Genomic DNA, 113,257 nt, shown 5'->3' on the forward strand with positions numbered 1-113,257 from the left:
CGCGCACGGTTTTTTGCGGCAGCGTGTAGCCGCCCATGGCGATCATCGACTCTATACGGTTGAGGCATTCGCGCGGGCTGTTCGAGTGGATCGTTCCCATCGAGCCGTCATGGCCGGTGTTCATCGCCTGCAGCAGGTCGAACACTTCGGGTCCGCGCACTTCGCCGACGATAATGCGTTCGGGGCGCATGCGCAGACAGTTCTTGACCAGGTCGCGCATGGTCACTTCGCCCTCGCCTTCGAGGTTGGGCGGACGGGTTTCGAGACGCACCACATGCGGCTGCTGCAATTGCAGCTCAGCCGAGTCCTCGCAGGTGATGACGCGTTCCTCGCGGTCGATATAGTTGGTCAGGCAATTGAGCAGCGTCGTCTTGCCCGAGCCGGTACCGCCCGAGATGACGATGTTGCAACGGACGCGGCCGATGATCTTGAGAATCTCGGCCCCTTGCGGTGAAATCGAGCCGAACTTGACCAGCTGGTCGAGCGTCAGCTTGTCCTTCTTGAACTTGCGGATGGTAAGTGCGGTGCCGTCGATAGCCAGGGGCGGTGCGATGACGTTGACACGGGAGCCATCAGGAAGACGCGCATCGCAGATCGGGCTTGATTCATCGACGCGGCGGCCAACCTGACTGACGATACGCTGGCAGATGTTGAGGAGCTGCTGGTTGTCGCGGAAACGGATGCCGGTCTGCTCGACCTTGCCGTTGACTTCGATGTAGACGTTCTTGGAGCCATTGACCATGATGTCGGCAATATCGTCGCGGGCAAGCAGTGGCTCCAGCGGCCCGTAGCCCAAAACGTCGTTGCAGATATCCTCGAGAAGCTCTTCCTGCTCGGCGATGGACATCGCGAAATTCTTGATCGCGATGATGTCGTTGACAATGTCGCGGATTTCCTCGCGCGCGCTTTCGGGATCGAGTTTGGCGAGCTGCGACAGATCTATCGTATCGATGAGTGCGGCGAAGACCTGGCTTTTGGTGTCGTAGTAGGTTTCGCTCTTTTGGCGCTGGATAGTTTTCGGCTCCGGGGCCAATGGCGGCGGCTCGACCGCACGGCGAACCGCCGGCGTGGCAGGCGCGCCGGATGGCGGCAGCGCCGCTGGCCTGGCAGCTATCGCAGCTTCCACAGGGTTCGCGGCCGCCGGCGCAGCAGGTGCTGGCTGACGGAATTCCGGAATGGTCCGGTTGCCGTCGTCGCTGCCTCTTTTACCAAACATGATCGCTTACCAATTCCACCGCTGAGGCATCACTTCTTGTTGCGCGAAAGCTTGCCGATCAGGTTGCCGAGGCCAGCCTTTTTCTTCACCTTGATTTCGCTGCGCCCTGTCAGCACATGGGCGATCTCGTTGATCGTGGCGACGACCGGACTCTTGGCATCCATTTCACCGAGCATACGTCCATTATTGGCAGCATTTCCGAACAAAAGCGGCTCGAACGGGATGACCGACATCGGCGAAAGGCCGAGTGATTCGGAGAAGTCGGACGGCGTAATCTCGGGACGTTTCGGCACGCCGGCCTGGTTGATTACAAGCTTTGGTGCAGGATCGTTCGGACGAAGCCGCTTCAGCATGTCGACCAGGTTCTTTGTGTTGCGCAGATTGGCCAGTTCGGGCGTTGCCGTGATGACGATCTCGTCGGCCTTGAGCAGCGTGTTCTTGGTCCAGCCGGCCCACACGTGGGGAACATCGAGCACGAGGAGCGGCGCGCTACGCTGGGCTATGTCGATAAGCTGGGTGAAGGCGTCGGGATCGAAATCGTAGACCCGTTCCAGGGTCGAAGGTGCCGCAAGCAGCGACAGGTGCTCGGCGCATTGGGCGAGCAGCCGGTCGAGATAGACCTCGTCGACGCGTTCCGGCGAGAAGACCGCCTCGGCAATGCCTTGTGCCGGGTCCTGGTCGAAATTGATATTGGCCGTTCCAAAGGCGAGGTCGAGATCGGCGACAACCACTTCGGATTTGAAAAGGGACGACATGGCCCAGGCCACATTATGGGCTATGGTCGAGGAGCCGACGCCGCCCTTGGCGCCGATGAAGGCAATCGAGCGGCCGATCGGCTCAGCTTCCGGATCAACGAAGATCGAAGACACCACGCTGACGATGTCGGCCATCGATACGGGCGCGATGACATATTCGGAAATGCCCGAACGGATGAGTTCGCGGTACAGGCCGACATCGTTGTAGTGGCCGACAACCACCACCTTGGAGGTCGGATCACAATGCTCGGAAAGCTGGGCGAGTTGTTCCAGCAACAGCTTCGGCTCGCTGCGCGATTCAAGCAGGATCAGGTTTGGTGTCGGCGCCGACTGATAGAATTCGATAGCGGTGGAGATGCCCCCCATATGCACCTTCAGATGGGCCTTGGCCATGCGGCGATCCTCGCCGGCGCGCTCGACCGGATTGGCTACGCCTTCGGTCTCGCAAAATGCCTGGATCGAAATGCGCGGGATCGGCCGCAACGCCTGCATCGCGGCAATATCCTGCTCCGAGATTTCGCCGCCCGGTACCTCTGTGTCATAGGCAAGATTGCTCATTGTCATCACTTTCCGTGACTTGCGCGGCCTAGGGTTTGTTGAGCCTCAACACTCGTTAATATTCGACTTCCGAATTGCCGAGGAATTCGTCCGAAATACCTCTGTCACGATAGACGTCGATCACCGCGCCGCGATTTTCCGCGTCGATCGGCGTCGGCTTGCGTGGCCCGATCAGATCGGACGGATTGGCCATCTGGGCAGCCAGGTTGTTCTGATACGAACAGCCGAAATCGGCATAGTGCTTGTTTTCCGAAGTCTCCAGCAGGTCTTCGGGCCAGCGCCCGCATTTATCCGTCTGAGCCTTCACCGAGACGTAAGCAACACGGACCGGTGCGGACGCTTCGGCCGAAACAGACTGATAGGACCGCATGGCGATCCGCTTCCGGCTGATGCCACTGGCTATGGCAAGCCTGGCGAAATCGCGGCCGGCCGCGGCCGCTGCGATTTCGTTGGCCGAGCCACTCGGAATCTCGATGGTCAGCACCGGAGCTGCGCTCCTATCGTATCCGTTGAGAAAGCCCAGGAGCGTGTCGCGCTGCGATCTGGTCATGCCGCGGTCGCCGGCGCCGACCGGAAGATCGATCTTCTGAACCTTCTCGGCGATGACGATCGGATGGGTGGTGCGATAATCGTCCGGTATGGCACCGACCGTGACGCTGTCGCGATTGGCGCAGCCGGCCAGTGATGCCGCCACCGCGATCGCCATGATGGGAACGGCCGGCCGCCAGATTCGCGAATGGACGGACTGTATCGCGGTGACCGCCCTTGCCTTCGATACTGACTGAGACATGTCCACTTCCCCGCTTACTTGTAGATGAAGCCGACAACGCCGTGATAGCGGCCGTTGGGCTTGTCGGTCTGCATGGTGCCGTAGACACGGTTGACGCGGCCAAGGAACATGCCGGCGCCATCGCTGGCTGCGTTGAAATTGTCATCCGGTTTGGCAAGATCGTTGCGCGCCACCGGCTTCACCAGATAGGGCGTGATGATGATGACGAGTTCGGTCTCGTTGCGGACGAAATCCCTACTGCGGAACAGCGTGCCTAGCACCGGTATTTTGGTCAGGCCGGGCAACCCGGCAACCGCCTGCCTGATGTCGTCGCGGACAAGGCCCGCGATCATCATGGAACCGCCGGAGGGCAATTCCACTGTGGTGTCGGCCAGGCGTTTGCGGATCGACAGAAAAGTGGTGCCGGGCAAGTCACCAAGCCCTTCGAGCGCTACCGCGCCTTCCGTCGTAGGTTCCGAAACCGACGTCCTCACTTTTAGGCTGATGCGGCCCGCCGAGAGCACGACCGGCTGGAATTCGAGCCCAATTCCATATTCAAGGCGTTCGTGTTCGTAGGTAATCTGGCCAGTTTGATTATCGTTTGAAACGTTGCTTGTTCGGCCGGTGATGATATTGAATTCGCCGCCGACCTTGAAGGTCGCCTTCTCGCCGGAGACGGCGGTGAGAGTCGGCTCGGCCAGCGTCTTCATGACACCGCTTTGCTCCATGGCGTTTATGTACGCTTGGAGCGTCGAGGTGCCGATCGAGGCCCCCGAAAATTGCGACAGTGGTTTTCCTAATCCATATGCGGGGGTGCTGAACGACTTCCAACTAATGCCGTTGCTGCTGCCGTTGCCGACCATGTTGACGCCGAGCTGCTTCATCACCGAGCGGCTGACTTCCGCGACCGTCACCTTCAGCGTCACCTGGTCGTCGCCGATAATCTGCAGCAGGTTGACGATCTTGCTGACGCGGCGCTCGGCATCCGGGTTGTCGATGGCGACGCCAGCTTCAGCCGAACCGCCGGCAGCGGTCTGCGAATATTGACCCGTGGTCGCCTCGCCGCCGGACACGAAGATGTTTGCCAGATCGGCCGCGCGCTTGGCGTCCAGAGGAGTGTCCACGGTTCCGGTCAGAACGACGTTGTCGTTCAGCAACTCGATCTTGACCTCCGACGACGGGATGAAGCGCTTGATATAATCCTCCAGCCCGGCAACATCGCGTTCGACCGCCAGATCGAGGCTGACGATCTGCTCGCCATTCGGTCCAAAGACGAAGATGTTGGTCTCGCCGACCGCCTTTCCGAACAGATAGATACGGCGGGCGGTACGGGTCACCGCGTCGGCTACCGCAGGGTTGGCGACGAGAATGTCGTAGGCATCACTCGGCAGGTCGATGACCACCGACTTGTTCAGTCCAAGCTTGACCCGCTGGGTGGCGGTCGAAGCCGTAACCCTGGCATTGCCCGCCGCACTGGCATCGAGAATGCCATATGCATTCGTTCCAAGGAGAAACAGGCCGATCGCCGCAGCCAGGATGAGCGGCAGTTTGGTTTTTAGCCTCATTTCCTTGCCCCCACTTCGGAAACTTCGCCCGACTTGATCAACCGCACGGTTCCGCGCCGGCCATTGCCGGAAACCAGGTAATCGGCCTCGCCCACATTCTTGTCCTGGCTGTCCTTGATCGAGCGCAGCGCCAGAGTCAGGCGATCCGCCATCTGCTGTGCGACGGTGATGATCTCGGACTGCTGCGGCGTCAGTTCCAGGGTGGCGGTCTGGCCAACCCTGGTCTTCTTGCCTTCCTCGTCCTCCTGAATGGTCTGGTCGATCGCCAGGACGCGAATGTTCTTGAGGATAGTTTCGGTCGTGAAGCCCGGACCACCGCCATTGGCGGGATCGGCTCTGCGGGTCATGATGACGTCGACGAAATCGTTGGGAAGAATAAAGCCGCCGGCCGAGGTGTCCGCCGAGATGCTTGTGGCGACAGCCCGCATGCCGGAGGGCAGGATCGACGACATGAAGCTTTGCCCTTCACCGATCAGCTTCGAGCGGCGCAGCGGTTCGCCGGCGTAGAGCGCCACGCGGGCGACGGCGCCCTTCAGCTTGTCCAGCGCTTCAGGCTCGGCGGCGCGGGTGATGAAATTTGCGTTGATGCCTGCGGACGGCCATGACTCCCAGGAAATGTTGTTTTCAAGCGGACTGCCCATCGGAACGTCGCCGGAAAGAACAAGCACATCCTGCAGCGCGATCGCCGGCGCCTGAGGACCGGAATCGACAACCGGAGGCGGCGGAGCCACGACCATGTTCTTCGCGACATAGCCTGCACCACCGGCCGCGGCTATCGCCACGCTCAGAATAATCAATCGGGATGCTGGCATCTGTCCGAACCTCGCCTTGGCAAACCACGTAGCCAAGCGGGACTTTGCAGCGGCAATCGTCAAAACAAGGTTAATGCTATACTTACGATCGTGATTAATTTAACCTTTACATAAATTAGACCGACAAGCCCGGCCCGAAGGAAAACGTGGCCAACTCGCCTGCTCGGCGCCAACGGCGTAAAGCGAAATTTAGCCCGCCAGCCTGGTAAGTGCCCAGGCCATCAATGGCGAGTCGGAATAGGTGAGCAGACCGCCAATGCCAAGCGCGATGCCGTACGGAACGCCGGTCGCCTCATCGGCGAAATGGCGCAGGAACGGATTGTGGCTTGTGACGGCGGCAAGCGGCGATTTCCGATAGGCGAGGATGGCAAGCGTCAGCAGACCGCCGATGAATGTCGAGGCGACGAGGTATTCGATGAGATGGATGTTCAGTCCCATCCACATCGCAGTGGCGGCCAGCAGCTTGGCGTCGCCGCCGCCCATACCGCCGAGCGCGAACAGGCCGAACGTCACCGCGAGCACCAGGCCGGCGGCGGCGAAATGCCAGCCATAGGTGGCCCAGTCCATGCCGGCCAAAGGCGCAACCAAGGCGAAGACAACCACAAGCAACACTGGCACGCGATTGGCGATAGTCATCGACAGCATGTCGGAGATTGCGGCAAACAGCATGCAGAACGGAAACACGACAAAGATCACGGCTTCAAGCATCGGCGCGCCTGTGGTCAAATTGCATCTGGCCCTCAGCCTAGTCACATTCGCTTAACGATTGATGAGGCCCGAATTTCAAATCGTGCTGGGGCTAAAGACTAAATAAGGGCCGCCAGTGCGGCGGCCCTTATTTGGAGAACAAGCGAACCTGTTACGATCAGCTACCGCTCACCTTAGTGGAGATGGTGGTGAACTTGGCGTTCAGCGCGTTGCCGAGCGAGCCGGCGCCGACCATGATGGCGAGCGCGATAAGGGCGGCGATCAGACCGTATTCGATAGCGGTCGCGCCGGATTCGTCCTTCACAAAACGTGCGATGAGGTTAGACATTCGAGCTCCTACTCCAATTGTTACAGCACTTCCGTCAACTTCTCTTGGTGGCTGATCGGATACTGCGAATCTAAGGAGAAGCTGTTTCAATCGGCTTAATAAACAGGCTTACCGATTCCTTTCCCGCTTCGACGACATTGCGTGGTTAACCCAGAACTAAAATACCCGCCGCTGGGCCTACGGGCTGACAAAAGGCGCAAAAGCCGCAATTCGGCAAGGACGTGCCAGCCGTGCCGGCTTGGCCCAATGCCGGTTCCGGCTTAATCCTGAACTCCAGCCGCTTAACGGTTGGTTCACCAATCTCGTTCATGTTCCGTTGAACAGTTTGCCAGGGGGCGCCTCGATGGCCGGGCCGAGATCATCATTTCCAGTTGCCGTGCTTTTTGCCGCAGCGGCTTTCGCCGTTCCAGCCAAGGCGGGGGCCGGCATCGAGGTGACGATGAACCAGGCAAAGATTATCAAATTGTCGCGCGCCGCCGATACAATTGTCGTCGGCAATCCGGCGATCGCCGACGCCTCCGTGCAGGACGCATCGACGATCGTACTGACCGGCAAGGGATTTGGCGTCACCAATCTCGTCGTCCTCGACCAGGAGGGTAACCCGATCGTCGATGAGCAAATAACCGTCGTGCGCCAGGCAGCATCGTCGGTGCGCATCTATCGGCGTTCCGAAGTACAGACCATGTCCTGCGCGCCGTATTGCGAAAGCTCGTATAAGAGCGATGCCGAGAAGGCCTCTGAAGCCGAGATGAGCGCCGGGCATTAGCTAGCCGACTTCTCCGCCTTTTGCGGGAACGTGCTTCGGTTATCGCCGGGTTAAGGCCTTTCCGCTGAATTTAACGGTCATTCCAACCGGACTTCAATCGGTTCCGACTAAGGGTGGATCCGATATAGAACCGGCATCGGCGTGTAGAGAACATGAGCAAGGCAGGACGAGCAGGTTTTCCCGGACGGTTTTTGGGCGACCGACGCGGAAGCACGGCGATCGAATTCGCCATGCTTGCAATTCCATTCGCGCTTCTGGTCTTCGCCATCCTGGAGAGCTGCATTTCATTTGCCGCACAAGAAGTGATGGCAAACGCCACAGACGACATCGCGCGCCAACTGCGTACCGGCCAGCTAAGACCGGCCGATGTGTCCGGGACCAAGCTGCGGGATATGATCTGCACCAAATTGGAGATCATGGTCGCCAGCACCTGTCCTGGATTGCTGGTGGATTTGCGCGAATATTCGACATTCGCCGATGCGGCGCTGTCCGGTTTCAAGATCCAGGATGGCGATGTCGTGCTGACCAAGGGCACGAGCACACAGACCTTCACCGTCGCACCTGGCCTGGCGGAGTCGAGAAACATGCTGCGGGTTTTTTACAAATGGCCGGTGATGACCGACTTCATGGCCAAATCGATGGCCAACCTGAAGGACGGCAAAACGCTGCATTTTGCTTCGATCACTTGGCAGAACGAGCCGTTCGACAACTGAACCACGTAGTCGCTTGAAAAGGGCAAAGCCATGATTCGTGCGGGGGCACAGCTGGGCATCGCAGGGATTTGTACAAGAGCAGTCCGGCTTTGCTCGGACCGCCGCGGTATTGCGGCTGTCGAGTTTGCCCTCATCGTGCCTGTCCTGTTGATCATGTACTTTATGACAATGGAGGCCTCGCAAGCCATCGAGACCAGCAAAAAGGTCAGCCGCATCGGCAGCATGGTAGCGGATCTCGTCACGCAGCAGCAGACCGTCAAGGCGGCCGATGTCGATGCCATCATGGCGATCGGCAGTTCCACGCTGCAGCCCTACAACCGGTCGAAACCGAAGATCATTATCACGGCGATACAGGTGACGAACGAGACGACGCCGAAAGTCCTGGTCGTGTGGTCGCGCAAACTGGTCGATGGCGTCTCTAGCGTCGACGCGGTCAAGGATTCCACCACAACGGTCCCGAGCGCGCTTAAAATCAAAGGCACTTTCCTCATTCGGGTCGAAAGCGATCTCGCCTACAAGCCAATCATCACCTGGTCGGCGGACGGCCAAAGCCGGTTCGGATTGAGCTCGGTCTTCAATTCGATATCGATGGCGGAAACTTATTATCTGCGGCCGCGCAGGAGCCCGACCATTCCGTGCAGCGATTGCTGACGCCTGAAGCCCACTAACCGGGCTCTCGCTATTGCTTGCGACCGCGGGCCGAGACAAGGCGTACGATGACCGCAGCCAGCACATAGTCCCTCTGACCAGCAACTGTTCGGCGACGATACCGATACGGAACGTTCCGATAACATCGCGCCAATCGGCGCGCGACAGGTTTGCGCAAGACGCATCCAGCAGCAAAGCCAGTACGGCGGCGAATGCGTTCGGGGCAGGCCTCATGCGAGCTCCACGCCGCGCATTTCCATCGGCAGATCGACCATGCCGCGATTCGTCTCTCCCGGACCAGCACGCCAAGCCGTGCTGTTTGGGTTTCCGAATTGCCAATGGTGGCGCGGAACCCTATGTCTGAGCCAACACACAGGCAATGATGAACCTTTCGATGGCACGCGCCTTCCTTTTTGTCCTTGACTCTTTCGGCATCGGCGGCGCGGCCGATGCCGAACGCTATGGCGACACCGGCTCCAACACGTTCGCACACATCGCGCGGGCCTGCGCGGAAGGCCGCGCCGATCGCGAAGGCTTGCGTGACGGACCCCTTCTCGTACCAAACATGCTCGCGCTCGGCCTCGGCCAGGCCGCGGCAACGGCGACGGATTTCAGGTTCGAGAATGGCGGCAGTGCCCCGCTTGCCGCCGCCTTTCACGGCGCGGCCCAAGAGGTTTCGAGCGGCAAGGACACGCCATCGGGGCATTGGGAAATAGCCGGCCTGCCGGTCCGTTTCGACTGGGGTTACTTCCCGGACACGATTCCCGCCTTTCCGGCCGAGTTGACCGAAGCAATGGTGCGTGAAGGGAAGGTGCCCGGCATTCTCGGCAATTGCCATGCTCCGGGCACCGAGATCATCGAACGGTTCGGTGAAGACCATATTCGCACCGGCAAACCGATCTGTTACACCTCGATCGACTCCGTCCTGCAGATCGCCGCGCATGAGGTCCATTTCGGCCTGGAACGGCTTTACGAGTTCTGCAAAGTGGTGCGCAGGCTCGTCGATCCGCTGAATATCGGACGCGTCATCGCACGGCCGTTTATCGGTGAAACCGCCGCCACGTTCGAGCGAACGCATAATCGTCGCGACTATGCCGTACCGCCGCCGGAACCGACGCTGCTCGACCGGCTGACGGCGCGCGGCAGCCGGGTAATCGCGGTCGGCAAGATCGGCGACATTTTCGCCCATCGGGGGATCTCGGAAGTCCGCAAGGCTGCCGGCAACATGGCGATGTTCGACAAAGCGCTTGGTGCCATGGAAGACGCCCGCGACGGCGACCTCGTCTTCGCGAACTTTGTCGACTTCGACACCGAGTTCGGGCATCGGCGCGACGTTGCGGGGTATGCCGCCGCACTCGAAGCTTTCGACCGGCGCCTGCCCGAGGCATTCGCACGGCTGAGGCCAGGCGATCTGCTCATTTTGACCGCCGATCACGGCAACGATCCGACGTGGCGCGGCACCGACCACACGCGCGAGCGTATTCCGGTTATCGGGACACGGCCAGGTTTCAAAGGCGCAGACATCGGACTGAGGACAACATTTGCCGACATCGGCGAAACCGTGGCCGAACATCTCGGGCTGGCGCGCGGCCGTCACGGCACCTCCTTCCATGCCACGATAGGTGGCCATGCCTGAGCTGCCGGAGGTCGAGACAGTCAGGCGCGGTCTGCAGCCGGCCCTTGAAGGTGCCCGTATTGTCGGTGTCGAGGCACGCCGGCCGGATTTGCGGTTTCCGTTCCCCGAGAGATTTTCGGAGCGGCTGACCGGCAAGACGATTGCGGCGCTCGGCCGCCGTGCCAAATATCTGACGATGCACGTGGACAACGGCCCGGTTCTGATCTGCCATCTCGGCATGTCGGGGTCGTTTCGCATCGAAACGGCCAACGAGAGCGCAACGCCCGGCGCGTTCCACTACGAACGTTCGAAAAACACCGCTCACGATCACGTCGTCTTCGATATCGTATCACCTGCCGGCGTCCGCTCTCGCGTGATCTTCAACGACCCGCGCCGCTTCGGGTTTATGCTGTTTTCGGAAGGGGAGCCCGACTTGCATCCGATGCTGGCGGGATTGGGCGTCGAGCCTACGGGCAATGCACTGGATGGCGCGCTGCTCGCTTCGTTGCTGAAAGGTCGCAAGTCACCGCTGAAAGCGGCACTTCTGGACCAACGGCTGATCGCCGGGCTAGGCAATATCTACGTCTCGGAAGCGCTTTGGCGGGCCGGCCTGTCGCCGCTGCGCGAAGCGGGCACCCTCGCGAGAGCCGGCAAGAAAGCCAAAGAGCAGAGCGAAAGCCTGGCCGAAGCAATCCGCTCGGTCGTCGCCGATGCGATCGCCGCCGGCGGCTCGTCGTTGCGCGATTATATGCAGACAGATGGATCCTTGGGCTACTTCCAGCATTCTTTCGCGGTGTACGACCGCGAGGGCGAAGCCTGTTCCAAGCCTGGTTGTCGCGGCCACATCGAGCGTATCGTGCAAAGCGGTCGCTCGACTTTCCACTGCCGGACCTGTCAGGCTTGAACCAGAAGCGAGGAGGAGGAGCAAAGCATGGGCTACGAAACCATCATCGTCGAAACCCGCGGCAAGGTCGGGCTGATTACGCTGAACCGGCCGCAGGCGCTCAATGCGCTGAATTCACAAGTGCTGGCGGAACTGGTCGCGTCGGTGAACAGCATGGGCGCAAATGCCGACATCGGCGCCATGGTCGTCACTGGTTCGGAAAAGGCTTTCGCGGCAGGTGCCGATATCAAGGAAATGCAGTCGATCTCCTATGTGGATGCCTATCTGCAGGATTTCTTCGTCGGCTGGGAAGAATTTACGCGGGCACGAAAGCCGATCATCGCGGCGGTGGCGGGCTATGCGCTGGGCGGCGGCTGCGAACTGGCGATGATGTGCGATTTCATCATCGCCGCCGACACCGCCAAGTTTGGCCAACCCGAGATTACGCTGGGCGTCATGCCTGGCATGGGCGGATCGCAGCGCCTGACCCGCTTCGTCGGCAAGTCGAAGGCGATGGATATGTGCCTGACGGGGCGAATGATGGACGCAGCCGAGGCCGAGCGTTCCGGCCTGGTCTCGCGCGTGGTGCCAGCCGGCGAGTTGATCGAGGAAGCGCTTAAGGCAGCGGCCAAGATCGCTAGTTTTTCCTTGCCGTCGGTGATGATGGCAAAGGAGGCCGTCAACCGCGCCTATGAGACGACGCTCACCGAGGGTCTGCGGTTCGAGCGCCGGCTGTTTCATTCGCTGTTTGCGCTGGATGACCAGAAGGAAGGCATGGCGGCCTTCACCGGCAAGCGGAAGCCGAATTTCACGAACCGATGAGATGACGAAGGCGTCGGTCAAAAAGAAAGCGCTGCAGCGTTGACGCGCCGGAAAAGCTGAACTATAAGCCGCACCAACCGAGGCGGCCCTGTGGCTGCCCGTTTGTTTTTTGCGCCCTGCGGTATCCCGCAAGCGCCCACCAGATCAGAAGAGAGGCACCATGGCCAATACCTCCTCGGCCAAAAAGGCAACGCGCAAGATCGCCCGTCGCGCAGCGATCAACAAGAACCGCCGCTCCCGCGTCCGGACCTACATCCGCCAGGTCGAAGAGGCGCTGGCGGCTGGCGACAAGGCGGCCGCACAGGCTGCCTTCAAGGTAGCCGAGCCGGAATTGATGCGCGCCGCGACCAAGGGCGTGGTGCACAAGAACACGGCATCGCGCAAGGTGTCGCGGCTGGCCCAACGGGTCAAGGTGCTGTCAGCCTAATATACCTTTTCGTGAACTGCGCTTGTTCAAACCCGGCCGATCGCGCCGGGTTTTTTCGTTTGCCGGCAAGTACTTAAAAGAAAGCCCGCAAAACGGCGTCCGCGAGCATTTCAAAGTTCGAAATGCTTTGCCGGCATATACATGCCCGCTCATATTCGGAGCCTCCGAAACCGCCAATACGAAAATTTCCGAGCGTCACAGATTACCGTTTCTTTTCAGAAGCTTACCGATGGTGATCCACAGCTTGTTCACATCAGCTGCGGCCGATAGGCGACAATTGGCTGTCAAGTGAATTATTTCAGAAAATTTCGCGTTGTGTGGCCTTTTTCATATTCGCCGGAAAAGGGTTTGAATCACAATGGCTTTGTCAAAATCAACTGTTGCAGCATGGCGTTCGAAACGTCCCTTGCTAGTCAGATTCCTTAAAAATCCGTTAGGGGTGGCCTTGCCCTATCCACAGCGATTTCGGTAATGTCTGTCCATCGAAGGGACGGGCCCTTGGCCCTTGACCAGCCTGAAACCGGCCAGCTCAAATTGGCAGAGTTTACAGCGCGGATTCAACTCCGCGGACGGGGTTGGTTTGTCTTTTCGATACGGTAGGGGACTGGCGTAATTGTACATGGCAGGTCGACGGTGCGCCGGCGGTTTTTCGCCGGACGGCATTTTGTTGCCCTGACATGACCAAAGCGGATCGGCTCTTCGGCGCCGGACCGACAACGAGGCGATTCATCAGCCGGCGGCGGCGATGGTGTCGCAGCGAAGACACGGTCGCCGGAAACATGGATGCAGGAGGCGCATCCCCGGCGGAAAACAGGTACAAGAGACAAGGAACTCGATCATGCAGAGCGGCGGCATCGAAAGGGAGCTTACAGGCGACCTCCCATTTCCTGGAACGTTAATCGGAAGGAACGACATGGCGGCTTCCAATGAAGCTGAACAGAAGTTCGATCGGGTCAAGGCCCAGCTGAAGGCGCGTCTGGGAACCGAGGTCTATTCGAGCTGGTTCGGGCGCATGAAGGTCGCTGAATCCTCCAAGGGCATTGTTCGCATCTCGGTGCCAACCGCATTCCTGCGTTCATGGATCAACGGCCACTATCTCGATCTCATCACCGAGTTGTGGAAGCACGAGGATCCGGAGATCCTCAAGATCGAGATCGTCGTTCGTACTGCCACACGCCAGGGCCGCAACAGCGTCGAGCCAGAAGTGGCCCCGGCGCGCAAGATGACCAGGCAGACGCAAACCGCGCTCTCCGCCGGCACGGCGAGCCCCAGCAGGGTCGAACGGGTCCCGGCACCCCGCCCGGGGATGCCGGCAGAAACCGAGTTCCGGCACAATGTTCTCGGTTCGCCACTCGATCCACGCTACACTTTCACCTCCTTCATCGAAGGACCATCGAACCGAGTGGCTTTTGCCGCCGCCAAGGCGGTCGCGGAATCGCAGTCGAGCGCGGTGCGTTTCAATCCGCTCTTTCTTCACGCGACGGTCGGGCTGGGCAAAACGCATCTGTTGCAGGCCATCGCCGCAGAATCGCTGAAGCAGAATCCGAAATCGCGGGTCGTCTATCTGACGGCTGAGTATTTCATGTGGCGGTTCGCCACCGCGATCCGCGACAACAACGCACTGACGCTGAAAGAACAGCTGCGCGACATCGACCTCCTCATCATCGACGACATGCAATTCCTGCAGGGCAAGTCGATCCAGCACGAATTCTGCCATTTGATCAACATGCTGCTCGACAGCGCCAAGCAAGTGGTGGTCGCTGCCGACCGGCCGCCGTCGGAATTGGAGTCGCTGGAGCCACGCGTCCGCTCGCGCCTCAATGGCGGCGTCGCGTTGGAAATGTCAGCCCCGGATTTCGCCATGCGCATCGGTATGCTCAAGCTCAGGCTGGCCACCGCCAAGCTCGACGATGCGTCGCTCGATATTTCCGAAGAGATCCTCAACCACGTCGCCCGCACGGTGACCGGCAGCGGGCGCGAGCTCGAAGGTGCCTTCAACCAGCTTTTGTTTCGCCAATCCTTCGAACCGCAGATCACCATCGACCGCATCGACGAGATCCTCGGCCACATCTATCGTTCGGGCGAACCCAAGCGGGTGCGTATCGAGGACATCCAGCGCATCGTCGCGCGCCACTACAACGTGTCGAAGACCGAACTTCTGTCTAACCGGCGCACACGCACCATTGTCAAGCCACGGCAAGTCGCCATGTATCTGTCGAAGGTGATGACGCCGCGCTCGCTGCCGGAGATCGGGCGGCGGTTCGGCGGTCGTGACCATACGACCGTGCTGCATGCGGTGCGCAAGATCGAGGATCTTTCCGGTGCCGACAACACACTGGCGCAGGAACTCGAATTGCTGAGAAGGCTGATCAACGACCAGGCCTGACGGCCCGAAAAACGTCGGCTCGCGGACTTCGGCCTTTTTATCCCCAGAAAGCCCGTGCAGCCGGTCCGAACCGGTGGCGCGGGCTTGCGTTTGCCGGGTTTTTCCTGTCAGTTTACGCAGATTCTGAGCCTGTTCAGACCTTTCGCGGGGCGCCGCTTGCCGGAGACCCGTTCATTCATTCAAGCGAGCCTGTTTCGTCATGCGTGTTATCCTGGAACGGTCAAATCTGCTGAAGTCGCTCAACCATGTTCACCGCGTGGTCGAGCGGCGCAATACCATTCCGATCCTGTCGAACGTGCTGCTCAGCGCTGAGGGGGCCAGCCTTGAAATGAAGGCGACCGACCTCGACCTGGAGGTGACCGAAGCAACGCCGGCAAAGGTCGAGCGTGGCGGGGCGACGACGGTCCCGGCGCATCTGCTCTACGACATCGTGCGCAAGCTTGCCGACGGCGCGGAGGTGGCGCTGAAGACCGACGAAGACGGCAACGCCATGACGGTGACGTCGGGGCGCTCGAGCTTCCGCCTGCAGTGCCTGCCGCAGTCCGACTTTCCCGAACTTTCAGCCGGGTCGTTCTCGCATATTTTCCGGCTCGATTCCGTCGGACTAAAGGGCCTCATCGAAAAGACCCAGTTCGCCATCTCGACCGAGGAGACGCGCTATTATCTGAACGGCATCTATCTGCACACGCACGAGGCCGGCGGCAAGCTGAAGCTGCGCTCGGTCGCGACCGACGGCCACCGGCTGGCGCGCGCCGAGATCGATGCGCCGGCAGGCTCTGAGGGCATGCCTGGCGTCATCATCCCGCGAAAGACGGTCAGCGAGCTGCAAAAGCTGGTCGACGATCCCGATGTTGCAGTGACCACCGAGCTGTCGGACACCAAGATCCGTTTCACCATCGGCAGCGTCATCTTGACCTCCAAGCTGATCGACGGCACTTTCCCGGACTACCAGCGCGTCATTCCAACCGGCAACGACAAGAAGCTGATTATCGATCGTCAGAGTTTCGCCGCTGCCGTCGATCGCGTTTCGACCATTTCGTCCGAACGCGGCCGGGCGGTGAAGCTTTCGATCGCCGAAGGGCAGGTCACGCTTGCGGTCAACAACCCGGATTCGGGCAGTGCCACCGAGGAACTGGCGGCCGACTATTCGTCTGATCCGATCGAGATCGGCTTCAACGCCAAATACCTGCTCGACGTTGCCGCGCAACTGACCGGCACGGAGGCGAAGTTCATGCTGGCGGATGCCGGTTCCCCGACGCTGATCCACGACATGGCCGACGAGACCGCGCTCTACGTGCTGATGCCGATGCGGGTGTAGGGCCCGAACGGGGCCATCTTGCTGTCGTGACCAGATCTGCAAAACCGCAGCAGACCTACATAAGTAAGCTCACACTTACGAATTTCCGCAACTATGCGGCGTTGGCAATCGACCTTGATCCCGGCGCTGTGGTTTTCTCCGGCGACAATGGCGCCGGCAAGACCAATCTGCTTGAAGCGATCTCGCTGCTCACGCCAGGCCGCGGCCTGCGCCGCGCACCCTATGCCGAGGTGGCGCGCGAAGGCGGCGACGGTGGCTTCGCGCTGCATGCTCGGCTTGACGGGCCGGAAGGCCAGGTCGAGATCGGTACCGGGATACCGGGCAGCGACGGCGAAGGCGGCAGGCGGGTGCGGATCAACGGCGCGGCGGCACGCTCAGCCGAAGACATGCTGGAATGGCTGCGCGTGGTCTGGCTGACACCGGCCATGGACGGCCTGTTCCCCGGGCCGGCGGCCGATCGTCGGCGCTTCCTCGACCGGCTGGTACTGGCGATCGATCCCAGCCACGGCCAGCGCGCGCTTGACTACGAAAAGGCAATGCGCGGCCGCAACAGACTGCTCGCCGACGGTTCGCGCGACGGTGCCTGGTTCGATGCGATCGAGATGCAAATGGCCGAGACCGGCGTGGCAATTGCCGCGGCGCGTGCCGAACTGGTGCGCCTGCTCGCCGCCATGATCGACCGGCTGCCCGGCGACGGACCGTTTCCGCAAGCCGACATCGGCATCTCGGGCGAACTGGAAGGCGAAATCGGTATTTTGCCGGCCGTCGACCTAGAGGAACGGTTCCGTCGCGCGCTTGCCCAGGGGCGCGACCGCGACCGCACCGCCGGACGCACGCTCGACGGCCCGCACCGTTCCGACCTCGTGGTGCGCCACCGGCCCAAGGCGATGCCGGCCGAGCTCTGTTCGACCGGCGAGCAGAAGGCGCTGCTGGTCGGCATTGTCTTGTCGCATACGCGGCTAACCGGCGAGATGTCGGGCATGACGCCGATCCTGCTGCTCGACGAGATTGCCGCCCATCTCGACGGCGGTCGACGGGCGGCCTTGTTCTCGATCCTGGAGGAACTGAACTGCCAGGCCTTCATGACCGGGACCGATGCCGCGTTGTTTGACAGCCTCAAGGGACGCGCGCAATTCCTGACCGTCGATCACGGTAAGGTCAGGCCGACCACTTGAACTTGGTTCATGCCGCACTTCTGCGCAGCATGCATTGATGCCTGACAAGCTTTCTCCTCCGCTATATGGTCCGGCGATGATCACAGCCGCCCTTACCGATGAAGAGCTCGAACGCTACGCCCGCCACATCGTGCTGCCCGAGATCGGCGGCGCCGGCCAGCAGCGGCTGAAGCGGGCACGGGTGCTGGTCATCGGCGCCGGCGGATTGGGAGCGCCGGTGCTCGAATATCTCGCCGCCGCAGGGATTGGCACCCTCGGTATCGTCGACGACGACATCGTTTCGCTTTCCAACCTGCAACGACAAGTGATCCACGCCACGGGCGATGTCGGCATGGCGAAAACCGACAGCGCCAGAGCGGCGATCATCCGCATCAATCCAAACGTCGTCGTGGAAGAGCACAATTTCAGGCTGACCGTGGACAACGCCCCTGCTCTCATCGCCCGTTATGACATCGTCGCTGACGGCTCCGACAATTTCGAGACGCGCTACGCGGTAGCCGACGCCTGCGCCGCCGAGAGCCGGCCGCTCGTGCATGCCGCCGTTGGCCGCTTCGACGGCTCGGTCACGGTGCTGAAGCCGTTCGAAAGCGGCCCGGACGGCACGTTGAACCCAAGCTACCGCGATCTCTTTCCCGAGGCGCCGCCGCCGGGACTGGTGCCGTCCTGCGCGGTGGCCGGCATTGTCGGCGCGCTGACCGGGGTCATTGGCACGCTGCAGGCAATGGAAGCGATCAAGCTGATCACCGGGATTGGCGAGCCGCTGGTCGGACGACTGCTGCTCTACGATGCGCTGGCGGCACGCTTCGACACGATCCGCTACAAGCGAACCAACCGGTGAGCCTGCCTGCCGACGTTTCCATCGTGCAGCTTGCGGCCGATTTCGACCGTTGGGACGAGGTCTTGGCACTTGTCCTGCGCGCCTTCGCCTTCATGGACGGGGTTATTGACCCGCCGTCCTCGGCGCATCGGCTCACCGTCGAAAATCTCAGGGCTAAAGCGATCGAGGAGACAGCATTCCTGGCGCTGAAGCAAAGCGAGATCGTCGGTTGCGTCTTCGTCCTGAAGCGCGCAGACGACCTCTATATTGGAAAGCTCGCGGTCGAGCCGGCTCTTCAGGGACAAGGCGTTGGAAAACGGCTGATGCAGGCCGTCGAAGATCTTGCCCGTAGCCACAACAGGACCGCCATCGAGCTCCAGACCCGGATCGAGCTGATCGGAAATCACGCAGCCTTTGCCCGCCTCGGTTTTCGTGAAACCGAACAGACAGCGCACAAGGGCTACGACCGGCCGACCTCAATCACCATGCGCAAGGTGCTTTCGTAAGCCAACATTATCCAAAAGACGAACGCGTGGTTGCCGCGGCAAGACCATGCCGGCATGATGGCAGGTCACGCCCGCAGCGGCAGCACGCGGTCGGGCGGGCGATGACCGTCGAAGAAGGCGCGGATGTTGATGATCACCTTCTCGCCCATGTCGATACGGCCTTCGAGCGTCGCCGAACCCATATGCGGCAACAGCACGACCTTGCCTTTGTGGGCGAGCTTCAGCAGCTTGCTGTTCAGCGCCGGCTCGTGCTCGTAGACGTCGAGGCCGGCGCCGGCGATCTTGCCGTCATGGATGAGCTTGACTAGCGATTCCTCATCGATGATATCACCGCGCGCGGTGTTGACTATGTAAGCTGACGGTTGCAGAAGCGCCAGCCGCCGTGCCGACAGCAGATGAAAAGTTGCCGGTGTCGATGGGCAATTGACCGAGATAATGTCCATGCGGGCGAGCATCTGGTCGAGGCTTTCCCAATACGTCGCTTCCAACTCGTCCTCGATTGCCGGCAGCACGCGATGGCGGTTGTGGTAGTGGATCGAGAGGCCAAAGGCCTTGGCGCGCCTGGCGACGGCGGTGCCGATGCGACCCATGCCGACAATGCCGAGCCGTTTGCCCCAGATACGCCGGCCGAGCATCCAGGTCGGCGACCAGCCCGCCCATTTCCTATCGCCGGTCAGCACGTTGGCGCCTTCGGCCAGCCGCCGCGGCACGGCCAGCATCAGTGCCATGGTCATGTCGGCCGTATCTTCGGTCAACACGTTCGGCGTGTTGGTGACGGTGATGCCTTTCTTGGCCGCTGCCGCAACGTCGATCTTGTCGACGCCATTGCCGAAATTGGCGATCAGCTTGAGGTTGTCGCCAGCCTGGGCAATCAGCGCCGCATCGACATTGTCGGTCACGGTCGGCACCAGCACGTCGGCCTCCTTGACCGCCGCCACTAATTCCGGCTGCGTCATCGGCCTGTCCTCGACATTCAAGCGGGCGTCGAACAACTCGCGCATGCGGGTCTCGACCGGGTCGGGCAACTTGCGCGTGATGACGACGAGGGGCTTCTTTTTGCCTGCCATTGTTTCCTCGAACCCGATCTCGTTGAGACCTCTTTAACCAAGAACGGCGAAACTGAGAGCCGATCGCGGTACCGGTCATCCATGTAACAAGAGGTTCCGCCGAAGACAAAGAAAAAGGGGCGCGAAGGCCGATGGGCCGGCGCCGAAAGGAACGAAAGTGTCTGGTTTCGCGTCGCTCCGCCTGACCCTCAGTGCAGCATTTCTCGGCGCTCTCATCCATAGCCCACTGGTGATGGCGCAAAGTGCGGCGGCACCCGCCCAGAGCGTCACGCTCGGACCAAGCGGCTTGCCGCTGCCGCGCTTTGTCAGCCTGAAATCCGGCCGCGTCAACTCGCGCGTCGGGCCGGGCGTCAACTATTCCGTCGACTGGATGTATATGAAGCCAGGCTTGCCGATGGAGATCATCCAGGAGTTCGATACGTGGCGCCGGGTGCGCGATGCCGACGGCTCGGAAGGCTGGATCAATCAGTCGCTGCTTTCGGGCCGCCGCACGGCGATCGTCGCCCCCTGGCAGCGCGGCAAGGACGCTCGCGTCAACCTCCTCGACGACCCGGCAAAAGATGCAGGCGTCATCGCGATCCTCGAACCGGGGGTGATGGGCACGATCAAGTCCTGCGATGGCCAGTGGTGCGAAATGACCTTCGACGGCCATACCGGCTGGCTCGCCCAGTCGCTCGTCTGGGGTGCCTATCCCGGCGAAAAGGTCAAGAACTGACCTTTCCGAACCGGAGGTTAGGCCAGCGCTGCAAGCACCGGATCCGGCATTTTGTTTCGCTGATCTTCGGTTCGGAGATGGTCTAGCGGCCGATGCGGCCGAGATGGGTATCCTGGAAACTGCTCGACAGCTTCAAGCCATAGCCCAGAGCGCGGTCGATGGCGATGTGGGCGATCCAGATCAGCGCAACAGCTATCGCCATTGCATTGTCAAAGACGCTGCCGACAAGCGCCAGCAGAACTGGCAAGATCAGTATGTGCAAGGCGTTGTAGGCGACGGCCCCGACGCGCGGCCCGGCCATGTAACCCAGCATCGACAGGTCGGGTGCCAGAATGAGCACTGCAAATAGCCACCAGGAAGCACCGGCGATTGCATAGAAGACAAGAGCCGCGCCCGCGACGGCGACCCATTCGAGCCGGAGCGTCAAATCCAGGAATTTCATAAGGCGCCGGTCAGTCGCAGCGTTTCGGACGCAGTCTCACCACGATATCGACATTGGCGATCTCCATGCCTTCCGGCGGTTCCGGCAGGTTGGAAACCGTCACCGGGCCGCTGTCGATATCGAAGATCCTGTTTTCGCCCTCGATATAGAAATGATGGTGATCGGAGGTGTTGGTGTCGAAATAGGTCTTCGATCCCTCGACGGCGAGGATGCGCAAAAGGCCAGCCTGGGTGAACTGGTGCAGAGCATTGTAGACGGTGGCCAGAGACACCGGCACGCCGGCGGCAAGCGCTTCCTCGTGCAACTCCTCGGCCGAAAGATGACGGTCGCCCTTGGCGAAAAGCAGATCGGCCAGCGCGATGCGCTGGCGTGTCGGCCTCAGACCGGCCTCGCGAACCCGCTTGTCCACAGCGACATTATCCTTCCGGCAACCCAGATCCATCTATCCGTCGCGCTCACAGTTCCGCCTCAGACACGTCCAAAATGGCAGAAATAGAGCATCTGCCGAAACTGAACGTGTCCTGACATATATTCTGTCGGCCGAATGCGATCAATAGCGCGCATTGACCCGGGCAGATGGGCAGGTTAAGCGCAAACGCCGGTTTCCGGCCTGAAACAGATTGTGTTAGGAAACCACCGACAAGGGCGCCTATCGCCCGGGACGATCACGGGGACGAGATTGATGGCGGGTTCGAAGTCCAGTTACGGTTACGAGGAATTGCTTGCCTGCGCCCGCGGCGAGCTGTTCGGACCGGGAAATGCGCAGCTGCCCTATCCGCCGATGCTGATGTTCGACCGCATCACCGAAATCAGCGAAACTGGCGGTGCGTTCGACAAGGGTTTCATCCGCGCGGAATTCGATATCAAGCCGGATTTGTGGTTCTTCGCCTGCCATTTTATCGGCAATCCGATCATGCCGGGATGCCTGGGCCTGGACGCCATGTGGCAGTTGACGGGGTTCTATCTTGGATGGCTCGGCGAACCCGGCAAGGGGATGGCGCTGTCGACCGGTGAGGTGAGATTCAAAGGGATGGTCACGCCTTCGGTCAAGAAGGTGGAGTACGGCGTCGACTTCAAGCGAGTGATGCGCGGTCGGCTTGTGCTTGGTATCGCCGATGGTTGGCTGAAGGCAGATGGCGAGCCCATATATGCGGCAACGGATCTGAAGGTCGGTCTGTCCAAGCAATCGGCCGCCGCCTGAACGAAGACCCTACAGTACGACGTCTTGGACGTCTGATGGACGCTGTAGCACTTTAATTTTGCGCATGGTTCCGTTCCGGAAATTGATTCAGGTTCGGGGTCCGCGCTGGAAGGAGTTGCGAATGAGACGGGTCGTAGTCACAGGTCTCGGAATCGTGTCGTCGATCGGTAACGATGCCAACGAGGTGCAGACCTCGCTGCACGATGCCAGATCCGGCATCAGTTTCTCCGACTCTTTCGCCGAGCATGGCTTCCGTTGCCGGGTGTGGGGCGCGCCGACGCTGGATCCATCGGGCATGATCGACCGTCGCGCCATGCGCTTCCTGTCGCAGGGTGCTGCCTGGAACCATGTCGCAATGGACCAGGCGATCGCAGACGCCGGCCTCGACGAGACCGACATCACCAACGAGCGCACCGGCATCGTGATGGGCTCCGGCGGACCGTCGACCCGTGCAATCGTCGAGGCGGCCGAGACCACGATCAAAAACGGCAGCCCCAAGCGGATCGGGCCATTCGCGGTGCCAAAAGCGATGTCGTCGACCGCTTCGGCGACGCTTGCCACCTGGTTCAAGATCCACGGCGTCAACTACTCCATCTCATCGGCCTGCTCGACGTCTGCGCATTGCATCGGCAATGGCTACGAGTTGATCCAGTGGGGCAAGCAGGACATCGTCTTCGCCGGCGGCCATGAGGACCTCGACTGGACGATGTCGGACCTGTTCGACGCCATGGGCGCCATGTCGTCCAAGTTCAATGACAGGGCATCGGTCGCCTCCCGCGCCTACGACGTCGATCGCGACGGTTTCGTCATTGCCGGCGGCGCCGGCGTGCTGATTCTTGAAGAACTCGAGCATGCCAAGGCACGCGGCGCCAAGATCTATGCTGAGATCGTCGGCTATGGCGCGACCTCGGACGGCTACGACATGGTGGCGCCGTCGGGCGAAGGCGCAGCGCGCTGCATGAAGCAGGCGCTCGCAACGGTGTCCTCGCCGGTCGACTACATCAATACGCACGGCACTTCGACGCCGGTCGGCGACTCCAAGGAAATGGGCGCCATCCGCGAGGTGTTCGGCGAGAAGATGCCTTTCATCACGTCGACCAAATCGCTGACCGGCCATTCGCTGGGTGCGGCCGGCGTGCAGGAATCGATCTACTCGATCCTGATGATGCAAGGCGGCTTCATCGGCGAGAGCGCCCACATTGACAACCTCGATCCGGAATTCGAAGGCATGCCGATCGTGCGCAAGCGCATCGACGAAGCCAGGATCGACACCGTTTTGTCCAATTCGTTCGGTTTCGGTGGCACCAACGCTACGCTGATTTTCCAGCGCTATTCCGCATAAGGATTTGCCGACCATGGACGGATTGATGAAGGACAAGCGCGGGCTTGTCATGGGTGTCGCCAACGATCATTCGATCGCCTGGGGTATCGCCCGCAAACTGTCCGAACATGGCGCGGAACTCGCCTTCACCTATCAGGGTGAGGCCTTCGGGCGCCGGGTCAGGCCTCTCGCCGAGAGACTGGGCGCATCGCTGGTCGTGCCTTGCGACGTAGAGGACAGCGCATCGGTCGCTGCCACCTTCGAGACCCTTGGCAAAGCGTGGGGCGGGCTGGACTTCGTCGTCCATGCCATCGGCTTTTCCGACAAGAACGAGCTGAAAGGCCTCTACGCCGACACCAGCCGCGACAACTTCATCCGCACCATGGTGATCTCCTGCTACTCCTTCACCGAGGTCGCCCGTCACGCCGCCACGTTGATGAAGGATAGCGGTTCGATGATCACGCTGACCTATGCCGGTTCGGTCCGCGTCATGCCGAATTACAACGTTATGGGCGTCGCCAAGGCCGGGCTGGAGGCCAGCGTCCGCTATCTAGCCAACGACTACGGCCCGCGCGGCATCAGGGTGAACGGCATATCGGCGGGACCGGTACGGACGCTTGCGGGCGCCGGGATTTCCGACGCACGCCACATGTTTTCCTATCAGCAGCGCAACTCGCCGCTGCGCCGCACGGTGACCATCGACGAAGTCGGCGGTTCCGCGCTCTATTTGCTGTCCGATCTGTCCTCCGGCGTCACCGGCGAAATCCACTATGTCGATTCCGGCTATCACATCGTGTCCATGCCGACGCTTGACGAGTTGAAGCAGACCGACGGCGGCCGGGAATAGCGCGAGCGACGTGTCGCCTGCTTGCCCCGCAGCGTTTCAGCGCCGCGCCGCGAAGACCTTGAACATGCCGTCGCGGGCGAGCTCCGCATGGCTGGAGAAGGCGGCCGCCAGCACCGCCTCGTAGGGAAGCTGACGGTTCGCCACCATGAACAGCCGGCCGCCCGGCTTCAGCGCCTTGCCTGCCGCGCGGATCATGCCGGCACCGATCTCCGGCTCAGTCGCCCGGCTGCGGTGAAAGGGCGGGTTCATGACGACCGCGTCATAGCGGCGCTCGACCGGTTCGCTCAAAAGATCTATCCAGAAGAAACGTGGCTCCACGCCGGTGTTGCCGACATTGGCCTTCGCCGCCTCCAGCGCCTCGAAATCCGCTTCGTAAAGGTCAAGCGCCGATATGCCGGGTGAGCGGGCGGCGACTTCGGCGGCGACATAGCCCCAACCGGCACAGAAATCCGCAACGCTGCCACGCAGATCGTTGGGCAGATTTTCGACCAGCAGCTTCGATCCCGCATCGATCTTGTCGAACGAAAACATGCCTGGGGCCGTGCGGAAGCGGTCCTCGACCACCAAGTCCGGATTGGCGGCGCGAAGCGTTGCCGCGGCAACGGTATCGGCCGGCCGGCGAAACCAGAAGGCAATGCCGTGATGCTTCGGCAGGTGGCCTTCGAGCGGCACAAGGGCGCCGACATGCTTGCGCAGGCTGGCGATACCATCGTCCTTGCCGCCGGCGACGACGATCAACCCGCCTGGTGCTGCGCGTTTGACCGCTTCGGCAACGCGCAACTCGTTTTGGCCGCGATGGCGGCCAGCGAGAACAAATGCCGCGTCGAAAGCGTCGCCTTCGACCTGCGGCGTGACCGCGAAGCCGGACGCCTGCAAGGCGCAAAAGTGCGGCCTGAAGCCTTGGACGAGATGAAGCTTGGCATCCAAGCCTTCGGGCAAGCGGAAGCCGGGCTCGGCACCGAGAAAGAGTATGCGTTCATCCTTTCGTGGCAGGGAAACAGCACCGGCCTCGAACGGATGGAAAAGCGTTTTCAGCGGCTCGGCGGACATTCACCACTCTTGAACTGCAAGGCTGTTGTTGAAACGCAAACGGGCGCGACCTTCCGGCGCGCCCGCTTCGATTGCTCTATGCGTTCGACGGAACGCAACCCCGCCTAGGCGGCGTTCTCTTCGCCTTCGCTCTTCTTGTCGCGGACGATTTCCTTGCCGGTGGCCTGGTCGACAACCTTCATCGACAGGCGGACCTTGCCGCGCTCGTCGAAGCCCATCAGCTTGACCCAGACCTTGTCGCCTTCCTTGACCACATCGGAAGTCTTGGCGACGCGGTCATTGGCGAGCTGCGAAATGTGGACGAGGCCGTCACGCGGGCCGAAGAAGTTGACGAAAGCGCCGAAGTCGGCGGTCTTGACGACCGTGCCTTCGTAGATTTCGCCGACTTCCGGCTCGGCGACGATGGTGTGTATCCACTTCTTCGCCGCCTCGATCTCCTTGGCATTGGCCGAAGCGATCTTGACCGTGCCGTCGTCCTCGATGTTGATCTTGGCGCCGGTCTTTTCGACGATCTCGCGGATGACCTTGCCGCCCGAGCCGATCACGTCGCGGATCTTGTCGGTCGGGATGTGCATGACCTCGATGCGCGGCGCGAACTCGCCGAGCTCGGCACGTGCGCCGGACAGCGCATGGGCCATTTCGCCGAGAATGTGCTGACGGCCATCCTTGGCCTGGTCGAGGGCGATCTTCATGATCTCCTCGGTGATGCCCTCGATCTTGATGTCCATCTGCAGCGAGGTGATGCCGTAGGCGGTGCCGGCAACCTTGAAGTCCATGTCACCGAGGTGGTCCTCGTCGCCGAGGATGTCGGAGAGCACGGCGAAGCGCTCGCCTTCCTTGATCAGGCCCATCGCAATGCCGGCGACCGGCTTGGCAAGCGGCACGCCCGCGTCCATCAGCGCCAGCGAGGTGCCGCAGACGGTAGCCATCGAGGACGAGCCGTTGGACTCGGTGATCTCCGAAACGACGCGCAACGTATAGGGGAACTGGTCGGCGGTCGGCAGCATTGGCCGGATGGCGCGCCAGGCGAGCTTGCCGTGGCCGATTTCGCGGCGGCCCGGCGAACCCATGCGGCCGGTTTCACCGACCGAATAGGGAGGGAAGTTGTAGTGCAGGAGGAACTTCTCCTTGTACATGCCGGTCAGCGAATCGACATACTGCTCGTCCTCGCCGGTGCCGAGCGTGGCGACGACCAGCGCCTGGGTCTCGCCACGGGTGAACAGCGCCGAGCCGTGCGTGCGTGGCAGGACGCCGACTTCCGAGACGATCTTGCGGACCGTCTTCAGGTCGCGGCCGTCGATGCGCGAGCCGGTGTCGAGGATGTTCCAGCGCACGACCTTGGCCTGGAGTTCCTTGAACACGGTGCCGATCTGTTCGGACGTGTATTTGGCCTCTTCGCCTTCTGCCGGCGCGAACGCGGCCTTGACCTTCGCCTTGACGGCGTCGACGGCGGCATAGCGCTTCTGCTTGTCGGTGATCTTGTAGGCGTCGCGAAGCTCGCCTTCGACGATCTTCAGCATCTCGGCTTCAAGTGCGGAATAGTCCGGCGCGGTGAAGTCGCGCGGGTCCTTGGCCGCGACTTCAGCCAGCTTGATGATCGCGTCGATCACCGGCTGGAAGCCCCTGTGGCCGAACATGACGGCGCCGAGCATCAGATCCTCGCCGAGTTCCTTGGCTTCGGACTCGACCATCAGCACGGCGTCTGCGGTGCCGGCGACGACCAGGTCGAGCTTCGATTCCTGCATCTCGTCGACATGCGGATTGAGCACGTATTCGCCGTTGATGTAGCCGACGCGGGCGCCGCCAACCGGGCCCATGAACGGCACGCCGGACAAGGTCAAGGCGGCGGAGGTGGCGACGATCGACAGGATGTCCGGGTCATTTTCGAGATCGTGCTGGACGACGGTGACGACGATCTGGGTGTCGTTCTTGTAGCCTTCGGCGAAGAGCGGGCGGATCGGGCGGTCGATCAGGCGGGAAACCAGCGTTTCCTTCTCGCTCGGACGGCCTTCACGCTTGAAATAGCCACCCGGGATCTTGCCGGCGGCGTAAGTCTTCTCCTGGTAGTTGACCGTCAGCGGGAAGAAATCGAGGCCGGGTTTCGGCTCTTTCATCGAGACGACGGTGGCGAGAACCTTGGTTTCGCCGTAGGTGGCCAGCACCGCGCCATCGGCCTGACGCGCGATCTTGCCGGTTTCGAGAATGAGCGGGCGGCCGCCCCATTCGATTTCCACTTTGTGGTAATTGAACATGTCTTGTCCTTCGTATGCGGAAAGGGCCGCGCCGTTCAGCGTGCGCGGATGCCCCTTTCCCTTGGCTTCCTTTCTCGGGCAGCCACGGGCAAGACAACGGGAGGCTCGGCTATTCGGCGCGGTGCCGCACGAGCGTCCTGCAATCCTGCCCCATGACCGTCCATGGGCGGTTTCGAGTGGCCCTCTGCTGTTTCGAAACCGGGTTGGCCAATCGATCCGACTGGCCTTGCGCGTGAACCCGAAAACCAGGTTTTCGGAAAGTACCCTGCGCAAATCTAAACTTCAGAGCGTCCTTTGCGCATCCAAACCGATGCGCGGCGCTCTACTTTCTTCATTGGAGCCTTGGATGACCCGATGCTCCAATGCGCGACCGGCGGGCTCTCGAAAGAACCCGCCGGTCAATTCGTCAACGGCGCAGACCGAGCTTCTCGATCAGCGTCTGATAACGCGCGTCGTCCTTGCGCTTGAGATAATCAAGCAGGCTGCGGCGCTGGGAAACGAGAGCGAGCAGACCACGGCGGGAATGGTTATCCTTCTTGTGGTCCTTGAAATGGTCGGTCAGGTTCTTGATGCGCTCCGAAAGGATAGCCACCTGGACTTCCGGAGACCCGGTATCGCCCTTGGCGGTTGCGAATTCGCCCATCAATTCCTTCTTGCGTTCGGCAGTAATCGACATCGTGTTTTTCCTTGTCTGTTTGAGGAAACGGGACGCCCACAGCCGGGATGTCGTCCAGCAGGGGCCGGTGCAAGCAACGCGTCAAAGCGCGAAGCTGCGGCGCATATAGTGCAATTCCGGCAAAAAGGCCAGCCCAATTCACAAGCCGGCTTTTTGCTGCATAAACGGGCACTTCCGCTCAGTCAGAGCCATTTCTTCCATTTGAAGTACGCGAAGAGCCCGACCGCAACAAGCGCCATGAAGGCGAGCGACAAAGGATAGCCGTAATAGGCTTTTAGCTCCGGCATGTTCCAGGGCGAGGTGTCGGGATCGAAATTCATGCCCCACACGCCGACAAGAAAGGTGAGCGGCATGAAAATCACCGAGACGATCGTCAGATAGCTGATGACGTCGTTGGTGCGCGCCTGACTGAGCGACAGGTGCATCTCGATCAGGCCGGTCAGCATGTCGCGCTGGGTTTCGACCAATTCGATCAATCGCAGCGAATGATCCAGCGTGTCATTGAGAAATAATTTGGTTTCGGCCTTCACATAAGAGACGTCGTTGCGGATCATGGTCGCCAGCGCGTCGCGCATCGGCCAAAGCACGCCCTTCAGCACATTGGCGTCGCGCCGCAATTCGTGAAGCTGCCGCATCTGGTGCTTGTGCGCCTGGTTCAGCATCTGGTCCTCGATGCTGTCGACCAATTCGCCGGCAGCCTCGATTGGCGGGAAATAGCTGTCGACGATGGCGTCGATCAAAGCATAGGCGAGATAGTCGGCGCCGCGCGAGCGCAAGCGGTTGGGCACCGAGCTTGCGATCCGCTTGCGCACGGGATCGAACGGGTCGCCTTCGCGCTCCTGGAAGGTGACGACGAAGTTCTTGCCGAAGAAGACGGCGATCTGTTCGTAACGGTGCGCGGTGATGTCGTCGATCATCCTGACGACGACAAAGGCGTGGTCCTCGAAGAAATCCACCTTGGGCCGCTGACCGGTGTTGACGACATCTTCCAGCGCCAGCGGATGCAGGTTGAATATCCGGCCGATCTCCTCGATCAGCTGGATGTTGGCTAGGCCTGTGCAGTCGAGCCAGATGATCGGCCAATTGTGGCAATGGGTGTTGACGTCGTCGATGCTGGCATTGTCGATCGTCTTGAACTTTTCAGGCGAGATCAATGTCAGCCTGAGCTCGGAGCGGCGTGCCGCCGGGTCGGCGATCAGTGTGCCGGGCGAAGCCCCGACCGGCGGCCGCCGTGTGTTAAGCACCGCCCGCTTCTTGCCCGTCTCAGCCTTTGCCATGTACCCCCTCGAGTGCAGCGTCGAACGGCACTACTGCGCAGCGCATCCCTTCGGACGGCAAACGACGCCGTAGCCCCGTTGATTTAGCGCATGATCCTTTCCCAAAATAGAATCCGGTTTGGAGATCATGTGCCGAGAGGCAGCTGTTACCCGATAAAGACCCGTTTTGGCTTGAACATGCCTTGCTCGATGGCGCCGATGGCGACCAGCTTGCCGCGCGCGGTGGCGCAGGCCTCCTCAGCTTCTACCGGCGCGTCACGGCCGCGAATGATGACCGGATTGCCGAGGCGGATTTTGGTTGCCGCATCATCGCTGATCGCAACCTGCGGCAAGCATTCAAGCGCAGCGGCGGTATCGACCAGAAGCGCATCGATGGCACCGAAGTCGATCGGCGCGTCCGCTGCGAGCGAACCTTCCTCGCTCTGTTCGCCGAAGCGGGCGGCTTCCAGCTCGGCTAAGGTGACGAAATCTTCCTGCGTGAACGGCTCGACCTCGACCCGCCGCAACTCGGCGATGTGGCCGAAGCAGCCGAGGTCGCGGCCCATGTCGCGCGCCAGCGACCGGACATAGGTGCCCTTGCCGCATTCGACCTCGAAGATGGTGCGATCGGCCATATGCTCGACCAGGTCGAGCCGGCCGATCTCGACCTCGCGTGCCGGAATGTCGATCGTCTCGCCATCGCGGGCAAGGTCGTAGGCGCGCTCGCCGGCGATCTTGATCGCCGAAAATTGCGGCGGCGTCTGCATGATGACGCCGGTATATTTCGAAAGCAGTGCCAGCACGTCGGCTTCCGCCGGACGGCGGTCTGAGCTTTTGGTCGCCGGGCCTTCGAGGTCGTCGGTCGAACGCTCCTCGCCCCAGGCGACGGTGAAGCGGTAGATCTTGGCGCCGTCCTGGACGTAAGGCACGGTCTTGGTCGCTTCGCCGAGCGCGATCGGCAGCATGCCCGACGCCAGCGGGTCGAGCGTGCCGGCATGGCCGGCCTTTTCCGCCTGGAACAGCCATTTGATCTTGGAGACGGCTTCGGTCGAGCCCATCCCGACCGGCTTGTCCAGTATTAACCAGCCCGAGATCGGCCGGCCTTTCTTCTTGCCGCGACGCGCCACTATTCGCTGTCCTTCCGGTCGTCTTTGTCTTTGTCGTCGGCACTGAGATCGCGTGCCACTTCGGGGGAATGCAGCAATTCGTTGATCTTCTGGAAATTGTCGTAGCTGGTGTCGAGCCGGAAGCGAAATTCCGGCATGTACTTCATCTGCCGCAGCGCGCCGGAAACGCGGCCGCGAACAAACTTCGCATGTTTGTTGAGCGCTTCGACCACCACACCGGCATCCTTGGCGCCAAGCGGCGAGACGAAGGCGGTGGCGATCTTCAAATCGGGCGACATGCGCACTTCCGAGACCGAAACCACAGTGTTCTCGATCAGCGGATCGAGGATCTCGCCGCGCTGCAAGGTCTGGGACAGCGCATGGCGCACCTGCTCGCCGACGCGCAGCATGCGCTGGGATGGGCCTTTGGTGGATGCTATCATTTTTTCTTTCCAGACTGTCGCGCCGAGATCGGGTTGATGCGCCGACTTATCAGGATACGAGAACGCGTACTGAGTTTTGCTTGAGTGAACGCTGCTTTGCGTCGTCGGAGAGACGTTGGAAAACATCTCTTACAAACGTTCGACTTTCGTCAGATGAGCCGAACGCGCGTTTGGGCACATAGTGTGCTGATCCAGCTGAAACAAACCCCACCAGTCTCTCCGTCTCGTATATCTGGTCGATGTCCGGAAAACCCAATTTCATAAGACTGTGGGCACCTTTCCACTGCAACCCGTCGGCTTCGATGGAAAAAACAACCGCTGTTTCAGTTCTTCGTTGTCTTATCCAGCGAATACCCAGACGCCGGGCAAGCCTCATTACGAGCTTGGCGCCTGCGAAATAGAGTAAAAATGCTATCGATGCGGAAGCCGCGAGTCCGCCCACCCTGCCCAGAGAACGGCCCCAATGGGCCCACGACCAGCCTAAGAACCAGCCAACGGCTAGACCCAGAAGCAGATAAACAGGCCAGCACCAGTATCTCTGCCAAAAGCTAAACGCATTGCGGGCCGCTGCGCGACCCGCAATGATCGAGTCCTCATAGTTCGGCGTGAAGCCAATCTCCATCGGCAAACCGAACCCTTTTATAGCGTCCTGGTCACCATCTCGACGCGGAAGCACTCGATGACGTCACCGACGCGCATGTCCTCGTAGTTCTGGAAGGCCATGCCGCATTCCTGGCCGCCCGGGACTTCCGAAACCTCGTCCTTGAAGCGCTTCAGGGTCTTCAGCGTGCCTTCGTGGATGACGACATTGTCGCGGATCAGGCGCACGCCCGCACCACGCTCGACCTTGCCTTCGGTGACACGGCAGCCGGCGATCTTGCCGACCTTGGTAATGTCGAAGATCTCGAGGATCTCGGCATTGCCAATGAAGGTCTCGCGACGCTCCGGGGAGAGCAGGCCGGAAAGAGCCGCTTTCACATCGTCGACCAGATTGTAGATGATCGAATAGTAGCGGATCTCGATGCCTGCCGCAGCCGCGGCCGCGCGGGCCTGCGCATTGGCGCGAACGTTGAAGCCGATGATCGCAGCCCCGGAGGTTTCCGCCAGCGACACGTCGCTTTCGGTAATACCGCCAGCCCCCGCATGGACGATCCGGGCGCGTACCTCGTCGGTGCCGAGATTGTCGAGCGCCGCGTTGATCGCCTCGATCGAGCCCTGCACGTCGCCCTTGATGACCAGCGGGAATTCCTTCAATCCGCTGGTCTGCAATTGCGACATCATCTGTTCAAGCGAGCCGCGCTGGCCGGCATGCCTAGCCACCGCCTTCTCGCGCGCCAGGCGCTGGCGATATTCAGTGATCTCGCGGGCGCGGGCCTCGTTGTTGACAACGGCGAAGCGGTCGCCGGCCAGCGGCGTACCTTGCAGACCGAGGACTTCCACCGGCATTGCCGGCGGCGCTTCCTTGACCTGCTCGCCGCGATCGTTGACCAGCGCGCGTACCCGGCCCCACTCGTTGCCGGCGACGAGAATGTCGCCCGGCATCAACGTGCCGGTCTGCACCAGCACGGTTGCGACTGGGCCGCGGCCCTTGTCGAGTTGGGCTTCGATGACAACGCCTTCGGCGGTGCGGTCCGGATTGGCCTTCAGGTCAAGGATTTCGGCCTGCAGCAGGATCGCTTCGAGCAACTTGTCGAGATTGATGCCCTTAGTCGCCGACACCTCGACATCCAGCACCTCGCCGCCCATGGATTCGACGAACACCTCATGGCGCAGCAGTTCCGAGCGCACCTTCTGCGGGTCGGCGTCGTGCTTATCGATCTTGTTGATCGCCACGATGATCGGAACGCCGGCCGCCTTGGCGTGATTGATCGATTCGATCGTCTGCGGCATCACGCTGTCGTCGGCCGCCACCACGAGAATGGCAATATCGGTCGCCTGGGCGCCGCGGGCACGCATCGCCGTGAAGGCGGCGTGGCCGGGCGTGTCGATGAAGGTAATTTTGTTGTCGTTCTTCTCGACCTGATAGGCGCCGATATGCTGGGTAATGCCACCGGCTTCGCCGGACACCACATTGGCATTTCGGATTGCATCGAGCAACGAGGTCTTGCCGTGATCGACATGGCCCATGATCGTTACCACCGGCGGACGCGGCTGCAGGTCCTCGGGACGATCGGCGATATTGAACAAGCCCTCTTCGATGTCGGACTCGGCGACGCGACGGACCGTGTGGCCAAATTCGGTCGCGACCAGTTCGGCCGTGTCGGCGTCGATGACGTCGCCAGGCTTCAGGATCTGGCCCTGCTTCATGAAGAACTTGACCACGTCGACAGCGCGCTCGGACATGCGCTGCGCCAGCTCCTGGATGGTGATGGTTTCGGGCAGGATCACTTCACGCATGACTTTCTCGCGTGGCTCGTTATGCAACGCGCGCTTGAATTTCTCCTGACGGCGGCGCATCGACGACAGCGAGCGGGCGCGCGCATCCTCGTCGGAGAGAGCCGAATTCAGCGTCAGCTTGCCGCGGCGGCGGTCTTCCTCGCCCTTGGTCGGCTTGGCTGGACGCGCCACTTCGGGCGTGACCAGACGGCGCACTGGTGCACCGGCACCCGTCCGCTTCGGCTTGACCTCTTCCTCGTCATCGACTGTCGCCAGTTCGGCGGCCAGGGGCGCACGGCGGCGTGCCTCTTCCTCGGCACGGCGGCGGGATTCGGCCTCGGCTTGCAGCCGCGCCTCTTCTTCGGCCTGACGGCGGGCCGATTCCTCGCGCTCGCGGCGGCGGCGCTCTTCGTCCTCGCTGCGGCGCTTGGCCTCCTCGATGGCGCGTTGGCGATCCTCGACGTCGCGCACCTTCGAGCCTTCGAGAGCCCGGCGGCGTGCTTCCATTTCCTGGCGCGATAATTCGTTCAGCACCATGCCGCTGCGTTCGACTGGCGGCGGAGGCGGCGCCGCCTTGGGAGATTCCTGCACGGCAGGCGCTGCCGCGACCGGCTTCGGCGTGAAGACGGACACAGGCGCTGCCGCCGGCTCCGGCTTGTCGCCGGGCAGCGAGAACTTGCGCTTCTTGGTCTCGACAACCACCGACTTGGTGCGGCCGTGCGAGAAGTTCTGGCGCACAGTGCCCTGTTCCATACCGGGGCGCTTCAGCGTCAAGGTCTTCTTCGGCGTAACACTCAGCGTCTTGTCGTCGCCCGATTTCGTATCGCTCATTCCATATCCTCTGCGGCATCATCTTCGTCAGCAACGGCCGCAAGCATTGCCAGATCGTCCGGGGAACCGCCCCGATATCGGTCGAGCGCAACCATACGCTTCTGGACCGCCCTGCCCGCGTCTCCCGCGAGAACGGCAGCATGTATCACATTTGTACCCCCCAATGCCAAGCTCAACTCGGCCTCGGAGAAAAGTTTGTAAGCGCGGATCGCAGGCCCGCCGAGGTGGACGGTTGCCCGTCGCGCCTGGCTTATCTTGCGGACGCCATCGTCGGAAGCCTCGGTCGCGTGGAGCACGAAAAGTGCAAGTCCGCCGCGCACGGCGCTCTCGACCTTGGTCGCTCCGAGCGCCATGGCGCCCGCCTTGCGGGCCAGGCCAAGCATGCCCAGAGCGGACCTGGAAAGCAGCGCGTCGACCATGCCGCCAAGATCGGCTGGCACGGTCACCTGCGCCTTAAAAGCACGGGCAAACAGGTTCTTCGCCGCTGCCTTGTCTATATGTAGGCGGTCGGCGGTCACCCAGCAACCGCGACCGGGCAGGTTTCTCTTGATGTCCGGAACGACGGCCGAATCCGGGCCGACGACGAAACGGATCAGCTCATCCGGTTCGGCTTGCCTGCGGGTGACGATGCAGGTGCGATCGTTCATCTCGTCCAAGGGCGGGTTCGGTGCGATGCGGTTTCACCTCACGCACCGACGGTTTCGTCAGCCGGCACGCCCTCGGCGGCAAGCTCATCTTCGGTGATCCAGCCAGCCTTCAGGCGAGCGGCCAAGACCATTTGCTCGGCATCGGCGCGCGACACGCCGTGGTTGGCGAGCACACCCGGGAATACCTTCGTCTCGCCGTCCTTGCGTTCCTTCCAACCGGTCAGGTCGTCGGCGGCGTAGCCGGCGAAATCCTCGATCGTCTTCACGCCGTCCTCGCCGAGCGTCACCATCATGGCGGTGGTGATGCCGGGAATCTCGCGCAGCTCGTCCTTGACGCCGAGCGCCTTGCGCTTCTCGTCATGCTCGGCTTCGATCTTCTCCAGATATTCGCGGGCGCGGGTCTGGATTTCCGAAGCCGTGTCCTCGTCGAAGCCGTCGATCGACGCGATTTCGCCGGAATCGACATACGCGACTTCCTCGACGCTGGTGAAGCCTTCGGAAGCGAGCACCTGGCCGACCATCTCGTCGACGTCGAGGGCTTCCATGAACAGCGACGACCGTTCGACGAATTCCTTCTGGCGCCGTTCGCTCTCTTCCTGCTCGGTCAGGATGTCGATGTCCCAGCCGGTGAGCTGCGAGGCAAGACGGACGTTCTGGCCGCGGCGGCCGATGGCCAGCGACAGCTGATCGTCGGGGACGACGACCTCGATGCGCTCGGCATCCTCATCGAGCACGACCTTGGCGACTTCCGCCGGCTGCAATGCATTGACGATGAAGGACGCGGCCGAAGGCGACCACGGAATGATGTCGATCTTCTCGCCCTGCAATTCGCCGACGACCGCCTGGACGCGGCTGCCGCGCATGCCGACGCAGGCGCCGACCGGATCGATGGAGCTGTCGCGCGAGATGACAGCGATCTTGGCGCGCGAACCCGGATCGCGGGCGACCGACTTGATCTCGATGATGCCGTCGTAGATTTCCGGCACTTCCATGGTGAACAGCTTCGCCATGAACTGCGGATGGGTGCGCGACAGGAAGATCTGCGGGCCGCGCTGTTCGCGGCGCACGTCATAGACATAGGCGCGGACGCGATCGCCATACTTGTAGTTTTCGCGCGGGATCAGCTCGTCGCGGCGGATGATCGCCTCGCCGCGGCCGAGATCGACGATGACGTTGCCGTATTCGACGCGCTTGACGGTGCCGTTGACGATCTCGCCGATTCGGTCCTTGTATTCGTCATATTGCCGGTCGCGCTCGGCCTCGCGCACCTTCTGCACGATAACCTGCTTGGCCGACTGGGCGGCGATGCGACCGAAATCCATCGGCGGCAGCTGTTCGGCGATGAAATCGCCGAGCTGGGCGTCCGGATTGCGCTCGCGCGCCGAGGAAATGGCAATCTGCGTCGCGTAGTCATCGACCTTCTCGACCACTTCCATCAGCCGCTGCAGCTTCATCTCGCCGGTGTTGGCGTTGATGTCGGCGCGGATATTGGTTTCCTGGCCGTAGCGCGAGCGCGCGGCCTTCTGGATCGCGTCAGCCATGGCGGCGATGACGATCGACTTGTCGATCGACTTTTCACGCGCGACCGCATCGGCGATCTGCAGCAGTTCAAGCCTGTTGGCGCTTACAACCATCTTCTTTCTCCCGAGCTTGTTGCCGACCTTTACGGCCGGCAGCCCAATCACATTTCCTGTTCGGTTTCGTCTTCCGCACCCTCTGGTGCATCTTCGGGTTCGCCGCGGCGTTTCCTGGCTTCCTTGCGCGCCCGATTGTCCTTCGACAGGGCATCGCGGATAAGGTCGTCGGTCAGAATCAGCCGCGCTTCGGCAATCGCATCGTAGGGGACACGCACCGTAGGCTCCTCGCCGTAAGCGGCCTTGTCGCGCTCGATCAGCACACCGTCCGCGTCGCTTTCGGCGATCTTGCCCTTGAAGCGCTTGCGGTCGGCGACGAGAACCGACGTTTCCATCTTCACCAGATGGCCGGTCCAGGCTGCAAAGTCCGATTTGCGGACCAGCGGCCGGTCGATGCCCGGCGACGACACTTCGAGATGATAAGCCTTCTCGATCGGATCATCGACATCGAGCGCCGGCGACACCGCCCGGCTGACCTCTTCACAATCCTCGACCGTCATGGTGCCGTCCTCGCGCTCGGCCATGATCTGCAGCGTCAGCCCGTTCTGGCCCGACAGGTGCACACGCACCAAGCGGAAGCCGATGGCGCGCAGTACCGGCTGAACGATCAGCGCGATGCGCGCATCGATGCCGCTTTCGCGGATGATGCGGTCGTCGCCTTCGCTTGACGTCATTGTCATTCGGTCTCTGTCACTCGATTCCTGTTTGGTCGGCAGGTAATAAAAAAGAGCGGGACCGGGTGGACCCACTCTTCGTCATACCGACCAAGAATTTGAAACTGATATAGACGATCATGGTCCTCGTTTCAAGCCCGTCCTGCATGACGGCAGGGCTCCGAGTCCGCAGCGCTGCGCCAAATGCATGGCGCCCATGCAGTGATCCCCCTTTGAGCACCGGCGGCGCACGACTATCTATGTTGCATTGCACAATCGGAGCGCTCACTGCGCTCGAAAGGATTCGATCATGAACAACCGTGGATTTTTTTCAGCCATAGGCGATGTCTTTAGCGTGTTCGGCAGCGCCGTAGCAGCGTCGCGGGCTGTGGAAAACGGTCGCAAGCCGCATGCGCATGATTTGCGCAATCTCGGCATGGAGCCGGCCGCCTTCGACAAGATCCGTCGCTTCTGAGCCAAGTGAGCGACGAGAGCCTTCGGCCCGCTCGCCTTTTGCTCAGCTCGGATTTCCTGCTTATTTCCGCACGAAGGTGAGATAGGCGGGCCGTCGGCCTTCACGAATGGCCTTGGCCTCATAGCGCGTCCCCGGCCACCCATCATAGGGCCCGTGCCAGTCGGCTGCTTCGCTTGCGTGCCATGTGAAGGCGCCGTGCGCCCGGCAATGCAGGAGCGTCCAGTTCACATAGCTGTCGATGTCGGACGCAAAGTGGAACTTTCCGCCGTGCTTCAGGACGCGCGCGAAGCGGTCGAGATTGACCGGGCTGACGAAGCGCCGCTTCCAGTGCTTCTTCTTCGGCCACGGATCCGGGTAGAGAAGATCGATGCCGTCAAGCGAAGCCTGCGGCAGCCAGTCCAGCAGGCGTGTGGCGTCGTCGTCATAGACGCGCAGATTGGCAAGCGGCCGCTCCCGGACCGCCATCATCATCTTGGCCATGCCGTTGACGAAGGGCTCGACGCCGATAAAGCCGGTCGCCTGGCTGGCCGTGGCACGGTGCAGAAGATGTTCGCCGCCGCCAAAACCGATTTCGAGCTGGACAGCCGAAACTTCGGCTTCGAAAAGGCTGCGCAGATCGGCCGGCGGTTCGACCGTCAGATCGAGCCTGTAGACGGCGAAGCCGCTCTCCAGCGCCGCCGCCTGCTGCGGTCGGATGGTCTTGCCGCGCCGGCGACCGAAAAATGCCTCGGTCGCACGGCTAGGCCGGTCCTTCGGGTCCATAGGCGCCGCGGTTAGGCGGCGACCGCTTCGGCGACTGGTTCGGCGAGAGCGTCCTTGAGCGCCTTGGCGAGATCGGTCTTCTCCCAGGAGAAGGATCCGTCGCGGCCGGCCTTGCGGCCAAAATGGCCATAGGACGACGTCTTGGCATAGATCGGCTTGTTGAGATCGAGGTGGCGGCGGATACCGGACGGCGACAGGTCCATCACGGTGCGCAGTGCACGCTCGAGCTTTGCCTCGTCGACCTTGCCGGTGCCGTGCAGGTCGACGTAGATCGACAGCGGCTGGGCGACACCGATCGCATAGGAAAGCTGGATAGTGCAACGATCGGCAAGCTTCGCGGCAACCACGTTCTTGGCGAGATAGCGCGCCGCATAGGCCGCCGAGCGGTCGACCTTGGTGGTGTCCTTGCCGGAAAAAGCGCCGCCGCCATGAGGCGCAGCCCCACCATAAGTGTCGACGATGATCTTGCGGCCGGTCAGGCCGGCGTCGCCATCGGGCCCGCCGATGACGAACTTGCCGGTTGGGTTGATGTACCAGTTGCAATTGTCGGCGATCTTCAGGTCGCCCAGTGCTTCGCGAATATAGGGTTCGACGACGTTGCGCACCTTCTTCGAATCCCACGTCTCATCGAGATGCTGGGTCGACAGCACGATCTGCGTCACTTCCGCCGCTTTGCCGTCGACATAGCGGACTGTAACCTGGCTCTTGGCATCCGGCCCGAGCCTGCCTGCATCACCGCTGCCTTCATGGCGCGCAGCGGCCAGCAGTTCGAGGATCTTATGGCTATAGTAGATCGGCGCCGGCATCAGGTCCGGTGTCTCGCGGCAGGCATAGCCGAACATAATGCCCTGGTCGCCGGCTCCTTCCTCGCCTTGCCGGTCGGAGGCGTTGTCGACGCCTTGGCCGATATCCGGCGACTGGCCGTGCAGCAGAACCTCGATCTTGGCCGTCTTCCAGTGGAAGCCGGCCTGCTCGTAGCCGATTTCGCGGATTGCCTTGCGGGCGACCGACTTGAACTTGGCCGGGTTGACAATCGGATGGCCGGCCGCGTCCTTCAGGACGTTGCCCTCCTTGTCCTTCTTGAGCAGCGTCTCGGGGACGCGCACCTCGCCGGCGATGACAACGCGATTGGTCGTCGCAAGCGTCTCGCAGGCAACGCGGACCTTCCACGGGTCCATGCCGGTCTTTCTGGCTTCGCGATAGACGAGATCGACAATCTCGTCGGAGATACGGTCGCAGACCTTGTCGGGATGGCCCTCGGCAACGGATTCCGAGGTGAAGAAGTAATTGTGCCGCGTCACGGGTGTCCCCTCTTGAAAAAATATCGGCAGGCCGCCGATTTTGGCGCGCCAGTTGTTAACGGTGCCGGGCGCCGCTCGTCAAGCCGTGCAGCCGTTCTGGCATGAATTTTGACGTCATTATCTTTGCATCCCGAGACGGCGGCAGGGCGCACTGCCATCAGCCCTTGCACCAACAGACTGAGGAAAACGGCTTCGAGGAAGCGTGTCGAGCAAAATCGATCCGCGCTTTAGCGCATCTGCGGAATGCACATCCCTCGATGCGCACAGCCGCGAGAAATTACATCCCAGCTACGACGACCTCTTCCTCTTTGAACTCTTCACGGGCCAGTCAATCGACCTCGTCGGCGGAGAGCGACTTCACTAGCTCAATGATCTTGCGGCGCACTTTCACGTCGGCGATCTTGACGAAGGCGCGGTTCAGCTGGAGGCCTTCCGGGCTGCCGCAGAATTCGACGGCGGAGGTCATCGACGCATCCTCGGCAAATCCGCGGGTGCCCACGGGCTCCTGACCGGGCGCATCCTCGAAGAAGAAGGCGACGGGGACGCCGAGTATGGAGGCGATTGCCTGCAGACGGCTGGCGCCGACGCGATTGGTGCCCTTTTCGTACTTTTGGATCTGCTGGAACGTTATGCCGAGGTTTTCGCCCAGTTTTTCCTGGCTCATTCCCAGCATATTGCGGCGAAGCCGAATGCGGCTTCCGACGTGGATGTCGATCGGATTCGGCTTTTTCTTGTTTTCTTCTGTCATTTTTTCCTCGCCGAATTTTTCCGGCTTTTTCTATTTTGCTGCCCAAACGAAGACGGCGGCCCGTGCCCCAACAAAACGACCTATCGACTTCGATAATTTTTCAGGCGCTTACAGTATGAGTTTCTAATGTGTCGGCTGTCAATTCGCCCGTAGCCTTTGCCTTACGTTCAAAATGCATGCCGCAACGGCAAGCAAAAACATGATCAGCATTCCATTAATGCGTCGTTGGCCGGAGGAAACGATGGCTTGGTTGGAGATCGGCACACGCACATCGATGGCACCGCGTGCATCGATTGCCAGCGCGTCGACGATGCGACCGCGCGGGTCGACAACGGCCGAAATGCCGTTATTAGCCGCGCGCAACAGGGGCACCCCATTCTCCACCGCCCGGATCTGCGCCTGCCTGAAGTGCTGGTACGGCCCCGGCGTGTCGCCGAACCAGGCGTCATTGGTGACGTTCACAATAAGCTCGGCTGACGTTGCGTCAACTGCGACCAGATCAGGAAAGATGACCTCATAGCAAATAAACGGCAGCGCCCCGATGCCGCCGGGCAGCGCGATCGGGTGCCGCTCATTGCCGGCCGCGAAGGTCATCGGGCCGGCAACAAGCTGCTCAAGCCCGAAGCGGCCGAGCAGATCGGCGAAAGGTAGATATTCGCCAAAGGGTACCAGATGGACCTTGTCCACGGCATCGACGATTTCGCCCCTTTCGTCGATCGCCACTACCGAGTTGTAGTAACGGCTCCCGGTCGCCGAGCCGCCTTCCTCGCGAACGACGCCGGCAACCAGCATCTGGCCATCGCCAAGCATCTCTCCGATGGCAGGCAGGGCATCCGGACGATCGGTGAACAGAAACGGCACGGAGGTCTCCGGCCACAGGATCAATTGCGGCCTGTCATGGCCGGGTTCCGGCGCCTTGGCCGAAAGGCCCATCATGGTGGCGAAGATGCGGTCACGCACCGAGGCATCCCATTTTTCCGTGAGGTCGACGGCAGGCTGCACGATACGGACGTCGAGGCTGCGGGCCGCCGGCTTTTCGGGGGCGGCGAGCCTGATATAACCGAAGCCGGCATCGGCGGCGACGAGAACGACAAGCAATGCCGCGCCGAGGCGAAGATGCTGGCGCGCCGCAAGCAGGGCCGGCAGCGCGAAGACGAAGACCGCAAGGGCGTTCATGCCGACCATGCCGGTCACCGATACGCTCTGCATCAGCAAAGGCACCGGCATCGCCGCATAGCCGACGGCATTCCACGGAAAGCCGGTGAACAGGAAGCCGCGCAGCCATTCCGCCAGCGCAAAACCGAAGGCGAGCGCGGCGATGCGGCCAATGTCGTTGCTCCACAACAGCCGGGCAACCACGGCAGCGAAACCGTAAAAGAAGGCCAGCGCGAGGGGGATGCCGACCACCGCGAACGGCAAGGCCCAGGCAAAGCTGTCGGCCTCGACCAGCAGCGCCGAGCCGACCCACCAGAGACCGGCAAGAAAGTAACCGAAACCGAACCACCAGCCGGTGGCGAAAGCCGGCCGCAAGCGCCGCAGAAAACCGTCCGAGGCTTCGCCGGTCGCGCCGTCGAGGAGCCACACCAGCAGCGGGAACGAAACGAAACAGACGGCGAAGAAATCGTAAGGCGCCTGGGCGAGAACCGCCAGCGCCCCGGCAAGAAACGCCACGAGCGCGCGCCGCCAGCCCCAAAGCAGAATTATCCGGCCGGCCTGGCGCTCCATCTATGCTTCCGAGTCGTGCGAATCAGGAAGCAAGATTTATCAGGCCGGAGCCCCGGTTCCAAATGAACCCTAAGCCTGCTCGGTGCGGACGGCGCGGCGCCGCCGCTCGCCCTTCAAGGTCTCGACGATGCGCACGCGCTTGACGCGGCGCGGATCGGCGTCGAGCACATGGAACTCGAAGCCGGGTATGGCCTGCACCACTTCGCCGCGCGCCGGCACCCGACCAAGCGTGTTGAAGATCATGCCGCCGATCGTGTCGACATATTCGCCGTGCTCGCCGGCGGCGAAATCCTCGCCGATCATCTTGGCGACGTCATCGATCTCGGCCTTGCCGTCGACGATGAAGACGCCTTCGCCGGCCTGGGTAATCATCGGCTCGTCCTCGTCGTGCTCGTCCTCGATGTCGCCGACCACCATCTCGACGATATCCTCGAGCGAGACGAGACCGTCGGTGCCGCCATATTCGTCGATGACCAGCGCCATCTGAGTGCGCGTCGTCTGCATTCGCCCCATCAGGTCGGAGGCGAGCATCGACGGCGGCACGAACAGCACCGGTCGGATCAGGTTGAGATCGCCGATGGTGCGCGCCAGATCGACCTGGGCGAGATCGAGAACCGTCGCGACCGGGGTTTTCCTGGTCGTCCTGCCCTTTCTGACGCGGGCGACCTTGGTGATGTGCGCCAGCACGTCGCGGATATGAACCATGCCGCGCGGGTCGTCGAGCGTCTCCGAATAGACCGGCATGCGGGAGTGGCCAGACTGTTCGAACAGCCCCAGAAGATCGCCGAGCTTCGTCGTGATCTCGACCGCCTCGATGTCGGCGCGCGGCACCATGACGTCCTCGACCCGCACTTCCCGCAGGCGCAGGATGTTGTTGAGCATGGCGCGTTCGCCGGGCGAGAAGGATTCTGCATCGCTCGCCGTTTCGGCGAGCGCACCGGCAATCTCCTCGCGCAGGCTGGTGCCGTTGCGGTGCCTGAAAAGCCCGAGCACGCGATCGAACAGGGAAGGACCGGCAGGCGATGCCTCGCTGGCGAAGCTGCCGGTCGTGGTACTCGGACTCGAGCCCTCTTCCGTCGTTTCGGAAGGCTTGATCGCACTGCCGGCGTCGGAGCGGGCGGCAGTCTCTGGTTTGTCGTTCATCATCGTCCGGTCAATTGGTCTTTTGTAATTACGTGTAGGGATCGGGAATGGCAAGCCTCGCAAGTGCTGCGCGCTCTGTCGCTTCCATCAGTTCCGCTTCGGCATCGGTTTCGTGATCATAGCCGAGCAAATGCAGCAGGCCATGGATGACGAGATGGGAGATATGGTCCTCGACGGGCTTGTCTTCCAGTGCCGCCTCGCGCACGACAGTCTCGGCGGCCAGCACGATGTCGCCGAGCATCGGCGGCAGAGGCCCGCCCCTGGCAAACGGAAAAGCCGGGAAAGACAGGACGTTGGTCGGCTTGTCCTTGCCGCGCCAGCCGGCATTGAGCGTACGGATATGGGCATCGTCGGAAAAGACGATGCTGAGCTCGGAACGGCCGTCTGCACCGGTTTCGGCAAAGGCGGCCGAGACGGCGCGGTCGACAAGCCGCATCAGCACCGCCTCGTCGGGCCAGTCGCCCGCCTCGATCGCCACATCGATTTCGACGGGAAGCGGCCCCCCCGCCTTTTGCTCCTCAGCCATGCGGCCGCATAATCATATCAGCTTTCGACACCCAAGCCCCTGGCCAGCTTGCCGTCACGGTCGTAGGCCTTGACGATCTCGGCGACCAGCGGATGCCTGACGACGTCGCCTTCATTGAAGCGTACGGTCACCATGCCGGTGACGCCGTCGAGGATTCTCAGCGCCTCGACCAGGCCGGACTTGGTGTTTGGCGGCAGATCGATCTGGGTCGGATCGCCGGTGACGATCATGCGCGAGTTCTCGCCGAGCCGGGTCAGGAACATCTTCATCTGCATCGGCGTGGTGTTCTGCGCCTCGTCGAGGATGACGGCAGCGTGCGCCAGCGTACGGCCGCGCATGAATGCCAGCGGCGCAATCTCGATGACCTCGGCGGCAATCGCCCGCTCGACCTTGTCGGCCGGCATCATGTCGTAGAGCGCATCATAGAGCGGCCGCAGATAGGGATCGACCTTCTCCTTCATGTCACCCGGCAGAAAGCCAAGCCGTTCACCGGCCTCGACCGCGGGGCGCGACAGCACGATGCGTTCGACCATGCCGCGTTCGAGCAGCATTGCCGCATGCGCCACCGCCAGATAGGTCTTTCCGGTGCCGGCCGGGCCGATGCCGAAGACGAGTTCCGACCGCTCCAGCGCGCGCATGTAGGCGTCCTGGTTGAGCGAGCGGGCATAGATGGTCTTCTTGCGCGTCGATATCTGGGCGGCGGACACCTTGCCCTTGCGCTCCAGCGTCGGCAGCGTCAGCTGGTCGTCGGTGGCGATCGCCATGCGCACGGCGCCGTCGACATCGGACTGGCCGATATCGGTGCCTTTCTGCAGAATGCCGTAAAGATTGTCCAAGGCGCGGCGTGCCTGCTCGGCGGCCGAGGAAGAGCCCTTGATGGTCAATTGATTGCCGCGCGAGCGGATGTCGACGCCGAGCTTCTGCTCGAGCCTGGCCAGATTCTCGTCGAACTGGCCGTAAAGGGCGCTGGCAAGCTTGTTATTGTCGAAAGTCAGTACGATGTGCGCCATATCCGAGGCCCCGGAGGGTAGATTCTGGGGCAGATTCTTGACTTCAGCAGCGCTCAACCGTCTCTCCTCATCTGCCGAGGCCTTCAGGCCAATTCGGCGAACAGGCTGTTGTAGCCCGTCTTCGTGATTCGCACCTGGATAATGTCACCGATTTCGCCGGCCTTTTCATCAACAATAACCGGCTGCAGCCAGGGCGAGCGGCCAACCTTCTGGCCGGCCTGGCGGCCCGGCTTTTCGATCAGCGTGTCGATAGTCCTGCCGACCAGGCTTGCGCCGAAATCCTGCTGCTGTTTCAGAAGCAGCGCCTGCAGCCGCTGCAGGCGCTCGTCCTTGACGGCCTCCGGCACGTGATCGCTCATCTCCGCGCCCGGCGTGCCGGGGCGCGGAGAATATTTGAACGAGAAGGCCGAGGCATAGTTGACGTCTTCCACCAACTGCATGGTCGCCTCGAAATCCGCTTCCGTCTCACCGGGAAAGCCGACGATAAAATCGCCGGACAGTGCGATGTCGTTCCGTGCGGCACGGATGCGGTCGATCAACCTCAGATAGTCCTTGGCCATATGCCTGCGGTTCATCGCCTTGAGTATGCGGTCGGAGCCGGATTGCACCGGTAAATGTAGATAGGGCATCAGCGCAGGCAAATCACGATGGGCGGCGATCAATTCATCGTCCATGTCGCGCGGATGGCTGGTCGTGTAGCGCAGCCGCGCCAGACCTGGAATCTCTGCCAGCCTGAACAGCAGCCGGCCAAGGCCCCATTCCTCGCCGTTTTCGCCTCTTCCGTGCCAGGCATTGACGTTCTGGCCGAGCAGCGTCACCTCGCGCACGCCGGCATCCGCCAGGCGCTCGGCCTCGGCGACGATCTGTGCCACCGGCCGCGAGACTTCCGAGCCGCGCGTATAGGGCACGACACAGAAGGTGCAGAACTTGTCGCAGCCTTCCTGAACGGTCAAGAACGCCGTCACGCCGCGCCTGATCAGTTCGGCGCGCTTTGGCTGCGGCAGATGCTCGAACTTGTCCTCGATGGCATAGTCGGTTTCGACGATCTTTTCGCCGCCACGCGCCCTCGCCAGCACACCGGGCAGCCGGTGGTAGGTCTGCGGACCGATGACCAGATCGACGGCCGGCGAGCGGCGGATGATCTCGGCGCCCTCGGCCTGCGCCACGCAGCCGGCGACGCCGACCAGCATTTCGCGCCCGGCCTTGGCACGTTCCGCCTTCAACTCACGGATGCGCCCAAGTTCGGAATAGACCTTTTCCGCCGCTTTCTCGCGGATGTGGCAGGTGTTGAGCAGCACCAGATCGGCCTCGCCAATGGCATCGGTCGCGGCATAGCCGTCGGCCGCCAGAGCATCGGTCATGCGCTGCGAATCGTAGACGTTCATCTGGCAGCCATAGGTCTTGACGAAGACCTTCCTGGTCGCGGCAGGCGGAACGACCAGGCCTTCGGCGGCAGCGCCGGTGTCGTCGCGTTCTATCGTGTTCAATTCCATTTCGCGGCTTCTAGCGCCTTTCCCTGACAAAAAACAGACGAATCTGCCCGAAACCCGCGCAGCCTACCGGCTTGGGCGCGGTTCGGCGAGCGCCGCCTGCACCATCTCGCGCACCTGGCGTTCCATCTGCTTTGCCGTCTCCTTGCGGCTGGAGCCCTTGGAGAAAGCGATCGCCTCGCCAAAATGCACCTCGACGTCGAGGGCGCCCTCGGCCATCAGCACCTTGAGGTGCGGCATCAGCTCCTCATCGCCGATCCAGGCGGCTACCGGCCGATGCCGGCGGCCGAGCGGCACACCATGCAGGCGCGTATAGACGATGGCCACCGGCTGGATGAAGACCTGTTCGGCCGCCCCTTCCGCAATCGCCATTGTAGCGGCGCCGAACAGCGTGCTCTTGAACGGCAGGATCATGTTGCCGTCGCCGGTCGAGCCTTCGGCGAACAGCACCATGGCGTCGCCCTTGGCCATGCGGCCGGCGATCTCGCTCGCCTGGTCGCCCGACGAACGTTTGCGCTCACGTTCGATGAAGACGGTGCGCTGCAGCTTGGACAGCATGCCGATCAGCGGCCAGCCGGCCATGTCGGCCCTGGCGATGAACGTCACGTCGACCATCGACCCCAGCACCATGATGTCGGTCCAGGAGATGTGGTTGGCAGCAATCAGCAATGGGCGCTGGCCGGACAGCGCTCCCTTGACATGGATGCGCAGCCCCAGCGCCCTGATGATCATCCTGTGCCAGATCTTCAGGATGAAGGTCTCGCGCCAGAGTCCGGTCTTCATCGACAGGATCTGCAGCGGCACAAGCACCAATGAGCCGACAACAACCAGCCCCAGCGCCAGGAAAATCCTGATTTTTCCGATCATTCGCACCACCCCGGCGTTTGGCTAGCGAAGATCGCGGCGCATGACAAGCGCGCCGGTCGGGCCGTGCTCCGGCGACTTGTAATAGTTGGCGCGCTTGCCGACCTCGCGGAAGCCGAGCCGCCGATAGAGCGCGATCGCGGCGACATTGGTCTCGTCGACCTCGAGGAAAAGTGCCTCGGCGCGCTGTGCGTGCAGTTCACGCAGCACCGCATCCATCAATTGCCAGCCGAGCCCCCGCCGCCGATGCGAGCGTGCCACCGCGACCGTCAGGACCTCCCCCTCGCCGGCCGCCAGCCGCGCCAGCACGAAGCCGACCGGCGGCTTGGCGCCCTGTCCGGTCTCGCGCGCGGCATAGCCGAACACGGTGTCCTGCTCCAGCAGCGCGGCGAATTCGTCGTCGGTCCACGGCCGCGCGAAATCCTCGCGATGCAGCACCGACATGGCCGCGCTGTCGGCAATCGTCAGCGGCTCGAGCGCATAGTCCCTGCGACGCGGCTGGAGGAAGGGAATGCGCATCAGTTTTTTTGCCTTGATAGAATAAAGCCGGCCTGCGGCTTGGCGTCCGCGCCGCGCAAATACAACGGCTTCGGCTTTTCACCATCGTCTTTAGCAGTCGCCAGCCGGGCATAGACGGCGATGTCGGCGGTGGCCCCGATCGGGCCGGTGTCAAAAGCGCGCCCGACCGAGGCGGCAATTTGCGACGTCGCGGTGCCGGCAAGAACCGCGGAGCAGTCAACCGCGATGGCGGCGGCTTGCGAAAGCGTGGTCACCGAGGGACCGTAAATCAAAACGGATGCTTCATCGTAAAGTGCCGCATGGATTTCCTCGCGCCCTGCATCGAGCGCGGCGAGAACGGCGCGGCCGGGAAACGTTACTCTCGCTTGCGCCGCCAGTGCTTCCAGAGTCGTCACGCCGATCGCCGGGACTTTCAGCGCCAGTGCAAGGCCGCGCGCCGCCGAGACGCCGACGCGCAGACCGGTGAAGGAGCCCGGACCGGTGGAAACGGCAATGGCGCCGAGGCCGGAATAGTCGGTTCTGCTGGTCCCCAACGCCTCTTCGATGACACCCATCAGATGCTCGGCATGACCCTTGCCGAGATCGAGCACCGAACGGCCGAGTTCTTTCCCGGCCGCCGCATCGTAGACGCAGGCGGCGCAGAGATTGGCGGCACAGTCGATGGCAAGCAATTTCATGAAGCGGCCGGTTGAGACAGTTTCGAAAACAGCTTCCCTCTGCCCGCCAGGGCTGATCCCCGCAAGGGAATAATGGATAAATCGTCAGGCGACTTGGCTTCGGCGCGGGTCCAAGAACGTAAGTTTCGACGCACACAATCGCCACAATAGGTATCGGGACTAGCCGACCTGCTCGATACGCAGCACGTGATTGTCCCAGACATAGTCCGGCTCGGAACGGATCGAGCCACCGGCCTCGACGATTTCGCCGGCGCCGGTCGTCGCCATGAAGCTCTCCCCATCGGGCGCCACGCCACAGACCTCGACCAGCGCCTTGGTGTCGACGATGCGGCCGCTGGCCGCGTCGATCACGGCAAGCGAATTGCCCTCAGGCGAAGACACGGCGATAGTGCCGGCGGCAGGGTTGGCGGCGACCGAGCCGATATAGTTCCTGAAGGCCGAGAGCACGTCCTGCGACATGTCGAGCAATTGCAAGTCCTTGCCACGCGCCGCGCGGCCGACCAGCGGGGGGCAATCGGTGCCCGGCCCCCTGTACTGACAGCCGAACCAGACGGTGCCGGAGCGGTCGGCATCCATATGGCGGATCGACAGTTGATGCAGCACGGGCGGCAATTCGTGCTTTTCGGTGAGATCGCCGGTAAGGCGGTCGACCAGAACATAGGACGGCTTCATCGTTGCGATATTGAGCTCGGCGCGGCCATAATCCGGATGCGTCTCGATGCCGCCATTGGCCACAGCAATCGTCCTGCCGTCGGAAAGCAGCAAAAGCTCGTGCGGGCCTGTGCCATAGGTCGGGAACTCGCCGATGCGCTTGAATTTCGCATGCGCGTCATAGATGCCGACGACGCCGGCGGCATTGTCGAAATCGTTCTCGGTGGCGTAGAGCAGCGCACCGTCGGCCGAGAACACGCCATGGCCGAAGAAGTGCCGGCCGGCAACGCTGGCAATGGTGTGCGGTTCACCGCGGCCGGTATGGTCGAAGACGACAGCAAAGGTGCCCGGCTGCCTGGCAAACACCACCGAACGCTTAGACACCGGGTCGAAGGTAACGTCGTGGCCCCGATCGGGCAGATCGATCATGTGCAACAACTTGCCGGCCTCGGACAGGACGGCCGCGCCAGAGCTGCCGTCGCGCTTGACGAAAGCGGTGGCGAAGACCGCGTCGGCGTCGAGTGTCTTTGCCCAGGCCGACGGCGCCATCGCCGCGACGAAACCAGCGCCTGCGGCCCTCAGGAAATCGCGCCGATCGATCAGCGGCGTCCTCATGATCAGTCGCCATCCAGTGACGAGAACCCGGCGGTCAGGCCGAATTCGGCGGTCAGCCTGGTGCCGATCAGGGTCGTCAGGCTGGATGTCACCAGGGAGAAATAGTCGAGCTTGCGGCGCAGCGCCGGATCGGCAAGTGCCTTGTTAATCGGACCCCTGATCGACTTGGCCGCCTCAATCCCGTTGGTGAGCTGGATGTGGACCGATTCCGCTATCCAGCGCGCATCGGGCGGCAGCGCGTCACCAAGCTGCGAGGCCTGGAACAGCGCGTCCATGCCCGCCAGATTCCCGGTCAGCGAGCGGGCGGTGTTTTGCGAGCGCCAATAGATCGCCTGTTTCGGTTTGTCGGCCTCCGGCTTGGCGCCCAGGAAGCCCTTCAGACGTACGTCGCGGACCATTTCCAACTCGTTGATGAAGACGCCGACCAGTTCGGTCACCGCTTCGGTGCCGTCGTGGTAGAGCGTGTTCTGCGGACCCGGATTGGCCCAGAGCGCGGCAAAGCCGTCGGGCTTGGTCCAGGCATCGCCGACCTCGCCGGCGATTGCCTCGATATTGCCGGCAATGGCCGCGCCATAGGCGCAGCGATAAGCGTCGTCCCTACCGGCCAATTGACCGGCGCCGTCGCCATGGAGCACGAATTCCAGTGCGCCGAGCCCTTGCATGGCGACGCTCTTTGTCGCCAGCTGGGCCGGATCGGCGGCTGTCGGATCCTTGCCGGCAAGTCCTGCCTGCACCTGCTTCAGGCCGATGCTCTTGCGGTCCGGCCAAAACAGCATGCGCTCGAGCCGGTTGTTTTCGGAGATCGGGCCGAAACGGACGATTTCCACCACCGACCAGGCATCCACGACACCCGAGAATTCTGCGCGCGCCGCATCGAGATTGTCTTGCGAGGGCGCCTGGCAAAGCGTGTGCATTGCCTCGGTCAAGCTGTCCGCATGGTCATGCAGCCTGGCATAGGCCGGGCGGACGAAGCCGTCGATCGCCCGCTGGATCACATCGAAGCCTTCACCGCGGCGGATGCCGGCAGCGCACCGGCGAGGACCAGCATCAGAGCGAGTGCAAGACGCTTCCGCATCAGAGCGACTCCAGAAACTTGATCAGCGCGGCGCGGTCGGCCGCATCGGCAGCGGCGAAGCGGTCACGCGCCTTCTGGCCCTCGCCGCCATGCCACAGGATTGCCTCGGCCAGGCTGCGCGCGCGCCCGTCATGCAGGAAGAAGATGTTGCCGCTGACGGTCTGGGTGAGCCCGATGCCCCACAGCGGCGGCGTGCGCCATTCGCTTCCCGTGGCCTCGCCCACCGCCTGTCCGTCGGCAAGGCCGGGTCCCATGTCATGCAGCAGGAAATCGGAATAAGGCCAGATCAGCTGGAAGGCCTGCGCCTTGTTCGGGGTGCCGCGACGGGTGACGAATTTCGGCGTATGGCAGGAGATGCAGCCCATATCGTAGAACAGTTTTTTGCCGGCGAGCACATCCGGTCTGTCGAGATCGCGCCGGGCCGGCACGGCAAGGTTTTGCGAATAGAAGGTAACGAGGTCCATGACCGGCGGTGGAGCTTCGACCGGACCGAGGCGCTCCTTCACACCGTTGGGTAGGGCAAGGCAGGTCTTTTCTGCGGCGGTGCAATCGCCCCAGTGCTTCGGCACCTCAGGCGTCGAAATGCCGATATCGCCGGCAAAAGCGTCCGCCGATTGCTGGCGGATCGATGCCGCCTGCGCCTTCCAGCCGAAACGGCCGAGCGTCAGTTCACCGCTGCTGCCGTCGCGTATTATGTTGGGCCTGCCGGAAATCCCGTCACCATCGCGGTCGGCCGCATCGGCACGCGCAAGGATGTCGGCAGGAGCGATCCGCTCGACCAGGCCAAGGCCGATCATCGGCGGTGTCATGCGCGGCGACAGCGTGGTGTGTGGATCGAGCGGCCCGTAGGCGAGACCCTCGACCGAATAGCTCGGCTTGCGCAGCCACACGGTGCTGCCGTCTGCCAGTTTTACTTTTTGCTCCTGATAATCGACATGCATCCTGCCTTCGCCCTGCAAGCCGGGAACGGCCAGCTCCTGAAGTTGTGCGCCATAGACCGGGTCGGGGAAGTTGAGCACCTTGTGATCGGCGAGCGCGGCCTTCTCCTCCTCGCTACTGGCTTCCCTTGCCAGGCGCAGGAACATCGAGGTGGTGCCGCTGTCGCCTTCGGGCGGATGGCCGCGACCGTCCTTCAGATGACAGTTCTGGCAGGCGCGCTCGTTGAACAGCGGACCGAGCCCATCCGAGGCCTGCGTCGAGGATGGCGACGACACCCAGTTCTTGCGGAAAATGGCGTTGCCGAGCTTGAAGGTACCCTCTTCCTCGAAGCTGATGTTGGCAGAGGATTGCGAGAAGGCGTCCTTGTTGACGTCCTTCTTCGAGGTGCCGGCGCCGCCCTGCATCAGCTCGAATTGCTCGGGCTTGGAGAAATCGCCGGTCGGCTTGGTGATGGCGATGACGCGCGCCAGATCCTTCGGTGTCAGATCGGTGCGGCTGGTGGCAAGCCCCGCCGGTTGCGGCGCCCCGGCCAGCGCCGAGGCCGTGAGCGTCGCCACCACGGCAAGAAAGGCGCCGCGAAGGATACCGTATCGCGGCTTCTTCTGAGGCGGCAGGCCGCAATGCTCGGCCGGCCGTAAGCGGCGCATGAAATCTAGGGGGCGCCGCATTCCGGCATATCCTTATTCCGCCTCGTCGGCCGACGCCGCGTTGAGCTGGCCGTACTTTTCCTCGCCGATCGAGGCGAGCAGGTCGAGTTGTGTCTCGAGGAAGTCGATATGACCTTCCTCGTCAGCCAGCAATTCCTCGAACAGCTTCATCGTCACGTAGTCGCCTGCTTCGTTGCAAACCTCGCGCGAACGCTTGTAGGCGGTGCGCGCGTCATATTCGCCGGCAAGATCGGATTCGAGCACTTCCTTGACATTCTGCCCGATGCGCAGCGGCGCCACGGACTGCAGGTTCGGATGGCCCTCGAGGAAGATGATGCGCGCCACGAGCCGGTCGGCATGGTGCATTTCCTCGATCGATTCAGCGCGTTCCTTCTTCGCCAGCTTGGCGTATCCCCAGTCTTCCAGCAGCCGGAAATGCACCCAGTATTGATTGACCGCCCCAAGTTCCAGAAACAGAGCCTCGTTAAGCCGCTCTATGATCTGCTGTTCGCCTTTCATGGGTTCTGCTCCCGTATTGGATGCGCAGGCCTCTGACGCGATCCAGGTGTGAAACGATGTCCACGCCGCTCGCCGCCGAGCGGGCGTGGTAATTTTCGGTGACCCGAATGATCGTTTCGACCACATTTGGGAAGCAGCCGCAACAGCGACCGCGCTTGTGCATGGTATGATAGACCTTCGCCGGCACGATCAGCTGCCAGGGGTCCTCATCCAGCAGTCCGACGATCGTCTGCTCTATCTCCTTTTCGGTGATGATGTTGCAATGGCAGATCAGCATTTGTCGCTCTGGCTAACGGCGCTTCGTTGCGCCGCGTGGCTGGTGGTTTCGAAGTTTACTGGAACACCTTGTCCGGTGAATCGAGGCTGTCCGAGCCCTCGAAGGCTATGGCATTGAGCTTCAGGGTACCGACGGCGCGTTCGATCGACTTGGTCTGATCGACCAGCGCGTCGATCGCCGCCTGCACGTTGGCGTTGCCTTCGGCGTTGCCCTCTCCGATCTGCTGGTCATAGGCCTCGCCGGCGAGCACCCGCGCCTTGATGTCCTCCATCTTGGCGATGGTGACATCCAGCTTAGCCGACAATTCCTTGTCGATCGCCGGATGGGCCTGCTTGACCATGTCGGCCACCGACGGCCCCTCGACGACAGTGCCGTCAAGCCGCGTGTAGCTGCCGTGATAGGCGTCACGGATGCCGATCGCGTCATAGAGATGGGAGTTGTAGGTGTTGTCGGAGAAGCAATCGTGCTCCTCTTCCGGATCGTGCAGCAAGAGGCCGAGCTTCATCCGCTCGCCGGCGAGCTCGCCGTAGGACAGCGAGCCCATGCCGGTGAAGATGATCGAAATGGCGGCATTCTGCTCGCCATCGACAAGGTTCCTGCGGGCGGCGCCGCCTTCCTTCCAGTCGTCAACCATATTCTTGAGATCGGAAACCAGAAGGTCGCTCGCCGACTTCAGGTATTGCGCACGGCGGTCGCAATTGCCGCCGGTGCAATTGGCGAGGTCGTAATCGGTGTAGGGCCGCTCGCCGGCGCCCGGACCGGTGCCGTGCAGGTCTTGCCCCCAAAGCAGGAATTCGATGGCGTGATAGCCGGTCGCCACATTGGACTCGATACCGCCGGCCTCCTGCAGGGTGCCGGAGAGGAACTCCGGCGTCAGATTGGTGGCGTCGACCTTCTTGCCGTTGATCTCGATCGACTTGTTGGCGATCACATTGGCGGTGTAGAGCGCGTTGGCGTCCGACTCGGTGCCGTAGCTCTTGGCAACATAGTCGATCAAGCCTTCGTCGAGCGGCCAGGAGTTCACCTTGCCTTCCCAGTCGTCGACGATGGCATTGCCGAAGCGATAGACCTCGGTCTGCTGATAGGGAACGCGCGATGCCTTCCAGGCATCGCGGGCGGCGTTCAGCGTTTCGGCCGATGGCTTGGCGAGCAGCGCATCGACAGCCTTGTCGAGAGCCTCGGCCGTGATCAGCGAATCCTCGTATTTGGCGAGCGCGATGTCGGAATAAGTCTTGATGACCGCCTTGGCATCGGTTTGCGCCTTGGCCGGCAACACGAACACCGCCGCTGTAAGCATCGCGGTGGCGCCGATCGCCGCAAGCCTGCCGCCATACCGCGCCGTGATCATCGTTCTCATGACTGTCTCTCCTCGGGAATCAATGAAATGCCGGCGCCGCGGCGGGCAGTTGCCAGCGGGCAGAAGGGCCGCGCCATCGCGCGGTTCGCGGAAGAAAGACACCGAGATGCCTCCAATCGAAAGGGTTCAAGGCCCAGACATCAAAGGGATGCGCTGACGCGCGAGCTTCCATAAAACGGCGAAGACGCCGGATGTCAACTGGTGGCGTAGAAAAAATTCAATTGAAACAACAGTTTAGAATTATTCTAAACTAGAACTGTCAACTTTAACGCCGACGTATCAGGAATGCCGGCGCATGACGCAGTTGACAGGCGGCCGTTCCGGGTGCGACCCGGATCGGCGCTCTTGCGGCGGCGCCGGACAATCGCCACCTGGCGGGACGTCCTAGATTTGGATGAGGAATCGGGCTGTTATGAAGAACGGGGTCGTCATTGTCGGTGCGGGTCATGCGGGCGTGCAAGCGGCCGCCAGCCTGCGCGAAGAAGGCTATGACGGGTCGGTGATCCTGATCGGCGACGAAAACGAATTGCCCTACCATAAGCCGCCGCTGTCGAAGACCTTCATCAAGGATCAGCAAGCAAAGCCGCAGCCGTTGCGCGGCGAGGCTTTTTATACCGGCAGCACCATCGACTTCCGGCCAGGCATCCGGATCGAGCGGATCGACGTAGGCGGCCGCCGGCTGGAGATATCGGGCGGCGGCGTGCTGCCGTTCGACCGGCTTGTCCTCGCCACCGGCGCGCGGCCGCGCCTGTTGCCGCTGCCGGGTTCGGAGCTTTCCGGCGTTGTGTCGCTGCGCTCGCTCGGCGATGCCCGCCTGATCCGCGAATTGAGCGCGCAGAGCGAGGAGGTCGTCATCCTCGGCGGCGGCTTCATCGGCCTGGAGATTGCCGCAACGCTCACCGCGGCCGGCCGCAAGGTTGCGGTGGTCGAAGCCGTCGACCGGCTGCTCGGCCGCGCCGTGGCACCGGTCATCGCCCGCCATGTGCGCCAGCGGCTGGAGGCCACCGGTGTGCGCATCCTTACCGGCACCACCATCGAACGGCTGGAGGACGAGAACGGCCGTGTTTCGGTTGCTATCACCTCATCCGACGAAAGATTGCCGGCGCAGATGGTCGTCATCGGCATCGGCGTCGTGCCCAATGTCGAATTGGCCGAAGCCGCCGGCATTGCCATCGCCAACGGCATCCGCGTCGACCAGCAGATGCGCACGTCCGTGCCGGAAATCCTCGCCATCGGCGATGCCGCCTCCTACCGGCACTGGTTCACCGGCGGCGATGTGCGGCTGGAATCGGTGCAGAACGCCACAGACCAGGCGCGGCTCGCCGCGCGCACGATCGTCGGCCACGCCGACAATTACTCGGCGGTGCCGTGGTTCTGGTCCGATATCGGCGACATGAAGCTGCAGATGGTCGGCCTGATTTCGGGCGGCGACAGCCATGTCGTGCTGGGCGACGTGGCCGAGAACAAATTCTCCATCTACCACTATGCCGGAAGCCGGCTGCTCGGCATCGAATCGGTCAACCGGCCGGGCGACCACATGCTTGGCCGCAAGATGCTCGGCGCCGGCTTTTCGCCGTCGCCGCAGATTGTCGCGACCGGGCCTGATGGACTGAAGGCGGCGCTCGCCGCATTCCAGCAGTCAGAGCCGGCAAGAGTGGCCGGATAGTTCAGGCGGCGCGGGCGGCGCGGATCGAGCTTTCCACGATATCGAGCGCCTCGTTCATGACGGCGTCCTGGATGGTGATCGGCGCGAGGAAGCGGATGACGTTGCCGTAGACGCCGCAGGTCAGCAGGATCAGGCCCTTGTCGAGCGCCTTCAGCCGGACCGCATTGGCGAGTTCCGGCGACGGCAGGCCCTTCGTCACATCGTTGAACTCGACCGCGTTCATGAAGCCGGGTCCTCGGATATCGACGATCTCAGGCGCTTCGTCGCGGATCGATTGCAGGCGCTGCTTCAGACGGTTGCCTAGCGTGTTGGCGCGGTAGCAGAGCTTCTCCTCATCGATGACGTCGAGCACGGCATGCGCCGCGGCGACGCCGATCGGGCTGCCGCCATAGGTGCCGCCGAGCCCGCCGGGATTCGGCGCATCCATAATCTCGGCACGCCCGGTGACCGCCGCCAACGGGAAGCCGCCGGCCAGGCTCTTGGCCATGGTGGTGATGTCGGCTGCCACCTCATGGTGGTCCATGGCGAACATCTTGCCGGTGCGGGCAAAGCCGGTCTGCACCTCGTCGGCGATCAGCAGCATGCCGTGCTGGTCGCAGATCTTGCGCAATGCGGCCATGAAGTCGCGCGGCGCCTCGTAGAAGCCGCCCTCGCCCTGCACCGGCTCGACGATGATGGCGGCGACGCGGGCCGGATCGACATCGGCCTTGAACAGCCGGTCGAGCGCCGCCAACGAATCGGCGACCGACACGCCGTGCAACGCAACCGGGAACGGCGCATGGAAGACATCGGCCGGCATGGCGCCGAAGCCGACCTTGTAGGGCACGACCTTGCCGGTCAGCGCCATGCCCATGAAGGTGCGGCCGTGGAAGCCGCCGGAAAAAGCGATGACCGCCGGCCGGCCGGTGGCGTTGCGGGCGATCTTGATGGCATTCTCCACCGCCTCGGCGCCGGTGGTGACGAAAATCGTCTTCTTGTCGAACTTGCCGGGCAGCATACCGTTCAGCCGTTCGGCCAGCCGGATATAGCTCTCATAGGGCACGACCTGGTAGCAGGTGTGGGTGAAGCGGTCGAGCTGCGCCTTGACCGCTTCGATCACCCTGGGGTGACGGTGGCCGGTGTTGACGACGGCGATGCCGGACGAGAAATCGATGTAGCGGCGGCCTTCCACATCCCAGATTTCCGAGTTTTCGGCGCGATCGGCATAGATCTGAGTGGTCATGCCGACGCCGCGCGAAATCGACTGGCTCTTGCGTTCGGAAATGGCTGAATTTGTCATCGTACCCCTCACCGGGCCGGCGCCCGCTCTCGTTTGATGGCTGTTGAGACTCTTCTGACCTTATTTCACGCTTTCCTCAAGTTGGCACTGGCGGCGGGCGATTGGGCCTGCCGCCGATGCGTTAACTGGCGAGCCTAACCCAACCGCCTATACGCGTACGAGAAGAGGTTTCCTTTTTGCGGGGATCAATTATCCTCGCCATTGTCCGCGCCGTCTTGCTACAGAGGGCGGTCCACGCGGTTGAGGGAGTTATGAGCAGGAACGCGACATTGTCCGTCTCGCCGCCGTCGGTCAAAACCCCCAGCCATTTGTCTTTTCCTGCCTCCACAATTCTAGCCTGCGCAATGGCAATGCTGCCTTTGCTTTTGGCCGGTTGCCAGAAGCAGGAGGCCGCCGCGAAGAAACTGCCAGTCATGGTCCTCACCGAGACCGTGGCGATCGCCAACTATGCGCCAAGGACTTCGCTCACCGGTGTGATCGCGGCGCGCACGCTAAACAATCTTTCGTTCCGGGTCGGCGGCCGCGTCGCCGAACGGCTTGTCGACGTCGGGAAGCATGTCGATCAAGGTACCGTGCTCGCCCGCATCGATCCGCAGGAACAGGAATTCGACTTGCGCTCGGCGCAGGCCGATCTCGACGCCGCGCAGGCGCAATTGACCCAGGCCGCCGCCGCCTTCGAACGGCAAAAGACACTGCTTGCCCAGGGCTACACCACGAGGCGCGACTATGATGCGGCCGAGCAGGCGTCGAAGGTGGCGCGAGGCAGCGTCGATGCCGCTCAGAGCGCGCTCGCCAATGCAAAAGAGGACCTTTCCTTCACCGAACTCAAGTCGGGTGCGGCAGGCGTGATCACAGTGCGCCAGGTCGAAGCCGGGCAGGTGGTGCAGGCGGCGCAGACCGTCTTCACCCTTGCCGAGGACGGTGACCGCGATGCGGTCTTCAACGTAGAGGAAACGATGGTAGCAAAGACGCCGGCAGCACCCGCGGTGACAATCACGCTGTTGTCGGATCCGCAGATCAAGGCGATGGGCAAGGTGCGTGAAATCTCGCCGGCGGTCGATCCGACTTCAGGCTCGATCCGGGTCAAGGTCGCCATTCCCGACACGCCCGCGGGCATGCCGCTCGGCGCGGCCGTCATCGGGTCGGTCAGCGCCCAGCCGTCGAAGGCCGTCATCGTGCCGTGGCAGGCATTGACCTTGAGCGCGGGCAAGCCGGCCGTCTGGGTCGTCGATCAAGCGACCAAGGCGGTGGCAGCGAGACAGGTGGAGGTGCTGGCCTTCGGATCCGGCTCGGTCATCATCGACAGGGGGCTCGAGGCAGGCCAAACGGTCGTCACTGCCGGCGGCCAGTTGCTCAGCCCCGGCCAGACCGTCGAGATAGCGGGAGCGGAGCAATGAACCGGCTCGTGCGCAGCCCTGCCCCGCTTGTTCCTGCCCTGTTTGGGCTCGTGCTCGGCGCCTGCTCGCAATCGGAAGAGAAGCCGCCCGAGATCATCCGGCCGGTGCTGTCGATGGTGGTCGAGCCCCGCACCGTAGAGACCTTCGGATTCGCCGGATCTGTCGAACCGCAGTTCAGCGCCGACCTTGCCTTCCGCCTGCTTGGCCGGGTCGTCGCCCGCGATCTCAAGGTCGGCGATATCGTCACCAGGGGCACGACGATCGCGGCGCTCGATCCGACGGCGCTGGAGCTTGCCGTGCAGGCGGCGAAGGCAGAACTCTCCAACGCGCAGGCGCAATTTGCCAATGCCGCTGCCAGCGAGGAGCGCCAGCGCCAGTTGCTTGTCGCCGCTAACACCTCGCAGGCCGTCTTCGACGCCGCGCGGCAAGCCAGGCAGGCCGCCGCGGCCGGTGTCGAGCGGGCCAATGCGGCGCTGGCCAAATCGCAGGAACAGCTTGGCTATACCAGGTTGTTCTCGGACTTCGATGGCGTGGTCACCGCCGTCGGCGCCGAGGTCGGCCAGACGGTCTCGCCCGGCCAGACCGTCGTCACGGTGGCGCGCTCTGACCCGCGTGAAGCAGTCGTCGACATTCCCGACCAGTTGACCCGCGATCTCGCCTTCGGCACCCCCTTCCAGATCATCCTGCAATCGCTGCCGACGATACGCAGCGACGCCAAGCTGCGCGAGATCGCCCCGCAGGCCGAAGGTTCGACCCGCACGCGCCGCGTCCGGCTGACGCTCATCGATCCGCCGCCGGCATTCAGGCTTGGTTCGACTGTGACGGCGACCCGCATTGCCAAGATCACGCCGACGATCGAGTTGCCGCTGTCGGCGCTGCTGGAGAAGAACGGCAGAGAAAAGGTCTGGATCGTCGACCAGCAGACGTCGAGCGTGCGTGCCCGCGACATCAAAATTGCCGCCAAGGGTGCCGCCACTTTCACCGTCGCCGAGGGCCTCAATACAGGCATGCGCGTCGTCACCGCCGGCGTCCACAGCCTGACCGAGGGACAGAAGGTCAAGATCTCTGAGGGAGAGGCCATATGAAGGGCTTCAACCTCTCCGACTGGGCGCTCAGCCATCGCTCGCTGGTGTGGTATTTCATGCTGGTCTTCGTCGTGGCCGGCGTCTTTGCCTATCTCAATCTCGGCCGCGAGGAAGACCCCGCCTTCACCATCAAGACCATGGTCATCCAGGCCAACTGGCCGGGCGCATCGGTCAACGAGACGGTGCGGCAAGTGACCGATCGCATCGAGAAGAAGCTCGAAGAGCTCGACAGCCTCGACTATACCAAATCCGTCACCTCTGCCGGCAAGACCGTCATCTTCGTCAACCTGAAGCCGACGACCAAGGCGCGCAATGTCGTGCCGACCTGGCTGCAGGTGCGCAACATGGTCAACGACATCTGGGCGCAGTTTCCCCAAGGCGTGCAGGGACCATTCTTCAACGACCGCTTCGGCGACGTCTACGGCAACATCTATGCCTTCACCGCCGACGGGCTGACGCCGCGCCAGTTGCGCGACTATGTCGAGGATGTCAGGACAAAGATCCTGACCGTGCCGAATGCCGGCAAGGTCGATCTGGTCGGTGCCCAGGACGAAGTGATCTACCTCGAATTCTCGACCCGCCAGATCGCGGCCCTCGGCCTCAACCAGCAAGCGATCGTGGCCAGCCTGCAGGCGCAGAACGCAATCACCCCATCCGGCGTCATCCAGTCCGGGCCGGAGCGCATCAGCGTGCGCGTCAGCGGCCAGTTCACCTCGGAAGAGAGCCTTCGCGCCATCAATTTGCGCGTCAACGATCGCTTCTTCCGGCTGAGCGACGTGGCGACGATTTCGCGCGGCTATGTCGACCCGCCGACGGCGTTGTTCCGCTTCAACGGGCAGGACGCGATCGGCCTCGCCATCGGCATGAAGCCTAATGCCAATCTGCTGGAGTTCGGCGAGGCCCTGCACGAGGAGATGAACAAGGTGCTGGCCGACCTGCCGGTCGGCGTCGGCGTGCATCTGGTCGCCGACCAGCCTGTCATCGTCGAGGAGGCGGTTTCCGGTTTCACGCGCGCCCTGTTCGAGGCGGTGGCCATCGTGCTTGCCGTGTCCTTCATCAGCCTCGGCATGCGCGCCGGCTTCGTCGTGGCGCTGTCGATCCCGCTGGTGCTGGCCATCACCTTCACTGTCATGGCCTATCTCGGCATATCGCTGCAGCGCATTTCGCTCGGCGCACTGATCATCTCGCTCGGCCTTCTTGTCGATGACGCCATGATCGCGGTGGAGATGATGGTGGCTCGGCTGGAGGTCGGTGACAATCTGCGCAAGGCGGCGACCTATGTCTACACCTCGACCGCCTTTCCGATGCTGACCGGCACGCTGGTGACGGTCGCGGGCTTCATCCCGATCGGCCTCAACAACAGCGCCGCCGGCGAATACACTTTCACGCTGTTCGTCGTCATCGCCGTGTCGCTCCTGGTGTCATGGATCGTCGCGGTGCTGTTTGCGCCGCTGCTCGGCGTCACCATCCTGCCGGCGACGATGAAGCAGCACCATGAAAAGCCCGGCCGCTTCACCGCGCTGTTCCGGCGCGTCCTCGTCGGCTCGGTGCGCCATCACTGGCTGACCATCATCGCCACGGTGCTGTTGTTCGCGGCGTCGCTGGCCGGCTTTGGCCTCGTCCAGCAGCAGTTCTTTCCACCATCCGACCGTCCCGAACTGATCGTCGACTGGAATCTGCCGCAGAACTCCTCAATTGCCGAGACCCGGGACCAGATGGAGCGGTTCGAACAGCGGGCGCTGGTCGGCAATCCCGATATCGACCACTTCAGCTCCTATATCGGCCAGGGCGCGGTTCGCTTCGTGCTGGCCTATGACGTGCAACCGGCCAATCCCTATTTCGGCCAGACCGTCATCGTCACCAAGAGCATCGAGGCGCGCAATCGGGTCAAGCCGGCACTCGAAAAGCTGCTGCGCGACGAGTTCGTCGGCACCGACGCCTTCGTCAAGCCGCTCGAACTCGGGCCGCCGGTCGGGCGGCCGGTGCAGTACCGCGTCGGCGGTCCTGACGTCCAGACGGTACGGAGACTGGCGCAGGAATTCGCCGGCATCATTTCCGCCAATCCGCAGCTGGCCGCACCCACTTTCGACTGGAACGAACCCGAGCGCGTGCTGAGGGTCGACGTGCTGCAGGACAAGGCGCGGCAACTCGGTATCACTTCTTCGGATATCGCCAGCGCGCTGAACAGCACGGTTGGCGGCTCCACCATCACCCAGGTGCGAGACGCGACCTATCTGATCAATGTGGTGGCCCGTTCGCGCGAGGCCGAACGGGGTTCGATCGGCACACTGCAGAACATGCAATTGCCAACCGGAACCGGCGAGGCGATCCCGCTGGCCGCTGTGGCAAACTTCCGCTACGAGCTCGAACAGCCGACGGTGTGGCGCCGCGACCGCATCCCGACCATCACCGTGCGCGCCGGGCTGGTCGGCGACGTGCTGCCCGCCACCGTGGTCAACGAGGTGAAACCGTCGGTCGACGCCTTCATCGCCAAATTGCCACCGGGCTATTCGATCGCCACCGCCGGCTCGGTCGAGGAAAGCGCCAACAGCCAGGGGCCGATAGCCGCCGTGGTGCCGCTGATGCTGTTCATCATGGCGACCATCCTGATGGTGCAGTTGCAGAGCTTCCAGCGCTTGTTCCTGGTCGTGGCGGTGGCGCCGCTCGGCCTGATCGGCGTGGTGGCCGCGCTGGTGCCGAGCGGGGCACCGCTCGGCTTCGTTGCCATCCTCGGCGTGCTGGCGCTGATCGGCATCCTGATCCGCAATTCTGTCATCCTGATCGTCCAGATCGAGGATCTTGTGAACGAGGGCAAGGACCGCTGGGCCGCCGTCATCGAGGCGACCGAGCATCGCATGCGGCCGATCGCGCTGACGGCGGCGGCCGCGAGCCTGGCGCTGATCCCGATCGCACGCGAAGTGTTCTGGGGGCCGATGGCCTATGCCATGATGGGCGGCATCATCGCCGGCACGGCGATCACACTGCTGTTCCTGCCAGCGCTCTATGTGACGTGGTTTCGGATCAAGGAGCCGAAAGGAACGCCTGAAAACGAGGAGAGCGCAAACGGTGGCGACGAGGTTCCTATAGGCAGCGTGGCCTGACCGCACGGTTGCGAATTGAGTCGCAGCACGTGGAATAGAAAGATACCGCTAAGCCCTCACGAACCCCTCGCTTGCCCTCAGCAAATTGCGCGTATAATCCTTGGTGACACGGCGTTCGACAAGATCGTCCGCGGTCAGATTCTCCATCGCCTCGCCGTTCTGCATCACCATCAGCCGCTCGCACATGTGAGTGATGATGGCGAGGTCGTGGCTGACCATCAGGAAGGTCAGCTTGCGCCGCCGCCTGATCTCTTCCAGCAGGTTCAGCACCTCCGCCTGCACCGAAGCGTCGAGCGCCGAGGTCGGCTCGTCGAGCAGCAGGATCGACGGTTCCAGAATCAGGGCGCGCGCGATCGCCACGCGCTGGCGCTGGCCGCCCGACAATTGATGCGAATAACGGAAGCGGAAGCCGGTGCCCAGGCCGACCTCGTCGAGTGCCCGCTGGATGCGCTTTTCGCCGTCGGCGAAGCCGTGAATGGCGAGTGGCTCCTGCAGCAGGCGGTCGACGGTCTGGCGTGGGTGCAGCGAGCCGTACGGGTCCTGGAACACCATCTGCACCTCGCGATAAAACGCCTTGTCGCGGCGCGCGCCGAGCGTTTTGCCGTTGACGGTCATGGTGCCTGATGCGGCCGGCGCCAGGCCGGCGATTGCCCTGAGCAGCGTCGACTTGCCGGAGCCGGACTCGCCGACGAGGCCGAAGGATTCACCGGATTCGACTTCGAGACTGACGCCTTTCAGCGCGCGGAAGCGGTCGAACATCACCTCCAGCCTGTCGACGGAAAGGGCTGCCGTCATGCCGCCCACTCCGGCTTGCGGTCGAGTACCGGCAGCGGGTGGCGGTCGGCGCCGATCTTGGGCATGCAGTTGAGCAGGCCGCGCGTATAGGGATGCTGGGCGCGGCCGAGTTCCGAGGCCTTGAGCTGTTCGACCACCTTGCCGGCATACATGACGATGACACGATCGCAGAAAGACGAGACCAGGCGCAGATCGTGCGAGATGAAGATCAGCCCCATGCCGCGCTCGCTGACCAGCCGGTCGAGGATGCCGAGCACGTCGAGCTGCACGGTGACGTCGAGTGCCGAGGTCGGCTCGTCGGCGATCATCATTTCCGGCCCGGCGATCAGCATCATGGCGATCATGGCACGCTGGCCCATGCCGCCGGAGACCTCATGCGGATGCAGGTCGAAGACACGGGCCGGATCGCGGATCTGCACAGCCTCCAGCATGGCAAGCGCGCGGTCTCGAGCTTCGGCCTTGGAGACCTTCTCATGCGTGCGCAGCGTCTCGACGATCTGGCGGCCAATGCTCATCACCGGGTCGAGCGAATATTTCGGATCCTGCAGGATCATGGCGATACGCTTGCCGCGGAGCGCGCGGCGCTCGCGCGGCGAGGCGACCAGCAGGTCGATGCCGTCAAAAGCGAGCGTCTTCGCGGTCACCTCGGCCTGCGGCGGGGTGACGCCCATGATGGCGCGGCCGGTCTGCGACTTGCCCGAACCGCTCTCGCCGACGATGCCGAGCCGCTCGCGGCCGAGCGAGAAGGAAACGCCGCGCACCGCCTCGATCAGGCCGGTGCGCGTCGGGAAGGTGACGCGCAGGTCGTCGACGTCGAGAAGCGTGCTCATTGGTCAACGCTTCGGGGGTCGAGTGCGTCGCGCAGGCCGTCGCCGAGCAGGTTGAAGCCGAGGCTGACGATGAGGATGGCAAAGCCCGGCGCTCCCGCAACCCACCACTGGTCGAGCACGAAGCGGCGGCCCGATGCGATCATCGCCCCCCATTCCGGCAGCGGCGGCTGCGCGCCGAGGCCGAGGAAGCCGAGGCCGGCGGCGGTCAGGATGATGCCGGCCATGTCGAGCGTCACCCGGATGATCAGCGAGGAGATGCAGAGCGGCATGATGTGGCGAAGCACGATGCGGAACGGCGAGGCGCCCATCAGCTGCACGGCCTTGATGTAGTCCGAATTGCGCACCGTGAGCGTTTCGGCGCGCGCGATGCGGGCATAGGGCGGCCACGAGGTGATGGCGATGGCAAGCACGGCATTTTCGATGCCGGGGCCGAGCGCGGCGACGAAGGCCAGCGCCAGGATCAGCTTCGGAAAGGCGAGAAAGATGTCGGTGATGCGCATCAGGATCGCATCGGTCCAGCCGCCGGCATAGCCGGCAACGGTGCCGACCAGCAAGCCGATCGGCGCGGCGATGATGGCAACCAGAATGACGACGTACAGCGTCCAGCGCGAGCCGAAGATGATGCGCGAATAGATATCGCGGCCGAGATCGTCGGTGCCGAACCAGTGCGCGGCACTCGGCGCCAGCAGCCGCGAGCCCTTGAGGTCGCCGAACGTCGGCGAATAGGGCGCCAGCACATCGGCGAATGCCGCGACCACCAGCAGGGCGATGATGATGAGCAGGCCGGCAAACGCCAGCCGGTTGGCGGAGAAGCGCCGCCAGGCCACATAGGCGCGGCCGAGCCTTGCCTGCACGCGCGACGCCGGCCGCTCGCTGAGCAGCCAGTCGCGGCGGGTTTGAATCGCTTCGGTGCTCATCCCGCCTTGGTCCTTGGGTCAAGCACCCGGTAGAGCAGGTCGGAGAATAGGTTGATGGCGATGAAGACCGAGCCGATGATGATGGTGCCGCCAAGCACGGCATTCATGTCGGCGTTCTGCAGCGAGTTGGTGATGTAGAGGCCGATGCCCGGCCACGAAAACACCGTCTCGGTCAGCACCGAGCCTTCGAGCAGCCCGGCATAGGACAGAGCGATCACCGTAACCATCGGCACCGCAGCGTTGCGCAGCGCGTGACCCCAGATGATGCGCGTTTCCGACAGGCCCTTGGCGCGCGCCGCGACGATGTATTCCTGGGTGAGTTCGTTCAGCATGAAGGAGCGGGTCATGCGGCTGATATAGGCGAGCGAGAAATAGCCGAGCAGCGAGGCCGGCAGGATGATGTGGCGGAAGGCATCGGCAAATACGTCCCACTGCCGCTGCCAGAGTGCATCCAGCAGGTAAAAGCCGGTAACCGGCGTGAACGTGTATTCGTAGACGACATCGAGGCGGCCGGGAAAGGCGACCCATTGCAGCTTGGCGTAGAACAGCACCAGCGCCAGCAGTCCCAGCCAGAAGATCGGCACGGAATAGCCGACAAGGCCGATGATGCGCACGACCTGGTCGATGATGCTGCCGCGCCGCACCGCGGCGAGCACGCCGAGCGGCACGCCGATCACCGAACCGATCAGTGTCCCCAGCGTCGCCAGTTCGAGCGTCGCGGGAAAGGCGCGGCGAATATCGGTCATCACCGGATTGGTGGTCAGCACCGAGGTGCCGAAATCACCGTTCAGGGCATGTTTGACATAGATGTAGAACTGCTCGACCAGCGGCAGGTCGAGGCCCATCTCGCGGCGCGTGCGTTCGACGACGTTGGCCGGCGCCCGGTCGCCGAGCACCGCCAGCACCGGGTCGATCGGGATCACGCGGCCGATGAAGAAGGTCACCGCGAGCAGACCGAGATAGGTCGTTATCGCGATGACCAGGAACCTGGCGATCGATGAGGCCACGGCAACGGCGCGGGCGCCGCCGCGCCCTGCCATCGCTTCGCTTTCAGCCACACTCATACGGCGCGTCCGCCGCCGTCACTCCTTCGAGACGGGGCCGACGAAGTTGGTGTCGAAGCTCGGGCCGAGGGCAAAGCTCTTGAGGTTCTTGCGCAGGCCGGCCACTTCCAGCTGCTGGTGGATGATGACGAACGGGCTGGTATCGAGGATCTTCTTCTCGAGATCCTGGTACATTGCGGCGCGCTTGGCCGCGTCCTTCTCGAGCAGAGCCGCTTCGGTCTGCTTGGTCAGGTCCGGAATGTCCCAGGCGTTGCGCCAGGCCAGCGTCTTGGTCTTGCCTTCATCCGAATTGTCGGGGTTGCTGGCAAAGGTCTGGGCGTTGGAGTTCGGGTCGAAATAGTCCTGGCCCCACTGGCCGATATAGATGTCGTGGTTGCGGGCGCGGTATTTGGTCAGCGTCTGCTTGCCGTCGCCGGGGATGATCTCCAGCTTGATGCCGGCCTGTCCCAGCGTCTGCTGGATGGATTCCGCCATGCCCGTCGTCGGCTGCCCGGTGCGCACGTCCATGGTGACGCTGAAGCCGTCGGCGAGACCCGCCTTGGCAAGCAGTTCCTTGGCCTTGGCGACGTCCAACTTGAACGGGTTCTCGTCCAGTTCGCCGAGCACGCCCTTGGGCAGGAAGGTCTGGTGGATCTCGCCGATCCCCTTGAGGATGGTCGAGCTCAAGGCGTCGTAGTCGACCAGATATTTGAAGGCCTGGCGAACCTCGGGCTTGGCGAGATTCGGGTTCTTCTGGTTGAGGCTGATATAAAAGACCGTGCCCTTCGGTGCGCTGGTGGTGGTGAGGTCGGCATTCTTGGCGATCGCATCGAGGTCGTTCGGCTCGAGATTGCGGGCAACGTCGATGTCGCCGGCTTCCAGCGCCAGACGCTGGCCGGAGCTTTCCTTCATGTTGCGATAGATGACGCGGGCAAGCTTGGCCTTTTCACCGTTGTAATTGTCGTTGCGCTCGAGGACGACGGCCTCGTTGGCGCGCCATTCGCGCAGCTTGAAGGCACCGGAGCCGGCATAGCCGGTCTTCAGCCAGGCATTGCCGAAATCATTGTCCCATTTGTAGTCGGCGCTCGGCGTGACCGCGGCGACATGCTCCTTGACCAGCTTGGCGTCGACGACCGAGGCGACCGTCGCCGACAGGCAGTTCAGCACGAAGCTCGGCGCATAGGCCTTGTCGACGGTGAACTGGAACGTCGTATCATCAACAGCCTTGGCCTTCTCGGTGACGTTGCCGCCATCGATGCCGAACTGGCCGATAATAAAGGCCGGGCTCTTGTCGAGCTTGATGGCGCGCTCGAACGAATAGGCGACGTCCGCCGCCGTGATCGAATTGCCGGAAGCGAATTTGAGGCCGGGCTTGAGCTTGAATGTGTAGGTCAGGCCATCGTCGGAGACGCTCCAGCTTTCCGCGAGATCGCCCTTGACTTTGGAGGTGTCGCTGAGGTCGAGGCGCACCAGAAGATCATAGGTGTTGCCGGTGACTTCGGCGGTCGACAATTCGAATGCCTCGCCCGGATCCATGGAGATGATGTCGTCGATGGCGAAACCCTCGACCAGCGTGTCGGCGGGCGTGACCGCGAAGGCAGGCGCACCGGCCAGAAGCAGCGCGGACATTGCCGCGCCCGCGAGCAAGAAGCGGGAGCGTAGAGCAAACTTTTCCATCATCATTTTAACTGTTCCCTGTTTTTGTTGACCTGAGTTCCCGGCTCAGGGTTGTGGCATTTCTTGCCGCGTCGAACGGTGATCCCCGGACCGTTGTCTAGGCAATTTTTTGTGCAGTTCCGGCTCACCATATCCGGCGGTTTCGAGCGCGGCAACGAGCATTTGCAGAACGGTTGATTGGGCCAGACCGGCGGTGCGAAAACCCGGCTATTTCAGCGCGGTAACCAGGTCGGCGTCGGGAAAGCAGGTAGCGGAACGGCCGTTGCTGGCCTGCCATTTGCCGATCGAGCGGCGCGTCTTGAAGCCGGGCAGGCCGTCGGCGCTGCCGACATCATAACCCTTTGCCTCCAGCGCCCGCTGCAGGGCGGCGATGTCGGAGCGGTAGAGCCCGCCGACCGCGCCCCAATTGCCCGAGAAATTGCTGTCGCCATGGGCGATGCGATCGGCGCCATGGCCGATGAACAGAGCATAGAGATCGCTGGTGTTGTACTGCTTCAGCACATAGAAATTGGGGGTGACAATGAAGGCCGGGCCGCTACGCCCGGCCGGCATCAAAAGAAAGCCCTCGGCTTTCAGTTCGCTCGCCGGGAACGGTTTGCCCGACACGCGCTTGATGCCCATATCAGCCCATTGCGAAATCTTCCTGCCCTGGTCGGGACCTTCGAGGGAGCACGAGACGCTGTCCGGCACCGTCACCTCGAAGCCCCAGCCGCGGCCCCTGATCCAGCCATAATGCACGAGGTAATTGGCGATCGATGCCAGTATGTCGGGCGTCGAATTCCAGATGTCGGTGCGGCCGTCGCCGTCGAAATCGACGGCATGCTTCAGAAACGATGTCGGCATGAACTGCGGCTGGCCAAGCGCGCCGGCCCAGGACGATTTCATCGCGTCGACCGGAGCAAGGCCGCGCTCGACAATCTCGAGCGCCGCCAGCAGCTCGGTGCGGAAGAACGCCTTCTTCGTCGACATGAACGCCTTGGTGCCCAGCACCTCGAAGGCGTCATAGGGCAGCTTTGCCGCGCCGAAGCCGCTCTCGCGGCCCCAGATCGCCAGCAGCACTTCGCCGGGCACGCCATACCGTTTCTCAATTGCGGCAAGCGTGCTGGCGTTGGCCGCCTCGCGGGTGCGGCCGCCGGCGGTCACCGTACGGACTATCTTTTCGGCGAAATAGGCGCCGGGCGAACCGAATTCGGCCTGATGCTGTTTCTGCGGCGTCGTCGCCTTCTCGCCCGGCTTCACCACATCGGGCAGCTTGAGGTTCGGCTTGACGCCGTCGAAGGCGGCATCGAAGGTTTTCCTGGAGATGCCTTTGGCCTTGGCTTCGGGCCAGAGGTCGTTGCCAAGCCAGGCGCGGAACTGGTCGTCGATCTTTGCCGCGGAGGCCGGGGTGGCGACGAGGAAGGCGGCAAGGGCTGCGAGAAGAAACGCGACGGCTATTTTGTGAAAGCAGCGATCCGTCCCACCCCCCTCTGTCCTGCCGGACATCTCCCCCGCAAGGGGGGAGATTGGCTGTCGCCTCTGCTTCCGCCAATTTTCGACGTTGAAAAATTGGCGGCGAGATTGACGCTGCCGATCTCCCCCCTTGCGGGGGAGATGTCCGGCAGGACAGAGGGGGGTGTGACAGAGTGCCCGCCTTAAAGAATGCGTAGCAGCCATGATCTGCACCCTCCCTGCAACGCGCCTCAAAACACCGTCCGCGAGCGCAGTGCGGCGGCCAGCGTGCCTTCGTCGAGATAATCGAGTTCGCCACCGACCGGAACACCGTGCGCCAGCCGCGTCACCTTGATGTCGAAGCCGGAAAGCTGGTCGGTGAGGTAGTGCGCGGTGGTCTGGCCCTCGACCGTGGCGTTGACGGCGAGGATCACTTCCTTGACCTCGCCGCCGGCGACGCGATCGACCAGCGAACGGATGTTGAGCTCATCGGGGCCAATGCCGTCGAGCGGCGACAGCGTACCGCCGAGCACATGATAACGCACGTTCATTGCGGTCGCCCGCTCCAGCGCCCAAAGGTCGGCCACGTCCTCGACAACGATGAGCGTAGTGGGGTCGCGGCGCGGGTCGGTGCAGATTATGCATGGATCTGAGGTATCGACATTGCCGCAGGTCGAGCAGATGCGCACCTTGTCGACCGCCTCGCCCATGGCGGCGGCAAGCGGCGCCAGCAGCTGCTCCTTCTTCTTGATGAGGTGGAGCGCGGCGCGGCGTGCCGAACGCGGACCGAGCCCCGGCACCTTGGCCAGCAGCTGGATCAGGCGTTCGATCTCGGGACCGGCGATTCGCTTCGACATCGCACCGGTTTAGACCATGATCCCGAAAAGTGGAAACCGGTTTTCGGAAAAGATCATGGTCAAACAAGACGATAGAGCCCCATTCCGATCTATCGGAAGGGATCAGGCTCTAGGATTTTTCAACGGGTTTTGGAACACTGCTGAGGCGCGCGCTGTTCAGCGCGCAAAGAGCCAATTGCCCGGCTTTGCGCCGCCCCTCATTGCCCTGCCGGGCATTTCTCCCCGTATAATGACGGGGAGAAAGGGCTGACCGCAACCTCGGCACCTTTTTTGCGGCGCCGGAAATTGGCGAAATCCTTGGCAACAGCGTCCTTCTCCCCGTCACTATACGGGGAGAAGATGGCGGCAGCCAGATGAGGGGCGCCCGCGCCCTCAACGATCGACCGCCTCAGTTTTCTTCCAGCGGCCGGGTCTGGCCGGCGATCATCGCGCCGATGGCGTCGGTGTTCTCGGGCGTCGCCTCGAACGACATTGTCGGCTCCGCCGGCGCGGCCTGGAAGGAGGTGACAGGGCGGGCGCTCACGGTCCCGCCAAAACGGGCCGCATCCGGTTCCTGCATTGGTTCTTGCAGCGCCACAAGCATCGGCTTCTCCGCCGTCGCCCTCTCCGAGGTCGCCATTCCGGCAGTCACCCTGGTCTGCTTTGCCGGCAGCGATGCAGCGGCGGTCACATAGGTTGCCTTGGCGAATGTCGGCTTGGCCTCGCGTGCCGGCTCCGCCGAGGCGACAAGTATGGCCTGAGCGGCAGGCGCTTGCGGCTTGGCCTGGGCAACGGCAACCACGGGCTCGTCCGGCAGTGGCTGCCAGTTGCGGCCGCGCTTTTCATAAAAGGCATTGCCGCCGGCGACCATGGTGTAGTGCATGTTCTTGTAGGGGAAGCGCAGGCCGGCGGTGTGGAAATACATTGTGTTCTTCAGCTTGGCTTTGCGCTCGCCCTTGAGCACCGCCGCGGCGGCTTCCTCGACATCGGGCATCGCCTTCGAATTCATCGGCCGTGTCATGACGCCCGGCGCGAACTGCCCGCGCTCGCCAACCACTTCGCAGATGGTGTTGCCGTGCTTGCCGGACCGCAGCCGGTTCATCACCACCGTGCCGACCGCAATCATGCCGTCACGGCTCGAGCGGTTGGATTCGAAGAACATCGCCCGTTCCAGGCACTCCTTCTCCTTGGGCGTGGAATTGTAGGAGCGCGAGCTCAGGAAACCCGGCGTAATGGCATCGGTCAGGCTGGACATGCCGTGCGAGGCGGTCTGACTGCAAGCGGCCAAAAACAGCGGCGAGACAACGACGCCGAGCCGCAACGGCGTCTTCCATCGGGTAGAGATCAAACAGGCGTCCCCTCATTCTGCTGCCAGCCCGCCCCTGGTTGCGGCAAGAATGAGACACTTTCGGGCAAAAAGATGGCTAAAGCGTTATTAAGTGTGGGGAGTTGCCCAATAGACACAGTTGGCGGGCGAAGAGCGTTGGATCGCTGCCCTCTTCGGTCAGGTGCCGGCATGGTTCCAAGGATTCATGCCGTGACCTTGGGGCGCCGCAATCTCCGCAGGAGGGCTTGCCCAAGCCCGGAGAGATTGGTTCAGTCGACGCGGTAAACTGTAAACACAGCTCGAGGTGTGTTGATATTCAGGTCAGGCCGAGCCGAAAATGGTGGCTTCGGAGAACCGGAGCGGAGCGTACTTTTCGTACGTGAGCACCGGAAGTGCAGGAAGCCGCCGTTTGCAGGCCGGCATCACCTGAATATCAACACACCTTAGAACGGCAGCTTCATTCCCGGCGGGATCGGCAGTCCTGCGGTCAGCGCCTTGGTCTTTTCCTGCATGGTCTGCTCGACCTTGGTCCTGGCGTCGTTGTGGGCAGCGAGGAGCAGATCCTCGAGAATCTCGACCTCGTCCTCCTTGAACAGCGACGGGTCGATCTTCAGCGACTTCATCTCGAATTTGCCGGTCAGCGTCACGCTGACCAGGCCGCCGCCGGCCTGCCCGGTGGCTTCCAGCGTGGCGATCTCATCCTGCATGGCCTGGAACTTGGCCTGCATTTCCTTTGCCTTGCCCATCAGGCCGAGAAGATCTTTCATCGCACGGTCCTTTGCAGTTGGTGCTGGTTGTTCAGGTTTCGTCGTCGTCAGCCGGCGGCTCGACCGGCATTTCGGCCTCGGCCGCATCGGCTTCTGGCGCGTCGGGAATGCGCACGTCGATGATCTTGGCGCCGGGAAAGCGCGCCAGGATGGCGGCGACCGTCGGGTCGCTCTTGGCATCGAGGAAGGCGTTTTCGCGCTTTGTCGATTCCATCTCTGCCAAGGTCTGGCCGCCCTCTTCCTTCGACAGCGACACCAGCCAGTTGCGGCCGGTCCAGGCGCGCAGCTTGGCGGTCAAATCATTGAGCAGCATCTTCGGCGCATCGTCGGTCAGGCTGACATCGATACGGCCGGGCTCGATGCGCACCAGGCGCACACAACGTTTCACCAGCACCTTGAAGGCCATGTCGCGCTGGGCGTCGGCAAGGGCGACAATGTCGGCCAGCGATTTCACCGGCACCGGCGGCGCCTCGACCACCGGCTCCGGCGGAGCAACGAAGTTCGTCGGCACCGGCTCGGCCTCGACCAGGCGCATCGTCTGCGCGCCGCCATTGGCCGTCGGCATCCGCGTCTGCGCCACGGCGCCGGCACCACCGCTTGCAGGCGCATGGTTTGCTGGGCCGGGGCTTGCCGGCGTGCCATTCACGCGCGGCGCGGCGCCCGGCAGGGAAGCACCGTTCTCCAGCGATTTCAGCGCCTCGTCTAGCGTCGGCAGGTCAGCGGCATGGGCCAGCCGGATCAGCACCATCTCGGCGGCGCTGACCGGGCGGTTGGAGGTCTGCACCTCGGGAATGCCTTTCAAGAGCATCTGCCATGTCCGCGACAGCACCTTGACCGACAGTGTGCTGGCGAAATCGGCGCCGCGCCGGCGCTCGTCCTCGGACAGCGAGGCGTCGTCGACGGCAGCCGGCACGAAACGCAGACGGGTGACCAGATGGCTGAATTCGGCAAGGTCGGTCAGCACCGCGGCAGGATCGGCGCCGGTATCGTACTGGGCACGGAATTCGGCAAGTGCCGCGGCGACGTCGCCCTTCATGATGTGTTCGAACAGGTCGACGATGCGGGCACGGTCGGCGAGGCCGAGCATGGCCCGCACCGCTTCGGCGCTGACCGCGCCGCCGCCATGGGCGATCGCCTGGTCGAGGATCGACTGCGCATCGCGCATCGAGCCTTCGGCCGCGCGCGCGATCATCGCCAGCGCATCGTCTTCGACTTCGATGCCCTCCAGACCGGCTATCCTGGCAAGGTCGGCCTTGATCATTGCCGCATCGATGCGCCTGAGGTCGAAACGCTGGCAGCGCGACAGGACGGTGATCGGCACCTTGCGGATTTCGGTGGTGGCGAAGATGAACTTGACGTGCGGCGGCGGCTCTTCCAGCGTCTTCAGCAGGCCGTTGAAGGCCTGGTTTGAAAGCATGTGCACTTCGTCGATGATGTAGACCTTGTAGCGCGCCGACACCGGGGCGTAGCGCACACGCTCGATGATGTCCCTGATATCGTCGATGCCGGTATGCGAGGCGGCGTCCATCTCGATGACGTCGACATGGCGGCCTTCCATGATCGCCTGGCAATGCTCGCCGAGCAAGGTAAGGTCGACAGAAGGCTGGTCGACCGTCGATGTTTTGTAGTTCAGGGCCCGCGCGAGGATGCGCGCGGTCGTCGTCTTGCCGACGCCGCGCACGCCGGTCAGCATCCAGGCCTGGGCGATGCGGCCGGTGGCAAAGGCATTGGTCAACGTGCGGACCATCGGCTCCTGGCCGATCAGCTCGGAGAAATTCGACGGTCGGTATTTGCGCGCCAGCACGCGATAGGCGGCAGGCTTGTCCAATTTCCCGGCCTCGTTTCCGGCTTCGCTCATTCGCCCGTTAAGCTCCAAGGGCTGCCACTGGAGGCGGCCGATTCCTGCGCATAGTTTCGCCCGCACGGCTTGGCGCCGTCAATGTCGGGGCAAAAGGCGAAGAGGCGGGAGGCTGGAACAATGACCCGTTCCGGGCTCGTTAGGGCTGCTTCCTTCCGGACCTGACCCGGTTGGCGAGTGGACCGTCCACCACCAACCTCCCAGCCTCCATATCGGCAATCCGGCGATGAAATGCAAGTGCGGATGATAGGGGTCTTGAGCGACGGCGACAGCTGAAACCAAAAACCCGCCTTGGCGGGCGGGTCGTTGGGGCGAATAATCACCATAACGAGATTAGTAGCATAGCTGCCGGCACAAAGCAAGAACAAAATGTGGCCGTGATCAAAATTGTCGACCTCGGCGGGGCAGCGCCAACCTGATGCAATTTTTGCCCGGGCCCTCACTTTTTCGCGCACAATCAGCGCCACGACGGCCAATGTTGCTTGCTGCCCCTTGCGGCCCTTCGGAAGCCGCTCTAGCGTCGATGGAGTTCAAAAAACGTCAAAAAGTGAGGGAAACGCCGATGCTGCCGGGCCTCAAGGCCGGATTCACGCTTGACGCCCAGCTGGAAGCCGACAGCGAACAGCTGATGTGGCTCGGCCTATGCGAATTGCGCGTCATGAACGACCGCCGCTGGCCATGGCTGCTGCTGGTGCCGCAGCGGCCGGGCATCGAGGAAATCCACGATATGACGCCGCTCGATCAGGCGATGCTGACCTTCGAGACCAACATGGTGGCGCTGGCGCTGAAGCGGGTGACCGGCTGCACCAAGATCAACACCGGCGCACTCGGCAACATCGTGCGCCAGTTGCATATACACGTCATTGCGCGCTCGGAAGGCGATCCCGGCTGGCCCGGCCCGGTGTGGGGGCACGGCCTGCGCGAGCCCTACCAGCGCTCCGACCTTCGCAAGTTTGCGGAAAAGATCAAGGCAGGGCTATAAGCCTCTCCCGTGTCCACCTTGAACCTTCCCGAGTCTGCATGAGCTTTCGCCTGTTTGACGCGCCCTTGCGCGAGCCGAGCCAGTTCGTCGGCTTCGCCGGCAACATTATCGACCGGCAGTCCGAAAACCGCGCCGACGATTCCGTCGAAAAGGCGCTCACTGATCCCTCGGCGCGGCTTTTGCTGATGCGTGGCGGCCGGCTCTATTTGAAGCTTGCGCAAGACGCATTCGACCCCTGGTTCGGCGTGGCCGAATGCCGGCCGCTCGAAGCATCGCTCGAAAACGGCGTCCTGCTCGGTTTTTCCGAAAGCGGCCCGGTGCTGGCGGTGCCGGCCGGAGTCGAGCCCGAGCAGCTTCCCGAGACGATCAAGGCGATCGACTATCGCTCGGTCTATATGCAGGGGCTGATCGACGAAGCGGCGGCCGGCGCGCTGGCGCAAGGGGCGGCGCTGCTCGCCTGGCATGCCAGCCATCGCTTCTGTAGCAAATGCGGCACCGAAGCCGAGATGCGGGCGGGCGGTTACAAGCGGCATTGCCCGGCCTGCGGCACAGAGCACTTTCCGCGCACCGACCCGGTGGCGATCATGCTGACGGCAACGCCCGAAAAATGCCTGCTCGGCCGCGGCCGGCATTTCGGGCCCGGCATGTATTCGGCGCTCGCCGGTTTCATTGAGCCGGGCGAGACGATCGAGGCGGCGGTACGCCGCGAAACGCTGGAGGAAGCCGGCATCCGGCTCGGCCGCGTGGTCTACCACGCCAGCCAGCCCTGGCCGTTCCCCTATTCGCTGATGATCGGCTGCTTCGGCGAACCGCTCAACGACGATATCCAGCCCGACCTCAACGAGCTGGAAGATTGCCGCTGGTTCTTTCGCGACGAGGTGCTCTCGATGCTGGCCCGCGAGCATCCGGGCGGCCTGGTGACGCCGCCAAAGGGGGCGATCGCCTATAACCTGATCCGCGCCTGGGCCGACAGCGCATAGCAGGATCGACATCGCAGGAGCAGAAAATGATCCGTCACACCGTCGTGTTCACGCTGAAACACCCGCCGCATTCGCTCGAGGAAAAAAGGTTCCTCGCCGACGCCAAGAGGATCCTCACGCCGATAAGGGGCGTCACGCATTTCGAGCAGTTGCGGCAGGTCAGCCCCAAGAACGACTACCGCTTTGGCTTCTCGATGGAGTTCGCCGATCAGCGGGCCTACTCCGGCTATAACGACCATCCCGACCACGTCGCCTTCGTCCGCGACCGCTGGATCCCGGAGGTCGCGGCGTTTATGGAGATCGACTACGTCCCGCTCGGCTGGGGCTGAGACCGGAAAGCGGTGCTCAAAATCAATACCCCGCGTCGCGGTCCACCACATTTTCCAGCGCTTCGCCGCGCTCGAAAGCATCCATCTGGCGCAGCATGATCGGCGCCAGGTGGACCGGATCGGAGGTTGCCGCCGCGTGCGGCGTCACGAACACTTTCGGGTGGCTCCATAGCGGGCTGGTCTTCGGCAGCGGCTCGACCTCGAACACGTCGAGGCTGGCTTCCTTTAGCGTGCCGTCGTCCAGTGCGCGCAAAATGTCGGCGTCCTTCTGCAGCCTGCCGCGGCCGGCATTGATCAGCACCGAGCCGCCGAGGCCGTTGCGCTTGCGCAGCTCCTTCAGCACGCCGTGGTTGATGATGCCGTGCGTCTGTGGCGTCAGCGGCAGCAGCACCACCAGGATGTCGGTGGCGTTTAGGAACGGGATCAGGCCGGCCTCGCCCGCGTAAGTCGAGACACCTTGCATCGGCCGGTCGCTGCGCGACCAGCCATTGACCGGAAAGCCGAGCGACAACAGCACCGATGCCGCCGCGCGGCCAAGCGTGCCGAGCCCCATAATGCCGACCGAGATGTCGCCGGCCGGCCGCTGCTGCGGCTCGTGCCAGATCTTCTTCTGCTGCTGGGCGCGGTAGAGCATGCCCTGGCGATGGTGGTCGAGCACCCGCCAGACGACGTATTCGGTCATGTACTGGGTAAGGTTATCGGCCACCACCTTGACGACCGGTACATCGGGCAAGGTGGGATCGGCGAAGATGTGGTCGACGCCGGCGCCAATCGAGAAGATGGCGCGCAGATTGGGCAGCGACGACAAGAGGTTCGGCCGCTGTTTCCACACCACCGCATAGGTGATCGAGGGATCGCCGGCACCATTCGGCTCGAGCACCACTTCGCGCTCCGCCGACAGCAGTTCGCGCCAGCGCAGCGGATGAATACCGGTGAGGGCAAGCAGGATGCGGCCTTTTTCCATTGCGGATTGTTTATCCCTTTTTACCAACAGCGTTCGCGTCCCAACGTGCAAGGGCGCGGCAGCGTTTTGATTTTGTGCATGATCTCTGGCGAAAATCTACTCGCTGACGATGCCGACCGGCGCCGTTTCGATCTTGAAGGCGGCCGAGATCAACGCCTTTGTATAGTCGGTCCGCGGGTTGCCAAAAATCTGTTCGGAAGGGCCGGCCTCGACGATCCTGCCATTGCGCATGACGATGACTTCGTTGGCGAGCGCGCGGATGACCCTCAGATCGTGGCTGATGAAGAGGTAGGCGAGGTCGTGCTTGGCCTGCAGGCTGCGCAAGAGGTCGACGACCTGCGCCTGCACGCTCATGTCGAGCGCCGAGGTCGGCTCGTCCAGCATGACGAAGCGCGGGTTGAGCACCATGGCGCGCGCGATTGCGACGCGCTGGCGCTGGCCGCCGGAGAATTCGTGCGGATAGCGGTTGCGCGTCTCCGGATCGAGGCCGACTTCCTTCAGCACGTCGACGACACGCTCGTCGCGCGCATCGGGGGACAGTTTCGGCTCGTGGATCTTCAACCCTTCCTCGATGATCTCGGCGACCGACATGCGCGGGCTGAGCGAGCCGAACGGATCCTGGAAGACGATCTGCAGCTCGCGCCGCAGCGGCCGCATTTCATTGAAGGACATCTGATCGATGCCGCGTCCGTTGAACTGGATGGCCCCGGTCGACGAGATCATCCTGGCCAGCGCCAGGCCGAGCGTCGTCTTGCCTGAGCCGGATTCGCCGACGACGCCGAGCGTCTGACCGGCCCGCACGGTGACGTCGATGCCGTCGACCGCCTTCACATTGTCGACGGTGCGCCGGAAGAAGCCCTTCTTGATCGGGAACCAGACCTTGACGTCCTTGCCGACCATCACCGGCTTGGCCGCTTGGTTGGCCGCCGGCGGCTTGCCCTTCGGCTCGGCGGCAAGCAGATGCCGCGTATAGGCGTGCTGCGGATTGGCGAATATCTCCTTGGTCGGGCCGGTCTCGACGATCTTGCCCTTGGTCATCACGCAGACCCGGTCGGCGATCTTCCTGACGATGCCGAGATCGTGGGTGATGAACAGCATCGACATGTTCTTGCGGCTTTTCAGGCCGGCGAGCAGTTCGAGGATCTGCGCCTGGACGGTGACGTCGAGCGCCGTCGTCGGCTCGTCGGCGATCAAGAGTTCAGGCTCGTTGGCCAGCGCCATGGCGATCATGACGCGCTGGCGCTGGCCACCGGAAAGCTGGTGCGGATAGGCGTCGAGCCGTTTCTCCGGCTCGCGGATGCCGACCTCGTGCAGAAGTTCCAGCGTGCGCGCCTTGGCTTTGCGGTCCCCCAGGCCCTGGTGCAGCTTTAGCACCTCGACGATCTGCTGCTCGATCGTATGCAGCGGGTTGAGCGACGTCATCGGTTCCTGGAAGATCATGGTGATCTTGTTGCCACGCACCCGGCGCAGGTCCTTCTCGTCGGCGGCAAGCAGGTCGGCGCCGAGGAACAGGATCTTTCCCGACGGGTGGCTGGCGGTCGGATAGGGCAGCAACTTCAGCACCGACAGCGCGGTGACCGACTTGCCGGAGCCGGACTCGCCGACCAGCGCGACCGTCTCGCCCTTGGCGAGGTCGAAGGAGATATGGTCGACGGCGATCGACTGGTCGCCGCCTTGCGTGAAGGCGACGCTGAGGTCTTGTACGGAAAGGAGAGAGGCGGTCATGGCTCAATTTCCGCGACAACCCTGTCCAAGGCGGAAATTTCCGGTCGTATGATCGAAATTTTGGCTGCCATTTGAGGGGGGACGAGACGATTTGGTGCGATAGAATAGGTCTCTTTCAATCTCGTATCCGCGGTCAGAAATTGTGTGCAGCCGAAGTGCATCGCTGTGGAAAGATGGATCGCGTCCGGTAATCTCAAGGAAAGGAATTCCGAACGCAACTGTGCTGCGTGCCAGAGAACCTCGCGAGTTATCGCCCCAATTGAGATGAAGGCATTGCCGATTGAAATATTGTCGTAGAGTTCGATCAGTCGATCATTGTTCTTTCTCAAGGGATCGACCATCAACTCTGCGAGCACGATCTCACTCGTCGCCAGGAAAAGTTGCTTTCTGCCGTCATTCAGTGAAATGAGCTGAAGCAGTTTTTTTGCAAGCGCATCGTTGTTTTCAAAGGCATAGATGAAAATGTTGGTGTCGACATAAAGCCGGACTGCAGCCATCAATCCTCCCACTCATCGCGGAGGGCACGAACACGCGCGACAGCCTCGTCGAGGCTTGTTCCCGGCGCGTTGGCCTGAGCATTCCGCATGAGTTCAAGCAATTGTTCGCGGCCAAGAGGCCTGTTGGCTTCCTCTTCCACTGTCACTTTGACCGAGGCGCTCGGAGCTATGCCTCTTCGCAGTTCATCCGGGAGCTTCGATGCCGGGTAGTGTTCAAGGATGACCCTATTCATAACCCTTTCCTTCCCCAACGTGCCGATTGACGGACTGAACAGACGCCAACACCGTCATGGATCCGGGTTCAATCGATATCTGCCAGAATATAACATGCCGAATGCCAGCCCGCATCGCTCTCATCTGAACGTCTTGCGCGGATCGAAGGCGTCGCGCGTTGCCTCGCCGACGAAGACCAGCAGCGACAGCATCAGCGAGATGACGACGAAGCCGGAAATGCCGAGCCAGGGGGCATTGAGGTTGCGCTGCGCCTGCTTCAACAGCTCGCCGAGCGAGGCGGCGCCGGGCGGCAGGCCGAAGCCGAGATAGTCGAGCGAGGTCAGCGTCGAGATCGAGCCGCTGAGCAGGAAGGGCAGGAAGGTCAGCGTCGCCACCATGGCGTTGGGCAGCAGATGCCGGAACATGATGGTGACGTTGGACACGCCGAGCGCGCGCGCCGCATTGACATATTCGAAGTTACGGGCGCGCAGGAACTCGGCCCGCACCACGCCGACCAGTGCCACCCAGGAAAACAGCAGCATCAGCCCGAGCAGGATGAAGAAGCCGGGCGGCAGGATGGCAGCGACGATCAGGAGCAGATACAGCACCGGTATTGCCGACCATATCTCGATGAAGCGCTGGAACAGAAGGTCAGTCCAGCCGCCGAAATAGCCCTGCAGAGCGCCGGCCGCCACGCCGATTAGCGCCGAGCCGGCGGTCAGGATCAGGCCGAACAGCACCGAGACCCTGAACCCGTAGATGACGCGCGCCAGCACGTCGCGGGCCTGGTCGTCGGTGCCGAGCCAGTTCCAGTTGCCGACGATGCAATTGGGGTCCGCCTCGCCTTTCGGATACTGGTTGCAGCGCGTTTTCTTGTCGTAGAGCCAGGACGGCTTGGTCGGTGCTGCCTCTGGAATGGCGTTGTTGACGGTCTGGTAGGAGTAGCGCACCGGCGGCCAGATCATCCAGCCATTGGCATTGATCTCGTCCTGGATGACCGGGTCGCGGTAGTCGGTGACCGCATAGAAGCCGCCGAACTTCTCCTCGGGATAGGCGACCAGGACGGGAAACAGGATCTCGCCCTTGTAGGAGGCGATGATCGGCTTGTCGTTGGCGACCAGTTCCGAACCCAGCGACAGCACGAACAGGAACAGGAAGATCCACAACGACCAGTAGCCGCGCCGGTTGGACTTGAAGTTCTGGAGGCGCCGCTGGTTGAGCGGCGACAGAAAGGGCCGCGCGATCCGTGCCGGCGCCGTTTCGGCTGTGGCCTGCGCCATCAGACGTCTCTCCGCTCAAAATCGATGCGCGGGTCGACCCAGGTATAGATCAGGTCGGACAAAAGCCCGACGAACAGGCCAAGCAGCGAGAAGATGTAGAGATTGGCGAAGACCACCGGATAGTCGCGCTGCACCACCGAGTTGAAGCCGAGCAGGCCGAGCCCATCGAGCGAAAAGATGTTCTCGATCAGCAGCGAACCGGTGAAGAAGGCCGAGATGAAGGCGCCGGGAAAACCGGCGATGACGATCAGCATGGCGTTGCGGAAGACGTGACCGTAGAGCACCCGCCGTTCCGACAGGCCCTTGGCGCGGGCGGTGACGACATATTGCTTGCGGATTTCCTCGAGGAAGGAATTCTTGGTCAAAAGCGTCGTCGTGGCGAAGGCCGACAGCACCAGCGCCGTCAGCGGCAAGGTCATGTGCCAGAAATAGTCGACGATGCGCTGCGGCCAGGACAGCTGGTCCCAATTGTCCGAGGTGATTCCGCGCAACGGAAACCAGTCCCAGAACGAGCCGCCGGCAAACAGCACCATCAGCAATATGCCGAACAGGAAGCCCGGAATGGCGTAACCGACGATGACGACGCCACTGGTCCAGACATCGAAAGTGGAGCCATCCTTGACCGCCTTGCGGATGCCGAGCGGGATCGAGATCAGGTAGGACAAAAGCGTGATCCACAGCCCGATCGAGATCGACACCGGCATCTTTTCCAGGATCAGGTCAAGCACCGATATGTCGCGGAAATAGCTGTCGCCGAAATCGAAGCGGAGATAGTTCCACAACATCATGCCGAAGCGCTCGAGCGGCGGCTTGTCGAAGCCGAACTGCTTCTCAAGCTTCTTGATGAATTCCGGGTCGAGCCCTTGGGCGCCGCGGTATTTCGAGCCGACGTCACCGGCGACATCGAAATTGGCGCCGCCGGCATCACCACCGCCGCCGCCGAGGCGATCGCTGCCGCCCTGGTTGGTCAGTCTGGCGATGACCTGCTCGACCGGCCCGCCCGGGGCGAACTGGATGACGGCAAAGGACACCGCCATGATGCCGAACAGCGTCGGGATCATCAACAGGATGCGGCGCAGTATGTAGGCGCCCATCAGGCTCCCTGCCTCGCTTGTTGGAAAATGTCAGGCTTTGCCAATCTTTGTCGCCTTGTCTTTGTCGAACCACCACAACGTCTCGACCGGAAAGCCGTAATCCGGCTTCTGAGCGGGAAAGCCGAACATGTCCCAATAGGCCGCTCGGTGATTCGCCAGGAACCAACTAGGAATCCAATCGCGGCGCGCGCGCAAGGCCCGGTCGAGTGCCCGCATCGCCACGGTCAGGCCTTCGCGATCCTTTGCGGCGCCGACGGCATCGATCAGCACGTCGATGGCCGGGCTCGCAATGCCCGGCAGATTTCGCGACCCCGACACGGTCGCGGTGCGCGAGTGGAAGAAGATTTCGAGATCGTCGCGGGTGGGCGTGGCGTTGAAGTTGAAGGCAGCTGTGATCAGGTCGAAATCGAATGTCGCCTGCCGCAGCTGATATTGCGCCGAATCGACCAGGCGGATGGTGGCGTCGATGCCGACCGCCTTCATGTTGGCGACCCAGGGCGAGAACACCTGCACGAAGACATCGTCGTCGACCAGGAATTCGGCCGAAAGCCGCTCGCCCTTTCCATTGACGGCGAAATCGCCGGTCCGCTTCCAGCCGGCCTCGTTGAGCAGCTTCGCCGCCGCCCCAAGCTTTTTGCGGTCGCGGCCGGAGCCGTCGGAGGCAGGCTGCGTCACCGCTTCGCCGAAGGCTTCGGCCGGCAGTTGGTCGCGCAGCGGCTCCAGCAAGGCGAGTTCCGCCGGCGACGGCAGGCCTTCGGCGCGAAATTCCGATTTCTCGAAGCACGATTGCGAGCGCTCATAGGAGCCGTAGAAGAAATTGCGCCGCGTCCACTCGAAATCGAAGCACAGCCCGATTGCCTGCCGCACCCGTGCGTCGCGAAAATGTTCGCGCCGCTGGTTAACGGCGGTAGCCTGCATGGAGGGCAGTTTTTCCGTCGGGAATTCGTGCTTGACCACCTTGCCGGCGGTGAATGCCGGAAAATCGTAGGCCGTCGCCCACACGCGTGAGGTGAATTCCTCCCGGTAGACGATCTCGCCCTTCTTGAAGGCCTCGAAGCCTGCCGTTCGGTCCTGGTAGAACTCAACGCGGAGGCGCTCGAAATTGTTCTGGCCGCGATTGACCGGAAGGTCGCGGCCCCAATAGTCGGCGACCCGCTCATATTCGATCCATGCCCCGGCCGAAGAGCGCCCGACCTTGTAGGTGCCGGAGCCGAGCGGCGGGTTCAGTTGTGAGGAATCGAACGGGTTAGCCGTATAGAATGCCTTCGACAGGATCGGGAACTGGACGACGTTGAGGATGGTGCGGGCGGACTGCTTGCCGGAAAAGCTTAGCCGCAGCGTGTGCCTATCCAGGGCGACCGCGTCCTGCAGATGCATCAAGGTCACCGACAGATCGGGATGACCCTTTTCTTTGTAGAGCTTGAAAGTGAAAGCAGCGTCCTCGGCAGTCACCGGAGCGCCGTCGTGAAAGCGCGCTTGCGGGCGCATCGAAAACTCGAAGCTGTTGCGGTCCTGCGAAATCGTAACGCCGTCGGCGAGCTGGCCATAGACGGCGTCCGGCTCGTCCAACGCCCTGACCATCAGCGCGTCGAAGCACATTTCCATTCGCGGCGGCGCATCCCCCTTCGGCGTGAAGGAGTTCAGCGTGTTGAAGGTCAGCGGGTTCTGGTTGTAGCCCCAATTGGGTGGGGAGAAATTGAAGGTACCGCCGGTTGGAGCGTCCGGATTGACATAGTCGAAATGCTTGAAATCCGCAGGATATTTCAGGTCGCCGAAAGCCGATAGGCCGTGCAGTTTCACGCCGGTCGGGATCGCGGCGAAAGCCCGGCCGGGCAGCAGCGCCGCGGCCGCGGCGGCACCGCCCAGGGCGAGGAAGTCGCGGCGGGGCAGCGCCGCCATCAATTGCCACTCTTGTATTTGGCCGCCAGCGCCTTTTCCTTGACCGGATCGATCCACCAAGAGGATATATCGACGCCTTGGTAGCTTGGCTGTTTTGCTGGTATGCCGAACTTGTTCCAGTAAGCGATCCGAACTTTCCCCAGGTGCCACTGTGGGATCATGTAGTAGTTCCAGAGCAACACCCGATCCAGCGCATGGGTGGCCGCTATAAGATCATCCCGATCGGTGGCGAAGATCACTCGGTCGATAAGCGCGTCGACGACCGGGTTCTTGATCCCCGCCAAATTGCGTGATCCGGAGGTGTCGGCTGCAGTGGAACTGAAAAAATCCCGCTGTTCGTTGCCCGGCGAGTTGGATTGCTGGAAGCCCGCCAGCGCCAGCATATCGAAGTCGAAGGCGCGGGTCCGGTTTGTGTACTGGCTGTCGTCAACGATACGCAGCGTGGCGTCGATGCCGAGACGTTTGAGATTGTCGATCAAAGGCGAGGCGACGCGTTCGTCAACCGGATCGTTGCCCAGAAACTCTATCCTGAACGGGTCGCCGGTCTTCTCATTGACCAGCCTGCCGCCTCGATTGACCCATCCCGCTTGCTTCAAAAGCTCATAGGCTTTCCGAAGATTTTCACGCCCTGACTGAGGCGTATTGTAGACCGGCAGCTTGAACTCCTGGGTGAATAGTTCGGGCGGCAGCTTGTCGCGATATTGTTGCAGGATTTCCAATTCCTTCCCCTGCGGCAAGCCGCTTGACGCCAAATCACCACCTTCGAAGTAACTGTCCGTGCGCGTATAGGCGTCGAAAAAGATGGTGCGGTTCATGCTCTCGAAATCATAGGCGTAGGTCAGAGCCTGCCGCACGCGCACGTCCTGAAAAAGCGGCCGGCGCGTATTCATGACGTAGGCCTGCATTGGTTCTGGGGACGTCGTAGGATATTCCGCTTTTGTGACGTCCCCCGCCTTGATGGCCGGAAAAGTATACTCGACGGCCCATCGCTGGGCACGTGACTCAAAGCGAATATCCTGAAATCCGCCCTTGGTGAAGGCCTGCCAGGAGGCATTGTCGTCGAGAAAATAGCTGAAACGCTGCCTGTCGAAATTCTCACGGCCGATCTTCACCGGCAGCTTGGCCGCCCAGTAGTCGGGCACGCGCTGCCAGACGATTTCCGAACCCGGCTTGAAGCTGGCGATCTTGTAGGCGGCCGAGCCGAGCGGCGGCTCCTGCGTCGACCTGGTGATGTCGCGCTTCTTGCCTTTGGCGTCGGTGCCTTCCCACCAGTGCTTGGGCAATACGACGAGGTCTCCGAGGATCTTCGGCAGCTCCCGGTTGCCCTTCTGGCTGAAATGGAACTCGACCTCGCGATCGGAAATCGCGACGGCGTCGGTGACATTTTCGAAATAGCGGCTGTATTGCGGACTGTTGGCCTTCAGCACCTTGAACGACCAGATCACATCGTCCGTGGTGATCGGCTGGCCGTCATGCCATTTCGCCCGCGGATCGAGCCGATAGGTCGCCGAGGAATAGTCGGCCGGATATTTATAGGCATCGGCGATCAGCGGATGGCTGGTGCTGCCCTCGTCGGTCGCCTGCTCCATCAGCGTGTCGTAGAGTAGACCGCCGCCAAAAGGGGCGAAGCCAGCGGCGGCAGAACCCTGGACGATGTAGGGATTGAAGCTGTCAAACGTGCCGGGCACCACCGAATTCAGCGTGCCGCCCTTTGGTGCATCCGGATTGACGTAATCGTAGTGCTGGAAGTTGTCGCCATATTTGGATTCGCCGATCAGCGACGAGGTCGTGCGCCATTCGTCCGCTAAGGCCGCCTGCAGGCCGCCGGCAAAAGCAGCCAGCATCAGCACCGATTTCAGAAGCGTCCGCGTTCGGCCAACCGTCATGCGTTCTCCTCTTCGCGATATAGCGCCGTCACCATAGCGTCTGGGCGCAATCTAGATCATTTGGCGGCGCTGAAAACCGCAGCCGAGCGGCTTTGTCGTCGCATATGCACATTTCCTAACGAAAAAGCCGGGCTGAACCCGGCTTTTTCAAGGATTATGTCATTACGTTTTTGTCATTTTGCGGGTGCGGCCGGAGCGGCTGGCGCCGCGCCTTCTGCCGGCTTGGCAGGGGCTGCACCTTCGGCCGGCTTGGCGGGCGCGTTTTCGGCCGAGGCGCCGGGCGCCGGCAGCGGCTTCGGATTGTCCGACAGCGTGCGCAGATAGGCGATGACGTTGGCGCGGTCCTCATCTTTCGGCAGGCCGGCGAAGCCCATCGCCGTGCCCTTCACGAACTTCTTCGGCGAGGTGATGAAGTGGTTGAGATTGTCGTAGGTCCACTTCTCGCTGCCGCCCTTGGAGAACTCCTTCATGCCGGCCGAATAGGCAAAGCCCTCATGCTCGGCGACCGGACGGTCGATAATGTCCCACAGATCGGGGCCGACCTTGTTGGGGCCGCCCTTTTCGCCGGAATGGCAGGCCTGGCATTTCTTGAAGATGGCGGCGCCTGCTTCGGCGTTGGCGGTGGCCAGCAGCTCGGCAATCGGCTTGGCTTCCGCGGCGGGAGCGGCCGGGCCGCCTTCGGCGGGCTCGGTCGCCTCGATGGCGAAGCCGGGCTTTTCGGGCGCCGGCGAGGCAAACAGCGCGTCGGACACGATGCCAACGGAAAAGACGATGAACACCGTGCCGAGGAAAGCGGCGAGCAGCTTGTTGACTTCGGTGGAATCCATACGCCCCAGGCTCCCTTTTCCGGCGGACCGATCCGTCCACTCCGTCCGTCGGTATCGTGAACCACCCTGCGGGGCGGTCAAATCGCGCGGAAACTAGGTCTTTTGCTCCGGCGTTGCAACACCTATAAGGGCGCTGCCAGTGAGACCTTTTGCCACTTTCGTCCTCCTCTTTTTCGAGCCCCTGCCCGCCTCATGTCCACCCTCATCCTGATCCCGGCCCGCATGGCCTCGACGCGCCTGCCGGGCAAGCCGCTGGCCGACATTGCCGGCACTCCGATGATCGTCCACGTCGCCCGCCGCGCCGCCGAGGCGGGGCTCGGCCGGGTGGTCGTCGCCACCGATACGCAGGGCGTTGCGGAGGCGGTGCGCGCGCATGATTTCGAGGCGGTGATGACGCGGTCGGACCACGAAACCGGTTCCGACCGCATCTTCGAAGCGCTGACCATTCTCGACCCTGGCAAGACGGTCGAGACCATCGTCAATGTGCAGGGCGATCTGCCGACCATCGACCCCCGTGTTATCGGCGCCGCGCTGAAGCCTTTCGATAACGCAGCGGTCGACATCGCCACGCTCTGCGTCGAGATCGTCCGCGACGAGGAAAAGACCAATCCGAACGTCGTCAAGCTGGTCGGCTCGCCACTCTCGGCGACACGGCTCAGGGCGCTCTATTTCACCCGCGCCACCGCACCCTGGGGCGCAGGCCCGCTCTACCATCATATCGGCCTCTACGCCTATCGCCGAGCCGCACTCGAGCGCTTCGTTGCGCTGAAGCCGTCGCCGCTGGAGCGCCGCGAGCGGCTGGAGCAGTTGCGGGCACTGGAGGCCGGTATGCGCATCGATGCGGAGATCGTGCAATCGGTGCCGCTTGGCGTCGATACGCCGGACGATCTCGAACGCGCCAGGGCGCTCCTTTCCAACTAAGAAATTCTTCCCCCAATCCCCGAGACTCCGCGCATGCCTGAAAAGACCAACAAAATATCCTTCCAGGGCGAGCCGGGCGCCAATTCCGACACCGCCTGCCGCAACATGTTCCCGTCGATGGAGCCGTTGCCGTGCCCGACCTTCGAGGACGCCTTCAACGCGGTCGAGACCGGCAAGGCCGATCTGGCCATGATCCCGATCGAGAACACCATTGCCGGCCGCGTCGCCGACATCCATCACCTCTTGCCGGAATCGAAGCTGCACATCGTCGGCGAATACTTTCTGCCGATCCACTTCCAGCTCATGGTGCTGCCCGGCGTCAGCCGCGACGAGATTAGGACCGTGCACAGCCACATCCACGCGCTCGGCCAATGCCGCAAATACATCCGCAAGAACGGCTGGAAGGCGACGGTTGCCGGCGACACCGCGGGCGCCGCCAAGATGGTCGCCGCGATGAAGGACCGCACCATGGCCGCGCTGGCGCCGGAGCTGGCCTCGACCCTCTACGGGCTCGACATCATCGAGGAGAATGTCGAGGACACCGACAGCAACGTCACCCGCTTCGTCGTGCTGACCAAGAACAAGCAATGGGCCGAACGCCCCTCCGCCGACGCCAGGATGATGACGACCTTCATCTTCCGCGTCCGCAACGTGCCGGCGGCGCTCTACAAGGCGATGGGCGGGTTCGCCACCAACGGCATCAACATGACCAAGCTGGAAAGCTACCAACTCGGTGCGTTTACGGCGACGCTGTTCTACGCCGACATAGAGGGCCATCCCGACGATCCGCTGGTGAAGCTGGCACTCGACGAGTTGCGCTTTTTCTCGCGCGAAATGCGCATCCTCGGCGTCTACCCCGCCAGCGCCTCGCGCGAGCAATGGAAGGTGGCGGATTAGGACCCGGTCAGGTCAGGCCGAGCTTGCTCTGCTTGGCCGGCTTGCCGCATTCGCGGCGGCTGATCGACCGGTTCATGGCGTCGATCTTGCCGCTTGCCTGGTCGGCGTCACGCCTGGCTTTTGAGCGCATGTCCGGCGTGAACGGGCCAAAGCCCGTCGCCGGGTTGGAGAAGGACGGCTTGGCGTCCACCGGCAAATGATATTGCTGTGCCAGGCCGTTTCGTTGCGCCAGCAATTGATCGCAAGGCACCTTGTCATATAGCAGCGAGGACTGGACGTTTTCGTCCTGCCGTTCGGACATCGAATTGCCGACGCAGCCGGCCATCGCCAGGCAAGACGCCAAGACCATCATGTTCCAGCGCATGAACGTGCTCCTTGTCTTTCGCAGCTGCCGCGCTCCTGCGCAGCGGCAGGAGTCTTAGCCAGATTTTACGCTGCCGGAAAGCAAGCTTGCCACTACGGCCAGCCCTTCGACCGGTTCGCGGCGATCCTGCCGAATAATCGTTGCCTGCAGCGACAGGACCGAAAAGCCGTCGGCGTCGAGAACCCGCTCTACATAGCTTTGCGAATGCGCGTAGCGGCGGGACGGCTGCAAGGCGAAATCGCCGCTGCCAGACGAGTCGCCGCCGGCGAGCGTCTCGACGGAGAACGCAAACAGACCACCGCCGGCAAGCATTCCGGCAATCTTGTTCACCACCTTGTCGAGTGCGCCAACATAGATGAACACATCGGCCGCCGTAACCAGATCGGCTTTCGGGCCAGAATAGCAAAACTCCTGCAGGTCCGCCTTGACGAGCAGATCGTAGACGCCTTTGGCGCGCGCCTGCCTCAGCATGCCGGCCGAGATGTCGTAACCCTGCAGCCGATCCGCTATCGGCCGCAGCTTCTGGCCCATGAGGCCGGTGCCGCAGCCGAGATCGAGCACCAGCGAAAACCGGCCCGGCCGTGCTGCCCGGATGGCGCGGTCGAGGCATTCGGGCAGACGATAGCCGAGCCTGTCGACCAGCTCAGCCTCGAAGCTCCCGGCATAGTGGTCGTAGAGCGTCTCGACAAAGGCGCTGGGCGGCGCCTGGGCCGCCGCTGCCCTGCCGATCAATTGCAGCTTGAGCACCGCGCCGAGCCTGTCCGCCGGGTCGAGCCGCAGTGCCGTCGTCCAGGCCTGCGCGGCGAGATCGGGCGCGCCCGCTGCTTCCTGCATCTCGCCGAGGCGGAACCAGCCGGCCGCCCAGTGCGGCGCCAGTTCGAGCGCGCCGAGCAGCAATTCCGCCGCTGCCGCATGATCGCCGGCTGCATAGAGCATTTCGGCATAGTCGGCGCGGCGGTCGGCGGTCAAATCGCCGGACGAGGTCTGGAGCGGTTTCATGGCGATCGGGTTCCGCCGGGTGTTTGCAGCCGGCTTGCGCTCTATGCTGGAGTCAGCAGTGACTTACAACAGGCTTCCCGCGCCGGAATTAGCGGCTATCTTGGGGCCATGCGCGCCAGCGACCTGCTTCATCCCCGGCCGGAAGGACTGTATTGCCCGCCCGGCGATTTCTTCATCGACCCGGTGCGGCCGGTCAGCCGGGCGCTGATCACACATGGCCATTCCGACCATGCCCGCTCCGGCCACCGCTCGGTGATGGCGACGCAGCAGACGCTCGACATTATGGCGCTGCGCTACGGCGAAGGTTTTGCCGGAACGACGCAGGCCGCCGTGCTCGGCGAGACGATTGCGCTTGGCGGTGTCACCGTCAGCTTTCACCCGGCCGGCCATGTGCTGGGCTCGGCGCAGATCAAGGTCGCGCATCAGGGCACATGCATCGTCGCGTCCGGCGACTATAAACGCCAGAAAGATGCGACCTGCGAGCCGTTCGAGCCGCTCAAATGCGATGTCTTCATCACCGAGGCGACGTTCGGCCTGCCGGTGTTCCGGCATCCGCCCGATAGCGAAGAGATCGCGCGGCTGCTGAAATCGACCGAGCAGTTTCCCGAGCGCACGCATCTGGTCGGCGCCTATGCACTCGGCAAGGCGCAGCGCGTCATGCGCCTGCTGCGCGATGCCAGCTACGAAAAGCCGATCTACATCCATGGTGCTCTGGCCAAGCTCAGCGAGTATTACCAGAGCCAGAACATCGATCTCGGCACATTGGAACCGGCGACCGTCGAGACCGGCGCGAAAAGCGACTTTGCCGGTGCCATCGTCGTCGGCCCGCCATCCGCCTTCGCCGATCGCTGGGCGCGGCGTTTTCCCGATCCGATGTCGTGCTTCGCCTCGGGTTGGATGCGCATCCGCCAGCGCGCGAAGCAGGGTGGCGTCGAGCTGCCGCTGATCATCTCCGATCACTCCGACTGGGACGAGCTGACGGCGACGATCAAGGAAACCGGTGCGGAAGAAATCTGGGTGACGCATGGCCGCGAGGAGGCGCTGGTGCGCTGGTGCGAACTCGAAGGCATCGCCGCCAGGCCGCTGCATCTTGTCGGCTATGAGGACGAGGGCGATTAATGGTGGAAATCGCCGGTATAGCGTTCTGTCGCGCCCCCCTCTGGCCTGCCGGCCATCTCCCCCACTTGGGGGGAGATTGGATGTCGCGCCGACTTTTGCCAACCACCAACGTCGCTGGACGGGTGGCAAGGACGAAACTGCCAATCTCCCCCCTCGTGGGGGAGATGGCCGGCAGGACAGAGGGGGGCGTGAAGGATCGCAAGCTTCCCCCATCGGCGCCCCTCCAATGAACCGCTTCGCCGAGCTTCTCGACCGGCTGGTGCTGACCCCGTCGCGCAACGGCAAACTGACGCTTTTGACCGACTATTTCCGCAGCGTCGAGGATCCGGATCGCGGGCTGGCGCTGGCGGCCATCACCGGCGATCTGTCCATCGCCGCGGTCAAGCCGGCGATGCTGCGCACGCTGGTGATCGAGCGCATGGATCCGGTGCTGTTCGGCTATTCCTACGACTATGTCGGCGACCTGGCCGAGACCGTGTCGCTGGTCTGGCCGCAAGCGCCAGTCGACATTGCGAACCACGAGCCGACCCTGGCCGAAGTGGTGGCCAAGCTGCAGGCGGCGAGCCGTTCCGATGGGCCGCAGGTGCTGGCCCGGCTGCTCGACAGCGCTAGCACGTCGGCGCGCTTTGCCATCATAAAGCTGGTCACCGGCGGCCTGCGCATCGGCGTCTCGGCGCGGCTCGCCAAGCAGGCGCTGGCCGATTTCGGCAAGGTCGATGTCGCTGAGATCGAGGAACTCTGGCACGGACTGACGCCGCCTTATACGGCGTTGTTCGCCTGGCTGGAGGGCAAGGCGGAAAAACCCAGGAAGACGGCGCTGGCGCTGTTCAGGCCGGTGATGCTGTCGAATGCCGTCGGTGACGGCGACCTCGAAAAGCTCGACCCGGTCGACTACGCGGCCGAATGGAAATGGGACGGTATCCGCGTCCAGGCGGTTTGCGAAGGCGGCATTCGCCGGCTCTATTCGCGCACCGGCGACGATGTCTCCGGCGCCTTTCCGGATCTTGCCGAGGCGATGGATTTTTCAGGCGCCCTCGACGGCGAGCTTCTGGTCGGTGACCCCCGGCAGGCGACGGGCACGTTCTCGGACCTGCAGCAGCGGCTGAACCGCAAGAGCGTGTCACCCAAGATCCAGCAGCAATACCCGGCCTTCATGCGTTGCTATGATGCGCTGCAGATTGGTGACGAGGATGTGCGCGGACTTTCCTTCCGCGAACGGCGCGGCCGGCTCGAGGCCTTCGTGAGGACGCTCGATCCGAGCCGCTTCGATCTGTCGCCGCTGGTCGAATTCACCAACTGGCAGGCACTCGAGGAACTGCGCCGCAAGCCGCTGCATCCGGTCATCGAAGGCGTCATGCTGAAGCGCTGGCATTCGCCCTATGTGGCCGGGCGGCCGAAGGGCCCGTGGTTCAAATGGAAGCGCGATCCGCACACGGTCGACGCGGTGCTGATGTATGCCCAGCGCGGCCACGGCAAACGCTCGAGCTTCTATTCCGACTACACATTCGGCGTCTGGTCCGGGCCGGAAGGATCGGAGGAGCTGGTGCCGGTGGGAAAAGCCTATTTCGGCTTCACCGACGAGGAACTGAGGCAAATCGACAAATATGTCCGCGACAACACGATCGAGCGCTTTGGCCCGGTGCGCTCCGTGCGTGCCGACCGCAGGAACGGGCTGGTGCTGGAGGTGGCGTTCGAAGGGCTCAACCGCTCGACGCGGCACAAATCCGGCGTTGCCATGCGCTTTCCACGTATTTCACGACTGCGCTGGGACAAGCCGGCGGCCGAAGCCGACCGCATCGAGACGCTGCAGGCGCTGCTCGATAGTTAGGGAACGACTGAAACGCGGATCTCGTAGATGTCGACCGACTTGCCTTGCTTGTCGAAGTCGGAATTGATGGCGATGGTGCCGGCAGCACCCGGACGCTTGTCGGGAAAGCGCACGTCGAACAGATATTCATTGCGCTCGCGACCGACCGCATAGCGCTTGCGGCCGCAGTCGCCGAGTTCGCCGAAATTGCAGTCGACGGAAATCTGCGTCTCCTGGCCCTCCTCGGAGCGTGCGATGATGTCGAATGTGGCATGCTTGCCGGCGAGCTTTTCCAGCACGCCTTGCCCGACGTCGAAGCTGATGGCCGAGCCGGATGCACCCGAACGGATGCGCAGGAAGGAACCGCTTTCGTCCTGGATGACGTCGGCCTTGGCGTCCGACGGTGCATTGACCTGCGTCGGGTCGCCCGGCGAAAAAACGTTGATCCAGTCGCGCGCCTGGTCCTGCTCGCCCTGCTTCGGCGGCGAAGCGGTGTCGTCCGGCGTGAAATCATCGCCATCGACCGTTGGCGGCGCTTCCGGCGGCGCCGTGTCGAGCTCGGTCGCCGATTTGAAGACGCCGGTCTGGTTGGCAAAATAGAGGCCGATGCCGGCGGCTGCGAGCAGCGTCACACCGAAGAAGATCGCGGTCAAAGGCAGGCGCCGCCGCCTCGCCCGCCGGTCGTCGCGGTCGGGCGTCACTTCCGCGTCGTCGATTTCGGCTTCGGTCGGAGCCGAGGCCCCCATGTCGATCACCGGCGCCTCGGGAACAGGCGCGTCGGGCATGATGTCGGGGACGACCGGCAGGACGCGTGACCGGGGCGCATCGGATTCGGGCGACTGCGCCGGACCGTCAACGACGATGTCAGGCGACGGCGCGGGCTCGGCTTCAGCTTCGGTTTCAGCCGGAGGCTCCACCGCCGGTGCTGTCTCCAAACTGTCGGTCGGCGCGGCGACGTCGGCAACCGCCGGCAGGAATTCCGATTCGATTTCGGTGATCTTCGCCTGGACCGCCTTGCGGCGCTTGATGGCGACTTCCACGGTGACGTTTGGATTGGCCTGCAGGGCACGGTCGAGTGCCGCGAAAGCCGATCGATAGACCCGCTCGCGAAACGCCCGGTCGTCGGCACTGCCTTTCTCGAAGGCGTTGCGGATCGCTTTTTCGATCGCGTCCAAGCGAATTCCCTCTGCAATTTCACTCACATTGTCATGATCGTTAGCCGCAGGCGACCAATCAATCAACAAGCGAGCGGCCGCATTCTGCCTTGCCGAGGGGTACAAAACCGATTTCGGCGGTTTTCGGTAAAGGAATCAACATTTTTTCGCTGATTTTCTGGTCACCGCCAACGTGGCGGTCGCGCGGCCTGCCGATGCGGCGTCACGCGGCCTATGGTAGATCCGCGCGGCGGCTGCCCTTGCGCCTGGCCGGAGGCGGCACGAATTGCCTCGTCCTGAAATCGCGGCTGCCATCTTGAATTCGCGGCCGGTTGCGTCTATCACGCAGCCCATCTTGGAAGCTCGGCTTCCCGGGCCGCTTTAGCTCAGTTGGTAGAGCACATCATTCGTAATGATGGGGTCGCGTGTTCGAGTCACGCAAGCGGCACCAACAATTTCCCAGCGTTTAGAATTGCTTCCCCGCAGCGCATCCAGCGCCAAACAGGTTTGGGCCCGGCACGCTGCGCTGGCCCGGGCTGTCCGACTTCAGATGTCTCGAACAACCGCCGCCTGTGCGCGACGCGCTGCTCCGACGCAGGGCTAGCCGCAACCCGTCTCGGCGACAGACTGAGTTGCAGCCGGGGTTGAACGAGCGCCTCAGCTCGGCGAGGTATCGCCCAGCGACGCCACGGTCTTCAGCGCGCCGTCGAGCATGTCGCCCTTTTCGTCCTTCAGCGCGGCTTCGCGCAGGCGCCGGATCCAGTCGGCGGCGTCCGGGCGGCCCTTGAGCAGGTCGAGCGCCGACAGCACCCGGTCGAATTTCGACTGCGCGCGGGCGTGGGTGTCGCTGTAGCCCTTGATCAGGCGGCGGCAATTCAGGATCTCCGTGCCAAGCGCGTAGTCCTGGCCGACATGGCCCAGCGCCAGCCCATACCAGCGCTCGAGATGCGCGGTCTCGACCTTGTGGCGCAGCAGGCGGCGGCGCCAGCGGCGCAGGCCGCCGATGAACCACAATGCGGCAAAGCCGGCAAAACTGTCGGTGCGGATATGGCGGCCGCGGTTGATGCGGCGGTCGAGGAAGGCAGCGAGCTTCGGTCGCGCCTCGATGTAGCTGCCGAGCCCCGCCGGCAGCGTGCCGCAGAATTCCTCGATGCGCGGATGGAAATATTCGGTCACCTGCAGGACCGAGCCGTCCTTGACGCCGACCTCGCGGCGTACGCGTCGGTCGCGGCTCGAGCGCGTCTTCAGGTCGGCGACGCGGATCATGTCGTCGTAGCACATGGCGTTGGCCAGATGCTTGGCGGCGGCGATCGACAGCGCGTAGGCGTGTTCGGCATCGTCCAGAGCGACGGCCCGGTCGAGCCGGTCGAGATACTCGCCGCCATAGGCGATGTCCTGATAGTCGACCACTTTCCTGAGGCCGCGAAGCGCCATGTCGCGCACGGGCACAGGCAGCGCGGCGACGCGCGCCGCCAATTGTTGCCAGCCCTTCAACAGCCTTTCCGGACCGCTGACTTCTGTCGCCGCGCCCGAGCCGGTTTCAGCGGCCGCCGGTTCTGCAGTCTTGTCGCTCGAAGGCGCACTCGCGATGCCGCGCGCCCGATCATAGGCGGCGCCGAAGGCGGCGAGGCTGGCATTGACGCCGCGGCCGCCGGCACTGACCGCCTGCTCGTAGCTCTCGCGTGTGAACGACAAGGCATCGGAGCCGGCCAGCGCGCCGAGCAGGCTGGCCGAGATCATCGAGCCATTGTCGGCGGCGATCTTCTCCATGTCGAAGGCAATGAAGCGCTTGGCCGCTGCTTCCGCCGTGGCGTGCACCTTGGAGGATGAGGCGCGGCCGTCGCCGGGCTCGACCTTCTCCGAGACCGCGGCGATGCGGTGTGACGAGGCGATCAGCGTGGTGCGCTCGGGCGTGACGAAGCCGCGGATGATGGCGCGGCCGGCTTCCATCAGTTCGGCGGCGATCAATATATCGACGTCGCCCTGCGACGGCGACAGCGCGAAGACCGGCAGGCGGCCGGTGTCGCGGCACATCTCGACGTAATAGATGGTGGCGCCGGTGCGCTGGGCGACGCCGGCGACCGAGGTCGATTGTGCTACGTAGCCGTTGCGCTCGGCAACGTCGGTGATCCAGTCGGCCAGCACGCCGCCGCCCTGGCCGCCGACCGCCAGTACGGCAAGCTTGATGACGCGCTCGTCGTCCGGCGCGCCGGCCTTGGAACGGGTTGATGGGACAGCGTCAAGCATCGGCGAATGTCAGGCGCCGGCTTTCACGGCGGCGCTGCAAGAGGCCGATCGTGGCGCGGCGAGCGGTTTCAAGGAAACGGTCCCAGCGGCTCGGATTGTGCACCACGTCGGCGCGGTAGAAGGACGGGCAGAGCACCGCCGCGTCGGCGACCTCGCCGCAATTGCCGCAACCGACGCAGCTTTGGTCGATATGCGCCACCGGATCGTCGCGCAGCGGATCATCCAGCGACTTCACCGACAGCGACGGGCAGCCGGAAAGCCGCATGCAGGCATGATCGCCGGTGCAGATGTCCTCGTCGACGCCGAATTTCGGCTTGACCATCCTTGTCCCGCCCTTGATCGCCTTGTCGACCAGCGGCTTTTCGCGACGCTGCCGGTTGAGCATGCATTCGGACGAGGCGACAATGACTTTCGGGCCCTTTTCGTCCGTCGTCAGCGCCTCGCGCAGCGTGTCCTGCATTTTGGTTACGTCGTAGGTGCGGTCGATGTGGCGCAGCCATTTGACGCCCATGCCCTTCACCGCCTCGGTGATCGGGTGCTTGGTCGACTTGGTCTTGTTGCCGGCGCGGGATGACAGGATGTCCTGCCCTCCGGTCGCGGCCGAATAGAAATTGTCGACGATGACGATGACGCCATCGTTCTTGTTGAACACGGCATTGCCGACCGACGAGGTCAGGCCGTTGTGCCAGAAGCCGCCGTCGCCGACGAAGGAGATCGAGCGGCGCTTGGCATCGGGCGAATTGAACGCCGAAGCCGAGGCTGGCCCCAGCCCGTAGCCCATGGTGGTGGCGCCGAGCTCGAAAGGCGGCATGATCGAGAACAGGTGGCAGCCAATATCGGAGGCGATGTGGTGCTTGCCCAACTCCTGCTCGACCAGCTTGGTCGCGGCGAAGATCGGCCTTTCCGGGCAGCCGACGCAGAAGCCGGGCGGGCGGCCCGGAACGACATTGATCAGGTCGGCGGTATCGAGCCCGTCACCGATTTTGTTTGGCGCACGGACCTCGCCCGGTAGCAGATGCGGGATGGTGGTGCGCAAGAATGATCCGATGCCATCGAGCATCACCTGGCCGGTGTATTCGCCGGCCATCGGCAGATGCTCCTTGCCGACAAGTTTTGTGCCGCGCCCGGCCTTGTGCAGCATCGAGGCAAAAGCCTGCTCGATATAATTGGGCTGGCCTTCCTCGACGACGAGTACGGCGTCCTTGCCCTCGCAGAAGGACAGGAACTCGTCGTCGACCAGGGGATAGACGGCATTGAGCACATAAAGCGGCACGTCGGTCTCGCCATAAGTGTCGGCAAGGCCGAGGCGCTGCAGCGCCCGGATGACCGAATTGTACATGCCGCCCTGCATGACGATGCCGACCGAGCCGTGCTCCGGACCGAAGAACTCGTTGATCTTGTTCTCGCGGATGAAATCGACCGCCGCCGGCCAGCGTTTCTGCACCTTCTCCTTCTCGTGCAGGAAGGAAGCGGGCGGCAGCACGATGCGGCCGGTGTCGCGGCGCGGCGCGTCGAGCGCGTCTGCCACCGTCATCGCCGGCCGCTTGTTGTCCTTGGCGACGAAATGGCCATGGACATGACAGCAGCGGATGCGGACCTGCAGCATCACAGGCGTGTTGGAAATCTCCGACAACTCGAAGCCGTCCTCGACCGCCTTGACGATCGACGGCAGGTTCGGCCGCGGGTCGAGCAGCCAGACCTGGCTCTTCATGGCGAAGGCATGGCTGCGCTCCTGCATGATCGAGGAGCCCTCGCCATAATCCTCGCCGACGATGATCAGCGCGCCGCCGGTGACGCCGCCCGAGGCGAGATTGGCGAGCGCGTCCGACGCGACGTTGGTGCCGACCGTCGACTTGAAGGTCGCCGCACCGCGGATCGGATAATGCACGGATGCCGCCAGCATGGCGGTGGCGGTCGCTTCCGAGGCGCTTGCCTCGAAATGCACGCCGAGCTCGCCCAGAATGTCCTGCGCGTCGGCCAGCACGTCCATCAAATGGCTGATCGGCGCGCCCTGATAGCCGCCGACATAGCCGACGCCGCATTGCAGCAGCGCCTTGGTGATGGCCAGAATGCCCTCGCCGGAAAATTCCTCGCCGGCGCCGAGCCTGAGCTTTTCGACTTCCTTGGCAAAAGACCGTTCGGCCATTTTGGGCTCCTTCCGTTACCGCCCCGATGGCGGCGCGTAAGATCGTCAGATGTCGTGCTTGCGAATGTTCTTCAGCATCTTCTGCAATGTCGCGATCAGCGCCGCGTATTCGGCATCGTCGATGTCGTCGAACATTGCCTCGAATGCGTCGTGCATGGCTGGCCAGGCGCGCGCGAATTCGGCGCGGCCATCGTCGGTCAGGAACACATGGCGGATACGGCTGTCGGTGACCCCCTGCTCGCGCCGCACAAACCCTTGTCCCTCCAGCGTGTCGAGCGTGCGGCTCAAGGTCGACTGCTCGATGACGGTAAAGACCGAGAGATCGTTGACGGTGACGCCATCGGTGACCGACAGGACGGCCAGCGTGCGCACCTGCGGAATGGTCAGGCCCTGCCTGCGGAAATTGTCGCGCAAGGTGGCGTTGTAGCGGCCCATGATGCGGTTCATCAGATAGGGCGCGAATTGCTGCAGGCCGATCTGGCCCAAAGTCGAGATGCGCTGGCGCCTTTCAACCTTCTGTTCCATCACAGCCTCCCCGCCAGGAGAAAGCCGGAGCCGCCGCCCAGCCCGGCGCCGGGATGGGTCGAGGCACCGATGTGGTAGAGTCCCTTGACCTCGGTGGCGTGATTGCGGCTCGTCTTGAACGGCCGCCACAGGAACGACTGGTCGATGGTCGAGGAGCCGCCATAGGGGTCGCCGCCGACCAGGTTGATGTTCATCGCTTCGAGATCAGCCGGAGAATAGGCACGGCGTGCGATGACGCTGTCCTTGAACCCGCCGATATGGCTGGCGAGGATGGCTTCGGCACGATCGGCATAGGCTTCGCGCAATGCCTCGGTCCAGCGGCCGTCGGCCGGTGTCTGCAGTTTGCCGGCGGCATCGCCCTTGATATGCCGTGGCGCCTCGGGCAATTGCAGCCACAGGACCGCCTTGCCATCCGGGCAGCGCGATGGGTCGAGCGCGTGCGGCTGGCCGACACAGATGGTCGGCACCTCCGGCAGCATGCCGCGCACGGCCTCGTTGCAGGCCTTCGATACGCCGTCGAGCCCCGGCGTCAGATGCAGCAGCGCGACCTTGTCAAGGCCTTCGCCGCGCCATGCCGGCGGCTTGTCCAAGGCATAATGGATCTGGAAATTGCCCTTGCCGTAGCGGTATTTTTGCGCTGCTTCGACATCGGCTTCCGAAACCGCGCCGCCGAGCAGCCGCCCGTAAAGCTGGGTCGGGGTGACCGAGCAGATGACGCTCTTGTTCGCCGTGACCGTCTCGCCCGAAGTCAGCCGCACACCGGTGGCGCGGCCTCCGCTTTGGACGATGGCGGCGACGTCGGCGACGGTGCGGATTTCGCCGCCACGTTCCCTGATCAGGGCTTCGAAGGCGGACAGCAGGTTCCTGGCACCGCCCTTGACGATCGGCGCGCCGGCCGCCTCAAGCGCGAAGGCGATGACCCTAGCGATCTGGCCGGAGAACGCGTCTTCAGGCCCGAGGCCGGTATGCAGCACCCAAGGCGCCCAGAGCGCGCGCATGGTTTCCGACTGGTAGGTGCTTTCCAGCCAGCCGCGCGCCGGCACCAGCGCGTCGCCGAGAAAGGCGGCAAGGCCACGCGGGCCGCGCCGCCAGGCTTCGCCCGCCAGCAGCCTGGCCGTCGGGTAGGACCACAGGCTGCCGCCGAGCAGCCCGAACAGCAGACCGGCATTGCGCTCGATCTCGCCGACATCGCTGCCGTGCCGGTCGCCGTCACCCGCGGCGATTGCATTGATCGCCGCTACATTGGCGATACGGTCGGTGCGCAGGACGGCATGGCTGCCGTCCGGGCGCAGCACGCCGGTCGGCGTGGAGGTGTTGCAAAACTCCAGGCCGTGCCGCGCCAGATCCTTGCCCAGCGCGGCATAGGCCGGCGAGGTGATTAACAGGACGAAGGTCGTCGCCATCACGTCGTGGATGAAGCCGGGCGCGGTGATCTCCTCCGTGCGCATGCACCCTCCGATGCGGTCGTTGCGCTCGAGCACCAGCACCTTCGCCCCCTTGCCGCCAAGCATCGCCGCGCAAACCAGCGCGTTGATGCCGCTGCCGACGATGATGTGATCGATAGCGCTCATCGAGGGTTGCTCCCGGTGAGCGGAAGGTGGAAGTCATTTGCGCGGGCTGGCGTTCCTGCGCGCCCCCCTCTGTCCTGCCGGACATCTCCCCCTCTAGGGGGGAGATTAGCGGCTTCGGCGCTCCGCTCATTCCTACAACGTTGAAGATTGGCGAAGGCAGTATCGACGGCCGATCTCCCCCCTAGAGGGGGAGATGTACGGCAGGACAGAGGGGGGCGCCGTAGAGCGGCAGCCTTGCCAAGCTGCCACCCTCTACCCATCATCACGATATTGCCTGCGCACATGATCTTCTCCCGAAGACCGCAGCTACCCTATTGCCTTGGCACCAACGCCAACGCGCGGATCGGGCTGCCGGTACCGTGCTCGATCTTGAGCGGCGCCGCGATCAGGATCGCGCCCTTCGGCGGCAGCCGGTCGAGGTTGCAAAGGCTGGCGAGGCCGTAGCGGTTGGCCTTGTGCATCAGGCTGTGCGCCGGGAATGGCGGCTCCATGCCGCCGGCCTTGCCGGCATCGGTGCCGATCGTCTCGCTGCCCCAGCCCTTGATGTCCTTGCCGATCAGATACTGGATGGCTTCGGCGGTCGGGCCAGGCGTGTGCGGGCCGGTCTCATTGGCGTTGAGGAACTCGGCTTCCGAGCCGTTGCGCTTGTACCAGTCGGTGCGCATCACCACCCACTCGCCCGCGTTGATAGCGCCATGTTCGGCTTCCCATGCCTTGATGTGATCGACGGTGAGCAGGAAGTCGTGATCGGCTGCCGCTTGCTTCGAACAGTCGATGACGTTGACCGGGCCGACGAAGTTGTGCGCCGGAATGGTGTCGGTAGCGCCGTCCGGATAATCCTTGCCGGTAATCCAGTGGTTGGGCGCGTCGAAATGCGTGCCCGAATGCTCGCCGAGCTTGAGCCAGTTCCACGCCCACCACGGGCCATTCTTGTCATAGGCGGAGATGGCGTGGATCTCGATCTTCGGCGTGTCGACCGCCAGTTCCGGCGGCAGCTTGATCAGCGGCGTGTCCGGCCCGAGCGGCGCCGTCAGGTCGACCACCTGGATGGCGCCAGAAAGCAGCTGGCCGGCGACTTCGCCTAGAAGTTGTTGTGTGTCCATGGTCTCTGTTCCCTCTTTCTCGATGGTGCTGAAGGCTCTCGCGGCCCTTAATATCCTACTAGACGAAAACATATGCATCTGCAATTATCTTTAAGCATAAAGGAAATGGGACGGGGCGTGAGTGAGTTCGACGCCATATTTGTCGGGGCAGGCCACAACAGTCTGGCATGCGCCGCGCATCTGGCGCTCAAAGGCTGGAAAACAGCGATTTTCGAACGCAATCCAACGATCGGCGGCGCCGTCCAGACGCGCGAATTCACGCTTCCGGGCTTCCGGCACGATTTCGGCGCAATGAATCTGGGCCTGTTCGCCGGCTCGGCCTTTCACAAGAAATATGCAAATGAATTGAAAACCCACGGGCTGGAATTTGTGCCGGTGGCCGACTGTTTTGCCAGCGCCTTCCCCGACGGTCGCTGGTTCGGCGTCAGCAGCGACCTGGAGAAGACCACTGGACGGATAGCCGCTTTTTCGGAGGCCGACGCACAGACATGGCGTGGTCTGGTTGCGGCATTCCCGACGCAAGCCGAGCATCTGTTCCGGCTGCTGGGCTCGCCGATGAGCGGCCGAGCACTCGCCGGCACCGCCTGGAACCTGTGGCGCAAGCAGGGTTTTGCTGGCGCGCTCGATACCGGGCGGTTGCTGCTTTCCTCACCCCGCGCGTGGCTCGAGGAGACTTTCCAGTCACCGCATGTCAGGGCGACGCTCGCCACCTGGGGCATGCATCTCGACTTTGCCCCCGATATCGCCGGCGGCGCGGTGTTCCCTTACCTCGAATCCATGGCCAACCAGTGCTTCGGCATGGTGCTCGGCAAGGGCGGCGCCGACACCATCATCCGCGCTTTGTCGGGCATGCTCACGGCCGCCGGCGGCAAGATCGTCACTGGGGCTGACGTCGCCGAAATCACGATTTCGGCCGGCAAAGCAACCGGCGTGCGGCTTGCTTCAGGCGACACCCACACCGCCACCAAGGCCGTCATCGCCGGTGTCGCGCCAAAGGCGCTGACCGGGAAGCTTTTGCGTAATGGATCGGGCGACGCCGGCTTCGACACGGCCATGAAAAACTTTCGCCACGCGCCGGGGACGATGATGATCCATCTGGCGCTCGACGATCTGCCGGACTGGCGCGCCGGCGCCGAGCTTCGGCAGTTCGCCTATGTGCACCTTTCGCCGTCGCTCGACGCCATGTCGCGGACCTACCAGCAGGCGATGGCAGGCATGCTGCCGGATGAACCGGTGCTGGTCGTCGGTCAGCCGACGGCGGTGGACGCATCGCGCGCGCCCGACGGCAAGCACGTTCTTTGGATGCAAGTGCGCATGCTGCCGGCCGAGATTGTGGGCGATGCGGCGGGCACGATCGCAGCGGCTCACTGGGACGAGGTCAAGGAGCGCTACGCCGAGCGCGTCCTCGACATTATCGAGCGCTATGCGCCCGGCCTTCGCCGGAAGATCCTCGGCCGTGCCGTGTTCTCGCCCATCGACCTCGAACGCGAGAACCCGAACCTTGTCGGCGGCGACCAGATCTGCGGCAGCCATCATCTGGCGCAGAATTTCCTGTTCCGGCCGGCGCGCGGTTACGCCCGCTGGAACACGCCGGTCGGCAATCTGCACCTGACCGGGGCGGCAACATGGCCGGGCGCCGGCACCGGGGCGGCGTCGGGCTTCATGCTCGCGCAACAACTTGGCGGGAGGTAAAGCCGTAATTTTCAACTAGGGTGAAGGAGGAGAAGGCGCGGTTGCCCAAGGAGCCTGAACCCACCGATTGACAACGACACCGCGCATAAAAGCAACAGGGGAACGACCATGACAATCAACAGACGAGAATTGCTCGGATATGGCGCGGCCGCACTTGGCGCCACGGCGCTCGGCCTGCCGCAACAGGCCAAGGCAGCCGGCGAACTGACCATCGCCTACAATGTCAACCTGCCGTCCTGGGATCCGACCACCGGGCCTTCGGCAGTCAACCCGACCATCCAGGGCCTTTACCAATCGGTGTTCGACCAGTTCATCCCGCAGAAGCCGGACCTTTCCTTCGCGCCCGGCCTGCTCACCGAATGGGGCTGGAACGAAGATCGCAGCAAGATCACGATGACGGTGCGCGAGGGCGTCACCTGGCATGACGGCTCGCCATTTACGGCCGAAGACGTGGTCTGGTCGCTGCAGCGGGCGGGCGACGAGAAGACCGGCAACCCGATCCAGTTCGTCTGGAAGAACGTCAACAACTTCAAGATCGACGGCAACAAGATCACCGGCGACGTCGTGCAATTCGACCCAGTGTATTTCAAGTGGATGTCGTTCCTCACCGGCTACATCATGCCAAAGGCCTATTACGAAAAGGTCGGCGCCGAAGGCTTCGAGAAAGCTCCGATCGGCACCGGGCCCTATATGGTCGACAAATTCGAGCGCAACGCCTTCCTGCGGCTCAAGGCCAACCCGAACTACTGGGGCGGCAAGCCGGCCTTCGAAAACGTGACGATCAAGTTTGTCACCGATGCGGCGAGCCGCGTCGCCGAGATCGAGTCCGGTTCCTCGCAGGTGACGCTGGAAATTCCTTATGAGGAATATGACCGCCTGATCGCCAAGGACGGGCTTGCCGGCTCATGCAAGAATGTTTCCGACATCGGCATGATCTTCTTCAACGACATCGACGTGATGCTGGACAAGAACGTCCGCCAGGCGGCGGTGATGGCGGTCGACAAGAAGCTGCTGGTCGATCGGTTGCTGCGCGGCTACGGCCAGCCCATCGATACGCTGGAGACGCAGGAATACGCCGCCTACGATGCGTCGATCAAGGTCGAGCACAACCTGGAAAAGGCCAAGGAATTGCTGGCCGCATCCGGCTATTCGCCGGAAAAGCCGGTCAAGTTCACGATACAGACGACCAAGGGCTTCAAGCCCAAGGACTACGAGATGATCCAGGCGATCGTCGGCATGTGGCGCAAGGTCGGCATCGAGGCAACGATCGAGGTCTACGAGATCGCCAAGCACTATGAGCTGCGCGCCGCCGACAAGCTGGCGCCGGCAGCCTTCTACAATTGGGGCAACGCCATCGGCGACCCCACGACGTCGACCGGCTTTGCCATGTATGGCCCAAGCCCGCATTCGGTGTGGGACAGCCAGGATCTGATCGACATGATCAATCCATTGTGGGGCGAGAAGGACGAGGCCAAGCGCATTGCCGGCTGGAAGGCCGTCGACAAATACATCGCCGAACAGGCCTATGTGCTGCCGCTGATCCAGTATGCGCAACCAATCGTGCATGCCAAGGGCGTCAATGTCGTGCAGCATGTGTCCGGCGCACTTCTGCCGGCGCTGATGAGCCCGGCCTGAAACAGTCTTCGGCTTGCCGCGCGCCGTCCGGAATGACGACGCGCATTTTCCGCCACGGGCGCCCATGCTGCTGCAAAGATTCCTGATCCGTCTTCTGACGATGGCGATCACGCTGTTCGGCGTGGCCGTCGTCGTCTTCGTCGTCATCCGCGTCGCGCCCGGCGATCCGATCGCGATGATGCTGCCGCCCGGCGCGACCGATGCCGACGTCGCGCGGTTGCGCGCGCTTTACGGGCTCGACAAGACCATCGTCCAGCAATTCTTCATCTGGCTGGCCGGTGTCGTCAGGGGTGATTTCGGCACGTCGATTTCGCTGCGGCAGGATGTGCTGGGGCTGGTGTTCAATCGCCTCCCGGCGACACTGGAACTCGCGATCGCCGCGCTTTTGATGGCGCTGGCGATCGGCGGCACGACGGCGATCCTCGGCGCGCGCGAGCGCGGCACCGCGGTCGAAGCCGGCATCGACATTGCCAGCGGTGCGGCGCTCTCGATTCCCGATTTCCTGTGGGGCCTAGTACTGATCCTTCTGTTCGGCGTGCTGGTGCCTATTTTCGACATTTCCGGCCGGGTGTCGCCGCAGCTCGACCTGCCCTTCGCCACGCAATTCTATCTGTTCGAAAGCATCGTACGGCTGCGCTTCGACCTGACCAGGGACCTGCTGGCACACATGCTGATGCCGGCGATGGCGCTGGCGCTGCCGCTGGCCGCGATCATCTCGCAGCTGCTGAAACAGTCGCTGAAAGAAGTGCTCGACCTCGACTATGTCGTGCTGGCGCGGGTAAAGGGCTTTTCGGAAACGCAGGTCATCCTGCGCGAGGCGCTGAAGAACGCGGCGCTGCCGACGCTGACGCTGGTCGGCGTGCAGTTCACCTTCCTGATCGGCGGCACGGTCATCGTCGAACGGCTGTTTTCCTATGAAGGCCTCGGCAATATGGCGATCGACGCCGTCATCAATCGCGACCTGCCGCTGATCCAGGGCATTGTGCTGGTGTTCGCGCTGCTGTTCGTGCTGATCAACCTTGCCGTCGACATGATGTATGCGCTGCTCAATCCGAGGCTGCGCCATGGATGAGGCCCGCATTTCAAGACATGGGTCGCGGGCACGCCTGTGGCTGGCTGGCGGCTGGCTATTGCTCGCGCTCCTTGCCGCGATCTTCGCGCCGCTGGTCGCACCACAGGACCCACTGGCGCAGGACCTGATGTTCGAACGCCTGCCGCCGTTCTGGCTGAGCGGTGCTGAGCCCGGCTACTGGCTCGGCACCGACAGCCTCGGCCGCGATCTCCTGTCGCGGCTGATCTTCGGTGCCCGCATCGCCTTCATCGTCGCCTTCGCCGCCGCCATCGCCGCCTGCCTGGTCGGCTCGGCGCTCGGCCTGATCGCCGGCTATTTCGGCGGCTGGGCCGACCGCATCATCTCCCGCGTTGTCGATGTCTGGATGGCGTTTCCGCCGGTGCTGTTTGCCATCCTTTTGGTTGCCGTGCTCGGCACCGGCTTGAGCTCGGTCATCATCGCCATCGCCGTCATCGACTGGACGCGCTTCTGCCGGGTGATCCGCGCCGAGACGATGGGCCAGTCGCGCATGGATTATGTCGAGAACGCCCGCATCGCCGGCTATGGCCGCATCGGCATCATGCTGCGCGAGGTGCTGCCCAATGTGGTGCCGTCGATCGTGGCACTGCTGTCGCTGGAGATGGGCATTGCCGTCATCGTCGAGGCGATCCTGTCCTTCGTCAATCTGTCGATCTCGACCGACGACCCGACCTGGGGCGGCATCATCGCCGAGGGCCGCCTGTCGATCCATCAGGCCTGGTGGGTGCTGGTGTTCCCGCTGGTCACCCTGATCCTGACGGTGCTGTCGTTCAGCCAGTTCGGCGAAGGTCTCAGGGCGCGTTTCGATCCGGTGCTGCGATGAACGCGCTGGCGAAATCCTGCCTCGACATACGCGACCTTAGCGCAGTGCTGCCCAATGGCTTGCGCGTGCTGCGCTCGGTATCGCTCTCCGTTCAGCCCGGGGAGGTCCGCGCGCTGGTCGGGGAGAGCGGCGCCGGCAAGACGATGATCGGCAAGGCGGTGCTCGGCGTGCTGCCACCCAGCGTGCGCATCGTCGAAGGCGATATGCTGCTCGAGGGCGAGGACCTCGGCCGGCTCCAGCCCAGGGCAAGGCGCACGCTGATCGGCGCGCGCACGGCGCTGATCCCGCAGGACCCGCTGACGGCGCTCAATCCGTCACGGCGCATCGACCCGCAGATGACCGACCGCCTGGTGCGCATCCTCGGCTGGAGCGGTGAGAAGGCCGATGCACGCATCCGCCAATTGCTGGACGAGGTGCGGATCCGCGACCCCGAGCGTGTCCTCAAATGCTATCCGCACGAGCTGTCCGGCGGCATGCGCCAGCGCGTGCTGATCGCCGCGGCGTTCGCAGCCGAACCAAGGCTGATCGTCGCCGACGAGCCGACCACGGCGCTCGACGTGACTGTGCAGAAGCAGATCTTGCGGCTGATCGCGCAATTGCAGCGCGAGCACGGCACGGCGATCCTGTTCGTCACCCACGATCTCGGCGTCGTCGCCAAGATCAGCCAGAAAGTTTCCGTGCTCTATGCCGGCAAGGTGGTGGAGGAGGCCGAGACGGCAGCGCTCTTCGCTTCACCGCAGCATCCTTATACGCGGGCACTGATGGCGGCGACGCCGCGCTACACCGATCCGTTCGCGTCGCTAAAACCGGTCGACGATAAAGTACTGGCCGGGCTGGCCTCGGAGATCGCCGCCGCCGACCAGGCCTGGAGGCCGCCGCATGGCTGAGCCGCTGTTTTCCGTGCGCGGGTTGAAGGTTGCGCTGCCCGACATGACGCGTAAGCCGCTGATCGGCCGGGCGCCGCTGGCCGAGATCCTGAAAGGCCTCGATTTCGACCTGCCCAGGGGCTCGGTGACCGGCATCGTCGGCGAATCCGGCTCCGGCAAATCGACGCTTGGCCGCGCGTTGGTGCGGCTTCTGGAGCCCAGTGCCGGCACCGTCACCTTCGACGGCCGCGACATCACACATCTGCCTGAGGCCGAGCTCCGGCCGCTGCGCCGTAATCTGCAGATGATCTTCCAGGATCCGATGTCGTCGCTCAATCCGCGCCGCACCATCTTCAGCATCATCGCAGCACCGCTCAAGCAGAACGGATTTGGCGACAATCTCAAGGGGCGTGTCGCAGAGGCATTGCAGCGCGTCGGCCTGCCGCAAAGCTTTGCCAGCCGCTACCGCCACGAACTGTCGGGCGGCCAGCGCCAGCGCGTCGGAATTGCCCGGGCGCTGGCGCTGTCGCCGAAATTCGTGCTGGCCGACGAAATCGTCTCCGGCCTCGACGTGTCGACGCAGGCGCAGATCCTGACGCTGCTCGAAAAACTCGCCGCCGAAATGGGCCTGACCGTTGCCTTCATCAGCCATGATCTGTCGGTGATCCGGCGGCTGTGCCGTCAAGTGATCGTCATGCGCGAAGGCGCGATCGTCGAAGCCAGCGCGACGGATACTTTGTTCGAGCACCCGCAGCAGGCCTACACGCGCGACCTCCTCGCCGCCATTCCGCTGCCCGAGATCGATGACGGCTGGCTACTTCCCGCCGCAAAGGCGCCGGCATGAAGCACAATCCTATTCGCACGCCGAAGAGCGGGCCTCGGGCGTGCGCCCGGCAAGATGTCCCGCGATGGAGGATTACTGACATGAAGAATGCAATCCGCTACGCAGTGCTCACCGCCACCGTGCTGGGAAGCATCGGCACGGCTTACGCCAGTTCCATACCCGGCATGTGTGGCCACGATCACACCGGCGTCACCGTCCCCGACATGCAGCAGGCGGTCGATTTCTTCACCGAAGTGGTTGGCTGCAGGAAGGCGATGTCGTTCGGCCCGTTCGCCGACGACAAGGGCACATTCATGCAGGATCTGCTGGGCGTCGATCCCAAGGCGGTGATCGAGGAGATCACCCTGGTCCGCTGCGGACACGGGTCGAACATCGAGCTGTTCAAATACACCGCGCCGGACCAGAAGGACCTGACGCCTCGCAATAGCGACATAGGCGGCTTCCATATCGCCTTCTATGTCGACGACATCGCCGCCGCAAAAGCCTATCTTGACGGCAAGGGCGTCAAGACGCGAATGGGGCCGCTGCCGGTTACCGAAGGCCCGGCCGCCGGCCAGACCGTCCTTTACTTCCAGGCCCCTTGGGGCTTGCAGTTGGAAGCGATCAGCTATCCCAATGGCATGGCCTATGAAAAGGATGCAGAAACGGTGCTGTGGAGCCCGAAGAACCCGGGAAAATAGCCCGGGAGTCCCTGGCCTGCGGAGCCGTTTGCCGGCAAGACGGGTTATCTGGGGCTGATTGCTTCAATCTTGAAACTTCAAGCTTGAATTAATCGTCCTCAGGCGTAAACTCGACAAACAGAAACGAAGAGGAGATCGCACGATGAAAGTTGCGGTTCTCGGCGGCGGACCAGCCGGCCTCTACTTTGCCATCTCGATGAAGCTCCGAGATGCGGCGCATGAGGTGACGGTGTTCGAGCGCAACCGTGCCGACGATACGTTTGGCTGGGGCGTCGTGCTGTCGGCCGAAACGCTGGAGAACCTGGCCAGGAACGACCCGGTCAGCGCCGTCTGGATCCGCAAGCATTTCGCCTATTGGGACGATATCGCCGTCATCCATGACGGCGTGCGAACGGTTTCGACCGGTCACGGCTTTTGCGGCATCGGCCGCAAGCGGCTGCTCACCCTGCTGCAGCGGCGGGCGCGCGAACTCGGCGTCAAGCTGGTGTTCGAGACCGATATCGCCGATCCCAAGCCATATATGGAGACGCACGACCTGGTCGTCGCCGCCGATGGGCTGAACTCGAAAGCGCGGAGCGCCTTCGTCGACGTGTTCAAGCCCGATATCGACATTCGTAGATGCAAGTTCGTCTGGCTCGGCACCCACCAGAAATTCGACGACGCCTTCACCTTCATCTTCGAAAAGACCGAGCATGGCTGGGTGTGGGCGCATGCCTACCAGTTCGACAGCGATACCGCGACCTTCATCGTCGAATGCAGCGAGCCGACCTGGCAGCGCTTCGGCTTCGGCGCGATGTCGCAGCAGGAATCGATTGCCGTCTGCGAGCGCATCTTTGCCCGCCATCTCGGCGGCCACGCGCTGATGACCAACGCAAATCATATCCGCGGCTCGGCCTGGATCAATTTCCCGCGTGTCTTGTGCGAACGCTGGTCCTACAAGAACCTGGCACTGATGGGCGACGCGGCGGCGAGCGCGCATTTCTCGATCGGCTCCGGCACCAAGCTGGCGCTGGAAAGCGCGGTGGCGCTGGCCGACTATGTCGAGTCCGAGCCGGACCTCGAGGCAGCCTTCAGCAAATATGAGGACGCCCGCCGCACCGAAGTGCTGAAGCTGCAGTCGGCGGCGCGCAATTCGCTCGAATGGTTCGAGGAGGTCGAGCGCTATCTCGGCCTCGATCCGGTGCAGTTCAACTATTCGCTGCTGACGCGTTCGCAGCGCATCAGTCACGAGAATTTGCGGCTGCGCGATGCCGAGTGGCTGGCCGGCGCCGAGGAGTGGTTCCAGCGCCAGGCCGGCGCCGGGGGCAACAATCTGCGTCGCGCACCGATGTTCGCGCCGTTCCGGCTGCGCGACATGGCGCTGCAGAACCGCGTCGTCGTCTCGCCGATGGCACAATACAAAGCGGTCGACGGCTGTCCGACCGACTGGCATTTCGCCCATTACGCCGAACGGGCCAAGGGCGGCGCCGGCCTCCTCTACATCGAGATGACCTGCGTCAGTCCGGAGGGCCGCATCACGCCTGGCTGCCCCGGTTTTTATGCACCCGAGCATGAGGTCGCCTGGAAGCGACTGGTGGAGTTCGTCCATGCCGAGACCGAGGCCAAGATCTGCGCCCAGATCGGCCATTCCGGTGCCAAGGGGTCGACCAGGGTCGGCTGGCAGGGAACCGACGTGCCACTGCCCTCAGGCAATTGGCCGGTCATGGCAGCGTCTTCCGTGCCGTGGTCGCCGGAGAACCAGGTGCCGAAGGCGATGGACCGCGCCGACATGGATATGGTGCGCGACCAGTTTGTCGCCTCGGCCCAGATGGCGGCGCGCTGCGGCTTCGACATGCTCGAAATCCACGCCGCGCACGGCTATCTCCTGTCCTCCTTCATCACGCCCCTGACCAACCGGCGCACCGACACCTATGGCGGCTCGCTGGAAAACCGCATGCGCTATCCCTTGGAAATCTTTCATGCGGTGCGCGCCGCGTGGCCGGCCGAGAAGCCGATCTCGATGCGCATCTCCGCCAATGACTGGCTGGGCATCGAAGGCGTGACGCCGGCCGATGCCGTAGAGATCGCGCGGCTGCTGCATGAGGCCGGCGTAGACATCTGCGACGTATCGGCCGGCCAGACTTCGGCCGTGGCAAGACCGGTCTATGGCCGCATGTTCCAGACGCCGTTTTCCGATCGCATCCGCAACGAGGTCGGCATGGCGACGATGGCGGTCGGCAATATCTATGAGCTGGACCACGTCAACTCGATCCTGATGGCGGGCCGCGCCGATCTCGTCGCACTGGCTAGGCCGCATCTTGCCGATCCCTATTGGACGCTGCACGCGGCCGTCACGCTTGGCGATCGCGGCGCCAAATGGCCGGATCCCTATCTGCCCGGCCGCGACCAGCTCTTCCGGCTGGCCGAGCGCGAAGCGGCAGCGGGGTTGAAAGTATGAGTGCCGCGGCGACGATTTCGGGGCGGCATGCGCTGGTCACCGGCGGCGGCTCCGGCGTCGGCCGCGCAATCGCGCTGGCACTGGCCGGCGCCGGTATCGACGTGACCATCTGCGGCCGGCGTGAAGAACCGCTTGCCGAGGTCGCCGCCGAGAACAACCGCATCTTCGCCGTTTCCGCCGACGTCACCGACGAGGCATCGATGGCGTCGCTCTACGAGGCCGCGGAAGCGGCACGCGGAGCGTTCGACATCGTCGTCGCCAATGCCGGCATGTCCGGCAGTGCCCCGGCGCAGCGGACCTCGCTGGCAGACTGGCAGCGCACGCTCGACGTCAACCTGACCGGTGCGTTCCTGACGATGAAGCCGGCGTTGGCCGGCATGGCGGTGCGCAAGGCTGGCCGTCTCATCTTCGTCGCTTCCACCGCCGGACTGAAAGGTTATCCCTATGTCGCAGCTTACGTTGCCGCCAAGCATGGCGTCGTCGGCCTGATGCGGGCACTCGCCGTCGAGACCGCCAAGTCCGGCATAACAGTGAATGCCGTGTGCCCAGGGTTTGTCGAAACCGAGATGCTGGAGAGCGCCGTCCAGCGCATCGTCCAAACGACCGGCCGCTCGTCCGAGCAGGCACGGACAAGCCTAGCCGCGAGCAACCCGCAAGGCCGCTTCATCCAGCCGGAAGAAATTGCGGCCGCGGTACTTTATCTGTGTAGCGACGCCGCCCGGTCGATCACCGGGCAGACGATTTCGATCTCCGGAGGTGAGACATGGTAGCCGGTCCCCTGCCCGCCCCGTCCGGACCCGGCAAGGACCGCCTGCGGCTGTGGATACGCCTGCTGCGCGCCTCGCGCACCATCGAGGCCGAGCTGCGCGAACGCCTGCGGCAAGAGTTCAACACAACGCTGCCACGCTTCGACGTGATGGCCGCGCTCTACAGGGCGCCGGAGGGCATGCTGATGAGCGATCTTTCGCGCTTCCTGTTGGTGTCCAACGGCAATGTCACCGGCATCATCGACCGGCTGGTCTCGGAAG

At 63.0% G+C, this 113,257-nt stretch carries 103 protein-coding genes, 1 tRNA gene, 1 other RNA gene and 1 pseudogene (2 of these 106 running past the window's edge); 39 read left to right on the plus strand and 67 right to left on the minus strand.

Annotated elements, in window-relative coordinates:
* The 7 genes from RQ479_RS17680 to RQ479_RS17710 form a co-directional block, all read right to left on the minus strand.
* A protein-coding gene (locus tag RQ479_RS17680) for a CpaF family protein (protein WP_292654022.1) crosses the window boundary here: on the minus strand, positions 1 to 1,216 show its 5' portion. 287 nt of this gene lie to the left of the window's left edge; only the first 1,216 of its 1,503 coding nucleotides appear in the window; its start codon is at positions 1,214 to 1,216; its stop codon lies off the left edge, out of view.
* Positions 1,217 to 1,245: 29 nt separating this feature from the next.
* Positions 1,246 to 2,529 carry a CpaE family protein gene (locus RQ479_RS17685; protein WP_376702020.1) on the minus strand — a complete coding sequence of 428 codons (1,284 nt, stop codon included), beginning with the start codon at positions 2,527 to 2,529 and terminating at the stop codon, positions 1,246 to 1,248.
* A 55-nt stretch (positions 2,530 to 2,584) separates the two neighbouring features.
* A complete protein-coding gene (locus RQ479_RS17690; RefSeq protein WP_292654020.1) occupies positions 2,585 to 3,319 on the minus strand; it encodes a CpaD family pilus assembly protein in 735 nt (244 codons plus the stop codon).
* 14 nt (positions 3,320 to 3,333) lie between these two features.
* Positions 3,334 to 4,863, minus strand: coding sequence for a type II and III secretion system protein family protein (locus RQ479_RS17695; RefSeq protein WP_376702021.1), 1,530 nt, complete (start codon positions 4,861 to 4,863; stop codon positions 3,334 to 3,336).
* Positions 4,860 to 5,675, minus strand: coding sequence for a Flp pilus assembly protein CpaB (cpaB, locus tag RQ479_RS17700; RefSeq protein ID WP_023676931.1), 816 nt, complete (start codon positions 5,673 to 5,675; stop codon positions 4,860 to 4,862). The genes RQ479_RS17695 and cpaB overlap by 4 nt, the downstream gene beginning before the upstream one ends.
* Before the next feature lie 189 nt (positions 5,676 to 5,864).
* Positions 5,865 to 6,383 (minus strand): prepilin peptidase, encoded by a 519-nt coding sequence (locus RQ479_RS17705; protein WP_292654017.1) that lies wholly within the window; start codon positions 6,381 to 6,383, stop codon positions 5,865 to 5,867.
* 157 nt (positions 6,384 to 6,540) lie between these two features.
* Positions 6,541 to 6,711, minus strand: a complete 171-nt coding sequence (locus tag RQ479_RS17710; RefSeq protein ID WP_292654016.1) for a Flp family type IVb pilin — start codon at positions 6,709 to 6,711, stop codon at positions 6,541 to 6,543.
* Positions 6,712 to 7,054: 343 nt separating this feature from the next.
* Here RQ479_RS17710 and RQ479_RS17715 point away from each other — a divergent pair, with 343 nt between their 5' ends.
* From RQ479_RS17715 to RQ479_RS17770, 12 genes are all read left to right on the plus strand, one after another.
* Entirely contained in the window at positions 7,055 to 7,477 is a 423-nt protein-coding gene (locus RQ479_RS17715; RefSeq protein WP_352715763.1) for a pilus assembly protein N-terminal domain-containing protein, read from the plus strand.
* A gap of 152 nt (positions 7,478 to 7,629) precedes the next feature.
* A complete protein-coding gene (locus tag RQ479_RS17720) occupies positions 7,630 to 8,190 on the plus strand; it encodes a TadE/TadG family type IV pilus assembly protein (RefSeq protein ID WP_292654014.1) in 561 nt (186 codons plus the stop codon).
* A gap of 30 nt (positions 8,191 to 8,220) precedes the next feature.
* Positions 8,221 to 8,841: a TadE/TadG family type IV pilus assembly protein gene (locus RQ479_RS17725; RefSeq protein WP_023676926.1), complete on the plus strand. Its 621-nt coding sequence runs from the start codon at positions 8,221 to 8,223 to the stop codon at positions 8,839 to 8,841.
* A gap of 391 nt (positions 8,842 to 9,232) precedes the next feature.
* The gene (locus tag RQ479_RS17730; RefSeq protein WP_376702022.1) at positions 9,233 to 10,474 is read left to right on the plus strand and encodes a phosphopentomutase; all 1,242 of its coding nucleotides are present in this window, start codon (positions 9,233 to 9,235) and stop codon (positions 10,472 to 10,474) included.
* Positions 10,467 to 11,357 carry a bifunctional DNA-formamidopyrimidine glycosylase/DNA-(apurinic or apyrimidinic site) lyase gene (gene mutM / locus RQ479_RS17735; RefSeq protein WP_376702023.1) on the plus strand — a complete coding sequence of 297 codons (891 nt, stop codon included), beginning with the start codon at positions 10,467 to 10,469 and terminating at the stop codon, positions 11,355 to 11,357. Before RQ479_RS17730 ends, mutM begins: the two co-directional genes overlap by 8 nt.
* A gap of 27 nt (positions 11,358 to 11,384) precedes the next feature.
* On the plus strand, positions 11,385 to 12,158 hold the full coding sequence (locus RQ479_RS17740; RefSeq protein ID WP_376702024.1) for an enoyl-CoA hydratase: 774 nt from the start codon (positions 11,385 to 11,387) through the stop codon (positions 12,156 to 12,158).
* Positions 12,159 to 12,318: 160 nt separating this feature from the next.
* Entirely contained in the window at positions 12,319 to 12,585 is a 267-nt protein-coding gene (rpsT, locus tag RQ479_RS17745) for a 30S ribosomal protein S20 (protein WP_023676922.1), read from the plus strand.
* Positions 12,586 to 13,423: 838 nt separating this feature from the next.
* Positions 13,424 to 14,971 (plus strand): chromosomal replication initiator protein DnaA, encoded by a 1,548-nt coding sequence (gene dnaA / locus RQ479_RS17750; protein WP_376702025.1) that lies wholly within the window; start codon positions 13,424 to 13,426, stop codon positions 14,969 to 14,971.
* Positions 14,972 to 15,170: 199 nt separating this feature from the next.
* A complete protein-coding gene (gene dnaN / locus RQ479_RS17755) occupies positions 15,171 to 16,289 on the plus strand; it encodes a DNA polymerase III subunit beta (protein WP_023676920.1) in 1,119 nt (372 codons plus the stop codon).
* Between the two features lie 26 nt (positions 16,290 to 16,315).
* Positions 16,316 to 17,464, plus strand: a complete 1,149-nt coding sequence (gene recF / locus RQ479_RS17760) for a DNA replication/repair protein RecF (protein WP_376702026.1) — start codon at positions 16,316 to 16,318, stop codon at positions 17,462 to 17,464.
* 76 nt (positions 17,465 to 17,540) lie between these two features.
* The gene (locus RQ479_RS17765) at positions 17,541 to 18,302 is read left to right on the plus strand and encodes a molybdopterin-synthase adenylyltransferase MoeB (RefSeq protein ID WP_376702027.1); all 762 of its coding nucleotides are present in this window, start codon (positions 17,541 to 17,543) and stop codon (positions 18,300 to 18,302) included.
* The gene (locus tag RQ479_RS17770) at positions 18,299 to 18,787 is read left to right on the plus strand and encodes a GNAT family N-acetyltransferase (RefSeq protein WP_352464847.1); all 489 of its coding nucleotides are present in this window, start codon (positions 18,299 to 18,301) and stop codon (positions 18,785 to 18,787) included. The genes RQ479_RS17765 and RQ479_RS17770 overlap by 4 nt, the downstream gene beginning before the upstream one ends.
* 65 nt (positions 18,788 to 18,852) lie before the next feature.
* On the opposite strand, the gene RQ479_RS17775 is transcribed toward RQ479_RS17770, so the two are convergent.
* On the minus strand, positions 18,853 to 19,854 hold the full coding sequence (locus RQ479_RS17775; protein WP_376702028.1) for a 2-hydroxyacid dehydrogenase: 1,002 nt from the start codon (positions 19,852 to 19,854) through the stop codon (positions 18,853 to 18,855).
* Positions 19,855 to 20,011: 157 nt separating this feature from the next.
* Here RQ479_RS17775 and RQ479_RS17780 point away from each other — a divergent pair, with 157 nt between their 5' ends.
* Entirely contained in the window at positions 20,012 to 20,569 is a 558-nt protein-coding gene (locus RQ479_RS17780) for an SH3 domain-containing protein (protein WP_023676915.1), read from the plus strand.
* An 82-nt stretch (positions 20,570 to 20,651) separates the two neighbouring features.
* Here RQ479_RS17780 and RQ479_RS17785 read toward each other — a convergent pair whose 3' ends face one another.
* A complete protein-coding gene (locus tag RQ479_RS17785; RefSeq protein ID WP_352464845.1) occupies positions 20,652 to 21,011 on the minus strand; it encodes a DUF4260 domain-containing protein in 360 nt (119 codons plus the stop codon).
* A gap of 10 nt (positions 21,012 to 21,021) precedes the next feature.
* Positions 21,022 to 21,453 carry an iron response transcriptional regulator IrrA gene (gene irrA / locus RQ479_RS17790; RefSeq protein WP_023676913.1) on the minus strand — a complete coding sequence of 144 codons (432 nt, stop codon included), beginning with the start codon at positions 21,451 to 21,453 and terminating at the stop codon, positions 21,022 to 21,024.
* A 240-nt stretch (positions 21,454 to 21,693) separates the two neighbouring features.
* On the opposite strand from irrA, the gene fabA reads away from it, so the two are divergent.
* The 3 genes from fabA (at position 21,694) to fabI (ending at position 24,380) form a co-directional block, all read left to right on the plus strand.
* Positions 21,694 to 22,212 (plus strand): 3-hydroxyacyl-[acyl-carrier-protein] dehydratase FabA, encoded by a 519-nt coding sequence (gene fabA / locus RQ479_RS17795; protein ID WP_352464844.1) that lies wholly within the window; start codon positions 21,694 to 21,696, stop codon positions 22,210 to 22,212.
* Positions 22,213 to 22,333: 121 nt separating this feature from the next.
* Positions 22,334 to 23,554 carry a beta-ketoacyl-ACP synthase I gene (fabB, locus tag RQ479_RS17800; protein ID WP_352464843.1) on the plus strand — a complete coding sequence of 407 codons (1,221 nt, stop codon included), beginning with the start codon at positions 22,334 to 22,336 and terminating at the stop codon, positions 23,552 to 23,554.
* A 13-nt stretch (positions 23,555 to 23,567) separates the two neighbouring features.
* On the plus strand, positions 23,568 to 24,380 hold the full coding sequence (fabI, locus tag RQ479_RS17805) for an enoyl-ACP reductase FabI (protein ID WP_352464841.1): 813 nt from the start codon (positions 23,568 to 23,570) through the stop codon (positions 24,378 to 24,380).
* A gap of 36 nt (positions 24,381 to 24,416) precedes the next feature.
* On the opposite strand, the gene RQ479_RS17810 is transcribed toward fabI, so the two are convergent.
* From RQ479_RS17810 to rimP, 11 genes are all read right to left on the minus strand, one after another.
* Positions 24,417 to 25,430, minus strand: a complete 1,014-nt coding sequence (locus RQ479_RS17810) for a class I SAM-dependent methyltransferase (RefSeq protein WP_376702029.1) — start codon at positions 25,428 to 25,430, stop codon at positions 24,417 to 24,419.
* A gap of 104 nt (positions 25,431 to 25,534) precedes the next feature.
* A complete protein-coding gene (gene pnp / locus RQ479_RS17815; RefSeq protein WP_292654001.1) occupies positions 25,535 to 27,682 on the minus strand; it encodes a polyribonucleotide nucleotidyltransferase in 2,148 nt (715 codons plus the stop codon).
* A 406-nt stretch (positions 27,683 to 28,088) separates the two neighbouring features.
* Positions 28,089 to 28,400, minus strand: a complete 312-nt coding sequence (gene rpsO / locus RQ479_RS17820) for a 30S ribosomal protein S15 (RefSeq protein ID WP_352465088.1) — start codon at positions 28,398 to 28,400, stop codon at positions 28,089 to 28,091.
* 140 nt (positions 28,401 to 28,540) lie between these two features.
* Positions 28,541 to 29,635, minus strand: coding sequence for a magnesium/cobalt transporter CorA (gene corA / locus RQ479_RS17825; RefSeq protein ID WP_376702030.1), 1,095 nt, complete (start codon positions 29,633 to 29,635; stop codon positions 28,541 to 28,543).
* 146 nt (positions 29,636 to 29,781) lie between these two features.
* Entirely contained in the window at positions 29,782 to 30,741 is a 960-nt protein-coding gene (gene truB / locus RQ479_RS17830; RefSeq protein ID WP_376702031.1) for a tRNA pseudouridine(55) synthase TruB, read from the minus strand.
* Positions 30,741 to 31,163: a 30S ribosome-binding factor RbfA gene (rbfA, locus tag RQ479_RS17835; RefSeq protein ID WP_376702032.1), complete on the minus strand. Its 423-nt coding sequence runs from the start codon at positions 31,161 to 31,163 to the stop codon at positions 30,741 to 30,743. The genes truB and rbfA overlap by 1 nt, the downstream gene beginning before the upstream one ends.
* A gap of 49 nt (positions 31,164 to 31,212) precedes the next feature.
* Positions 31,213 to 31,785: a YcxB family protein gene (locus RQ479_RS17840; RefSeq protein WP_376702033.1), complete on the minus strand. Its 573-nt coding sequence runs from the start codon at positions 31,783 to 31,785 to the stop codon at positions 31,213 to 31,215.
* Positions 31,786 to 31,802: 17 nt separating this feature from the next.
* Positions 31,803 to 34,370: a translation initiation factor IF-2 gene (gene infB / locus RQ479_RS17845; RefSeq protein ID WP_352464833.1), complete on the minus strand. Its 2,568-nt coding sequence runs from the start codon at positions 34,368 to 34,370 to the stop codon at positions 31,803 to 31,805.
* Positions 34,367 to 35,017, minus strand: a complete 651-nt coding sequence (locus RQ479_RS17850; RefSeq protein ID WP_376702034.1) for an RNA-binding protein — start codon at positions 35,015 to 35,017, stop codon at positions 34,367 to 34,369. The genes infB and RQ479_RS17850 overlap by 4 nt, the downstream gene beginning before the upstream one ends.
* A 38-nt stretch (positions 35,018 to 35,055) precedes the next feature.
* The gene (gene nusA / locus RQ479_RS17855; protein WP_023676901.1) at positions 35,056 to 36,651 is read right to left on the minus strand and encodes a transcription termination factor NusA; all 1,596 of its coding nucleotides are present in this window, start codon (positions 36,649 to 36,651) and stop codon (positions 35,056 to 35,058) included.
* A 47-nt stretch (positions 36,652 to 36,698) separates the two neighbouring features.
* On the minus strand, positions 36,699 to 37,331 hold the full coding sequence (gene rimP, locus RQ479_RS17860; RefSeq protein ID WP_352464831.1) for a ribosome maturation factor RimP: 633 nt from the start codon (positions 37,329 to 37,331) through the stop codon (positions 36,699 to 36,701).
* Between the two features lie 283 nt (positions 37,332 to 37,614).
* On the opposite strand from rimP, the gene RQ479_RS17865 reads away from it, so the two are divergent.
* Positions 37,615 to 37,779 carry a hypothetical protein gene (locus RQ479_RS17865; RefSeq protein WP_376702035.1) on the plus strand — a complete coding sequence of 55 codons (165 nt, stop codon included), beginning with the start codon at positions 37,615 to 37,617 and terminating at the stop codon, positions 37,777 to 37,779.
* A 60-nt stretch (positions 37,780 to 37,839) separates the two neighbouring features.
* On the opposite strand, the gene RQ479_RS17870 is transcribed toward RQ479_RS17865, so the two are convergent.
* From RQ479_RS17870 to RQ479_RS17950, 17 genes and pseudogenes are all read right to left on the minus strand, one after another.
* On the minus strand, positions 37,840 to 38,541 hold the full coding sequence (locus RQ479_RS17870) for a tRNA (guanine(46)-N(7))-methyltransferase TrmB (RefSeq protein WP_376702036.1): 702 nt from the start codon (positions 38,539 to 38,541) through the stop codon (positions 37,840 to 37,842).
* An 11-nt stretch (positions 38,542 to 38,552) separates the two neighbouring features.
* Positions 38,553 to 39,842 carry a methionine adenosyltransferase gene (metK, locus tag RQ479_RS17875; protein WP_023719567.1) on the minus strand — a complete coding sequence of 430 codons (1,290 nt, stop codon included), beginning with the start codon at positions 39,840 to 39,842 and terminating at the stop codon, positions 38,553 to 38,555.
* Between the two features lie 328 nt (positions 39,843 to 40,170).
* Positions 40,171 to 40,590, minus strand: coding sequence for a helix-turn-helix domain-containing protein (locus RQ479_RS17880; protein WP_292653991.1), 420 nt, complete (start codon positions 40,588 to 40,590; stop codon positions 40,171 to 40,173).
* Between the two features lie 138 nt (positions 40,591 to 40,728).
* A complete protein-coding gene (gene lnt, locus RQ479_RS17885; protein ID WP_376702037.1) occupies positions 40,729 to 42,315 on the minus strand; it encodes an apolipoprotein N-acyltransferase in 1,587 nt (528 codons plus the stop codon).
* A gap of 69 nt (positions 42,316 to 42,384) precedes the next feature.
* Entirely contained in the window at positions 42,385 to 43,458 is a 1,074-nt protein-coding gene (locus tag RQ479_RS17890) for a hemolysin family protein (protein ID WP_254816261.1), read from the minus strand.
* A 28-nt stretch (positions 43,459 to 43,486) separates the two neighbouring features.
* Entirely contained in the window at positions 43,487 to 43,984 is a 498-nt protein-coding gene (gene ybeY, locus RQ479_RS17895) for an rRNA maturation RNase YbeY (protein WP_376702038.1), read from the minus strand.
* Positions 43,985 to 44,001: 17 nt separating this feature from the next.
* The gene (locus RQ479_RS17900; protein WP_352464821.1) at positions 44,002 to 44,994 is read right to left on the minus strand and encodes a PhoH family protein; all 993 of its coding nucleotides are present in this window, start codon (positions 44,992 to 44,994) and stop codon (positions 44,002 to 44,004) included.
* Between the two features lie 83 nt (positions 44,995 to 45,077).
* Positions 45,078 to 46,487: a tRNA (N6-isopentenyl adenosine(37)-C2)-methylthiotransferase MiaB gene (gene miaB / locus RQ479_RS17905; protein WP_376702039.1), complete on the minus strand. Its 1,410-nt coding sequence runs from the start codon at positions 46,485 to 46,487 to the stop codon at positions 45,078 to 45,080.
* 63 nt (positions 46,488 to 46,550) lie between these two features.
* Complete coding sequence (locus RQ479_RS17910) at positions 46,551 to 47,351, minus strand: lysophospholipid acyltransferase family protein (RefSeq protein ID WP_376702040.1); 801 nt, start codon at positions 47,349 to 47,351, stop codon at positions 46,551 to 46,553.
* A gap of 21 nt (positions 47,352 to 47,372) precedes the next feature.
* Entirely contained in the window at positions 47,373 to 47,867 is a 495-nt protein-coding gene (rimI, locus tag RQ479_RS17915; protein WP_023719576.1) for a ribosomal protein S18-alanine N-acetyltransferase, read from the minus strand.
* On the minus strand, positions 47,867 to 48,544 hold the full coding sequence (tsaB, locus tag RQ479_RS17920; protein WP_376702041.1) for a tRNA (adenosine(37)-N6)-threonylcarbamoyltransferase complex dimerization subunit type 1 TsaB: 678 nt from the start codon (positions 48,542 to 48,544) through the stop codon (positions 47,867 to 47,869). Before tsaB ends, rimI begins: the two co-directional genes overlap by 1 nt.
* 159 nt (positions 48,545 to 48,703) lie before the next feature.
* Positions 48,704 to 49,810 (minus strand): DUF1513 domain-containing protein, encoded by a 1,107-nt coding sequence (locus tag RQ479_RS17925; RefSeq protein WP_376702042.1) that lies wholly within the window; start codon positions 49,808 to 49,810, stop codon positions 48,704 to 48,706.
* Positions 49,811 to 49,812: 2 nt separating this feature from the next.
* A pseudogene (locus RQ479_RS17930) lies at positions 49,813 to 50,885 on the minus strand (imelysin family protein).
* Entirely contained in the window at positions 50,885 to 52,492 is a 1,608-nt protein-coding gene (locus RQ479_RS17935; RefSeq protein WP_376702043.1) for a di-heme oxidoredictase family protein, read from the minus strand. The pseudogene RQ479_RS17930 and the gene RQ479_RS17935 overlap by 1 nt, the downstream one beginning before the upstream one ends.
* 12 nt (positions 52,493 to 52,504) lie before the next feature.
* Positions 52,505 to 52,990 carry a bacterioferritin gene (gene bfr / locus RQ479_RS17940; RefSeq protein WP_023676883.1) on the minus strand — a complete coding sequence of 162 codons (486 nt, stop codon included), beginning with the start codon at positions 52,988 to 52,990 and terminating at the stop codon, positions 52,505 to 52,507.
* Positions 52,956 to 53,267, minus strand: coding sequence for a (2Fe-2S)-binding protein (locus RQ479_RS17945; RefSeq protein WP_376702044.1), 312 nt, complete (start codon positions 53,265 to 53,267; stop codon positions 52,956 to 52,958). Before RQ479_RS17945 ends, bfr begins: the two co-directional genes overlap by 35 nt.
* A 55-nt stretch (positions 53,268 to 53,322) precedes the next feature.
* Entirely contained in the window at positions 53,323 to 54,615 is a 1,293-nt protein-coding gene (locus RQ479_RS17950) for an imelysin family protein (RefSeq protein WP_376705968.1), read from the minus strand.
* A gap of 421 nt (positions 54,616 to 55,036) precedes the next feature.
* On the opposite strand from RQ479_RS17950, the gene RQ479_RS17955 reads away from it, so the two are divergent.
* Entirely contained in the window at positions 55,037 to 56,290 is a 1,254-nt protein-coding gene (locus RQ479_RS17955; RefSeq protein WP_376702045.1) for an NAD(P)/FAD-dependent oxidoreductase, read from the plus strand.
* A 1-nt stretch (position 56,291) separates the two neighbouring features.
* Here RQ479_RS17955 and RQ479_RS17960 read toward each other — a convergent pair whose 3' ends face one another.
* A complete protein-coding gene (locus tag RQ479_RS17960) occupies positions 56,292 to 57,569 on the minus strand; it encodes a 4-aminobutyrate--2-oxoglutarate transaminase (protein ID WP_376702046.1) in 1,278 nt (425 codons plus the stop codon).
* 413 nt (positions 57,570 to 57,982) lie between these two features.
* Here RQ479_RS17960 and RQ479_RS17965 point away from each other — a divergent pair, with 413 nt between their 5' ends.
* Genes RQ479_RS17965 through RQ479_RS17975 form a run of 3 tightly spaced genes read left to right on the plus strand, consistent with a single transcriptional unit; the run spans position 57,983 to position 63,152 of the window.
* A complete protein-coding gene (locus RQ479_RS17965) occupies positions 57,983 to 58,966 on the plus strand; it encodes an efflux RND transporter periplasmic adaptor subunit (protein ID WP_376702047.1) in 984 nt (327 codons plus the stop codon).
* A complete protein-coding gene (locus RQ479_RS17970) occupies positions 58,963 to 60,051 on the plus strand; it encodes an efflux RND transporter periplasmic adaptor subunit (protein WP_376702048.1) in 1,089 nt (362 codons plus the stop codon). The genes RQ479_RS17965 and RQ479_RS17970 overlap by 4 nt, the downstream gene beginning before the upstream one ends.
* On the plus strand, positions 60,048 to 63,152 hold the full coding sequence (locus RQ479_RS17975) for an efflux RND transporter permease subunit (protein WP_376702049.1): 3,105 nt from the start codon (positions 60,048 to 60,050) through the stop codon (positions 63,150 to 63,152). Before RQ479_RS17970 ends, RQ479_RS17975 begins: the two co-directional genes overlap by 4 nt.
* Positions 63,153 to 63,200: 48 nt before the next feature.
* On the opposite strand, the gene RQ479_RS17980 is transcribed toward RQ479_RS17975, so the two are convergent.
* The 11 genes from RQ479_RS17980 to ffs all read right to left on the minus strand — a co-directional run bounded on the left by RQ479_RS17980 (position 63,201) and on the right by ffs (position 74,834).
* Entirely contained in the window at positions 63,201 to 63,947 is a 747-nt protein-coding gene (locus RQ479_RS17980) for an ABC transporter ATP-binding protein (protein ID WP_376702050.1), read from the minus strand.
* Positions 63,944 to 64,777, minus strand: a complete 834-nt coding sequence (locus tag RQ479_RS17985; RefSeq protein WP_376702051.1) for an ABC transporter ATP-binding protein — start codon at positions 64,775 to 64,777, stop codon at positions 63,944 to 63,946. Before RQ479_RS17985 ends, RQ479_RS17980 begins: the two co-directional genes overlap by 4 nt.
* Positions 64,774 to 65,694 (minus strand): nickel transporter permease, encoded by a 921-nt coding sequence (gene nikC / locus RQ479_RS17990; RefSeq protein ID WP_376702052.1) that lies wholly within the window; start codon positions 65,692 to 65,694, stop codon positions 64,774 to 64,776. Before nikC ends, RQ479_RS17985 begins: the two co-directional genes overlap by 4 nt.
* A complete protein-coding gene (locus RQ479_RS17995) occupies positions 65,691 to 66,758 on the minus strand; it encodes an ABC transporter permease (protein WP_376702053.1) in 1,068 nt (355 codons plus the stop codon). The genes nikC and RQ479_RS17995 overlap by 4 nt, the downstream gene beginning before the upstream one ends.
* 18 nt (positions 66,759 to 66,776) lie before the next feature.
* Positions 66,777 to 68,420, minus strand: a complete 1,644-nt coding sequence (locus RQ479_RS18000; protein WP_376702054.1) for an ABC transporter substrate-binding protein — start codon at positions 68,418 to 68,420, stop codon at positions 66,777 to 66,779.
* Positions 68,421 to 68,621: 201 nt separating this feature from the next.
* Complete coding sequence (locus RQ479_RS18005) at positions 68,622 to 69,899, minus strand: lytic murein transglycosylase (protein WP_376702055.1); 1,278 nt, start codon at positions 69,897 to 69,899, stop codon at positions 68,622 to 68,624.
* Positions 69,900 to 70,096: 197 nt separating this feature from the next.
* Positions 70,097 to 70,702, minus strand: coding sequence for a recombination mediator RecR (gene recR, locus RQ479_RS18010; protein ID WP_376702056.1), 606 nt, complete (start codon positions 70,700 to 70,702; stop codon positions 70,097 to 70,099).
* Between the two features lie 388 nt (positions 70,703 to 71,090).
* Positions 71,091 to 72,029, minus strand: coding sequence for a cell wall hydrolase (locus tag RQ479_RS18015; RefSeq protein WP_376702057.1), 939 nt, complete (start codon positions 72,027 to 72,029; stop codon positions 71,091 to 71,093).
* Between the two features lie 422 nt (positions 72,030 to 72,451).
* On the minus strand, positions 72,452 to 72,775 hold the full coding sequence (locus RQ479_RS18020; RefSeq protein WP_023719593.1) for a YbaB/EbfC family nucleoid-associated protein: 324 nt from the start codon (positions 72,773 to 72,775) through the stop codon (positions 72,452 to 72,454).
* A 31-nt stretch (positions 72,776 to 72,806) separates the two neighbouring features.
* Positions 72,807 to 74,633, minus strand: a complete 1,827-nt coding sequence (locus tag RQ479_RS18025) for a DNA polymerase III subunit gamma/tau (protein WP_376702058.1) — start codon at positions 74,631 to 74,633, stop codon at positions 72,807 to 72,809.
* Positions 74,634 to 74,737: 104 nt separating this feature from the next.
* An RNA gene (gene ffs / locus RQ479_RS18030) (signal recognition particle sRNA small type) lies at positions 74,738 to 74,834 on the minus strand.
* A 361-nt stretch (positions 74,835 to 75,195) separates the two neighbouring features.
* Between ffs and RQ479_RS18035 the strand changes: the two genes are divergently transcribed.
* Genes RQ479_RS18035 through RQ479_RS18045 form a run of 3 tightly spaced genes read left to right on the plus strand, consistent with a single transcriptional unit; the run spans position 75,196 to position 76,924 of the window.
* Positions 75,196 to 75,615, plus strand: coding sequence for an HIT family protein (locus RQ479_RS18035; protein ID WP_376702059.1), 420 nt, complete (start codon positions 75,196 to 75,198; stop codon positions 75,613 to 75,615).
* A 38-nt stretch (positions 75,616 to 75,653) separates the two neighbouring features.
* Entirely contained in the window at positions 75,654 to 76,595 is a 942-nt protein-coding gene (gene nudC / locus RQ479_RS18040) for an NAD(+) diphosphatase (protein WP_376702060.1), read from the plus strand.
* Positions 76,596 to 76,621: 26 nt separating this feature from the next.
* Positions 76,622 to 76,924: a Dabb family protein gene (locus RQ479_RS18045; RefSeq protein WP_376702061.1), complete on the plus strand. Its 303-nt coding sequence runs from the start codon at positions 76,622 to 76,624 to the stop codon at positions 76,922 to 76,924.
* Positions 76,925 to 76,946: 22 nt separating this feature from the next.
* Here RQ479_RS18045 and RQ479_RS18050 read toward each other — a convergent pair whose 3' ends face one another.
* The 9 genes from RQ479_RS18050 to RQ479_RS18090 form a co-directional block, all read right to left on the minus strand.
* Positions 76,947 to 77,888 (minus strand): glyoxylate/hydroxypyruvate reductase A, encoded by a 942-nt coding sequence (locus tag RQ479_RS18050; protein WP_352899560.1) that lies wholly within the window; start codon positions 77,886 to 77,888, stop codon positions 76,947 to 76,949.
* Positions 77,889 to 77,984: 96 nt separating this feature from the next.
* The gene (locus RQ479_RS18055; RefSeq protein WP_376702062.1) at positions 77,985 to 79,613 is read right to left on the minus strand and encodes an ABC transporter ATP-binding protein; all 1,629 of its coding nucleotides are present in this window, start codon (positions 79,611 to 79,613) and stop codon (positions 77,985 to 77,987) included.
* Positions 79,610 to 80,110, minus strand: a complete 501-nt coding sequence (locus RQ479_RS18060; protein ID WP_376702063.1) for a type II toxin-antitoxin system VapC family toxin — start codon at positions 80,108 to 80,110, stop codon at positions 79,610 to 79,612. Before RQ479_RS18060 ends, RQ479_RS18055 begins: the two co-directional genes overlap by 4 nt.
* Positions 80,110 to 80,343 carry a hypothetical protein gene (locus RQ479_RS18065; protein ID WP_353020336.1) on the minus strand — a complete coding sequence of 78 codons (234 nt, stop codon included), beginning with the start codon at positions 80,341 to 80,343 and terminating at the stop codon, positions 80,110 to 80,112. The genes RQ479_RS18060 and RQ479_RS18065 overlap by 1 nt, the downstream gene beginning before the upstream one ends.
* A gap of 120 nt (positions 80,344 to 80,463) precedes the next feature.
* Positions 80,464 to 81,603: an ABC transporter permease gene (locus RQ479_RS18070; RefSeq protein WP_376702064.1), complete on the minus strand. Its 1,140-nt coding sequence runs from the start codon at positions 81,601 to 81,603 to the stop codon at positions 80,464 to 80,466.
* Positions 81,603 to 82,697 (minus strand): microcin C ABC transporter permease YejB, encoded by a 1,095-nt coding sequence (locus RQ479_RS18075; protein ID WP_376702065.1) that lies wholly within the window; start codon positions 82,695 to 82,697, stop codon positions 81,603 to 81,605. The genes RQ479_RS18070 and RQ479_RS18075 overlap by 1 nt, the downstream gene beginning before the upstream one ends.
* 30 nt (positions 82,698 to 82,727) lie before the next feature.
* On the minus strand, positions 82,728 to 84,596 hold the full coding sequence (locus RQ479_RS18080; protein WP_376702066.1) for an extracellular solute-binding protein: 1,869 nt from the start codon (positions 84,594 to 84,596) through the stop codon (positions 82,728 to 82,730).
* Positions 84,596 to 86,482: an extracellular solute-binding protein gene (locus tag RQ479_RS18085; protein ID WP_376702067.1), complete on the minus strand. Its 1,887-nt coding sequence runs from the start codon at positions 86,480 to 86,482 to the stop codon at positions 84,596 to 84,598. Before RQ479_RS18085 ends, RQ479_RS18080 begins: the two co-directional genes overlap by 1 nt.
* Positions 86,483 to 86,655: 173 nt before the next feature.
* A complete protein-coding gene (locus RQ479_RS18090; RefSeq protein WP_376702068.1) occupies positions 86,656 to 87,309 on the minus strand; it encodes a c-type cytochrome in 654 nt (217 codons plus the stop codon).
* Between the two features lie 192 nt (positions 87,310 to 87,501).
* Between RQ479_RS18090 and RQ479_RS18095 the strand changes: the two genes are divergently transcribed.
* Together RQ479_RS18095 and RQ479_RS18100 are read left to right on the plus strand one after the other, a co-directional pair.
* The gene (locus RQ479_RS18095) at positions 87,502 to 88,230 is read left to right on the plus strand and encodes a 3-deoxy-manno-octulosonate cytidylyltransferase (protein WP_376702069.1); all 729 of its coding nucleotides are present in this window, start codon (positions 87,502 to 87,504) and stop codon (positions 88,228 to 88,230) included.
* Positions 88,231 to 88,263: 33 nt separating this feature from the next.
* Positions 88,264 to 89,127, plus strand: coding sequence for a prephenate dehydratase (locus RQ479_RS18100; RefSeq protein ID WP_376702070.1), 864 nt, complete (start codon positions 88,264 to 88,266; stop codon positions 89,125 to 89,127).
* Between the two features lie 7 nt (positions 89,128 to 89,134).
* Here the strand turns inward: RQ479_RS18100 and RQ479_RS18105 are convergent, their stop codons facing one another.
* Together RQ479_RS18105 and RQ479_RS18110 are read right to left on the minus strand one after the other, a co-directional pair.
* Complete coding sequence (locus RQ479_RS18105; protein ID WP_376702071.1) at positions 89,135 to 89,491, minus strand: hypothetical protein; 357 nt, start codon at positions 89,489 to 89,491, stop codon at positions 89,135 to 89,137.
* A gap of 54 nt (positions 89,492 to 89,545) precedes the next feature.
* Entirely contained in the window at positions 89,546 to 90,490 is a 945-nt protein-coding gene (locus RQ479_RS18110; RefSeq protein ID WP_376702072.1) for a methyltransferase domain-containing protein, read from the minus strand.
* 108 nt (positions 90,491 to 90,598) lie between these two features.
* On the opposite strand from RQ479_RS18110, the gene RQ479_RS18115 reads away from it, so the two are divergent.
* Positions 90,599 to 91,609 carry a ligase-associated DNA damage response exonuclease gene (locus RQ479_RS18115; RefSeq protein ID WP_376702073.1) on the plus strand — a complete coding sequence of 337 codons (1,011 nt, stop codon included), beginning with the start codon at positions 90,599 to 90,601 and terminating at the stop codon, positions 91,607 to 91,609.
* Between the two features lie 226 nt (positions 91,610 to 91,835).
* Positions 91,836 to 93,437 carry a cisplatin damage response ATP-dependent DNA ligase gene (locus tag RQ479_RS18120; RefSeq protein WP_376702074.1) on the plus strand — a complete coding sequence of 534 codons (1,602 nt, stop codon included), beginning with the start codon at positions 91,836 to 91,838 and terminating at the stop codon, positions 93,435 to 93,437.
* Here the strand turns inward: RQ479_RS18120 and RQ479_RS18125 are convergent.
* The gene (locus RQ479_RS18125) at positions 93,434 to 94,591 is read right to left on the minus strand and encodes a hypothetical protein (protein WP_376702075.1); all 1,158 of its coding nucleotides are present in this window, start codon (positions 94,589 to 94,591) and stop codon (positions 93,434 to 93,436) included. The two genes, RQ479_RS18120 and RQ479_RS18125, sit on opposite strands and share 4 nt — an antisense overlap.
* 354 nt (positions 94,592 to 94,945) lie before the next feature.
* Between RQ479_RS18125 and RQ479_RS18130 the strand changes: the two genes are divergently transcribed.
* Positions 94,946 to 95,021: transfer RNA gene (locus RQ479_RS18130), tRNA-Thr, on the plus strand.
* Positions 95,022 to 95,227: 206 nt separating this feature from the next.
* On the opposite strand, the gene RQ479_RS18135 is transcribed toward RQ479_RS18130, so the two are convergent.
* The 5 genes from RQ479_RS18135 to RQ479_RS18155 form a co-directional block, all read right to left on the minus strand.
* On the minus strand, positions 95,228 to 96,817 hold the full coding sequence (locus tag RQ479_RS18135) for an indolepyruvate oxidoreductase subunit beta family protein (RefSeq protein WP_376702076.1): 1,590 nt from the start codon (positions 96,815 to 96,817) through the stop codon (positions 95,228 to 95,230).
* Positions 96,810 to 98,963: a thiamine pyrophosphate-dependent enzyme gene (locus RQ479_RS18140; RefSeq protein ID WP_376702077.1), complete on the minus strand. Its 2,154-nt coding sequence runs from the start codon at positions 98,961 to 98,963 to the stop codon at positions 96,810 to 96,812. Before RQ479_RS18140 ends, RQ479_RS18135 begins: the two co-directional genes overlap by 8 nt.
* A 45-nt stretch (positions 98,964 to 99,008) precedes the next feature.
* Positions 99,009 to 99,488 (minus strand): MarR family winged helix-turn-helix transcriptional regulator, encoded by a 480-nt coding sequence (locus RQ479_RS18145; RefSeq protein WP_376702078.1) that lies wholly within the window; start codon positions 99,486 to 99,488, stop codon positions 99,009 to 99,011.
* On the minus strand, positions 99,488 to 101,059 hold the full coding sequence (locus RQ479_RS18150; protein WP_376702079.1) for a phytoene desaturase family protein: 1,572 nt from the start codon (positions 101,057 to 101,059) through the stop codon (positions 99,488 to 99,490). Before RQ479_RS18150 ends, RQ479_RS18145 begins: the two co-directional genes overlap by 1 nt.
* A gap of 311 nt (positions 101,060 to 101,370) precedes the next feature.
* A complete protein-coding gene (locus RQ479_RS18155) occupies positions 101,371 to 102,162 on the minus strand; it encodes a cyclase family protein (RefSeq protein WP_376702080.1) in 792 nt (263 codons plus the stop codon).
* Between the two features lie 117 nt (positions 102,163 to 102,279).
* Here RQ479_RS18155 and RQ479_RS18160 point away from each other — a divergent pair, with 117 nt between their 5' ends.
* The 10 genes from RQ479_RS18160 to RQ479_RS18205 form a co-directional block, all read left to right on the plus strand.
* Complete coding sequence (locus tag RQ479_RS18160; RefSeq protein ID WP_376702081.1) at positions 102,280 to 103,854, plus strand: phytoene desaturase family protein; 1,575 nt, start codon at positions 102,280 to 102,282, stop codon at positions 103,852 to 103,854.
* Between the two features lie 108 nt (positions 103,855 to 103,962).
* Positions 103,963 to 105,489, plus strand: a complete 1,527-nt coding sequence (locus RQ479_RS18165) for an ABC transporter substrate-binding protein (protein ID WP_376702082.1) — start codon at positions 103,963 to 103,965, stop codon at positions 105,487 to 105,489.
* A gap of 64 nt (positions 105,490 to 105,553) precedes the next feature.
* Positions 105,554 to 106,561 carry an ABC transporter permease gene (locus RQ479_RS18170; RefSeq protein ID WP_376702083.1) on the plus strand — a complete coding sequence of 336 codons (1,008 nt, stop codon included), beginning with the start codon at positions 105,554 to 105,556 and terminating at the stop codon, positions 106,559 to 106,561.
* Positions 106,554 to 107,402: an ABC transporter permease gene (locus RQ479_RS18175; RefSeq protein WP_376702084.1), complete on the plus strand. Its 849-nt coding sequence runs from the start codon at positions 106,554 to 106,556 to the stop codon at positions 107,400 to 107,402. Before RQ479_RS18170 ends, RQ479_RS18175 begins: the two co-directional genes overlap by 8 nt.
* Positions 107,399 to 108,289, plus strand: a complete 891-nt coding sequence (locus RQ479_RS18180) for an ABC transporter ATP-binding protein (RefSeq protein WP_376702085.1) — start codon at positions 107,399 to 107,401, stop codon at positions 108,287 to 108,289. Before RQ479_RS18175 ends, RQ479_RS18180 begins: the two co-directional genes overlap by 4 nt.
* A complete protein-coding gene (locus tag RQ479_RS18185) occupies positions 108,282 to 109,112 on the plus strand; it encodes an ATP-binding cassette domain-containing protein (protein WP_376702086.1) in 831 nt (276 codons plus the stop codon). The genes RQ479_RS18180 and RQ479_RS18185 overlap by 8 nt, the downstream gene beginning before the upstream one ends.
* 80 nt (positions 109,113 to 109,192) lie before the next feature.
* Entirely contained in the window at positions 109,193 to 109,792 is a 600-nt protein-coding gene (locus RQ479_RS18190) for a VOC family protein (protein ID WP_376702087.1), read from the plus strand.
* A 142-nt stretch (positions 109,793 to 109,934) separates the two neighbouring features.
* Positions 109,935 to 112,229 (plus strand): bifunctional salicylyl-CoA 5-hydroxylase/oxidoreductase, encoded by a 2,295-nt coding sequence (locus RQ479_RS18195; protein WP_376702088.1) that lies wholly within the window; start codon positions 109,935 to 109,937, stop codon positions 112,227 to 112,229.
* The gene (locus tag RQ479_RS18200; RefSeq protein WP_352467497.1) at positions 112,226 to 112,999 is read left to right on the plus strand and encodes an SDR family NAD(P)-dependent oxidoreductase; all 774 of its coding nucleotides are present in this window, start codon (positions 112,226 to 112,228) and stop codon (positions 112,997 to 112,999) included. Before RQ479_RS18195 ends, RQ479_RS18200 begins: the two co-directional genes overlap by 4 nt.
* Positions 112,993 to 113,257: the 5' portion of a MarR family winged helix-turn-helix transcriptional regulator gene (locus RQ479_RS18205; RefSeq protein ID WP_254816232.1), read on the plus strand. 206 nt of this gene lie beyond the right edge of the window; 265 of the gene's 471 nt are visible here — the first part of the coding sequence; its start codon is at positions 112,993 to 112,995; its stop codon lies off the right edge, out of view. Before RQ479_RS18200 ends, RQ479_RS18205 begins: the two co-directional genes overlap by 7 nt.

The sequence above is a fragment of the Mesorhizobium sp. ISC25 genome (assembly GCF_042295465.1).
GTDB lineage: Bacteria > Pseudomonadota > Alphaproteobacteria > Rhizobiales > Rhizobiaceae > Mesorhizobium.

What these genes read in the sequence shown, in the direction of transcription:
- RQ479_RS17685 (WP_376702020.1), bottom strand. Translation starts at nt 2,529, where the DNA reads ATGAGCAATCTTGCCTATGACACAGAGGTACCGGGCGGCGAAATCTCG.
- RQ479_RS17690 (WP_292654020.1), bottom strand. Translation starts at nt 3,319, where the DNA reads ATGTCTCAGTCAGTATCGAAGGCAAGGGCGGTCACCGCGATACAGTCC.
- RQ479_RS17695 (WP_376702021.1), bottom strand. Translation starts at nt 4,863, where the DNA reads ATGAGGCTAAAAACCAAACTGCCGCTCATCCTGGCTGCGGCGATCGGC.
- cpaB (WP_023676931.1), bottom strand. Translation starts at nt 5,675, where the DNA reads ATGCCAGCATCCCGATTGATTATTCTGAGCGTGGCGATAGCCGCGGCC.
- RQ479_RS17705 (WP_292654017.1), bottom strand. Translation starts at nt 6,383, where the DNA reads ATGCTTGAAGCCGTGATCTTTGTCGTGTTTCCGTTCTGCATGCTGTTT.
- RQ479_RS17710 (WP_292654016.1), bottom strand. Translation starts at nt 6,711, where the DNA reads ATGTCTAACCTCATCGCACGTTTTGTGAAGGACGAATCCGGCGCGACC.
- RQ479_RS17715 (WP_352715763.1), top strand. Translation starts at nt 7,055, where the DNA reads ATGGCCGGGCCGAGATCATCATTTCCAGTTGCCGTGCTTTTTGCCGCA.
- RQ479_RS17720 (WP_292654014.1), top strand. Translation starts at nt 7,630, where the DNA reads ATGAGCAAGGCAGGACGAGCAGGTTTTCCCGGACGGTTTTTGGGCGAC.
- RQ479_RS17725 (WP_023676926.1), top strand. Translation starts at nt 8,221, where the DNA reads ATGATTCGTGCGGGGGCACAGCTGGGCATCGCAGGGATTTGTACAAGA.
- RQ479_RS17730 (WP_376702022.1), top strand. Translation starts at nt 9,233, where the DNA reads ATGGCACGCGCCTTCCTTTTTGTCCTTGACTCTTTCGGCATCGGCGGC.
- mutM (WP_376702023.1), top strand. Translation starts at nt 10,467, where the DNA reads ATGCCTGAGCTGCCGGAGGTCGAGACAGTCAGGCGCGGTCTGCAGCCG.
- RQ479_RS17740 (WP_376702024.1), top strand. Translation starts at nt 11,385, where the DNA reads ATGGGCTACGAAACCATCATCGTCGAAACCCGCGGCAAGGTCGGGCTG.
- rpsT (WP_023676922.1), top strand. Translation starts at nt 12,319, where the DNA reads ATGGCCAATACCTCCTCGGCCAAAAAGGCAACGCGCAAGATCGCCCGT.
- dnaA (WP_376702025.1), top strand. Translation starts at nt 13,424, where the DNA reads ATGCAGAGCGGCGGCATCGAAAGGGAGCTTACAGGCGACCTCCCATTT.
- dnaN (WP_023676920.1), top strand. Translation starts at nt 15,171, where the DNA reads ATGCGTGTTATCCTGGAACGGTCAAATCTGCTGAAGTCGCTCAACCAT.
- RQ479_RS17765 (WP_376702027.1), top strand. Translation starts at nt 17,541, where the DNA reads ATGATCACAGCCGCCCTTACCGATGAAGAGCTCGAACGCTACGCCCGC.
- RQ479_RS17775 (WP_376702028.1), bottom strand. Translation starts at nt 19,854, where the DNA reads ATGGCAGGCAAAAAGAAGCCCCTCGTCGTCATCACGCGCAAGTTGCCC.
- RQ479_RS17785 (WP_352464845.1), bottom strand. Translation starts at nt 21,011, where the DNA reads ATGAAATTCCTGGATTTGACGCTCCGGCTCGAATGGGTCGCCGTCGCG.
- irrA (WP_023676913.1), bottom strand. Translation starts at nt 21,453, where the DNA reads ATGGATCTGGGTTGCCGGAAGGATAATGTCGCTGTGGACAAGCGGGTT.
- fabA (WP_352464844.1), top strand. Translation starts at nt 21,694, where the DNA reads ATGGCGGGTTCGAAGTCCAGTTACGGTTACGAGGAATTGCTTGCCTGC.
- fabB (WP_352464843.1), top strand. Translation starts at nt 22,334, where the DNA reads ATGAGACGGGTCGTAGTCACAGGTCTCGGAATCGTGTCGTCGATCGGT.
- fabI (WP_352464841.1), top strand. Translation starts at nt 23,568, where the DNA reads ATGGACGGATTGATGAAGGACAAGCGCGGGCTTGTCATGGGTGTCGCC.
- RQ479_RS17810 (WP_376702029.1), bottom strand. Translation starts at nt 25,430, where the DNA reads ATGTCCGCCGAGCCGCTGAAAACGCTTTTCCATCCGTTCGAGGCCGGT.
- pnp (WP_292654001.1), bottom strand. Translation starts at nt 27,682, where the DNA reads ATGTTCAATTACCACAAAGTGGAAATCGAATGGGGCGGCCGCCCGCTC.
- corA (WP_376702030.1), bottom strand. Translation starts at nt 29,635, where the DNA reads ATGGCAAAGGCTGAGACGGGCAAGAAGCGGGCGGTGCTTAACACACGG.
- rbfA (WP_376702032.1), bottom strand. Translation starts at nt 31,163, where the DNA reads ATGATAGCATCCACCAAAGGCCCATCCCAGCGCATGCTGCGCGTCGGC.
- RQ479_RS17840 (WP_376702033.1), bottom strand. Translation starts at nt 31,785, where the DNA reads ATGGAGATTGGCTTCACGCCGAACTATGAGGACTCGATCATTGCGGGT.
- infB (WP_352464833.1), bottom strand. Translation starts at nt 34,370, where the DNA reads ATGAGCGATACGAAATCGGGCGACGACAAGACGCTGAGTGTTACGCCG.
- RQ479_RS17850 (WP_376702034.1), bottom strand. Translation starts at nt 35,017, where the DNA reads ATGAACGATCGCACCTGCATCGTCACCCGCAGGCAAGCCGAACCGGAT.
- nusA (WP_023676901.1), bottom strand. Translation starts at nt 36,651, where the DNA reads ATGGTTGTAAGCGCCAACAGGCTTGAACTGCTGCAGATCGCCGATGCG.
- rimP (WP_352464831.1), bottom strand. Translation starts at nt 37,331, where the DNA reads ATGACAATGACGTCAAGCGAAGGCGACGACCGCATCATCCGCGAAAGC.
- RQ479_RS17865 (WP_376702035.1), top strand. Translation starts at nt 37,615, where the DNA reads ATGAACAACCGTGGATTTTTTTCAGCCATAGGCGATGTCTTTAGCGTG.
- RQ479_RS17870 (WP_376702036.1), bottom strand. Translation starts at nt 38,541, where the DNA reads ATGGACCCGAAGGACCGGCCTAGCCGTGCGACCGAGGCATTTTTCGGT.
- RQ479_RS17880 (WP_292653991.1), bottom strand. Translation starts at nt 40,590, where the DNA reads ATGACAGAAGAAAACAAGAAAAAGCCGAATCCGATCGACATCCACGTC.
- lnt (WP_376702037.1), bottom strand. Translation starts at nt 42,315, where the DNA reads ATGGAGCGCCAGGCCGGCCGGATAATTCTGCTTTGGGGCTGGCGGCGC.
- RQ479_RS17890 (WP_254816261.1), bottom strand. Translation starts at nt 43,458, where the DNA reads ATGAACGACAAACCAGAGACTGCCGCCCGCTCCGACGCCGGCAGTGCG.
- ybeY (WP_376702038.1), bottom strand. Translation starts at nt 43,984, where the DNA reads ATGGCTGAGGAGCAAAAGGCGGGGGGGCCGCTTCCCGTCGAAATCGAT.
- RQ479_RS17900 (WP_352464821.1), bottom strand. Translation starts at nt 44,994, where the DNA reads ATGGCGCACATCGTACTGACTTTCGACAATAACAAGCTTGCCAGCGCC.
- miaB (WP_376702039.1), bottom strand. Translation starts at nt 46,487, where the DNA reads ATGGAATTGAACACGATAGAACGCGACGACACCGGCGCTGCCGCCGAA.
- RQ479_RS17910 (WP_376702040.1), bottom strand. Translation starts at nt 47,351, where the DNA reads ATGATCGGAAAAATCAGGATTTTCCTGGCGCTGGGGCTGGTTGTTGTC.
- rimI (WP_023719576.1), bottom strand. Translation starts at nt 47,867, where the DNA reads ATGCGCATTCCCTTCCTCCAGCCGCGTCGCAGGGACTATGCGCTCGAG.
- tsaB (WP_376702041.1), bottom strand. Translation starts at nt 48,544, where the DNA reads ATGAAATTGCTTGCCATCGACTGTGCCGCCAATCTCTGCGCCGCCTGC.
- RQ479_RS17925 (WP_376702042.1), bottom strand. Translation starts at nt 49,810, where the DNA reads ATGAGGACGCCGCTGATCGATCGGCGCGATTTCCTGAGGGCCGCAGGC.
- RQ479_RS17935 (WP_376702043.1), bottom strand. Translation starts at nt 52,492, where the DNA reads ATGCGGCGCCCCCTAGATTTCATGCGCCGCTTACGGCCGGCCGAGCAT.
- bfr (WP_023676883.1), bottom strand. Translation starts at nt 52,990, where the DNA reads ATGAAAGGCGAACAGCAGATCATAGAGCGGCTTAACGAGGCTCTGTTT.
- RQ479_RS17945 (WP_376702044.1), bottom strand. Translation starts at nt 53,267, where the DNA reads ATGCTGATCTGCCATTGCAACATCATCACCGAAAAGGAGATAGAGCAG.
- RQ479_RS17950 (WP_376705968.1), bottom strand. Translation starts at nt 54,615, where the DNA reads ATGATCACGGCGCGGTATGGCGGCAGGCTTGCGGCGATCGGCGCCACC.
- RQ479_RS17955 (WP_376702045.1), top strand. Translation starts at nt 55,037, where the DNA reads ATGAAGAACGGGGTCGTCATTGTCGGTGCGGGTCATGCGGGCGTGCAA.
- RQ479_RS17960 (WP_376702046.1), bottom strand. Translation starts at nt 57,569, where the DNA reads ATGACAAATTCAGCCATTTCCGAACGCAAGAGCCAGTCGATTTCGCGC.
- RQ479_RS17965 (WP_376702047.1), top strand. Translation starts at nt 57,983, where the DNA reads ATGGTCCTCACCGAGACCGTGGCGATCGCCAACTATGCGCCAAGGACT.
- RQ479_RS17970 (WP_376702048.1), top strand. Translation starts at nt 58,963, where the DNA reads ATGAACCGGCTCGTGCGCAGCCCTGCCCCGCTTGTTCCTGCCCTGTTT.
- RQ479_RS17975 (WP_376702049.1), top strand. Translation starts at nt 60,048, where the DNA reads ATGAAGGGCTTCAACCTCTCCGACTGGGCGCTCAGCCATCGCTCGCTG.
- RQ479_RS17980 (WP_376702050.1), bottom strand. Translation starts at nt 63,947, where the DNA reads ATGACGGCAGCCCTTTCCGTCGACAGGCTGGAGGTGATGTTCGACCGC.
- RQ479_RS17985 (WP_376702051.1), bottom strand. Translation starts at nt 64,777, where the DNA reads ATGAGCACGCTTCTCGACGTCGACGACCTGCGCGTCACCTTCCCGACG.
- nikC (WP_376702052.1), bottom strand. Translation starts at nt 65,694, where the DNA reads ATGAGCACCGAAGCGATTCAAACCCGCCGCGACTGGCTGCTCAGCGAG.
- RQ479_RS17995 (WP_376702053.1), bottom strand. Translation starts at nt 66,758, where the DNA reads ATGAGTGTGGCTGAAAGCGAAGCGATGGCAGGGCGCGGCGGCGCCCGC.
- RQ479_RS18000 (WP_376702054.1), bottom strand. Translation starts at nt 68,420, where the DNA reads ATGATGATGGAAAAGTTTGCTCTACGCTCCCGCTTCTTGCTCGCGGGC.
- RQ479_RS18005 (WP_376702055.1), bottom strand. Translation starts at nt 69,899, where the DNA reads ATGTCCGGCAGGACAGAGGGGGGTGGGACGGATCGCTGCTTTCACAAA.
- recR (WP_376702056.1), bottom strand. Translation starts at nt 70,702, where the DNA reads ATGTCGAAGCGAATCGCCGGTCCCGAGATCGAACGCCTGATCCAGCTG.
- RQ479_RS18020 (WP_023719593.1), bottom strand. Translation starts at nt 72,775, where the DNA reads ATGAAAGATCTTCTCGGCCTGATGGGCAAGGCAAAGGAAATGCAGGCC.
- RQ479_RS18025 (WP_376702058.1), bottom strand. Translation starts at nt 74,633, where the DNA reads ATGAGCGAAGCCGGAAACGAGGCCGGGAAATTGGACAAGCCTGCCGCC.
- RQ479_RS18035 (WP_376702059.1), top strand. Translation starts at nt 75,196, where the DNA reads ATGCTGCCGGGCCTCAAGGCCGGATTCACGCTTGACGCCCAGCTGGAA.
- nudC (WP_376702060.1), top strand. Translation starts at nt 75,654, where the DNA reads ATGAGCTTTCGCCTGTTTGACGCGCCCTTGCGCGAGCCGAGCCAGTTC.
- RQ479_RS18045 (WP_376702061.1), top strand. Translation starts at nt 76,622, where the DNA reads ATGATCCGTCACACCGTCGTGTTCACGCTGAAACACCCGCCGCATTCG.
- RQ479_RS18050 (WP_352899560.1), bottom strand. Translation starts at nt 77,888, where the DNA reads ATGGAAAAAGGCCGCATCCTGCTTGCCCTCACCGGTATTCATCCGCTG.
- RQ479_RS18055 (WP_376702062.1), bottom strand. Translation starts at nt 79,613, where the DNA reads ATGACCGCCTCTCTCCTTTCCGTACAAGACCTCAGCGTCGCCTTCACG.
- RQ479_RS18060 (WP_376702063.1), bottom strand. Translation starts at nt 80,110, where the DNA reads ATGGCTGCAGTCCGGCTTTATGTCGACACCAACATTTTCATCTATGCC.
- RQ479_RS18065 (WP_353020336.1), bottom strand. Translation starts at nt 80,343, where the DNA reads ATGAATAGGGTCATCCTTGAACACTACCCGGCATCGAAGCTCCCGGAT.
- RQ479_RS18070 (WP_376702064.1), bottom strand. Translation starts at nt 81,603, where the DNA reads ATGGCGCAGGCCACAGCCGAAACGGCGCCGGCACGGATCGCGCGGCCC.
- RQ479_RS18075 (WP_376702065.1), bottom strand. Translation starts at nt 82,697, where the DNA reads ATGGGCGCCTACATACTGCGCCGCATCCTGTTGATGATCCCGACGCTG.
- RQ479_RS18080 (WP_376702066.1), bottom strand. Translation starts at nt 84,596, where the DNA reads ATGGCGGCGCTGCCCCGCCGCGACTTCCTCGCCCTGGGCGGTGCCGCC.
- RQ479_RS18085 (WP_376702067.1), bottom strand. Translation starts at nt 86,482, where the DNA reads ATGACGGTTGGCCGAACGCGGACGCTTCTGAAATCGGTGCTGATGCTG.
- RQ479_RS18090 (WP_376702068.1), bottom strand. Translation starts at nt 87,309, where the DNA reads ATGGATTCCACCGAAGTCAACAAGCTGCTCGCCGCTTTCCTCGGCACG.
- RQ479_RS18095 (WP_376702069.1), top strand. Translation starts at nt 87,502, where the DNA reads ATGTCCACCCTCATCCTGATCCCGGCCCGCATGGCCTCGACGCGCCTG.
- RQ479_RS18100 (WP_376702070.1), top strand. Translation starts at nt 88,264, where the DNA reads ATGCCTGAAAAGACCAACAAAATATCCTTCCAGGGCGAGCCGGGCGCC.
- RQ479_RS18105 (WP_376702071.1), bottom strand. Translation starts at nt 89,491, where the DNA reads ATGCGCTGGAACATGATGGTCTTGGCGTCTTGCCTGGCGATGGCCGGC.
- RQ479_RS18110 (WP_376702072.1), bottom strand. Translation starts at nt 90,490, where the DNA reads ATGAAACCGCTCCAGACCTCGTCCGGCGATTTGACCGCCGACCGCCGC.
- RQ479_RS18115 (WP_376702073.1), top strand. Translation starts at nt 90,599, where the DNA reads ATGCGCGCCAGCGACCTGCTTCATCCCCGGCCGGAAGGACTGTATTGC.
- RQ479_RS18120 (WP_376702074.1), top strand. Translation starts at nt 91,836, where the DNA reads ATGAACCGCTTCGCCGAGCTTCTCGACCGGCTGGTGCTGACCCCGTCG.
- RQ479_RS18135 (WP_376702076.1), bottom strand. Translation starts at nt 96,817, where the DNA reads ATGCTTGACGCTGTCCCATCAACCCGTTCCAAGGCCGGCGCGCCGGAC.
- RQ479_RS18140 (WP_376702077.1), bottom strand. Translation starts at nt 98,963, where the DNA reads ATGGCCGAACGGTCTTTTGCCAAGGAAGTCGAAAAGCTCAGGCTCGGC.
- RQ479_RS18145 (WP_376702078.1), bottom strand. Translation starts at nt 99,488, where the DNA reads ATGGAACAGAAGGTTGAAAGGCGCCAGCGCATCTCGACTTTGGGCCAG.
- RQ479_RS18150 (WP_376702079.1), bottom strand. Translation starts at nt 101,059, where the DNA reads ATGAGCGCTATCGATCACATCATCGTCGGCAGCGGCATCAACGCGCTG.
- RQ479_RS18155 (WP_376702080.1), bottom strand. Translation starts at nt 102,162, where the DNA reads ATGGACACACAACAACTTCTAGGCGAAGTCGCCGGCCAGCTGCTTTCT.
- RQ479_RS18165 (WP_376702082.1), top strand. Translation starts at nt 103,963, where the DNA reads ATGACAATCAACAGACGAGAATTGCTCGGATATGGCGCGGCCGCACTT.
- RQ479_RS18170 (WP_376702083.1), top strand. Translation starts at nt 105,554, where the DNA reads ATGCTGCTGCAAAGATTCCTGATCCGTCTTCTGACGATGGCGATCACG.
- RQ479_RS18175 (WP_376702084.1), top strand. Translation starts at nt 106,554, where the DNA reads ATGGATGAGGCCCGCATTTCAAGACATGGGTCGCGGGCACGCCTGTGG.
- RQ479_RS18180 (WP_376702085.1), top strand. Translation starts at nt 107,399, where the DNA reads ATGAACGCGCTGGCGAAATCCTGCCTCGACATACGCGACCTTAGCGCA.
- RQ479_RS18185 (WP_376702086.1), top strand. Translation starts at nt 108,282, where the DNA reads ATGGCTGAGCCGCTGTTTTCCGTGCGCGGGTTGAAGGTTGCGCTGCCC.
- RQ479_RS18190 (WP_376702087.1), top strand. Translation starts at nt 109,193, where the DNA reads ATGAAGAATGCAATCCGCTACGCAGTGCTCACCGCCACCGTGCTGGGA.
- RQ479_RS18195 (WP_376702088.1), top strand. Translation starts at nt 109,935, where the DNA reads ATGAAAGTTGCGGTTCTCGGCGGCGGACCAGCCGGCCTCTACTTTGCC.
- RQ479_RS18200 (WP_352467497.1), top strand. Translation starts at nt 112,226, where the DNA reads ATGAGTGCCGCGGCGACGATTTCGGGGCGGCATGCGCTGGTCACCGGC.